Genomic DNA, 115343 nt, shown 5'->3' with positions numbered 1-115343 from the left:
AACTGGAGCTGACCGAAAGCCTGCTGCTGGAAGCCACCGACGATACCCGCCACCAGCTCAGCCGCCTTAAAAGCCTGGGCCTGAGCCTGGCCATGGACGACTTCGGCACCGGTTATTCCTCGCTCAGCTACCTGAAGAAATTCCCCATCGACGTGATCAAGATCGATCGCAGTTTCATCAAGGACATTCCGGGCAACCAGGACGACATGGAGATCACCTCGGCGGTGATCGCCATGGCCCACAACCTCAAGCTCAAGGTGGTCGCCGAAGGCATCGAAACCGGCGCTCAGCTTGGCTTCCTGCGCCGCCACAAATGCGATATCGGCCAGGGTTATCTGTTCGACCGGGCGATTCCCGGCCGCGAGCTGATCGACGGCCTGCGCCGCTATCCCTGCCGGCCACAGGCCGAGCAACGGACGTAATACGCGACGCTGCGCGCAGTCCGCCCATCCATGACCACCCAGGAGACCGCCATGGTTCTGCGTTCCCAGATTCTCGTCAACAAGCACGCCCTGCCGACTACCGAGCAGGCACTGCCTGGCCGCAGCGAAGCGCTGCCAGTGAGCGACACCCACCATGTCAACGGCCATCCGATCAAGCCGCCCTTCCCTGCCGGCCTGCAGCAGGCGGTGTTTGGCCTGGGCTGTTTCTGGGGCGCCGAACGCCGCTTCTGGCAACAGCCCGGCGTATTCAGCACAGCGGTTGGTTACGCCGGTGGCTTCACTCCCAACCCGACTTACGACGAAGTTTGCTCCGGCCTGACCGGGCACACCGAAGTGGTGCTGGTGGTGTTCGATCCGCAGCTGACCAGCTTCGATGCACTGCTCAAGGTGTTCTGGGAAGCGCATAACCCGACTCAGGGCATGCGCCAGGGCAACGACCAGGGCACCCAGTACCGTTCGGCGATCTACTGCCAGGATGCCACCCAACTGAGTGCCGCACTGGCCAGCCAGGCGCGCTTTCAGAACGCGTTGGACAAGGCCGGCCTGGGCCGCATTACCACCGAAATCAGCGAAGCACCGACCTTCTACTATGCCGAGACCTATCACCAGCAATACCTGGCGAAGAATCCCAACGGCTATTGCGGCCTGGGTGGCACAGGCGTATGTCTACCCCCTGAATCCTGAATACGGGTAAGGGATCATGGAGCTGAGTCGTATTTCCAGCCAGGTTGCGAGCCAGGCATCGACGCAGATTGCCGCGCAGATGTCGCTCCTGCTGCTGCGCAAGACGCTGGAGCTGCAGACTGCCAGTATCACCGGGCTGGTACAGCCGGCTGCACCGGTCAGCGCCCCCGGCAATCCGCCCAACCTGGGCAACAGCATCGACGTGATGGCCTGATGCTGCGCGAGGAAAGGCTACGCAGCCGATACGTGTCGCACTAGAATGCCAGCAAACCGCCATCAGCGTATCAATGCCGCATGTCCGACAGCACCGTCTACCTCACGCCAGAACAGCTCTGCATCGGCCTCTACATACAGCTGGACCTGAAGTGGTGGGAACACGATTTCGCCTTCAGCAACTTCAAGATCAAGGATGAAGCGCAGATTCGCGCGCTGCGTGCGCTCCAGCTGAAACAGCTGCGTTACGATCCAGCCCGTAGCGATTGTGCGCCCTTGCCGCCGGACGCGGCACCTGCAGCCGTGAAAAGCGAAACCGCAGCGCCGGATCCCCAAGCACAGGCACGCCAGGAACGGGCGCAGCAACTGCGCAACCTGCGCAGCCGCCTGGCTGACGTGGACAAGCGCTTCATCGAAGCCAGCCAGCGCATCAGGGCGCTCAACCAGACGCTGCGCAGCCGTCCGGAAGACGCCATGCGCCAGGCTGGCGCCATCGTCGGCGAGATGGTCGCGACCCTGCTCGGCGCACCCAGCGTGGTGCTCCATAGCATCACCGGCAAGGCCGCCGAGGACAGTTACTTCCATGCTCTCAACGTCACCGTACTGTCGCTGCTGCTCGGCCGTCAGCTCGGCCTCGACAGCGAGGCCTGTCACAGCCTCGGCCTTGGCGCGCTGCTGCACGATATCGGCAAACTGGACGTACCAAGCAAGGTGCTGCTCAAGCCCGAACCGCTGACCCGCCCCGAGCGACAACTGCTGCAGATGCACACCGATTTCGGCCTGCGCCTGGGGCAGAAACTGATGCTCGATGACGAGGTGCTGCGCATCATCCACGAGCACCACGAGCATTGCGACGGCACTGGCTACCCGCGCGGTCTGCGTGAAGCCGGAATCGGCCGCCTGAGTCGCCTGGTGGCCATCACCAATCACTTCGACGGGCTGTGCAACCCGCTCGACCCACGCCAGGCGCTGAGTCCACATGAAGCCCTGGCGCTGATGTTCAAACAGCAGCGCGAGCACTTCGACGATGTAGCGTTGAAGGCCTTTATCCGGGTGATGGGCATCTACCCACCGGGCAGCCTGGTACAACTCGAAGACGAGCGCTATGCACTGGTGCTGGGCATGAACCCGACACAGGCGCTGAAGCCAACGCTGATTCTCTACGATGCCGACACCCCCAAGCAGGAAGCGCTGATTCTCGACCTTTCCCAGGAGCCTACACTGGCCATCGCCCGCAGCCTGCGCCCTTCGCAGCTACCGCTGGAGGTGCTGGAGTACCTCAGCCCGAGGCACAACCTGAGCTATCACATCGAGCCCAATCACAAGCCTGCTTGAACCCCTTGTAGCCCGGATGCAATCCGGGGATCGGGGGCCACGGCTCGCGGACTTCATCCGGACTACGCGCTTATGACTTGCCGCCTGGCGCTTCCTCTATCAACCAGTCCAGGCGCCAGCCGCCCTGGCTCTGGCCCAGCACATAGGCCAGCCAGGGCAACAACTGCTTGAGTTCGTCCTCCAGCCCCCAAGGCGGGTTGCTGATCACCAGACCCGAGCCGGTCAAACGTGTCGCATCATCCGGCGCATGCACATACAACTCAACGCGCAGCAGCTTGGGCGCGGCGCTCTTGCTCAGGTCACGATAAAAACGCGCCAGTTGCCGCTCATCCTTGATCGGGTACCAGATCGCCACGATGGCCTGGCGCATACGGCCGTGCGCTTCATTCAAGGCCTCGACACAGCGTTGCAGTTCGTCCGCCTGCTCGAAGGGCGGATCGATCAGCAGCAGCACGCGCTTCTCGCGAGTCGGCATCAGTGCACGTGGCACGTACCAGCCTTCGCCCAGGTGCACGGCCACACGGCGGTCGCCGCGCATATTGTCCTTGAGCAGGCGACCATCCTCGGGATGTTTTTCGTTAAGCTGCAGGCGATCCTGCTCGCGACTGAGCAGGCGCGCCAGCTCCGGCGAGCCCGGGTAGTAGCGCAGCTCGCCATCGGGGTTCATCGCCCGCACCACCTCTAGATAGACCTCGACCGCATCCGGCAACTGCTCGGCCTGCCACAGGCGGGCGATACCCTCCAGGTACTCGCCGGTACGGCTGGCCTGATCGCCATGCAGATCGTACAGGCCGAGCCCGGCATGGCTGTCGAGGTAGGCGAAGGGCGCCTCCTTCTTCGACAGCAGGGCAAGCAGGCGGGTCAGCAGCAGATGCTTGAGCACGTCGGCGTGATTGCCGGCATGGAAGGCGTGGCGGTAGTTCATGGGTCAGTCCTCGAATCAGGCGCGCAGTTTAACAGGCCGGCGCCTGGCATTGCGGCTTGCCCCTTCGCGCCCTTACGGCCTAGTCTGCGCTTCTCCACGGATAGCGAGAACCCGCCATGTCTCTGCAAGAACTGCTTGGTAGCGAACTGCCCCTGATCCAGGCGCCGATGGCCGGCTCGCAGGATCACCGCCTGGCTGCTGCCGTGTGCGAGGCTGGCGGCCTTGGCTCGATTCCCTGCGCCATGCTCACCCCAATAGCCCTGCGTCAGGCGCTGCAGGCGATGCGCGAGCTGACCGAGCGCCCGTTCAATCTCAACTTCTTCAGCCATGTGCCACCCGAGCCGGATGCAGCGCGCGAGGCGACATGGCGCCAAGCCCTGGCGCCTTACTACGCCGAGCTGGGGGTGGATCAGGCCAGCATCGCCAGCGGGCCGGGACGCCTGCCGTTCAACGCAGAGGCCGCCGAATTGGTGGAAGAGTTTCGCCCGGCGGTGGTGAGCTTCCATTTCGGCCTGCCAGATGAAACCTTGCTGCAGCGGGTGCGCCGCAGCGGGGCAAAGATCCTCTCCAGCGCCACCACGCTCGCTGAGGCGCTCTGGCTAGAGGAACGCGGTGTCGATGCGGTGATCGCCCAGGGGCTGGAAGCCGGCGGCCATCGCGGCCATTTTCTCGATGATGACCTGAGCCGCCAGCTCGGCACCTTCGCCCTGCTGCCACAACTGGTCGATGCCCTTGATGTGCCGGTGATCGCGGCAGGCGGCATTAGCGATGCACGCGGCGTGGCCGCCGCCATGGCCCTCGGTGCGGCCGGCGTGCAAGTCGGCAGCGCCTACCTGCTGTGCCCGGAGGCCACCATCAGTGCCATTCACCGTGCCGCCCTGCAAAGCCCGGCGGCGCAGCATACGGCGCTGACCAATCTGTTCAGCGGGCGCCCAGCACGCGGCATCGTCAACCGCCTGATGCGCGAGATGGGGCCGCTCAGCACGCAGGTGCCGGCCTTCCCCCTGGCAACGGCGGCCATCGCGCCCTTGCGGGCAGCGGCCGAAGCGCAGGGCAGCGGGGACTTTTCGCCGTTGTGGGCGGGACAGCATGTCACCAGTTGCCGGCCGATGCCGGCTGCTGAGCTGACCCGCGAACTGGCGCGCGGCTTCGCCTGACAGCCGGTCTTGCCCTTGCAGGGCGACTGCAACCCGCGATAACCGAGGCGCGGGCTCCATCCGCCCTACTCATCACCCACAAACGAGCGAATATCACGGCCAATGATGATACTGGGCAGCCGGGTGCTCGACTGCCTAGACTCGGTCGATCATCTGGAGGCCCGTTCCATGTCCGAGACCCTGCTCAGCTCCCGCAACCTGGCGTTCGAACTCTATGAAGTGCTCGACGCCGAAGCCCTAACTCAGCGCCCGCGCTTCGCCGATCACAATCGCGAAACCTTCGACGCGGCGATCAGCACCGCGCGCGGTATCGCCGAGGAGCTGTTCGCCCCGCACAACCGCAAGAACGACGAGCACGAACCGCAGTACGTCGACGGCGGCGCGGTGCTGATCCCCGAGGTCGAGCCGGCCCTGCGCGCCTTCCACGAGGCGGGTTTCCTCAACGCCACCCGCGATTTCGAGCATGGCGGCATGCAACTGCCCAACCTGCTGTCGCAGGCCTGCTTTGCCCATTTCCAGTCGGCCAACATCGCCACCAGCTCCTACTCGATGCTGACCATGGGCGTGGCCAACCTGATCGAGGCCTTCGGTGACGAGGAGCAGAAGGCCCGCTACCTGCAGCCGATCATCGACGGTCGCTTCTTCGGCACCATGGCACTGACCGAACCGCACGCCGGCTCCTCGCTGTCGGACATCAGAACCCGCGCCGAGCCGCATGCCGATGGCAGCTACCGCATCAAGGGCAACAAGATCTTCATCTCCGGCGGCGACCAGCCGATCTCCGAGAACATCGTGCATATGGTCCTGGCCAAGCTGCCGGACGCACCGCCCGGGGTAAAGGGCATCAGCCTGTTTCTAGTGCCCAAGTTCCATGTCAACGACGACGGCAGCCTGGGCGCACGTAACGATGTGACCCTGGCCGGGCTGTTCCACAAGATGGGCTGGCGCGGCACCACCTCCACGGCGCTGAACTTCGGCGACAACGGCGAGTGCGTCGGCTACCTGGTGGGCAAGCCGCACCACGGGCTGTCCTACATGTTCCAGATGATGAACGAAGCGCGCATCGGCGTCGGCATGGGCGCGATCATGCTCGGCTACGCCGGCTACCTGTACTCGCTGGACTATGCGCGTAACCGCCCGCAAGGCCGCCAGCCGGACGGCAAGGATCCGAGCAGCCCGCAGATTTCCATCGTCGAGCATGCCGACGTGCGGCGCATGCTGCTGACGCAGAAGGCCTACGTCGAAGGTGCCTTCGACCTCGGCCTCTATGCTGCGCGGCTGTTCGATGACACCCAGACCCTGGAAACCGCCGAAGATCGCAGCCGCGCCCTGGAACTGCTCGACCTGCTCACGCCCATCGTCAAATCCTGGCCGTCGGAGTTCTGCCTCAAGGCCAACGAGCTGGCCATCCAGATTCTCGGCGGCCACGGCTACACACGCGAATACCCGGTGGAGCAGTACTACCGCGACAACCGCCTCAACCAGATCCACGAGGGCACCCACGGTATCCAGTCGCTCGACCTGCTCGGACGCAAGGTGTCGATGAACGGTGGCGCCGCGCTCAAGCAGTTGCTCAAGCTGATCAACGACTGCTGCCAGCGCGCCAGCGAGTACGAATCGCTCACAGCGCTTCGCCAACCGCTGGAACAATTGCTGGCCCGCCTGCAGACGGTCACCCTGGCGCTGCTGGGCGACCTGATGAGCGGCAAGATCAACCAGGGGCTGGCCAACTCCGCGCTGTACCTGAAAGTGTTCGGCCACACGGTAATCGGCTGGCGCTGGCTGGAACAGGCAATTCGCGCCGAGCAGGGCCTGGCCCGCACGGACAATGCCGAAGAACAGGCCTTCTACCGCGGCAAGCTGCAGGCCGCACGCTACTTCCTGACCTGGGAAGTGCCGAGCTGCCACCACGACCTGGCCATTCTCGAGGCTCGTGATGACACCTGCCTGTGCATGCAGGACACCTGGTTCTGAGCCCTGGCAAGCCCTGCGCAACCTAATGAAACAAGGAGGATGGTTTTTTTTGACAGCGGCGTCAGGCGTCGGGTTAGAATCGCTGGCACGCTGAATGCATATATGACCATCGCAAGGAGTTAGACATTGGACGCAGGCACCATCAATCAGCTGTTCTTGATCGGTGCCCTGTTGGTTGCCTTCAGCATCATGGTCAGTTCGGTGTCCACCCGCGTGGGCATCCCGATTCTGGTCATCTTCCTCGGTGTCGGCATGCTCGCCGGCGTCGACGGCATTGGCGGCATCGTCTTCAACGACTACTCCCTGGCCTACCTGGTCAGTAACCTGGCGCTGGCTGTCATTCTTCTCGACGGCGGCATGCGTACGCGCGCCTCGACCTTCCGCGTGGCGCTGTGGCCATCCATGTCCCTGGCCACACTGGGCGTGGCGATCACTGCCGGTTTGACCGGCGTGGCGGCCGCCTGGCTGTTCAACCTGAGCCTGATCGAAGGCCTGCTGATCGGCGCCATCGTCGGCTCCACCGATGCCGCCGTGGTGTTCAACCTGCTCAACGGCAAGGGCCTCAACGAGCGTGTTGGCCCGACACTGGAAATCGAGTCGGGCAGCAACGACCCGATGGCCATGTTCCTCACGGTCACCCTGATCAGCATGATCGCCTCCGGGCAGAACAGCTTTAGCTGGGGCATTCTCAGCAGCCTGGTGCAGCAGTTCGCTCTGGGCATCGCCCTGGGCGCGCTGGGCGGCTGGCTGCTCCTGCAACTGATCAACCGCCTGTCGGTGGCTGACGGCCTGTACCCACTGCTTGCCGTCAGCGGCGGCATCATGATTTACGCGATTTCCGGCTTCATCGGCGGCAGCGGCATCCTCGCCGTCTATGTCTGCGGCCTGCTGCTGGGCAACCGGCCGATCCGCAACCGTCACGGCATTCTGCATATGTTCGATGGCCTGGCCTGGCTCAGCCAGATCGGCATGTTCCTGGTGCTCGGCCTGCTGCTGACCCCGAGCAATCTGCTGCCGATCGCCGTGCCAGCGCTGCTGCTGTCGCTGTGGATGATTTTCTTCGCACGGCCACTGTCGGTATTCATCGGCCTGCTGCCCTTCAAGAGCTTCAACCTGCGCGAACGCGTGTTCATCTCCTGGATCGGCCTGCGCGGCGCAGTGCCGGTGATCCTCGCGGTGTTCCCGCTGATGGCCGGTCTGGAGAATGCACAACTGTTCTTCAACGTCGCCTTCTTCATCGTGCTGGTTTCCCTGCTGCTGCAGGGCACCACGCTGGGCTGGGCGGCGCGCAAGGCCCGGGTGGAAGTGCCGCCAGTGCCTTCGCCGATATCACGTGCCGGCCTGGAAGTCCACCTGACCAGCCAGTGGGAGCTGTTCGTCTACCGTCTGGGTGCCGAAAAATGGTGCATCGGGGCGCCGCTGCGGGCGCTGAATATGCCGCAGGGCACGCGTATCGCCGCGCTGTTCCGTGGTCGTGAGTTGCTCCACCCATCCGGCAGTACCACACTGCAGGAAGGCGATATTCTCTGCGTCATCGGCCATGACGCCGACCTGCCGGCGCTGGGTAAACTCTTCAGCCAGGCGCCTAAACGCGGCCAGGATCTGCGTTTCTTCGGCGACTTCGTGCTCGAGGGTGATGCCGAACTGGCAGCAATCGCAGCTCTCTATGGCCTGAAGCTCAATGATGTCGAGGGCAATCAACCTCTGGGGCGTTTCATTGCTCAGGCAATTGGCGGCGAACCTATCGTCGGCGACCAGACCGAATGGCAGGGCCTGACCTGGACAGTGGCGCAGATGGAAGGGAACAAGATACGCAAGGTCGGCGTCAAATTCCCCGAAGACAGTCGCCCGAATCCCGGGTTGCACTTCTAGGGTTCGCACGAAAGGTTCTCGCGCGCAGCTCATGCGATATCGGTAGCGGCTCAGCCAAACAGGCGAGGAACGCTTTGCACGCGCATTCGAGCCATCGCGCTGTCAATGAGCATTCGACCGGGCTGGCGTTCCAGCCTGTTCAAACGCAGCATGAGCGCACGCAGGCACTTTCCGTACAGAACCCAGAGCGCGCTGCCAACATCCGACATTCTTGCACGCGGGCCTAATGGCCCGCGTATTCGTTGCACAGCAAACGGCCTACACTGCCATCGTCAACTCATTAGATAGATCGACCATGTCCCCTTTGCGTCGTCCCCTGATTGCTGCCCTCCTTGCTTTTTGTCTCGGCATCTCCCCTGTTCTGGCCGAAGAGCCGCCAAACATCGAAAACGTGCAGCAGAGCCTCGACAGCCTGGCAGACCGCAAACTGCCGGAAGCCGAGCAAGCGGCCCTGAAGCAGACCCTCGAGCAGACCCTGCGCATGCTCCAGGACAGCCAGGCTGTCGAGCAGCGTCTGAGCGATCTGCGCCAGCAGCTGGACGAAGCCCCCCGCCTGATCAACGACGCCCAGCGCGACCTGACGCGGCTCAAGGCCAGCCCCGAAGTACCGCTTGCCGAACGTCACGCGCGCACCAGCCTGTCGCAACTGGAGCAGTTGCTCGCCGACCGCTCCAGCCAGCTCACCGAGTGGAACAAGGCGATCATCGAAGCCAATAGCCTGGTGATCACCGCACAGACCCGCCCTGAGCGGGCACAGGCAGAAATCAGCCAGAACCAGGCGCACACTCAGCAGATCAGCAACAGCCTGAAAAGCGGTCGTGATAACGGCAAGCCCCTCTCCAGCGAGCGGCGCGACCAGCTCAACGCCGAGCTGGTGCTACTCGGCGCACAGACACAGCTACGCCGCCAGGAACTGGCCGGCAACAGCCTGCTGCAGGACCTTGGTAACGCCCAACGCGCCCTGCTCGAAGAGCGCATACGCCGGGCCGAGCAGGAACGCCTCGACCTGCAGAACCTGATCAACGAACGCCGCCGCGCCGAGTCCGAACAAACCGTAGCCGAACAGTCGCGCGAAGCTGAACGGGCCGGCTCGGACAAACTGCTGGCACGTGAAAGTACGCTCAACCTCAAGCTTTCCGACTACCTGTTGCGCGCCACCGAACGCCTCAATCAGCTCACGCAGGAAAACCTCAAGACACGCCAGCAACTGGACAATCTGGTTCAGGCCGATCAGGCACTCGACGAGCAGATCGGCGTATTGCAGGGCAGCCTGCTGCTGTCGCGGATTCTCTACCAGCAGAAACAGGCGCTACCTAACCTGAAGCTGGAAGACAGCAATCTGGCTGACGAAATCGCGGACATCCGCTTGTACCAGTTCGATCTGGGCAAGCAACGCGAGCAGATCAGCAACCCCGACGCCTATATCGATCAATTGCTCAGCAGCCAGCCGGCGGAAGACGTCACGACCGCGTTGCGCAATACCCTGCATGAGCAGTTGAGCACACGCCGAGAGCTGCTCGATCGCCTCAACCGCGAGCTCAATGCGCTGCTCAACGAATCGATCACCCTGCAGCTCAATCAGAAGGAGCTGTCCAGCACGGCCAGTAGTCTGCGCGCCACCATCGAAGAGCAGATGTTCTGGATCCCCAGCAACAAACCGCTGAACCTCGACTGGCTCGAAAGCGCTCCCCGGCATCTGCAGCAACAGCTGGAGCAATTGCCCTGGGGCGAAGTCGCCGGAGAACTGAGCGCAGTGCTGCTGGAGCGCCCGCTGGTCTTTCTGCCCTTGCTGCTACTCTGCGCACTGATCGTCTGGCGACGCCAGTATCTGTTCGGCAAGCTCGGCAGCCTGCATGGCGATATTGGCCATTACAAACGTGACAGCCAGCTGCATACGCCACTCGCCATTGGTCTGAATCTCATCCTGGCCCTGCCCGGTGCGCTGTTTCTCAGCCTGTGCGGCTATGCCCTGCTGATGGAGCCGCGCGGGCAGAGCCTCTACCTCGGTACGGCACTGTACGAGATGGCCCAGGCCTGGCTGGTGTTCTACACCCTGTACCGGATCCTCTCGCCCAACGGCGTCGCGGTGCTGCACTTCCATTGGCCGCCAGCCAGTGTCAGCTTCATTCGCCGCCATATCCGCAATCTGGGTTTCGTGGTCCTGGCCCTGGTGGCGGTCACCAGTATTGCCGAGCATCAGCCGGCAAGTCTGGCCAATGACGTGATCGGCATCGCCGTGGTACTGAGCTGTTATGCGCTGATGGCCTGGCAACTGTTCCGCCTGTTACTCGGCACGCCACAACGGGAGAACACCTCGACCCTGCGCGCCACCGTTGGCCTGTTGTTCAGCCTGCTCCCCATCGTATTGATGGTGGCCGTCGGGCTGGGCTACTACTACACCGCCCTGAAACTCACCGACCGCCTGATCGACACGCTCTACCAGCTGATCTTCTGGCTGATACTCGAGGCGGCCTTCGTCCGTGGCCTCAGTGTCGCGGCGCGTCGTCTGGCCTATCAGCGGGCGCTGGCGCAACGTCAGGCTCAGGGCAGTGACAGCGATGCCGCGATCGAAGAACCCACGCTGGATATCGAACAGATCAACCAGCAGTCACTGCGCCTGATCCGCCTGGCCCTGCTGGGCGGTTTCCTGCTGTGCCTGTACTGGGTCTGGTCCGAGCTCATCGGCGTATTCACCTACCTCGAAACCATCAGCCTTTACCAATACAGCAGTGGCACGGGTGATTCCGCGACCATGATTCCCATCAGCCTGATGGATGTCATCGGCGCCCTGCTCATCATCGCCATTACGATTGCCCTGGCGCGCAACCTGCCGGGGCTGCTGGAGGTGCTGGTGCTGTCGCGCATGCGCCTGGCGCAGGGCAGCGCCTATGCCACGACCACCCTGTTGTCCTATGTGCTGGTCGGCATCGGCATCGTCAGCACACTGTCGACCCTTGGCGTGAGCTGGGACAAGCTGCAATGGCTAGTGGCCGCGCTGTCGGTAGGCCTGGGTTTCGGCCTGCAGGAAATCTTCGCCAACTTCATTTCCGGCCTGATCATCCTGTTCGAACGGCCGGTGCGCATTGGCGATGTGGTGACCATCGGCAACCTGTCGGGCACGGTCAGTCGGATCCGGATCCGCGCCACCACCATCACCGATTTCGACCACAAGGAAATCATCGTCCCGAACAAGACCTTCATCACCGGCCAACTGATCAACTGGTCGCTGAGCGACACCGTAACCCGCGTCACCGTCAAGGTCGGCGTCGGCTACGGCTCCGACCTCGACCTGGTACGCGACCTGCTGCTGCAGGCGGCCCGGGAAAATAGCCGCGTGCTCAAGGAGCCCGAACCGATCGTGTACTTCCTCAGTTTCGGTGAAAGCAGCCTGGAACATGAACTGCGCGTCCACGTACGCGACCTCGGCGACCGCAACCCGGCAACCGATGAAATCAACCGCTTCATCGACCGTGAATTTGCCAAAAACGGCATCAGCATCGCGTTCCGCCAGGTCGAGGTCTACGTCAAGAACATGCAGCATGACGAACACCTGCTGGAGAACAAGGAAGCGCTGAAAAGCGCCGCCGCTGCCGGAGCCGCGGCTGCACTGTCGCGTAAATCGCCACCGCCTGCCACGACCTGAGCCCGCACAAGCCCCTCATGAAAACCCTCGATACGCTGACCTTCGACAACCGTTTCGCCCGTCTTGGCGACGCCTTCTCCACCGAGGTATTGCCCGAGCCCATCGAGCAACCACGCCTGGTGGTAGCCAGCGCGTCGGCCCTGGCCCTGCTCGACCTGCAGCCAGGCGAGGCACAGCGCCCCGAGTTCGCCGAACTGTTCGCCGGACACAAGCTGTGGGAACAGGCAGAGCCACGTGCGATGGTCTATTCCGGGCACCAGTTCGGCGGCTACACCCCGCGCCTGGGCGATGGGCGCGGTCTGCTGCTGGGCGAGGTGCTCAACGAGTCTGGTGAGCACTGGGATCTGCACCTCAAAGGCGCCGGCATGACGCCCTATTCGCGCATGAGTGACGGCCGCGCAGTGCTGCGCTCATCGATCCGCGAATTTCTCGCCAGTGAACACCTGCATGCCCTCGGCATCCCCAGTTCACGCGCACTGTGCGTCACCGGCTCCGACACCCCGGTCTGGCGCGAGAAAAGGGAAAGCGCGGCGATGGTGCTGCGCCTGGCGCAAAGTCATGTGCGCTTCGGCCATTTCGAGTATTTCTACTACACGCGCCAGCACGAACACCTGAAAACCCTCGGTGAACACGTCATGGCCTGTCATTTCCCCCACTGCCTCGAGCAGGAGCAGCCCTGGCTGGCCCTGCTGCGCGAGGTGATCGAACGCACCGCCGCGATGATCGCCCACTGGCAGGCCTATGGTTTCTGTCATGGCGTGATGAACACCGACAACATGTCGATCCTCGGTATCACCTTCGACTACGGTCCCTACGCCTTCCTAGACGATTTCGATGCCAACCATATCTGCAATCACTCCGACGACACAGGGCGCTACAGCTTCAGCAACCAGGTGCCCATCGCCCACTGGAACCTCGCCGCCCTGGCCCAGGCGCTGACGCCCTTCGCCTCGGTGGATGCGCTGCGTGAAACGCTGGAGCTGTTCCTGCCGCTGTACCAGGCGCACTACCTCGACCTGATGCGCAAACGCCTGGGTTTCACCAGCGCCCGGGAGGATGACGACGCGCTGATCAAGCGCCTGCTGCAACTGATGCAGGCGGGCAGAACCACCGACTACAGCCTGTTCTTCCGCCGCCTCGGCGAACAGGCGCCGGCCGACGCGCTCCATCTGCTACGCGACGACTTCGTCGATCTGGCCGGCTTCGATGCCTGGGCTCAGGACTACCTGGCGCGGTGCGCACTGGACGGTGGCGAGCAGAACGAACGCCGGGCGCGCATGCACGCGGTCAACCCCAAATACATCCTGCGCAACTACCTGGCTCAGCAGGCCATCGAAGCCGCCGAGGCCGGCGACTATGACCCGGTGCGCGAACTGCACACGGTATTGTCACGCCCGTTCGACGAGCAACCTGGTAAGGAGCGCTATGCCGAACGCCCACCGGAGTGGGGCAAGCATCTCGAGATCAGCTGTTCGTCGTGAACCTCGCTGGCGCCCGGCGTTTATCTGTTAAACCGAAAAGGCATATCAATCTACCCAAACATTCTTAGACTATCTAAGAGAAGCGCTCTATCTTGGCGCCCTGCCAGGCCGCCCAGGTGCGTGCCCGATACCTCACACGAGATTCGACGCTAAGGATGCCCATGTCCTGGGACTCACTTCCCCTCCTGTTCGTCGGCGCCCTGCTGATCTGGGTGCTGTATGCCTTCGTCCGCGAGAAGTGGAGCCCGGACATCGTCGCGGCCATCGCCGTGGCCGCCTTGCTGGTCACCCAACTGCTGACACCGGGCGAAGTGCTCAGCGTGCTGTCGAACTCGGCGCCGGTGACCATCGCCTGCATGTTCGTACTTTCCGCCGCCCTGGAGCGCACCGGCTGCATCGATGCCCTCGGCAACTGGCTGGGCAACCTGGTCGGCACCAGCCCGATCCGTGTACTGACAGGGCTCACTGTCACCGCGCTGGTGGTATCCGCCTGCCTGAACAACACGCCGGTGGTGGCCATTCTGACCCCGGTGGCTATTGCCCTGGCCCGCCGCGCCGGTACGTTGCCCTCCAAGCTGCTGATCCCGCTGTCCTACGCCACCATCCTTGGCGGTACCCTGACCATGATCGGCACCTCCACCAACATCCTGGTCGACGGCGTCGCACGCAAGGCCGGCCTGGAGCCATTCGGCATCTTCGAGATCACCGGCGTGGGTCTGGTCATGGCCGCTTTCGGCATGCTCTATCTGCTGACCATCGGCCACCGCCTGCTGCCCGAGCGGGAAACCCTGTCACGCCAGTTGCGCCCGGATCTGGCGCGTACTTTCATGACCGAACTGCTGGTACCACACGACTCGCCGATGATCGGCAAGACCCTGCATGAGGCCAATCTCAACGGTGGCAGTGGCTTGCAGGTACTCAAGCTGTTCCGTGACGAACAGGAACTGACCGCACCCGGCGCCGACACCCTGCTGGCCAGCGGTGACCGCCTGATGCTGCACGGTCAGGTCAAGGATGTGGTGGAAATGCGCGAGAGCGGCCACCTGAGCTTCAACCGTGGCGACGCCTTCGAGACCATCAGCAGCCATGACGTGATCCTCGCCGAGGCCATCGTCGGGCGTAACTCGCGCTACAGCCACCGGCCGATGCGTGACCTCGACCTCACCGCGCGCTATGGCATCGCCGTGCTCGCCGTGCATCGTCAGGACGAAAACGTACAGGGCAACCTCGATGACTTCGAGCTGCAGTTCGGCGACGTGATGCTGGTTGAAGGCACGCCTGCACAGATCAAGCGCTTCGCCGACAACGGCGAGCTGATCAGCCTCAACGCCGTACAGGAGCGCGCCTTCCGCCGCGACAAGGCGCCCATCGCGATCATTGCCACCCTGGCCGTGATGCTACTGGCCGCCTTGGGCGTGATGCCCATCGAGGGCCTGGCGATCATCGGCGCCGTCACCGTGCTGGCCACCCGTTGCCTCGACGTCGAGGACGCTTACAAGTCCGTGGACTGGAAGATTCTAAGCCTGATCTTCGGCATGCTGGCCATCAGCATCGCCATGGACAAGGTCGGCCTGGTCAAACTGATGGTGGAAAACGTCATGAGCTGGCTGCCCTGGGCCGGACCGCTGCTGATGCTGAGCTTCATCTACCTGTTCACCTCGATCCTCACCGAGGTGCTGTCGAACAACGCGGTGGCCGTGTTGGTCACCCCCATCGCCATTGGTATGGCGCAGCATCTGGGGGTCGACCCACGCGCCTTCGTGGTCGCGGTGATGTTTGCTGCCAGCGCCAGCTTCGCCACCCCGATTGGCTACCAGACCAACACCTTCGTCTACAACGCCGGCGGCTACCGCTTCACTGACTTCATGAAAATCGGTATTCCGCTGAACCTGCTGCTATGGGGCGTCGCTACGGTGTTCATCCCCTGGTTCTTCCCGCTGACGCCAATCTGACGGCATAAGCGCCGAACACAATGTTCTAAACCAAGTCGCCTTTCATTGCCCGAACACATTGACCGAGCCTCGGTGCCTTCTCCATGCTGCGATCCTTTCAATCTGCCCTTGAAGGAACACGCGCATGAAATTGGAAACCCTGGCCATCCACGCCGGCTATAGCCCCGACCCGACCACCAAGGCGGTGGCGGTGCCGATCTACCAGACCAGCTCCTTCGCCTTCTACGACACCCAGCACGGTGCCGACCTGTTCGACCTGAAAGTCGCCGGCAACATCTATTCGCGCATCATGAACCCGACCAACGCCGTGCTCGAAGAGCGCGTGGCGGCGCTGGAAGGCGGCGTCGGCGCGCTGGCCGTGGCCTCCGGCATGGCCGCCATCACCTATGCCATCCAGACCGTGGCCGAGGCTGGCGACAACATCGTCTCGGTGGCCAAGCTCTACGGCGGCACCTACAACCTGCTCGCCCACACCCTGCCGCGTTTCGGCATCCAGACCAGCTTCGCCGCGCACGACGATATCGCCGCGCTCGAGGCGCTGATCGACGAGCGCACCAAGGCGGTGTTCTGCGAATCCATCGGCAACCCGGCCGGCAACATCGTCGACCTCGCAGCGCTGGCCGAAGCGGCGCATCGACATGGAGTGCCGCTGATCGTCGACAACACCGTGGCCACGCCGATTCTCTGCCGCCCCTTCGAACATGGTGCGGATATCGTCGTCCACTCGCTGACCAAATACATCGGTGGCCATGGCACCAGCATCGGCGGCATCGTGGTCGACTCCGGCAAATTCCCTTGGGCCGACAACAAGGCGCGCTTCCCGCTGCTCAACACGCCCGACCCGTCCTACCACGGCGTCACCTACACCGAAGCCTTCGGCCCTGCCGCCTTTATCGGCCGCTGCCGCGTGGTACCGCTGCGCAACACCGGCGCGGCGCTGTCGCCGTTCAATGCCTTCCTCATCCTGCAAGGTCTGGAAACCCTGGCCCTGCGCATGGAGCGGCACACCGAGAACGCGCTGAAGGTCGCGCAGTACCTGCAAGACCACCCGCAAGTGGCCTGGGTGAAATACGCCGGCCTGGCCGATCACCCTGAGCATGAACTGGCCCAGCGCTATTTCGGCGGCAAGCCGGCGGCGATCCTCTCCTTCGGCATCCAGGGCGGTCAGGAAGCCGGCGCGCGCTTCATCGATGCGCTGCAACTGGTGGTGCGCCTGGTCAACATCGGCGACGCCAAATCGCTGGCCTGCCATCCGGCCTCCACCACCCACCGTCAGCTCAGCGACGAGGAACTGCAGAAGGCCGGCGTACCACGCGACATGGTGCGCCTGTCCATCGGCATCGAACATATCGACGACATCCTCGCCGACCTGACCCAGGCACTCGAGGCCGCGCGCGGGTGATCGCTTGAAAAACCGCTGCTTCGGCTCCAGATAGGTATAACTGCCGCTGGAGCCGAATCATGAGCGATCCCCTACTGATCCCCTGCCCGCACTGCAGCGGGCTCAACCGCATTCCCGCCGAGCGTCTGGGCGACGCCCCACGCTGCGGGCGCTGCAAGAGTGAGGTACTGCCTGGCGCGCCCATAACCCTCACGCAAGCCAACTTCCCCAGCCAGCTCAAGGGCGACCTGTCGTTGCTGGTGGACGTCTGGGCCAGCTGGTGTGGCCCCTGCCAGGCCTTCGCGCCGACCTTCCAGCAGGCAGCCGGGCAGCTGCAAGGGCGCTGCCGACTGGGCAAACTGGACAGCGAAGCCAACCCCAACCTGGCCGGGCAACTGGGCATCCGCTCCATTCCCAGCCTGATCCTGTTCAAGGGAGGCGTCGAAGTCGCACGCCAGAGTGGCGCCATGCCGCTACCGCAACTGCAGGCGTGGCTGCGTCAGCAGGGCATCTAGCGTGCTTCTGTAGCCCGGATGCAATCCGGGGAAGCCGAGGTTCCAGGCATTCCCGGATTGCATCCGGGCTACGCCGCCTGAGCACTTCGGTCAGTCACGGCGGTCACTACGGTCAATTGCACGGCAACGCGCAACTCCTAGTCTGGCGGGACGCCCCCCAAGGAGTCACACCATGCCGCTACCTGTGGAAATCACCCGCCAACTCACCGAAGAACAGATCGCCTTCGTCAAACGCAGCGGCCTCAAGGCCGAGGTACTGGAGCCCGGCTTCGTACGCCTGCGCATGCCCCTGCAAGGCAATCAGAACCACATCGGCAGCATGTACGCCGGCGCCCTGTTCACCCTGGCGGAGATTCCGGGTGGCGCCCTGTTTCTGACCAGCTTCGATGCCCAGCGCTTCTATCCCGTCATCAAGGAAATGAACCTGCGCTTTCGCCGCCCGGCCACCGCCGACATTCAGGTCGAAGCGCGCCTGTCGCCCGAGCAAATCGCTCATCTGCAAGAGCAGACGAACCAGCAGGGCAAGGCCGAATATGCACTCGAACTGCAGCTGACCGACGGCAGCGGCGAAGTGGTCGCAGAAAGTCGCGGCCTGTACCAATTGCGTTTACGCTGAAGCACGTCGCTGACGGAGTCGCAATCGGTAACAGTCCCCTACCTTGTCACACGTCAAAAGAGCGGCTATCAGAACAGCCACAATAAAATTGCCGAGGGGTATCGGCAGGAGAGCCGTCACCATGTTCAAGCACATCCTTATCGCCCATGACCTGCGCGACACAGCCGATATGGCCCTGTGTCGCGCCAGTCAACTCGCCAAGCAACACGGCGCCCACCTGACCCTGCTGCACGTGCTGGATCCGAGCCAGAACAGCGGGCAACACGAAAAAGCGCGCCAGGCGCTGGATCGCAGCCTGACGCAATATGCACCACCGGGCACCGAACTGCGCATGCTCAGTGGCAAACCTTCCGAGGTCGTGCTGCAACAGGTGCAGGACAGCGGCTGCGACCTGCTGGTTTTAGGTGGCCATCAGCAGCGTCATGACTTCTTCTCCGGCACCAGCCTGGATCGTATCGCCCGCCGCTGCACCGTGCCCTTGCTGCTGGTCGCGCGTAACGATTTCAACCCTTATCAGCGAGCGCTGGCCGCCATCGACTTCTCCCTGTGCGCCTGCAGTGCGCTGGGCCAGGCTTACCACCTGCTACCCGGCGATGCCGAACTGCATGCCCTGCACGTTTTCGAGCCCGACAAGGGCACGCCGCAGGAAGTCGAGCTGCAATTGCAGACCCAGCGGAGCCTGATTGATCAGTTATTGCACGACGAAGCACAGAAACTGCCAGCAGGTGGTCCGAAACTGAGCCATGAAGTGCTACAAGGTGGCATCCTGCGCAGCCTGCAGGAGCAGATCAAGACACGTCGCGGCGAACTGCTGGTACTCGGCAGCCACGGCCGCAGCGCCTTCTCCCAAGCGCTGCTGGGCAGCCTGGCACAACACTTCCTGCACAAGGCGCCGTGCGACGTGTTCGTCGTGCGTTGAATCTCGCCGTGGTCTGCCTGAGGCGGCCACGGCGTTTGATCAGACTTAGCCGTTCAACTGGCGTTGAGCAGGTCGTGCAACTCGACGAATTGCTGCGTCAGCTTGTGCCGTGCATCGAGATGAATCAGCGGCGTGCACACCTGGTGCGATTCACGCATCTTCACCGAACTCATCAGATTCACCGGTAGTACCGGCAGCCCTTCGGCAATCAGCTCATCCAGCAACTGCTGCGGCAAGGTCGCGCGCGGCTGGAACTGGTTGACCACGATACCTTCCACCTCAAGTGTCTCGTTGTGATCCTCCTTGAGTTCCTCGATCTCGGCCAGCAGACCATACAGGGCGTTGCGCGAGAAGCTGTCACAGTCGAAGGGGATCAGCACACGATCCGCCGCGATCAGCGCAGAAACCGTATAGAAATTCAGCGCTGGCGGCGTATCCAGGTAGATATGGTCATAGTCTTCGGCCAGCTCGTCGAGTAGTTTGCGCAACTTGTTGATCTTGTGCTTCTGCTCAAGCTTGGGCTGCAACTCGGCCAGCTCGGCGGTGGCCGTAACCACATGCAGGTTATCGAACGGCGTCTCGTAAATATCCACCTTGCCCTTCTTGGCGAACGGGCCGGATGACAGCGTCTGCTTGAAGAAGTCGGCGATACCCATGGGAATTTCCTCGCCGGTCAGCCCAGTGAGGTAATGGGTCGAGTTGGCCTGAGCGTCGAGGTCGATCAGCAGGGTACGATAGCCCTGCGCCGCACTGACGGCCGCGAGATTGCAAGCAATGCTGGACTTGCCCACGCCGCCCTTCTGGTTGAACACCACACGTCGCATCGCACACCTCCCTGAGCCTGAGTGACCTTGGATTCTATGCAAAAAACCTGCGGATAAGCGATAAATCCAAAAAGCATGTTGTAGCTATTCGCCCCAAGCATGAAGGCAAAAGGCCAGCTCATCATGCTAAGCTCCGCTGCCACTTATTCTGGCAGACCAAAAACCCAGGACGCATGGGATTCTCACATGCTCAAAAATGGAAAGAGCTATGCAAAAAGCAGTTTTGGCAACATTTCTCGGAGCACTATTGATTTCTGGCTGCACCATTCGAGTAGCCGATCTGACAGTCGGTAGTACTAAGAACTACAACATCAACTCTGCAAAGTTCGTTAAGGGGCCACGAGTAGTTGGTGAGGACTCTTACCCTGTGATCTTGTTCCCCACAGGCATCCCGAACATGAAGACCGCAATCGACAAAGCAATCGAGAAAGACAAATGCGCAGTTGGGCTGAGCGACCTAGTTATTAGCCAGCTAAACCACTCATTTATCATCGGTTCGATAGGTATTCGTGCCGAGGGTAATCTGATCATCGACGCGAGTCAGCCAGGCTGCACCGGACGTAGCTGAGTAGTCGCCGGAGCCCGAGATGAAAAGCACGTAGGAATGAAAGCCGTGATCACATGGGATCACGGCGACCATCTAGAAAGAGCACTGCTCCTGCAACTGCCCTATATTCGACTAACGAAAACTGCATGCCACGGCGGAAAACCTTAAACATGCATTACGCATGATACTGCGCCGACAACTCGTGCACGGCCTCGAAAAAGGCTGCCGCGTTGGCGGGGTCGACTTCCGGGGTGATGCCGTGACCAAGGTTGAACACGTGACCGCTGCCGGCACCATAGGCCGCCAGAATGCGCGCCACCTCGGCACGGATCGCTGCCGGCTTGGCATAGAGCACCGCCGGATCCATGTTGCCTTGCAGGGCGACCTTGTCACCGACACGAGCGCGAGCGCTGCCAATGTCGCATGTCCAGTCCAGGCCCAGCGCCTCGGCACCACTGCCGGCCAGGGACTCGAGCCACAGACCACCACCCTTGGTGAACAGGATCACTGGCACACGACGCCCGTCGTGCTCGCGGATCAGACCGTCGACGATCTTCTTCATGTAGGCCAGGGAGAATTCCTGATAGGCCGCCGCTGACAGCGCGCCGCCCCAGGAATCGAAGATCTGCACCGCCTGCGCACCCGCCAGAATCTGCCCGTTGAGGTAGGCCGTGACCGACTGCGCCAGCTTGTCGAGCAGCGCGTGCAAGGTCTGCGGATTGTCGTAGAGCATGGCCTTGGTCTTGCGGAAGTCCTTCGACGAACCGCCTTCGACCATGTAGGTGGCCAGCGTCCACGGACTGCCGGAGAAGCCGATCAGCGGCACCCGGCCGTTCAACTCGCGGCGGATGGTGCGCACGGCGTCCATCACGTAGCCCAGATCCTCCTCGGCATCGGTGACCGGCAGCGCCTCGACATCGGCCAGGTTGCTGATCACCTTCTTGAAGCGCGGACCTTCACCCGTCTCGAAGTACAGGCCCTGACCCATGGCATCGGGAATGGTGAGGATGTCGGAGAACAGGATCGCCGCATCCAGTTGCGGGTAACGATCCAGCGGCTGGATAGTGACCTCACAGGCCAGCTCCGGGTTCTTCATCAGGCTCACGAAGTCGCCGGCCTTGGCCCGGGTCGCACGGTACTCCGGCAGATAGCGGCCGGCCTGGCGCATCATCCAGATCGGCGTGACATCCACGGGTTGCTTGAGCAGGGCACGCAGGAAACGGTCGTTCTTCAGGGCGGTCATGGCAGAGTCCTAGAAAAAAGTTCGGGCATTTTCGCAGACCGCAAAACAAAAGGCACGGCGGGTGCCGTGCCTTTTGTCCATCGGGTCAATTTGTCGCGGGCAAGCCACGACGCAATCGATCAGACGCCCAGATAATCCAAGATGCCTTCGGCGGCGTTGCGGCCTTCGAAGATCGCCGTCACCACCAGGTCTGAACCACGCACCATGTCGCCACCGGCGAAGATCTTCGGGTTGCTGGTCTGGTGCTTGAACTGCGACTGTTCGGGCGCCACGACGCGGCCCTGGCTGTCGGTCTGGATCTCGAACTGCTCGAACCAGGGCGCCGGGCTCGGACGGAAGCCGAAGGCGATCAGCACGGCTTCTGCCGGGATGACTTCCTCGGAGCCCGGGATCGGCTCGGGGCTGCGGCGGCCACGGGCATCCGGTTCGCCGAGACGGGTCTCGACCACCTTGATGCCTTCTACCTTGCCGTCGCCGACGATAGCGATGGGCTGGCGGTTGAAGAGGAACTTCACGCCCTCTTCCTTGGCGTTCTTCACTTCCTTGCGCGAGCCCGGCATGTTCTCTTCGTCACGGCGATAGGCGCAGGTCACGGCCTTGGCGCCCTGACGGATCGAGGTGCGGTTGCAGTCCATCGCGGTGTCGCCACCACCCAGCACCACGACGCGCTTGCCCTTCATGTCGATGAAGTCTTCCGGAGACTTCTCGAAACCGAGGTTGCGGTTGACGTTGGCGATGAGGAAGTCCAGCGCGTCATAGACGCCCGGCAGATCCTCACCCGGGAAGCCGCCCTTCATGTAGGTGTAGGTGCCCATGCCCATAAATACGGCATCGTACTCATCCAGCAGTTGCTGCATGGTCACGTCCTTGCCGATCTCGGTGTTCAGGCGGAACTCGATGCCCATGCCTGTGAAGACTTCACGGCGGCGGCTGAGCACGGTTTTCTCCAGCTTGAACTCGGGGATACCGAAGGTCAGCAGACCACCGATTTCCGGGTTCTTGTCGAACACCACCGGGTTCACGCCGTTGCGCACCAGCACGTCGGCGCAGCCGAGGCCGGCCGGGCCGGCGCCGATCACCGCGACACGCTTGCCGGTCGGTTTGACCTTGGACATGTCCGGGCGCCAGCCCATGGCGAACGCCGTGTCGGTGATGTACTTCTCCACCGAACCGATGGTCACCGCGCCGAAGCCGTCATTGAGGGTGCAGGCACCTTCGCAGAGGCGATCCTGCGGGCACACGCGGCCGCAGACTTCCGGCAGGGTGTTGGTCTGGTGCGAGAGCTCGGCGGCAGCCAGGATGTTGCCTTCCGACACCAGCTTGAGCCAGTTGGGAATGAAGTTGTGCACCGGGCACTTCCACTCGCAATACGGGTTGCCGCAGCCCAGGCAGCGATGCGCCTGGTCTGCAGCTTGCGCCGGCTTGAAGTTGTCGTAGATCTCGACGAATTCCTTCTTGCGCTGACGCAGCAGTTTCTTCTTCGGGTCTTTGCGCCCGACTTCGATGAACTGGAAGTCATTATTCAGACGTTCAGTCATTGCATTACCTCATCAAACCACTTCAGGCGCATTCTTATTGCGGGTTGGCACGGGTGCTGGACAACAGCGACTTCAGACTGGCCGCTTTCGGTTTCACCAGCCAGAACTTGCGCAGGTAATCGTCCAGGTTCTCCAGCAGGTTTTGGCCCCACTCGCTACCGGTTTCCTCGACATACTCGGCGAGCACGCTTTCCAGGTGGCTGCGATAGGCCTCCATCGCTTCATTGTTGATGCGTTGGATTTCCACCAGCTCGTGGTTGACGCGGTCGTAGAAGCCGTTGTCCAGGTCGAGCACGTAGGCGAAACCGCCGGTCATGCCCGAGCCGAAGTTGTAGCCGGTCTTGCCCAGTACGCAGACGAAACCGCCAGTCATGTACTCACAGCAGTGGTCGCCAGTGCCTTCCACCACGGCATGGGCGCCGGAGTTGCGCACGGCGAAACGCTCACCCGCAGTACCAGTGGCGAACAGCTTGCCGCCAGTGGCGCCGTACAGGCAGGTGTTGCCGATGATGGCGCTGTCCTCGGTGGCGAACGGGCTACCGGCAGGCGGGGTGATGACGATCTTGCCGCCGGTCATGCCCTTGCCGACGTAGTCGTTGGCATCGCCTTCCAGACGCAGGTGCAGACCACCGGCGTTCCACACGCCGAAGCTCTGCCCGGCAGTGCCCTTGAAGCGGAAGGTGATCGGCGCGTCGTTCATGCCCTGGTTGCCGTGCACGCGGGCGATCTCGCCGGAAATACGCGCGCCGATGGAGCGGTCGCAGTTGCCGATGTTCAGCTCGAACTCACCACCGGCCTTGCCGGCGATGGCGTCCTTGGCCATGTCCACCATCTTCTCGGCCAGCAGGCCTTCGTCGAACGGCGGGTTCTTCGGCACCTGGCAGAACTGCGGCTTATCAGCCGGGATATGCGCGCTGGCCAGCAGCGGCGACAGATCCAGGTTGCCCTGCTTGGCGGTTTCGCCCGGCAGCACTTCGAGCAGGTCGGTACGCCCGATCAGCTCTTCCAGGCTTCGCACGCCCAGCTTGGCCAGCCACTCGCGGGTTTCCTCGGCGACGTAGGTGAAGAAGTTCATCACCATCTCGACGGTGCCGATGAAGTGATCCTTGCGCAGCTTGTCGTTCTGCGTGGCCACGCCGGTGGCGCAGTTGTTCAGGTGGCAGATGCGCAGGTATTTGCAGCCCAGGGCCACCATCGGCGCAGTACCGAAGCCGAAGCTCTCGGCGCCGAGGATGGCCGCCTTGATCACGTCCAGGCCGGTTTTCAGACCACCGTCGGTCTGCACCCGCACCTTGCCGCGCAGGTCGTTGCCGCGCAGAGTCTGGTGGGTTTCGGCCAGGCCCAGCTCCCAGGGCGCGCCGGCGTAGCGGATGGAAGTCAGCGGCGATGCGCCGGTACCGCCGTCGTAACCGGAAATGGTGATCAGGTCGGCGTAGGCCTTGGCCACACCAGCTGCAATGGTGCCGACACCGGCTTCCGCCACCAGTTTGACCGACACCAGCGCCTTCGGGTTGACCTGCTTGAGGTCATAGATCAGCTGCGCCAGGTCTTCGATCGAGTAGATATCGTGGTGCGGCGGCGGCGAGATCAGGGTCACGCCCGGCACCGCGTAGCGCAGCTTGGCGATCAGACCGTTGACCTTGCCGCCCGGCAGCTGGCCGCCCTCACCGGGCTTGGCACCCTGGGCCACCTTGATCTGCAGCACTTCGGCGTTGACCAGGTATTCCGGGGTCACGCCAAAGCGGCCGGTGGCCACCTGCTTGATCTTCGAGCTCTTGATGGTGCCGTAGCGGGCCGGGTCTTCGCCGCCCTCACCGGAGTTGGAGCGACCACCCAGGCGGTTCATCGCCTCGGCCAGCGCCTCGTGCGCCTCCGGCGACAGCGCGCCGAGGGAGATGCCGGCGGCGTCGAAGCGCTTGAAGATCGACTGCAGCGGCTCGACTTCGTCGAGACTGATCGGCGTGGCGGATTCCTTGACCTTGAGCAGGTCGCGGATCATCGACACCGGACGGGTGTCGACCAGCGTCGAGTATGCCTTGTACTTCTCGTAATTGCCCTGCTGCACGGCTTCCTGCAGCGTGCGCACCACGTCCGGGTTGTAGGCGTGGTATTCGCCGCCGTAGACGAACTTGAGCAAGCCGCCCTGCTGGATCGCCTTGCGGTTGTTCCAGGCCTCCTGGGACAGCAGCTTCTGCTCGCTTTCGATGTCGACGAAACGCGCGCCCTGGATGCGGCTGGCCACACCCCGGAAGCACAGTTCGGTGACTTCGTCAGCCAGACCGACCGCCTCGAACAGTTGCGCACCGCGGTAGGAGGCGACCGTGGAGATGCCCATCTTCGACAGGATCTTCAGCAGGCCTTTGGAGATGCCCTTGCGGTAGTACTTGAACACTTCGTACAGATCGCCCAGCACTTCGCCGGTGCGAATCAGGTCGCCCAGCACTTCGTAGGCCAGGAACGGGTACACCGCCGAGGCGCCGAAGCCCAGCAGCACGGCGTAGTGGTGCGGGTCACGCGCGGTGGCGGTTTCCACCAGGATGTTGCAGTCGCAACGCAGACCTTTCTCGGTCAGGCGGTGATGCACTGCACCCGTGACCAGCGCGGCATGGGCCGGCAGCTTGCCCGGGGCGATGTGACGGTCGGTCAGTACCAGCAGCACCTTGCCGGCACGCACGGCTTCCTCGGCCTGGTCGGCCATGTTGCGTACGGCAGCTTCCAGACCCAGCGACTCGTCGTAGTTCATGTCGATGACATGACGGTCGAAGCCCGGGCGATCCAGGTTCATCAGCGCGCGCCACTTGGCCGGCGAGATCACCGGGCTGCTGAGGATCACGCGGGTGGCGTGCTCCGGCGACTCGCTGAAGATGTTGCGCTCGGCGCCCAGGCAGATTTCCAGGGACATGACGATCGCTTCGCGCAGCGGGTCGATCGGCGGGTTGGTGACCTGCGCGAACTGCTGGCGGAAGTAATCGTAGGGCGAACGCACGCGCTGGCTGAGCACGGCCATCGGCGTGTCATCACCCATGGAGCCCACGGCTTCCTGCCCCTGCTCACCGAGCGGGCGCAGCACCTGGTCACGCTCCTCGAAGGTGACCTGGAACATCTTCATGTACTGCTTGAGCTGGTCCGGGTCGTAGAAGGGCGAACCATGGTCGCGGTCTTCCAGCGTCGCCTTGATGCGCTGGGCATGCTTGCGCAGCCACAGTTTGTAGGGATGACGAGACTTCAGGCGGCTGTCGATGGACTCGGTGTCCAGCACCTGGCCGGTTTCGGTATCGACAGCAAGGATCTGCCCCGGGCCGACACGGCCCTTGGCGATGACGTCCTCGGGCTGGTAGTCCCACACGCCGATTTCCGAGGCCAGGGTGATGTAGCCGTTCTTGGTGGTGACCCAACGCGCCGGGCGCAGACCGTTACGGTCGAGCAGGCACACGGCATGGCGGCCATCGGTCAGTACCACGCCGGCCGGGCCATCCCAGGGCTCCATGTGCATGGAGTTGTATTCGTAGAACGCGCGCAGGTCGGCGTCCATGGTCTCGACGTTCTGCCAGGCCGGCGGAATGATCATGCGCAGGCCACGGAACAGGTCGATACCGCCGGTGACCATCAGCTCGAGCATATTGTCCATGCTCGAGGAGTCGGAGCCGACGCGGTTGACCAGCGGGCCCAGCTCGTCGAGATCAGGGATCAGCTCGTTGGCGAACTTGGTGCGGCGAGCCTGCGCCCAGTTGCGGTTGCCGGTGATGGTGTTGATCTCGCCGTTGTGCGCGAGGAAGCGAAACGGCTGCGCCAGCGGCCACTTCGGCAGGGTGTTGGTGGAGAAGCGCTGGTGGAAGACCGCGATGGCGCTCTGCAGGCGCTCGTCACCCAGATCCGGGTAGAACTGCTGCAGGTCCGCCGGCATCATCAGACCTTTGTAGATGATGGTCTTGTGCGAGAAGCTGCAGATGTAGTGATCGCTGTCGTCGGCATTGGCCACCGACGAGCGACGGCGGGCGCTGAACAGCTTGATGGCGAACTCCTGGTCGCTCAGGCCTTCACCGCCGATGAACACCTGCTCGATCTGCGGCAGACGCTCCAGCGCCAACTGGCCAAGCACGCTGGTGTCGATCGGCACCTTGCGCCAACCGACCAGCTGCAGACCTGCCGCGAGGATTTCGCGGTTCATGTTCTCGCGCGCGGCTTCGGCCTTGGCCGAATCCTGATTGAAGAACACCATGCCCACGGCATATTGCCCAGGCAGTTCGACGCCGAATTGCTCCCGGGCAACAGCGCGCAGGAATTGATCGGGCTTCTGGATCAGCAGGCCGCAGCCATCACCGGTCTTGCCGTCGGCGTTGATACCGCCGCGGTGAGTCATGCAGGTGAGGGCCTCAATAGCGGTCTTGAGCAGGTGATGACTAGGCTCACCTTGCATGTGGGCGATCAAGCCGAAGCCGCAGTTATCCTTGAACTCATCAGGACGGTACAAACCTGCTTTCATAAGGGGGACTCTCACCAGGCTGCCTAGACTTCAGGCAAATTACTTTCTAATTCAATTGCTTAAACCCGAATAACAGGCACGGGCGTGCTTTGCATGGGCAAAAGGGAGGTCATTGTACATATCCACCCATGGCGTCACAAATTTCCGTGACGAAGGGGTGAATATTTATGTCGCAAAAACGAAGGATAAGACCGCAAGGTCGTGCTAACGACCAGGCGGTCATCTTGAGACAGAGCGCTTAGCGGCTCATTTCCTGCTGAATGCTACCCAGCGTACGAGGCCAGGGCTTGCCCGCCTGCAGCTTGGCGGGCAGGGTTTTCACCGCTGCCTGAGCGGCGTCGCGACTGGAGAAGCTACCATAGGTCAGCACGTACAGCGGCTGCCCTTGATGGACTTTCTTGAAGTAGCGGTACTCGCTGCCCCCTTCACGCACCAGCGCCTGAATATTGGCCTCCGAACGCGATCCAAGTACCTGCAAGGCATAGCGGGACGCTGGCTGCTGCGCATACCAGTTGGTCGCCGCAGCACCTGAGGCTACAGCCTGAGCGGGTGCAGGCTTAGGCGCAGGCGCTGGTTTAGCGGCCGCCGGTGCGGGTTTTGCCGCAACAGGCTCAGGCTGCTTCACAGGTGCAGGTGCAGGTGCAGGTGCAGGTGCAGGTGCAGGTGCAGGTGCAGCAGTTATTGGCGCAGGCGGCGGCGTGACTGTCGAGGGCTCAGGCATAGCCGGCGGCTCAAAGTTATCCAGCGCTTCCCCGGCAGCCTCAGCCAGAGGCTGGCGAATCACGGCTTGCGACTCCCCCACCAGCGGCAGAGGCAGTGGTTGACTGGTGCCGGCAAACTCGATAGCTGGCGCACGCCCCTTCTCTGCAGGAGCTTGCGCAGGCTCCTGAACCTCGGCGGCGGGCGCGGATGATTGCAAAGGCAACGACGAACTGCTAACCACCGGCGCAGTCGAGGCCGACTCACGCCCCTGCATCATCCAGGCAGCGGCGACGCCAACCAGGACGACAGCCAACGCCAACAGGTGCTTTTTCGGTAAGTTAAAACCGCCACCAACGCCGCGACCGGCAGCACGCTGCGCAAGCATTTGCTCGACCAGCAGCTCACGCGCTTCCTGATTGATCGCTCCAGGCCACCCCTGAGCGCGCGCATGGATATCTTCGACCTGCTCATCAGATAACAGATCAATACCCTGACCAGCGCCCTCGAGCCGCTGCGTCAGGTAGTCACGCGTTTCATCTTCGGTATAGGGCTGCAGCTCGATGGCGTGGTAACACTCCTCGCCACCCGCCAGCGCCTCCAGACGCGCCAGGAGTCCCTGCTCGGCAAACAGGAAAATATGCGGACGCCCGTCTGCATTGCCAGCAGCCAGCTCCAGAACGCATTTCAAGGCAGCGTCATCCAGCTGATCGGCATCATCGACGAGCAGATAAACCTCCTGTCCGGTCAGCGCCAGCTGTGCAACCTGCGCCAGTACCGAGCGCACGTCGACCTGAGCGATCGCCAACCCCTGAGCCACCTGACGCAGCAGCGCGTCAGCCGTGGTCGCAACCTGTGCAACGACGATGCTCTGCACGGCCTGCTTGTTGGTACTGGCAACCAGCGCCTGACGCAGCAAGGTCTTGCCACTGCCCTCAGGGCCGACCACAGCCAGCAACAGCTGACTGTAACGCGCAAGATGATGCAATTGCCCAAGCACCGGCTTGCGCTGCGCCGGAAAAAACTTGAAGCCAGGTACTCGCGGCGCAAAAGGGTCGTGACTGAACTGGTAATGCGCCAGAAAAGCTTCGTCAGCATGCAAACTGGTCATGGATCACTCTTCAAGAGTTGGACGACTGAGCCAACGCGACGTAGTCGCTACGCAGCGTGGCGTCGAGAATTTCACGCGGGTAGTCGGCGGTCACCACCGCCTCTCCCAGATGTTTAAGCAGGACGAGGCGCATCTGGCCGTCGAGCACCTTCTTGTCCACCGCCATATGCTCAAGGAAGCGCTCGGGCGTCATGTCCCGTGGCGGCACCACCGGCAATCCCGCAGCCTGCAACAGACGCACACCGCGATCACGCTCTGGCGCAGACAACCAACCAAGGCGGTGAGACATTTCCAGTGCCATCACCGTTCCAGCGGCAACCGCTTCGCCATGCAACCACACGCCGTAGCCCTGCTCGGTCTCGATGGCATGCCCGAAGGTATGACCGAGATTGAGCGTGGCACGCACGCCAGACTCACGCTCGTCAGCCCCCACTACGCGGGCCTTGGCTGCACAGGAGCGCTCGATGGCATAAGTCAGCGCAGCACCATCGAGCGCACGCAGGGCCGGCATATTTTCCTCAAGCCAGGCCAGGAAGGGCTCATCGCAAATCAACCCGTACTTGATGACCTCGGCCAACCCAGCGGAAAGCTCGCGCTCCGGCAGGGTGCGCAGACTGGCCGTATCAATCAACACGGCCTTGGGTTGATAGAACGCGCCGACCATGTTCTTGCCCAGCGGATGATTGATCCCCGTCTTGCCTCCCACCGAGGAATCCACCTGAGACAACAACGTCGTCGGTACCTGGATGAAATCCACACCTCGCTGGTAACAGGCAGCAGCAAAGCCCGCCATGTCGCCGATGACACCGCCACCCAGAGCGATAATTGTCGTGCGCCGATCATGCCTGGCCGTCAGCAGGCCATCGAAAATCAGCTGCAGCGTTTCCCAGCTCTTGAACACCTCGCCATCCGGCAGCACGATCGAGGCGACCTTGAAACCTTCAAGGGATCGCATCAGCGTTTCGAGATACAGAGGCGCTACGGTCTCATTGGTGACCACCGCCACCTGCCTTCCGCCGATATGGCGCGTGAGCAACTCAGGATCCGCCAGGAGACCCGCGCCGATATAGATGGGATAACTGCGCTCGCCAAGTTCAACGTGAAGAGTCTGCATGAGGCCCCCAGAATAAAAAGGCCACTAGGATAGCGCAGTTCGCCCCACGCTTTAACGGGGCGACAAGGCTTCCAGACGCGCAAGAATTTCCTGCACCACCATGCGCGGCGGACGCTCGTCAGTCTCGATGATGATATCGGCAACCTCGCGGTAGAGAGGATCACGCGTGGCCATCAGATCCCTGAGCACTTGCGCCGGATTGGCCGTGCGCAACAACGGCCGATTGCGATCACGCGAGGTGCGATCAATCTGCTGCTCTACGGAGGTGTGCAAATACACGACTCGCCCTCCCGCATGCAGAGCCTGACGATTCTCTGGACGCATCACCGCCCCACCGCCAGTGGCCAGCACCAGACCGTCCTGCTGCGACAGCTCTGAAATTACTGCTTGCTCCCGCTCACGAAAGCCCTGCTCACCCTCGACATCGAAGATCCAGGGAATATCAGCACCGGTACGCTGCTCGATCTCCTTGTCGGAGTCTTTGAAAGGCACGCGCAGTTCTTTGGCAAGCAAACGCCCGATGGTGCTTTTTCCAGCTCCCATCGGGCCAACGAGGATTACATTCCGCACTTAGGTCATCGGTTCACGGCAATGGCTTGGTTGTTCATGATGCGCGGAGTCAGGAATACAAGCAATTCCGCCTTTCTATCCTGAACCAGATCACGCTTGAACACCCGACCGATAAAGGGCAGATCACCCAAAAATGGCACCTTATCCACCGACTTGGACTGGGTATTGGAATACACGCCACCGATCACGATGGTCTCGCCATCAGCAACCAAAACCTTGGCATTGACCTCGTTCTTGCTGATGGCCGGGATACCGCCTGTGGACGAAGCGACGGAGAAGTCCGGAGCATCCTTGGTGACTTTGACCTCCATCAACACACGGTTGTCTGGCGTAATTTGCGGCGTAACCTCAAGCGACAACGCAGCCTCCTTAAAAGAGGTGCTGGTTGCACCACTTGAGCTCGCTTCCTGATAAGGCACTTCGGTCCCTTTGAGGATCTTTGCGGTTTCCTTGTCGGAGGTCACAACTTTAGGCTGAGATACAACCTCACCAGAGCCGGATTTTTCCATGGCACTGAGCTGCATATCGAGAATGACGTTATTGGTAACAAAGCCAATGCCAATACCCGAAGTGCTTCCAGCGACACCAAGATCAACAAAAGGACTATTCAGCGGAGTTTCACGGATGCCAGGGAAGCGACCGACCTGCTGCCCATCATCACTCTCTTCAACGCCGAGATTGCCGTTCTTGCCCCAAGCATTCCACTTATCACCCGACCAGAAGTTCCCCCCCCAGCGAACCCCCAGAGCCTTGTCATAGTCGACGTTCGCTTCGACAATGCGAGCTTCAATCATCACCTGACGAACCGGGATATCCAGTTGGGTGACAATACGGCGGAGCTCGTCGATATGCTCCTGAGTCAGGGTCACGATCAGACTGTTGGTGCGGTCATCGAAAATTACCGAGCCACGCATATCGTCCTTCAAGGTGCCCGAGGAACCCTCCTCGTAGAGCTTGGCGATGTCGGATGCTTTCGCGTAGTTGAGCTGAATGATGTCCTTGCGAAGCGGCGCCAACTCGGCAACCTGTTTCTGCACAGCCAACTCCTGCTGCTCACGGGCGGCAATTTCATCAGCCGGAGCAACCATCAAAACATTACCGACCTTACGCTGATCAAGCCCCTTGGTCTTGAGTACCAGATCCAGTGCCTGATCCCACGGCACGTTTTGGAGGCGTAGAGTGATATTGCCGCGAACAGTATCACTGGCAACCAGGTTCAGATCCGTAAAATCGGCGATCAACTGCAAGACCGAACGAACATCAATGTCCTGAAAGTTCAGGGAGAGTTTCTCACCTGTATAGGTAAAACGGTCTGCGTTACGCCGAACCGCATCCTCTTCGGTGAGAGGCTTGACGCTGATGGTCAGCTTGTTGTCTGCCTGGTACACCAGGTAGTCATAAAGTCCGGTAGGTTCCACCACGATGCTTGCACGATCAGCTGAAGCACTGGCATTGACGAACTGTACTGGTGTAGCGAAATCCTTTACGTCCAAACGCACGCGCAACGACTCGGGCAACTGCGTCTTGGGAAAATCAATACGGATCTTCCCGCCCTGCTCTTGAACATCTGGACTGATTTTGGGGTCGGACAGAGAAATTACGATATTACCCTCCCCTTGCTCGCCACGCTGAAAATCGATGTCACTAACCGAGCGAACACCTGTAACAGCGCGAGCAGTGGGTGCTGGAACAACGGTAACAGGACTCGCCGGGGCAGAAGCCCTGACAGATGAAACAGTGGATGCAGGGCCGTCACCAACGACGACGAACAGATTATTGCCATCGACGCGGGTTGTATAAGGCGCAAGGTTAGTCAGGTTGACGATCAACCGTGTGCGATCCTTCGCCTCAACGACAGTGAGGCTGCGCGCATTACCCATACCTATTTCACGATTCTTGCTACCCAAACGACTGGATACGCCCGGTAAATCTAGAGCGATGCGAGCGGGCTGCTCAATGGTATAACCTCGAGGCTCAGAAACAGGTTCATCAAAAGTCAATTTCAACTCGACACGATCACCTGGCAAAGCGGCAACATCCACACTATTTAGGCTAGCAGCCAACAACGCCGGCGACATTAAAAGAGCCGCTACAGAAAGACCGAGCCGCGAGAACGAGTTGTTCATTACATGTTTCCGCTGTGCAGACTGAAAATTATTTTTCATATATGTTCCCGCCAGTTAAGAGCGCTCTTTCAGCGTTAGGCTTCGCGGCCTTTCAAGCCAACCTTGATCACCGTCCGGTACTATTTCGACCACGTCAATCTTGGCTTCATCTACAGCGACTACGCGCCCGTGATTTCGCCCTAAATAGTCACCCACCTTGATTCGGTGAACCCCTCCGGCACCACTTACAAGCGCGAAAAAGCCACTTTCATTCGAAAGACTTCCCACCATTTCGAACACTTCAATATTAAAACCCTCGAGGAACTGTTTGACCCTGCTTTCATCAGGACGCACTTCCGGAGAACCCTTGCCGCGACTCACTGTGTCAACCTTAACCGGCGGTTGAAAAGGGCTACGTAAAGAAGCAGCGCTGTAGGTAAAAGCCTCATACGCAGGCACCTTTGGCAATGGCTCGATCGCTCCTTTAGGCCTGGATCGAGCCTCATCCATAAATGCTTGCAAATCCGAGAAATCACCATCACTGCAACCAGCCACCCCTGCAGAGCAGCACACCAGGAAAAACAGCTTAAATAATTTCATTTTTCCAGCCCCTTATCGTTATAACGATAAGTCTTTGCAAGAACCGTCATTCGCAAAGTTGAGGAAGAACCATCTTTATCAACGGGTTTCAGCTCGAAATCATGCAGGGTAACAATGCGAGGCAGGCTAGCAACACCGCTAACGAAAGTGGCCAGATCATGATAACCACCGACCACGGACATCTGAATTGGCAGCTCGATGTAAAACTGCTGCGCCACCTCAGGGAGTAACTTGATTTCCTCAAACTCCAAACCACTACCGAGCCCGGTACGCGTAATGTCCTCAAGCAAGCCAGGCACTTCTGTATCACTAGGCAACTGCCTCAATAGGGCACCGAAAGAAACTTCCATTTCTTTCATCTGTTCCTTGTAGGCCTCAAGGTTAGCCGCCTGAGATGCCTTATTGGAGAACTGCTGCTTCAGGCTATCTTCTTCCAATGTAACGCGCTCAAGCTCAGCCTGGAGATCGCTTAGGTGAAAGTAATACCCTGCCCCCAGTACGACCAAGAAAAACAATGCAAAGACAACTGCCTTCACTGCCCCAGGCCAAGAGCCAACATTATTAAAATCCAGATCGTTCAGATCAAATTTTCGTAGACTTTCAATGGATTCAGCCAGACTCATTTCTTATTACCCTCAACTTCTTCAAGTGCAGGCTGAGTCTGCTGAACACTCAACTGAAAGACATTTGCCTGATCCAGTGCACCTGCCGTTGTGGCTTTTACCTGAGTCAGGTTAGGCGCACTCAGCCATTCAGAGCCATCCAAGTTACGCATGAGATTGGACACTCGGTTATTCGACTCTGCAGCCCCCAGAATATCAATTTTCTTACCGACCATCTTCACACTGGAAAAATACACGCCATCAGGCAGCGTTCGAACCAGCTGATCGAATACGCGCCCAATGATTGGCCGATTACCCTGAAGATCTTGAATAATCTTCATCCGCTCCAGTAATTGCTGACGACGCGTTTTCAACTCACTGATTTCTTTGATGCGTGCATCAAGAACCGCAATTTCTCTTTTTATGAACTCATTACGCGCATTTTGCTGTTCAATAGCACCATTGAGCAGTTGATCGCCCAGAAAAACAAAGCCAGCCGCCACAACGAGCACACCGACCAGCGTAACCAGAAACCGCTGCTTGCGCTCTTCACGCAGCTGCTCACGCCAGGGAAGTAGGTTAATCCGCGCCATCAGTCGAAACTCCTCATCGCCAGACCACAGGCAATCATCAGTGCCGGCGCATCACTGGCCAGTGCACCGGCATTGACCTTGCTGCTGAGCGCCATATCGGCAAAGGGATTAGCCACCAGGGTCTGCGTACCGATTTTTTGCTGGATCAACCGATCGAGATCAGGAATCGATGCAGTGCCGCCGGCAAGGAGGATGTAGTCGACATCGTTGAACTGCCCAGCAGCAAAGAAGAACTGCAGCGAACGGGAAACCTGCTGAACAACAGCTTCTTTGAACGGCTGCAACACTTCGCTGTCGTAGTCATCCGGAAGACCGCCTTGCTTCTTGGCAAGTCCAGCTTCTTCCACGGACAGACCGTAGCGACGTTGGATTTCCTCGGTCAGTTGCTTGCCGCCGAAGAGTTGCTCGCGGGTATAGATGGTTCGGCCGTTGTGCAGGACGCTCAACGTAGTCATGGTCGCACCGATATCCACGACCGCGACCGTCAACTCGTCGTGACCAGCACCCAGCTGCGCCTCCAGCAGACCGTAGGCACGCTCGAGAGCGTATGCCTCGACGTCAACCACTTTGGCAGTCAGGCCTGCGAGCGCCAGGGCAGCCTCACGAACCTCGACGTTTTCCTTGCGGCATGCCGCCAGTAAAACCTCGACACGCTCGGGATTACGCGGCGCCGGCCCCTGCACCTCGAAATCGATGGCCACTTCTTCCAGCGGATAGGGAATGTACTGATCCGCCTCGATCTTCAGCTGGTTTTCCAGATCATCCTCGGAAAGCCCAGCTTCCATTTCGATGGTTTTGGTGATGACGGCCGAACCGGCAACGGCAACGGCCGCGGTCTTGACACCGCTCTTGGCCTTGGCCAAAACGCGAGAAAGCGCCTGACCGACCCCCTCCAACTCGGCAATGTTCTTCTCGACCACTGCATTGGGCGGAAGTGGCTCGACGGCATAGGCCTCTACCTTGTAGCGGCTTCCCGAGCGACTCAGTTCGAGGAGCTTGACCGAAGTCGAGCTGATATCGATCCCCAGCAGCGTATTCGCTTTCTTAGTGAAGAGCCCTAGCACGACCGTTTTCCTATTAGCATCCGCAACTTACGGACTATTTATGTTTTTCCACATTAAATATCAGTCTTGACAGAAGCGCAAATGGCTCCACGGGAAAAAAACCGCTTATAATGTGAACAGCTTTTCCCTTTTCGCCTCGACTCCGGCTTAACTCATTCTTTTACTTGGAATTCCGAACATTTTGATACGCCTGCTAAAGTTCATCTGGTGGTCTAGCGTTGCCGTTTTTTGTGGGCTATTGCTCAGTTTCAGCGGTGCGTTTCTTTATCTTAGCCCGACCCTGCCGTCCGTCGAGTCGCTGCGCCAGGTTCAGCTGCAGATCCCCCTGCGCATCTACAGCAGCGATGCCAAACTGATTGCCGAGTTCGGCGAGATGCGTCGCTCGCCGATTCGCTTCGACGAGATCCCCAAGGAATTCATCAGCGCCCTGCTGGCTGCCGAGGACGATAACTTCGCCAACCATTATGGCGTCGATGTGACCAGCCTGATGCGCGCTGCCACGCAATTATTGAAAAGCGGTCAGATTCAGAGTGGTGGCAGCACCATCACCATGCAGGTAGCGAAGAATTTCTTCCTGACCAGCGAGCGCAGCTTTTCGCGCAAGGCCACCGAGATCCTCCTGGCCCTGCAGATCGAGCGAGAGCTGAGCAAGGATGAAATCCTCGAGCTCTACGTCAACAAGATCTATCTCGGCCACCGCGCCTATGGCATCGAAGCGGCCGCACAGGTCTATTACGGCAAATCGATTCGTGACCTGAACCTGGCCCAGATGGCAATGATCGCTGGCTTGCCGAAAGCGCCGTCGCGTTACAACCCACTGGTCAACCCGACACGCGCCAAGGAACGCCGCGACTGGATTCTCGGCCGCCTCTATCGCCTTGGCCGCATCGACCAGGGCAGCTATGAACAAGCGCTGGCAGAAGAAGTCGACGCCCGCTACCACGTGCCAACGCCTGAACTGAGCGCACCTTATATAGCCGAGATGGCGCGTGCAGAAATGGTTGGTCGCTATGGCAGCGAGGCTTATACGGAAGGATTCAACGTCACCACCACCGTGCCGAGTCATTTGCAGGAAGCAGCCAACACCGCACTCCGTGACGGCCTGATCAGCTACGACCAACGCCATGGCTATCGTGGCCCTGAGAGCCGCCTGCCCGGAATGACGCGCGAGACCTGGCTTGCCGAACTGGGCAAGTTCCGCAGCATTGGCGGCCTGGAGCCAGCCGTGGTCAGCCAGGTCGAGAAAAGCGGCATTCTGGTACTGACCCGCAACGGCGAAGAACAGGCCGTCTCCTGGGACAGCATGAAATGGGCTCGCCCCTATCTCAACACCAACAGCATGGGCCCGCGCCCGCAGCAACCTGCCGATGTCGTGCAGCCGGGCGATATCGTGCGCGTGCAGCGCCAGGCCGATGGCAGCCTGCGCTTTACCCAGGTGCCGGCGGCGCAGAGTGCGCTGGTTTCTCTCGACCCCTACAGTGGTGCCATTCAGGCACTGGTTGGCGGCTTCTCCTTCGATCAGAGCAACTACAACCGCGCCGTACAGGCCAAACGTCAACCAGGCTCCAGCTTCAAGCCCTTCGTCTACAGTGCGGCGCTCGATAGCGGCTACACCGCCGCAACCCTGGTCAACGACGCACCGATCATTCTCTCCGATGACTACCTGTCGCAGAAATGGCGGCCGAAGAATGACAACAACACCTTCCTCGGCCCGATTCGTATGCGTGAAGCGCTGTACAAGTCGCGCAACCTGGTGTCCATCCGCCTGCTGCAGGATATGGGCATCGACCGCAGCCTGCGCTACATCGAACGCTTCGGCTTCGCCCCACAGGACCTGCCACGCAACCTGTCGCTGGCACTGGGCACCGCCAGCCTGACCCCCATGGAAATCGCCGAGGGCTGGGCCACGTTTGCCAACGGCGGCTACAAGATCGAGCCGTACCTGATCGAACGCATCGAAGACCGCAACGGCAAGCTGCTGTTCCGCGCCAACCCGGCGCGCGTGCCCGGCAACGAGCCGAGCGAAGAGAATGCCAACCTGACGGTGAACGCGACCGCTGATTTGCCCCCGGAAGAGCCCAAGGTCGCCGAGCAGATTATCGACGAACGTACCGCCTACATCATGACCAGCATGCTGCAGGACGTGATCAAGCGTGGCACTGGCCGCCGCGCCCTGGCCCTGGGGCGTAGCGACCTCGCAGGCAAGACTGGCACCACCAACGAATCCAAGGACAGCTGGTTCTCCGGCTATAACGCCGATTACGTGACCACGGTCTGGGCCGGCTTCGACCAACCGGAAAGCCTGGGTCGCCACGAATACGGCGGCACAGTCGCGCTGCCGATCTGGATGAACTACATGGGCGTCATACTCAAGGATCGCCCCAACCATCTACCCAAGGAACCCAAGGGCCTGCTGACCCTGCGTGTCGATCCGGTCAGCGGTCGCGCTGCGGCACCCGGCACACCAGACGCCTACTTCGAGCTGTTCAAAAGCGAGGACTCGCCACCGCCGATGAGCGAATTCGAATCTGGCATGGGCGTTCCCGGCAGCCCGCTGCCGGCCGACGAAATGGCACCAATCGACCTGTTCTAGGGCAAGGCTCGGGCGTCTGCAACGGTCGCCTGGAGCCGAATCAATAACCATAAAAAAACCCGCCGAAGCGGGTTTTTTTATGGCTCGGCTGATCAGCCGTTGAACACTTCATCCACCGATTTCAGCGGATAGTGCTTCGGATACGGCAGGGTCGCCACACCGGATTCGATGGCTGCCTTGGCCACGGCGTCGCAGACCACGGTGATCAGGCGCTGATCCATCGGTTTCGGAATGATGTACTCGCGACCGAACTCCAGCTTGATGCCGCCGTACGCGTCGCAGACATCCTGCGGCACCGGCAGCTTGGCCAGATCACGCAGGGCCAGGGCAGCGGCGATCTTCATTTCTTCGTTGATGCGGGTCGCCCGCACATCCAGAGCGCCACGGAAGATGAAGGGGAAGCCGAGTACGTTGTTGACCTGGTTCGGGTAGTCGGAACGACCGGTGGCCATGATCACGTCGTTGCGCGTCTTGTGTGCCAGCTCTGGGCTGATTTCCGGATCCGGGTTGGAGCAGGCGAAGACGATCGGGTTGGCCGCCATGCGCTTGAGGTCTTCCGGGCTCAGCAGATTGGCACCGGACAGGCCGACGAAGACGTCCGCGCCATCGAGCGCATCAGACAGGGTACGACGATCCGTCTCGGAAGCGAAAACGGCCTTGTACTGGTTCAGGTCATCGCGACCGGCATGAATCACGCCCTTGCGGTCGACCATGAAGATATTCTCGACCTTGGCACCCATGCTAACCAGCAGCTTCATGCAGGAGATGGCAGCCGCACCGGCGCCCAGGCAGACGATCTTCGCTTCTTCGAGCGTTTTGCCTGCGATTTCCAGGGCGTTGAGCATGCCAGCAGCGGTCACGATCGCAGTACCGTGCTGATCATCGTGGAATACCGGAATGTCACACTGCTCGATCAGCGCACGCTCGATCTCGAAGCACTCGGGGGCCTTGATATCTTCCAGGTTGATGCCGCCGAAGGTGATGGAGATACGCTTGACGGTGTCGATGAAGGCCTGCGGGCTCTCGGCATCCACTTCGATATCGAACACGTCGATACCGGCGAAGCGCTTGAACAGTACGCCTTTACCTTCCATGACTGGCTTGGAAGCCAGCGGGCCGAGGTCACCCAGACCGAGAATGGCAGTACCGTCGGAAATTACGGCGACCAGGTTGCCTTTACCGGTGTAACGGTAGGCCAGCTCAGGGTCACGGGCAATTTCGCGCACTGGCTCAGCGACACCCGGGCTGTAGGCCAGCGACAGGTCGCGGGCAGTGGCAGTGGCTTTGGTCAACTCGACACTCAGCTTACCGGGACGGGGCTGGGCATGATATTCGAGAGCGGCAGTTTTTAGATCTGACATAGTGGCATTTCCGCTTTTTTTGGCTGTTGAACGGGCAGCGGCCGAGGATACGCAAGTTGTATACACCTGCCAAGACCGTTCGGTCGCGATTGAAGCGCCGTGCTAGCGCAGCGTTTTCAACCACTGCCCCGGACGCGGCTCGCCACGCGGATACAGCCCATTGAGCAGCCTCAACTGTGCCTCGCCATCAGCCGCCAACGGCGCGCCACTGGCCAGACCAGTCATGCCCTGACCCGCCTTGACCCGCACCAGATGCAGACGCAGCGGCTCGGCCAACTTGCGCTCGGCTGCCTTCAGCGGCCGGTAACTGCGGATAACCTCGAGAAAACGCTGATCCTCGGTTTCCAGCGAGGCACGCCCTTTCACTGCCGCCACGAACAGGTAAGCGTTGTCGCCGCGATAGATCACCGCCACGCGACGCGCCGACGGCCCCTGCAACACCGCCGTATAGCCCTGTAACGCACCTAAGCGCAGCTCCTCACCAGCCACCAGACGCTGGTTGCCGACGCGCTGGCGCAGATATTCGGCAGGCGACAGACGCTTGTCCGCTGCCTCCAGGGTCATGGCGATAAAGGCTTGCTCATCGGGGCTATGGCCGATCAGTACATCCGGGCGATTGACCAGTTGCCAGCCTTGCGGGTAGCTCAGGGCGAAGTCCAGCTCGCCGTGGTAGAAATGGCGCCCACGACGAATGCCGCTGGCCGCCGAATCGCCGAACACCAGACCATCGAGCATCTGCAGGAAACGCTCGCGCCCCACTTCCTGATTGCCGCCGGCCAACGCACGCGCCGGGCCGATCACTTCCTGCAGGCGTCGATCATTGTCCGGATGGGTGTCGAACAGGCCGTGATAGCCGCCTGCTGCCGGCGCCTCTCCGCGCCTGGCAGCCTGCTCGCGAGCGAAGTCTTCCTGACTCTTGAGCACCTTGACCACTTCAATCATCGCCTGCGGGTCATAGCCACTGCGCGCCAGATATTGCGCGCCCAGGCCATCAGCCTCCAGCTCCATGTCGCGCCCATAGCCGCGCACGAACGCGCTGCCCATGACACTGGTCAGGTCGCCCAGCGCACCGACACCGGTACCGATGGCCGCAGCCTGGCCGAGTAATCCCCAGGCCGTGGACTGGCTTTGCTGGCGCACGCTATGCCGGGCTGTCACATGACCGACCTCATGCCCCAGCACGGCAGCCAACTCCGCCTCGGAGTTGAGGTAGGCCAGCAGCCCGCGATGGATATAGATGTAGCCGCCCGGTAACGCAAAGGCATTGACGTCCGGACTGTCGACCAGGGTGAAGACGTACTTGAGCTGACTGCGATGGCTGCTGCGTGCCACCCGCTCGCCGACGCGCTGGATATAAGCCTGCAACTTGGCATCTTCATAGCGCGGATACTGCTTGAGGATTTCCTGGTTGTAGCGCGCGCCGAGATCCAGCTCCTGACGCTCGCTCATCATCACGAAATCGTTGCGCCCCGTTGCAGGATTGACCGCACAACCCGCCAGCCAGCCGCAGAGCAGACACAGCGTCAACGCACGCATCATGGCAACACCTCCAGCATCGCCGAATGAGTCAGCGGCAGCATCCAGCGCGCCTGCCCACGGCTCAAGCTACCACGCGACTGACGATCAATGACCCAGCCACGCGCTTCAACCTGTCTCCCCTTGAGTTTCTCCAAGGCACGCACGTCGAACTCACCCAGCAGTTCCGGCGCCACGCGCAATACCCGACCACCGTCGAGGTCGATCCAGAGGCCGCCTCGGTTGCGCTGCACACTGGTGACCCGCCCGCCGAGCAAGGCGAAGCCTCCACCACGTAACTGGCCAGCCGCCTTCACCTGCTCGCTACGCCACACGCCAAGCCGCTTGCTGCGCGCCTGACGCTCGGCCTGCGCCTGACAGGTCACCAGCGTAGTGTTAGGTGCCACCGCGACCATGAAGCCAAGGCCTTCGCTCAGTAGCTGCGCCTCGAGATTGCGCCCCTGGCGGTCGTAAAGATGACCCAGGGTACGTCCGTAACGATCCTTGCGCGGTTCACCGTAGAGCAGGCCGACACGTCCATCGCTGGCATCGATCAACGCCTGCAGGCGGCGCTTGGCCTGCAACGCATAGGGTTCATCACTACGCCCCTTGCGCCCAAGCTCGGGCGCGTTGATGCCAATCAGACGAATGCTGCGCCCATCGGCCAGGCGCACCGTATCGCCATCGACGACCTGGCGCACGGCGACCTGAGCAAGATTGGCAGGCAGGGGGCAGAAGGCCTGGGCCAGGTCGACGCATAGCAGAGAAACGAAAAAGGCGCCCACCAGGGACGCCTTTTTCACTATCACGGACAGGTGCATGGCACGCTCCGTAATGCTTCGGTCGCTTACTTGGCGCCGAATACGCCGAAACGCTGCTTGAAGCGATCGATACGGCCGCCGGTGTCCAGCACTTTCTGCTTGCCGGTGTAGAACGGATGGCACTCGGAGCAAACGTCGAGGCTCAGGTTCTTGCCCAGGGTGGAGCGGGTCTTGATCACGTTACCGCAGGAGCAGGTAGCGTCGATTTCGACGTAGTTCGGATGGATATCGGCTTTCATCGTGCTTTCCTCAAGGTAGTCGTGCCGCCACCGGACCAATGTCAGGCACCGCACAGAAATAGGCCGCGCATCTTACCAGACGCGCAAGTCGATGCAAGCCGCGCAAGGTGCCGGTCGTCGCGTGGTAACATCGCCCGCCTGTTCGTGGAGTTTCTGGCTTGCCCAACCTGATCCTGCGCCTCGCCGTGCCCTCGCCGCTGCGCCGCCTGTTCGACTACCTCGCCCCTGCCGGCGTGTCGCGCAGCGCCCTGCAGCCCGGCGTGCGCCTGCGCGTGCCCTTCGGCCGACGCGAGATGATCGGCGTGCTGGTGGAGGTCAACAGCCAGAGCGAAGTCCCACTCGACAAGCTCAAGCCCGCCCTTGAACTGCTCGACGCCCGCCCACCGCTGCCAGCGTCGCTGTTCAAGCTGTGCCTGTGGACGGCGCAGTACTACCAGCACAGCCTCGGCGACACCCTGAACTGGGCCTTGCCGGTGTTGCTACGCCAGGGCGAGCCGGCCGAAACCCGCCAGGAGCGCTACTGGCTGGCCAGCAAAGGCGCCAGTGTCGACGATCCTCGCCTGGCCCGCGCCCCGCGCCAACGCGACGCGCTCAAGGCGCTGGCGCAACATCCGCACGGCGTGGCCCACAGCCTGCTCAGCCAGTTGCAACTCAACCGCGACAGCCTGCAACTGCTGCATGAGAAAGGACTGGTACGCGTCGAGGTGCGCCGCACCCAGCCGCATGCCAAGCCTGCGCACTGGCTGGCACAACCGGAACTGCCGCTGAACGCCGAGCAGCGCGCCGCGGTGAATGCCGTGGCGTCAGGCTGGGGCCAGTTCAATGCCTTTCTGCTTGCCGGCGTTACCGGCAGCGGCAAGACCGAGGTCTATCTGCAACTGATCCATCAGTGCCTGGAGGCCGGCAAGCAAGCGCTGGTGCTGATCCCCGAGATCAACCTCGGGCCGCAGACCTTCGATCGCTTTGCCCGCCGCTTCAATGCACGTATCGCCCTGCTACATTCAGCGGTGAACGATCGTGAGCGCCTCGACGTCTGGCTGGCGGCACGTGATGGCGAAGCCGACATCATCATCGGTACGCGTTCGGCCCTGTTCACGCCGATGAAGAATCCGGGACTGATCATCGTCGACGAAGAACACGACGCTTCCTATAAACAGCAGGAAGGCCTGCGCTACCACGCCCGCGACCTGGCACTGGTGCGCGCCCGCCAGGAAAATGTGCCCATCGTCCTCGGCTCGGCCACGCCCTCACTGGAAAGCCTGCACAACGCCCACAGTGGCCGCTATGCCCTGCTCAAGCTGACCCAGCGTGCCGGCGGCGCCAGCCAGCCACGCTTCCTGCGCCTGGACGTGAAAAGCCGGCCACTGGACTCGGGCATCTCCGGGCCGATGCAGCAAGCCATTGCCCAGACGCTGGCAGCCGGTCAGCAGGTGCTGGTGTTCCTCAACCGCCGAGGCTTCGCCCCGACGTTACTCTGCCATGATTGCGGCTGGCTATCCGAGTGCCCGCGCTGCGATGCACGCATGACCGTGCACCAGCGCTATCAGGAGCTGCGCTGCCACCACTGCGGCCACGTCGAGAAACAGCCGAGCAACTGCCCTAAATGCCAGCATGTCGACCTGCGCCCGGTCGGCGCCGGCACCGAGCGCGCCGAAGAGCGCCTGGCGGTGCTGTTTCCCGACTACCCGGTGCTGCGCATCGACCGCGACAGTACCTCGCGCAAGGGCGCGATGGATCGCCTGTTCGCCACCATCAACAAGGGTGAGCCGTGCATCCTGGTCGGCACCCAGATGCTCGCCAAGGGTCACCATTTCCCGCGGGTGACGCTGGTGTCGATTCTCGATGCCGACGGCGGGTTGTTTTCGGCGGACTTCCGCGCCAGCGAGCGCATGGCGCAGCTGATCGTGCAGGTCGCCGGGCGCGCCGGGCGCGCCGAAGAACCGGGCAAGGTGATCATCCAGAGCCACCTGGCCGACCACCCGCTGCTGGTGCAACTGACCGAGCAGGGCTACTTCGCCTTTGCCGAACAGGCGCTGAGCGAAAGGCGCAGCGCCGGCTTGCCGCCGTTCTGCCACCTGGCCCTGCTACGCGCCGAGGCGCACAAGCCCGGCCAGGCGGAAGGCTTTCTCGATGAAGCCTGCAGCGAGGCCGAGCATCTGCTGGGCGAACTGAATCTCTCCGGCATCGAACTGCTCGGCCCGGTTCCCGCACCGATGGAACGCCGCGCCGGGCGCTTCCGCGCGCAACTGCTGGTACAGGGTAATGCCCGCGCCCCGCTGCACAGGCTGCTCAACCACTGGCTGCATGCGCTGGAGCAAATGCCCAGCGGCCGGGCGGTGCGCTGGTCGCTGGATGTCGACCCGATCGATCTTTTCTAAGCGGCACGCTGCCAGCCTCTAATCCGTAGGGTGGGCCGGACGGCGTCCCGCTTCAGCCCACCAACAGCGGCCAGCCTCGGTGGGCTGAAGCCCACCCTACCCACTCCCCACGGAAACGCGGCACGCTTTTCCTTGCCGCTTGTGGCTTGCCGCTTGCCGCTGCTCTTATAATGCGCAGTTTTCGACCAAAGCCCCAAGGCAACCCGAGCCGAACATGAAAGACAGCATTCGCCACCTGATCCAGCAAGCCCTCGACCGCCTGACCGCCGAAGGCGTGTTGCCTGCGGGCCTGACGCCGGCCATCCAGGTGGAGAACACCAGGGACAAGAGCCACGGCGACTTCGCCAGCAACATCGCCATGATGCTGGCCAAGCCGGCTGGCATGAAGCCGCGCGACCTGGCCGAGAAACTCATCGCCGCCCTGCCGACCGACGCGCAGATCACCAAGGTGGAAATCGCCGGCCCCGGCTTTCTCAACTTTTTCCAGAACAGCGATGCCCTGGCCCAGCGCCTGGAAGCCGCGCTGGCTGACGCCACGCTCGGCGTGCGCAAGAACGGCCCGGCGCAGCGTGTGGTGGTCGACCTGTCCGCCCCCAACCTGGCCAAGGAAATGCACGTCGGCCACCTGCGCTCGACCATCATCGGCGACGGCGTGGCGCGCGTGCTGGAGTTTCTCGGCGACACGGTGATCCGCCAGAACCACGTCGGCGACTGGGGCACCCAGTTCGGCATGCTGCTGGCTTATATGCAGGAAAACCCGGCCGCCGCCGAAAGCGAGCTGGCCGACCTGGAAGGCTTCTACCGCGCCGCCAAGAAGCGCTTCGACGAATCCCCTGAGTTCGCCGACCGCGCGCGCCAACTGGTGGTCGAGCTGCAGGCCGGTGACGCCGAGTGCCTGCGCCTGTGGCATCGCTTCAACGACATCTCCCTGTCGCACTGCCAGGCGCTGTATGACCGCCTCGGCGTCAAGCTGAGCATGGCCGACGTCAAAGGCGAAAGCGCCTATAACGACGACCTGCCGCAGGTCGTTGCCGATCTCGCCGCCAAGGGTCTGCTGACCGAAGACAACGGCGCCCAGTGCGTGTTCATGGACGAGTTCAAGAACGCCGAAGGCAACCCGCTGCCGCTGATCGTGCAGAAGGCGGGCGGCGGCTATCTGTACGCCACCACCGACCTGGCCGCCACCCGCTACCGCGCCGGCACGCTCAAGGCCGACCGCGTGCTGTACTTCGTCGACCAGCGTCAGGCGCTGCACTTCCAGATGGTCTTCGCCTGCGCGCGCCTGGCCGGCTTCGTCCCGGCCAGCATGGACATGGAACACATGGGCTTCGGCACCATGAACGGCCCGGACGGCCGTCCGTTCAAGACCCGCGACGGCGGCACGGTGAAACTGGTGCAACTGCTCGACGAAGCCGAGCAACGGGCCTACGAGCTGGTCAAGAGCAAGAACCCGGACCTCGGCGAAGACGAGCTGCGTCAGATCGCCCGTGTAGTCGGCATCGCTTCGGTGAAATACGCTGACCTGTCCAAGCACCGCACCAGCGACTACAGCTTCAACTTCGACCTGATGCTCAGCTTCGAAGGCAACACCGCCCCCTACCTGCTGTACGCCTACACCCGCGTCGCCGGCGTGTTCCGTAAACTGGGCAAGGCCGTGGACGAAATCGGCGGACAAATCACCCTGGCTGCCGAGCAGGAGCAAGCCCTGGCCGCCAAGCTGGCACAGTTCAACGAGCTGCTGGGCAACGTCGCCGACAAGGGCACGCCACATATCCTGTGCGCCTACCTGTACGACCTCGCCGGGCTGTTCTCCAGCTTCTACGAGAACTGCCCGATCCTCGCTGCCGAGGATGAAGCCACGCGCAACAGCCGCCTGCGCCTGACCGCCCTGACCGGCCGTACCCTCAAGCAGGGCTTGGAGCTGCTCGGCCTGGAAACCCTGGAGCGCATGTAAATGGCCGCGCGCAAGAAGCCGGCGCCGAAACGCGGCGCCAGTCGCTATCAGGCTCCGGCGAAGAAACCCGTACCGGGCTGGATCTGGCTGGCCTGCGGCCTGGTGGTCGGCGGTTTCTTCATGTTCCTGTTCAGCCTCGAACCGGGCCGTGACGAGATCAAACGCGACAAGAGCGAGCAGGTGCGCAGCAGCAAGCCCGAGCCGAAGCCGACGCAACCCGAGCCGGCCAGGCCCAAGTACGACTTCTACACCCTGCTGCCGGAATCCGAAGTGATCCTGCCACAGGCCCTGGAAGAAACGCCGCCGCCCGTGCCTGAGCAAAAACCGGTCACCCCGGAAGAAGCCGCGAAGATCGACACCGCCCGCGCCGAAGCTGCGCTCAACGGCCAGGTGCCGCCGCCCGCGCCGCCCGTGCTGGCCAGCGCGCCGGTCACCACGCAGTTCTTCCTGCAGGCCGGTTCGTTCCGCAAACGCGACGACGCCGACGGCCTGCGCGCGCAGATCATCCTGCTCGGCCAGAACGTACGGGTGGAAACCGGCAAGGTGCGCGAGGAGACCTGGCACCGCGTCCTGGTCGGCCCCTTCGCCAGTCGCGAGCAACTGGCCAGCGCGCAGAAGACCCTGGCAGCCGGCGGCTTCAGCAACCTGCTGTTACAGCAGCGTCAGGTCCGCTGATCGCCGTTTGATCCGCCGCCGGTTGAAAAGCCGCGGCGGGCACCCCATCTGAGTTTCCATCCGGGCAAGTTCGCCCCGCAGCGTGGAGATTCCCCCTTGACCACCATCGTTTCAGTGCGCCGCCACGGCAAGGTCGTGATGGCTGGCGACGGCCAGGTTTCCCTCGGCAACACCGTCATGAAGGGCAACGCCAAGAAGGTGCGCCGCCTTTATCACGGCCAAGTGCTGGCCGGCTTCGCCGGTGCCACCGCCGATGCCTTTACCCTGTTCGAGCGCTTCGAAGGCCAGCTGGAAAAACACCAGGGCCATCTGGTGCGTGCCGCCGTCGAGCTGGCCAAGGATTGGCGTACCGACCGCAGTCTGAGCCGCCTGGAAGCCATGCTGGCCGTAGCCAACAAGGATGCCTCGCTGATCATCACCGGCAACGGCGACGTCGTCGAACCCGAAGAAGGCCTGATCGCCATGGGTTCCGGCGGCAACTTCGCCCAGGCCGCCGCGCGCGCCCTGCTGATGAAGACTGACCTGTCCGCCCTCGAGATAGCGCAGACTGCACTCGGCATCGCCGGCGACATCTGCGTGTTCACCAATCATCATCAGACCATCGAGGAACTGGATGCCGCCGAGTGAGGCCTATCTAAAAACTACTTGCGTTGTCATCGCCGCGTTGAAAACAGGCTCAGAATGCTCATTTACAACAGTAAAGTCGACCGCGACTCCGACCGTTCCTCGCCTGTTTCCGCCTTGCGCTGACTGCCTCGCCTACGTTTTTAGAGAGCCCCCAAGCGTCCACTTTTTTCATAGATACGATAGCGAGCCCGATTCCATGTCCATGACGCCCCGCGAGATCGTCCACGAACTCAACCGCCACATCATCGGCCAGGACGACGCCAAGCGCGCCGTGGCCATTGCCCTGCGCAACCGCTGGCGGCGCATGCAGCTGCCAGCCGAGCTGCGCCAGGAAGTGACGCCGAAGAACATCCTGATGATCGGCCCGACCGGCGTCGGCAAGACCGAGATCGCCCGCCGCCTGGCCAAGCTGGCCAATGCCCCGTTCCTGAAAGTCGAAGCGACCAAGTTCACCGAGGTGGGCTACGTTGGCCGCGACGTCGAATCGATCATCCGTGACCTGGCCGATGCAGCGGTGAAGATGCTGCGCGAGCAGGAGATGACCAAGGTGCGCCACCGCGCCGAGGACGCTGCCGAGGAGCGCATCCTCGACGCCCTGTTGCCGCCTGCGCGCCAGGGCTTCGGTGACGAGCCGGTGCGCAGCGAGGATTCCAACACCCGCCAGCTGTTCCGCAAGCGTCTGCGCGAAGGTCAGTTGAACGACAAGGAAATCGACATCGAAGTGGCCGACTCGCCCATGGGCGTGGAGATCATGACCCCGCCGGGCATGGAAGAGATGACCAGCCAGTTGCAAAATCTGTTCTCCAGCATAGGCCAGGGCAAGAAGAAGAGCCGCAAGCTCAAGGTTGCCGATGCGCTGAAGCTGGTGCGCGACGAGGAAGCTGCGCGCCTGGTCAACGAGGAAGAACTCAAGGCCCGCGCTCTGGAGGCCGTCGAGCAGCACGGCATCGTCTTCATCGACGAGATCGACAAGGTGGCCAAGCGCGGCAACACCGGCGGCGCCGATGTGTCGCGCGAGGGCGTGCAACGTGATTTGCTGCCGCTGATCGAGGGCTGCACGGTCAACACCAAACTGGGCATGGTCAAGACCGACCACATCCTGTTCATCGCCTCGGGCGCCTTCCACCTGAGCAAACCGAGTGATCTGGTGCCGGAGCTGCAGGGTCGCCTGCCGATCCGCGTCGAGCTCAAGGCGCTGAGCCCGCAGGACTTCGAACGCATCCTCAGCGAACCGCACGCCTCGCTCACCGAACAGTACAGCGCCTTGCTGAAAACCGAAGGGCTGGATATCGAGTTCGCCGAAGACGGCATCAAACGCATTGCCGAGATTGCCTGGCAGGTCAACGAGAAAACCGAGAACATCGGTGCTCGGCGCCTGCACACCCTGCTCGAACGCCTGCTGGAGGAAGTCTCCTTCACGGCCTCCGATCTGGCAGGCCAGCAGAACGGCGAAGCCATCCGTATCGACGCCGCCTACGTCAATGGCCACCTCGGCGAGCTGGCGCAGGACGAAGACCTGTCGCGTTATATTCTGTAACCCCGTAGCCCGGATGCAACCCGGGGGCGTTCACCACCGCGTCCCGGATTGCATCCGGGCTACATCGTTTTCAGGAGCCGAGTATGCCCATCCCCAGCGCGATCAAACTGCACAAGGCCTCGAAGACTCTGGAGCTGCGTTACGGCGAGCAGAGCTATTCGCTCAGCGCCGAGTTCCTGCGTGTACATTCGCCCTCGGCCGAGGTACAAGGGCATGGCAAACCCATCCTGCAGACGGGCAAACTCAACGTTGGCCTGGAGCGCATCGAACCGGCCGGCAACTATGCACTGAAGCTGTGCTTCGACGATGGCCATGACAGCGGTCTGTTCACCTGGGAATACCTCTACGAACTGGCCACCCGGCACGATCAACTCTGGGCCGACTACCTGGCGCAGCTCAGTGCTGCAGGCCAATCCCGCGACCCCAGCGAAAGCGTCGTGCGTCTGATGCTCTGAACCGCGCGTACACCTCGTCGCAGAGCGCTCGCCTTCCTTTCCCGCCTCATTACCCGGTAGTTAGAACGATTTTTCTAAACTATCGCGGCATACTCTCGCCCCATCGATCAGCTTGCCTAACGGCAAAAACTCGGGTAACCAAGGAACTGGCAGGTTCCCTGCATTTGGCCCTGCCAGATGCAATGCATGACGCGGACGCGATCCGCACCCGGCAACCCGAGCAGTACCTGGCCCCTGTTTCGCCGCGAGCGCAGCCGGTACGTGACTCAGGACATTGGAGCGTCGTAGATGAGTGACAAGAATAACGAAGACCTGAAACGCCAGGCCTCTGAAAATACTCTGGGACTCAACCCGGTAATCGGCATTCGCGGCAAGGATCTGCTGACCTCTGCCCGTATGGTGCTCGCCCAGGCACTCAAGCAACCCTTCCACAGTGCCAAGCATGTCGCCCACTTCGGCCTGGAGCTGAAGAACGTCATGCTCGGTCAGTCCGCGCTCAAACCCGAAGAGGGTGACCGCCGCTTCAATGATCCGACCTGGAGCCAGAACCCCCTGTATCGCCGTTATCTGCAGACCTACCTGGCCTGGCGCAAGGAGCTGCATGACTGGATCGAGCACAGTTCGCTGTCCGAGCAGGACGCCAGTCGCGGCCACTTCGTCATCAACCTGATGACCGAAGCCATGGCGCCGAGCAACAGCATGGCCAACCCGGCGGCAGTCAAACGTTTCTTCGAAACCGGCGGCAAGAGCCTGCTCGATGGTCTTTCGCACCTGGCCAAGGACATGGTGCACAACGGCGGCATGCCCAGCCAGGTGAACATGGAGGCCTTCGAGGTCGGCAAGAACCTGGCCACCACCGAGGGTGCCGTGGTCTTCCGCAACGACGTGCTGGAGCTGATCCAGTACAAGCCGATCACCGAGAGCGTGCACGAGCGTCCGCTGCTGGTGGTGCCGCCACAGATCAACAAGTTCTACGTCTTCGACCTGTCGCCGGACAAGAGCCTGGCGCGCTTCCTCCTGCGCAGCCAGGTGCAGACCTTCGTGGTCAGCTGGCGCAACCCGACCAAGGCGCAACGCGAGTGGGGCCTGTCCACCTACATTGCGGCACTCAAGGAAGCCATCGACGTCATCTGCGCCATCACCGGCAGCAAGGACGTCAACATGCTCGGCGCCTGCTCCGGCGGCCTGACCACGGCCTCGCTGCTCGGCCACTACGCCGCGCTCGGCGAGCCCAAGGTCAACGCCCTGACCCTGCTGGTCAGCGTGCTCGACACCCAGCTCGACACCCAGGTTGCCCTGTTCGCCGACGAGAAGACCCTGGAAGCCGCCAAGCGCCGCTCCTACCAGGCCGGCGTGCTGGAAGGCAGCGACATGGCCAAAGTATTCGCCTGGATGCGCCCCAACGACCTGATCTGGAACTACTGGGTCAACAACTACCTGCTCGGCAACGAGCCGCCGGTGTTCGACATTCTCTACTGGAACAACGACACCACGCGTCTGCCGGCCGCGCTGCACGGCGAGTTCATCGACATGTTCCAGACCAACCCGCTGACCCGTCCGGGTGCGCTGGAAGTCTGCGGCACGCCGATCGACCTCAAGCAGGTCACCTGCGACTTCTTCGTCGTCGCCGGCACCACCGACCACATCACGCCCTGGGATTCCTGCTACAAGTCGGCGCACCTGTTCGGCGGCAAGTGCGAGTTCGTGCTGTCCAACAGCGGCCATATCCAGAGCATTCTCAACCCGCCGGGCAACCCCAAGGCGCGCTACATGACCAACAGCGAGATGCCGCTGGATCCGAAAGCCTGGCAGGAAAGCTCGACCAAGCATGCCGATTCCTGGTGGCTGCACTGGCAAAGCTGGCTGGCCGAGCGCTCGGGCAAGACCAAGAACGCTCCCAGCGCCCTGGGCAACAAGAAATTCCCGGCCGGCGAAGCCGCTCCGGGCACCTACGTACACGAACGCTGATTCGTCAGCCACAACCGCAGCGGCACCGGGAAGTGCCGCACGTCACGCGCCTGCTCGGACGTGGCGAACCAGGCACAGCCTGGTAACCCTGGAGGCGGCCCGGACGGCCGTCTTCAGCGCTCAACTCCACAGGGGCTGCGCCCATGCCGCAACCATTCGTATTCCGCACCATCGACCTCGATGGGCAGACCATCCGCACGGCAGTGCGGCCGGGCAACAGTCAGCTGGTGCCGCTGCTGATCTTCAACGGTATCGGTGCCAACCTGGAACTGGTCATGCCCTTCGTCGCCGCCCTCGATCCGGAGCTGGAAATCATCGCCTTCGACGTTCCCGGTGTCGGCGGTTCCTCGACCCCGGCCACGCCCTATCGCTTCCCCGGCCTGGCCAAGCTGGCGGCACGCATGCTCGATTACCTGAACTACGGTCAGGTCAATGCCATCGGCGTGTCCTGGGGCGGCGCCCTGGCCCAGCAGTTCGCCCACGACTACCCGGAGCGCTGCAAGAAGCTGATCCTCGCCGCCACCTCGGCCGGCGCGGTGATGGTGCCGGGCAAGCCCAAGGTGCTCTGGCGCATGGCCAGCCCACGCCGCTATGTGCAGCCGTCCTACGGCGTGCGCATCGCCCCGGACATCTACGGCGGCGCCTTCCGCCGCGATCCCAAGCTGGCCATGGCACACGCCAGCAAGGTGCGCTCCGGCGGCAAGATGGGCTACTACTGGCAGCTGTTCGCCGGCCTCGGCTGGACCAGCATCCACTGGCTGCACAAGATCCGCCAACCGACGCTGGTGATGGCCGGCGATGACGACCCGCTGATTCCGTTGATCAACATGCGCCTGCTGGCCTGGCGCATTCCCAACGCCGAACTGCACGTGATCGACGACGGCCACCTGTTCCTGGTGACCCGCGCCGAAGCGGTGGCACCGATCATCATGAAGTTTCTCGAAGAGGAACGGCACCGCGCGGTGATGCACCCGCAGCCTACGCCCGCACGTCAGCATTGACGGCACCGGTTTGGTGCGCAATGTTCTGCATGTTTGACCAAGGGGCCGATATCGGCCCCTTCGAATCTCGCTAGGCGCTCTGCAATGCACGTCCCGCGCGCCTGGTACAAGGCTTGCTGCAGAGGCTGCATAAGCAAGGCGCGCGTCAGGCGCTGCGCGCCATGACAGTCTCTTGCGGGTCGCCCTGACGATCTGCCAGACGGTTTGACGATGGAGTGTTACACCATGCGAGACAAGTCGACCCCGGCTTCACTGCCGGCACCTGCCACCTTCATGAATGCCCAGAGCGCGGTGGTCGGCGTGCGCGGGCGCGACCTGCTGTCGACCATGCGCCTGCTGGCCAGACAGGGTCTGAAGAATCCAGTGCGCAGCGGCCGGCATCTGCTGGCCTTCGGTGACCAGTTGAGTCGCGTGCTACTCGGCGACACCCTGCACAAGGTCAATCCACAGGACACGCGCTTCGCCGATCCGACCTGGCACCTCAACCCCCTCTACCGGCGCAGCCTGCAGGCCTATCTGGCGTGGCAGAAGCAACTGGCGGCATGGATCGACGACAGCGACCTGTCGGCCGATGACCGTACCCGCGCGCGCTTTCTCGCCTCACTGATGAGCGACGCGCTGTCACCGTCCAACAGCCCGCTCAATCCGCAAGCGCTCAAGGAGCTGTTCAACACCGGCGGCAGCAGCGCCTTCAGGGGTCTGCGCCATCTGCTCGACGACCTGCTGCACAACGGCGGCATGCCCAGCCAGGTCAGCAAGCAGGCCTTCGAGGTTGGCCGCAACCTGGCCTGCACACCCGGCGCCGTGGTGTTTCGCAACGAGCTGCTGGAGCTGATCCAGTACAGGCCGATGAGCGAGAAACAGTACCTGCGCCCGCTGCTGATAGTGCCGCCGCAGATCAACAAGTACTACATATTCGATTTGTCCAACGACAAGAGCTTCGTCCAGTACGCGCTGAAGAACGGCCTGCAGACCTTCATGATCAGCTGGCGCAACCCCGACCCACGGCACCGCGAATGGGGCCTGTCGAGCTATGTGCAGGCCGTCGAGGAAGCCGTCGATGCCTGCCGCGCGATCACCGGCAGCAAGGACGTCAACCTGCTCGGTGCCTGCGCCGGTGGCCTGACCATCGCCGCCCTGCAGGGCCATCTGCAGGCGCGTCGACAATTGCGCAAAGTGGCCAGCGCCACCTATATGGTCAGCCTGCTCGACAGCCAGATCGACAGCCCGGCGATGCTCTTCGCCGATGAGGAAACCCTCGAGTCGGCCAAACGCCGCTCCTACCAGCAAGGCGTGCTCGATGGCCGCGACATGGCCCGGGTGTTCGCCTGGATGCGTCCCAACGACCTGATCTGGAACTACTGGATCAACAATTACCTGCTCGGCAAGCAACCACCGGCGTTCGACATCCTCTACTGGAACAACGACAACACCCGCCTGCCTGCCGCCCTGCATGGCGACCTGATCGACTTCTTCAAGCACAACCCGCTCAGCCGCGCCGGCGCCCTGGAGGTATGCGGCACGCCGGTGGATCTGAGCAAGGTCAACGTCGACAGCTTCGGCGTGGCGGGCATCAATGATCACATCACCCCCTGGGATGCGGTCTATCGCTCGACCCTGCTGCTTGGCGGCAAACGCCATTTCATTTTGTCCAACAGCGGCCATATCCAGAGCATCCTCAACCCGCCGGGCAACCCCAAGGCCAATTACTACGAGAACGCCAAGCTCACCTCCGATCCGCGCGCCTGGTATCACGACGCCACGCACCGGCAAGGCAGTTGGTGGCCGCAGTGGCTGGAATGGATGCAGGCCCGCTCTGGCGAACAACGCGAGACCCTGGCGACCCTGGGCAGCGCCAGGCACCCGCCCATGGAAGCTGCACCCGGCACCTACGTGCATATCCGCTGAAGCGCCATGCCACGCCAAAAAGGCCTGCGCGGCATGCCCGCATCCCTCATCCGGCGCTTCGCGCCACCTTCTCCCGAAGGGAGAAGGACATGAGAGATGTCGCTACGCGACTTTTACTAAAGGGATGGTCGGCTGCATGCCGGCCGGTTATCGTCAGGCCTCCGGCGCCACGAACAAGAAGAGACGGATGAAAACCCGCGAGCGCATTCTGCAAACCGCCCTGATGCTGTTCAACGAACAGGGCGAGCCCAACGTATCCACCCTGGAGATCGCCAACGAGCTGGAGATCAGCCCGGGCAATCTCTACTACCACTTCCATGGCAAGGAACCGCTGGTGCTGGAGCTGTTCGAGCGTTTCCAGGCCGAGATGGCGCCGCTACTCGACCCGCCTGCCGAAGCTGAGCTGGACGTGCAAGACTACTGGCTGTTCCTGCACCTGATCGTCGAGCGCCTGGCGCAATACCGCTTCCTTTTCCAGGACATGTCCAACCTGGCCGGACGCCTGCCGAAACTGGCGCGCGGCATTCGCCACTGGCTCAACGCACTGAAACGTACGCTGGCCGCGCTACTGGCCCGTCTGATGGCCAACGGCCAACTGAACAGCGGCACTCAATCGCTTGGCCAACTGGTCGAACAGATCACCCTGACCCTGCTGTTCTCCCTCGATTACCAGCGCATTCTTGGCCAGGAAGGCGAAGTACGTCTGGTGGTGTACCAGATCATGATGCTGGCCGCGCCGCACCTTAACCAACCCTCACGCGGCACCGTCGAGCATCTGGCGCTGCGTTACCTGGAGGCCTGATGCGCAGCCTCGGTTGCTGCGTATAGCGCATGCCCGCACCTGAAATGAAAACGCCCGGCACGTGGCCGGGCGCTTTTGATCCTGAGAAACTCAGGACGAAGTGGCGGGCGTCGCCGTAGTGGCAGCCGGAGCCGGTGCAGCAGCCGGGGTAGCAGCGGCGACAGGTGCCGGAGCCGGCGCGGCCGGTTTCGGCGCTGCGGCCTTGGGCGCTGCCGGCTTCTTCGCAGCAGCCGGTTTGGCTGCTGGCTTAGCTGCAGGCTTGGCCGCAGCCGCTGGCTTGGCAGCGGGTTTCGCTGCGGTCTTAGCTGCCGGTTTAGTCGCGGGCTTGGCCGCAGGTTTAGCTGCCGGTTTTGCTGCAACAGGTTTCGCGGCGGGCTTGGCTGCAGCTTTGGTGGCCGGTTTCGCAGCAGGTTTGGCAGCTGCTTTCGCAGCCGGCTTAGCCGCAGCCTTCACGGCAGGTTTGGCCACGGACTTGGCCGACACGCCAGCGATTTTTTCCAGTTGCTTGGTCAGGCTATCGACCTTGTCGTTCAGCGCCTTGACCTCATTGCGGCTGGGTACGCCCAGACGCGAGATGGCATTGTTCAGACGCTTGTCGAACGCCTCTTCCAGCTCGCTCCACTTGCCAATTGCCTTGTCCTTGACCTCATCGACCTTGGACTTGGCGGAGCCGACCTTGGAGCCGACACCTGCCTTGACTACGCCGACCTGCTTGTCGACTTCGCTCTTGGCCAACTTCTCGGCTTTCTCGCCGTCCTTGACCAGCGTATCGAACAGCTTGGTGCCGTCCTTGCTGACCTTGGAGTATGCGCCCAAGCCTGCCAACCAGATCTGACGCGAGTATTTCTCGACCTCGCCGATCCAGGAGCTGGTCTGCTTTTCGGTTTTCTTCTTAACAGCCATCCTGATCTCCTTATTTGGTACGCGCGACATGCTCGAGCAACGCGCTCAGCTCATCCAGCTTAGCAGAGAGTGCTTCCACATCCTGCTTGGACGGAATGCCGATGCGGTTCAGCGCGGCAGCCACACGGGTATCGAAAGCCTTCTCGATCTTGTCGAGTTGCACTTCGACCTTGCCTTTGACACTGGTGACATTGGTGACATTGGAATTGACCGACTGCTTGACCGATTCGATCTGGCTGTTGGCCGCCTCGACCTGCTCGTCGACCAGCTTCTTGCCTTTGCTTTCAACGCCTTCGCCGGCCTTGACCAGCTCCTTGAAGTAACCGACGCCTTCGGCACCGGCCTTGGCGTAGGCACCCAGACCAGCGAGGTAAATCTTGCGGGCATAGCCCTTCACATCGTCGAGTACGCCAGCCTTGTCTTCGACCACAGCTTCGACTTTTTTCTTCACGGCAACTTTCGACATGGTGCACCTCACGCGCTTTGACAGTTAGCGGAAACGCCCACGGTTTGCAGGCTTGGGTACACACTAGGGAGAAAAATTAGAAATCGCATACTAGGAGCGGCTAGCCACAACCCGTAACGTGGATCACGCTTCACCCCGGTGGATGTAAAAAGCGCCATCCACCCTTGTGCCTGCGGGTTCAGGCCAGCGACTTGTCCAGTACCTGCTCGATCTCGCGCTGGATCATGCCGCCCATGGGCGACAGCAGCAGACCGAGCTTGAGTTCCACCCGCACGGTGTCTTCACCCACCGCGATGCTGCCGTCGGCACCGCTGCGCTTGAACTCCAGGGTGTCGCCGTTCCAGCGGTAGCGCACGTCGTACTCGCTGGCCAGGCGCTCGGCCAGGCGCTCGGCCTTTTCACGGGCGGCTTCGCGGCCGAGGGAATGGGATCGTTCGACACGAATACGGGACATGGCAACTCCTTGAACGGGCAGCGCGCCGCGACGCTGCGGCATGTAGTCACAGCACTCTACCAGCCCGGCGCATGGCCGGGCACCCGAACAAGACAAAGACTGCACGCAGCTTTAGAATGATGCGGTTTTCTACCCGGTGAGAGCGACATGAGCGATCCACGCAAGGCCCAGGAGCAGGAACCCACCACCCACTTCGGCTTCCAGGACGTACCGGAAAGCCAGAAGGCGGAGAAGGTAGCCGAAGTCTTCCACTCCGTTGCAGCCAAGTACGACCTGATGAACGACGTGCTGTCCGGCGGCCTGCATCGCCTGTGGAAGCGCTTCACCATCGAGCTGTCCGGCGTACGCACCGGCAACCGCGTGCTCGACATCGCCGGCGGCACCGGCGATCTGACCCGCAAGTTCTCCAGCATCGTCGGCCCCACCGGCCAGGTGGTGCTGGCCGATATCAACGACTCCATGCTCAAGGTCGGCCGCGACCGCCTGCTGGACAAGGGCGTGGCCGGCAATGTGCAGTTCGTCCAGGCCGATGCCGAGAAGCTGCCGTTCCCCGACAACCACTTCGACGTGGTCACCATCGCCTTCGGCCTGCGCAACGTCACCCACAAGGAAGACGCCCTGCGCTCCATGCTGCGCGTACTCAAGCCCGGTGGCCGCCTGCTGGTGCTGGAATTCTCCAAGCCCGGCAATCCGCTGCTGGCCAAGGCCTACGACACCTATTCGTTCAGCTTCATGCCGCTGGCCGGCAAGCTGATCACCAACGATTCGGAAAGCTACCGCTACCTGGCCGAATCGATCCGCATGCACCCGGATCAGGAAACCCTCAAGGCGATGATGGTCGACGCCGGCTTCGAGCGCGTCACCTACCACAACATGACCGGCGGCATCGTCGCCCTGCATCGCGGCATCAAGCCCTGATGCTGCTGACCGGGCTGCTTGCGGGCGTCGAAACGGGGCTCAATCGCGTCCTGCGCCTCGACGGCACGGCGCTGCCACGCCTGCAGGCGCTGGCCGGCAAGGTCATCGCCGTGCACTGCCAAAGCCCGGCACTGGAACTGTTCATCCTGCCCAGCGGCGATGGCCTGCAACTGGCGTCGCAATGGCATGCACCCGCCGATTGCACACTCACGGCGCCTGCCGCCAGCCTGGCGCGCCTGGCCCTGAGCCGCGAGAAAACCGCCGTGCTGCATCGCCCCGAGGTGTCGCTCGAAGGCGACAGTGCGGCGCTGCTGCAACTGGCCGGGATACTTCAGGATCTGGAGCTGGACTGGGAATACGAAGTCTCGCGCTGGCTCGGCCCGGTGGCCACGACCCTGCTCGCCGGCCACCTGCGCAGCCGGGTCCATTTCGCCAGCCACGGCGCCGCGAGCCTCAATCAGGATCTGGCCGACTACCTGGCCGAAGAGTCACGCACCCTGGTCGGTCAACGCGAGGCCGATGTGCGCTTCGCCGAGCTGGATCAACTGAAACTCGCCCTCGACCGCCTGGAAGCACGCATCGAGCGCCTCACCTCTGCCCATAAGCCCGACGCATGAAGCTGCTTGCCGTTCGCCGTCTGTTGCGCATCAAGCGCGTGGTCATTCGCTACCAACTGGACGATCTGCTCCTCGCACTACCGCTGCCTTTCTGGCTGCGGGCGCTGTCCTGGCTGCTGCCATGGCGCTGGCTGCCGCGCAAGCCGCTCGACCTTTCGCGTGGCGCACGCCTGCGCCTGGCATTGGAGGATCTGGGGCCGATCTTCATCAAGTTCGGCCAGTTGCTCTCCACCCGTCGCGACCTGCTACCGCCGGATATCGCCGACGAGCTGGCACGCCTGCAGGATCAGGTGCCGCCCTTCCCGGAAGACCAGGCCATCGCCCTGATCGAGCGCCAACTGGGCGCCCCGGTGAGCGAGCTGTTCGCCCGTTTCGACAGCCAGCCGCTGGCCTCGGCTTCGGTGGCACAGGTGCATGCCGCACAGCTCAAGACCGGCGAACAGGTGGTGGTCAAGGTGGTACGCCCGGGCCTCAAGCCAATCATCCGTCAGGATCTGGCCTGGCTGTTCCTGATCGCCCGCGTCGCCGAGAAAGCTTCCGCCGATGCCCGTCGCCTGCGCCCGGTGGAGGTGGTCAGCGACTACGAAAAAACCATCTACGACGAACTTGACCTGTTGCGTGAGGCGGCCAACGCCAGCCAGTTACGGCGCAACTTCGACGGCTCGCCTCTGCTCTACGTGCCGCAGGTGTACTGGGATCTGTGCCGCCATCAGGTGCTGGTGATGGAGCGCATCTACGGCATCCCGGTGACCGATCTGGCGACCCTGGCCGACCAACGTACCGACATGAAACTGCTTGCCGAACGTGGCGTGGAAATCTTCTTCACCCAAGTGTTTCGCGACAGCTTCTTCCACGCCGACATGCACCCCGGCAACATCTTCGTCAGCACCCGCACGCCCTGGAGCCCGCAGTACATCGCCATCGACTGCGGCATCATAGGCAGCCTCACCGACGAGGATCAGGACTACCTGGCGCGCAACCTGATCGCCTTCTTCAAGCGCGACTACCGCAAGGTGGCGCAGTTGCACATCGACTCGGGCTGGGTGCCGGCCGACACCAAGGTCAACGAGTTCGAGGCGGCGATCCGTACCGTGTGCGAACCGATCTTCGAGCGTCCCCTGAAGGACATCTCCTTCGGCCAGTTGCTGCTACGCCTGTTCCAGACCGCGCGGCGCTTCAACATGGAAGTACAGCCGCAACTGGTGCTGCTGCAGAAAACCCTGCTCAACATCGAAGGCCTGGGTCGTCAGCTCTACCCGGATCTCGATCTGTGGAGCACCGCCCAGCCCTTCCTCGAACGCTGGATGCGCGAGCGCATCAGCCCGCTGCACCTGCTGCGCAACCTGCAGCAGCAGGCCGAGCAGGTACCGCACTTGTCGCAGATCGCCCGCGACACCCTGGAGCGCTTGCAACAGCAGCCCGCCAGCCAACCCGCCACCCTGGGCGCACAATGGCCGCTGCGCCTGCTTGGCGCGGCATTGATCGGCGCCGGTGCCGTGCAGGGGCTCGCCCCGCTGCTGGCGGCCTGGCCGGCCTGGCTGATGCTCGGTGCCGGCCTCTATCTGGTATTGCGCCGATAGCCAGGCAGCCACGGCACTGGCACACTTGACGGATTGACAGCCCGGTAGCCCCGGCAGATTTGGAACAGCGATGAACGATTGGCTCGACGAAATCCACTGGAACGAAGACGGCCTGGTGCCGGCCATCGCCCAGGATCACCAGACCGGCCGCATTCTGATGATGGCCTGGATGAACCGCGAATCCCTCACTCTTACCGTCAGCGAACAGCGCGCCATCTACTGGTCACGTTCGCGTGGCAAGCTGTGGCGCAAGGGCGAGGAGTCCGGCCACGTGCAGAAGTTGCACGAGTTGCGCCTGGACTGCGACGCCGACGTCATCGTGTTGATGGTCGAGCAACTGGGCGGCATCGCCTGCCACACCGGGCGTGAGAGCTGCTTCTACCGGGTCTACGAGAACGGCGCCTGGAAAACCGTCGATGCCGTTTTGAAAGACCCGCACGCCATCTATGCAGGACACAGCCATGAGTGACACCCTGAGCCGCCTGGCCGACGTACTGGAAGCGCGCAAGGGCGCAGCGTCCGAGAGCTCCTACGTCGCCAGCCTGTATCACAAGGGCCTGAACAAGATTCTGGAAAAGGTCGGCGAGGAATCGGTGGAAACCATCCTCGCCGCCAAGGACGCCGCCGTCAGCGGTGACTGTCAGGACCTGATCTACGAAACTGCCGACCTGTGGTTCCACAGCCTGGTCATGCTTGCCGCTCTCGGCCAGCATCCGCAGGCCGTGCTGGACGAACTGGATCGTCGTTTCGGCCTCTCCGGCCACGCGGAAAAAGCCGCGCGACCGCAATCCGAATAAACCTTCACAACGGAGTACACACCATGGGTTTCGGCGGCATCAGCATCTGGCAACTTCTGATCATCCTGCTCATCGTGGTCATGCTGTTCGGCACCAAGCGCCTGAAAAACCTGGGTGCTGATCTGGGCGACGCGATCAAGGGCTTCCGCAAGTCGATGGACAATGCCGAGGCCGACAAGCCCGCGGTCGAGGAGCCCAAGGGCCAGACCATCGACGCCCAGGCACGCAAGGTCGAAGAGCCGGCGAAGAAAGACTGAGCCATGTTCGAAATCGGTTTCAGCGAACTGCTGCTGGTTGGCCTGGTAGCTCTGGTGGTGCTCGGCCCCGAACGCCTGCCCGAGGCAGTGCGTACGGCCGGGCTGTGGATCGGGCGGATCAAGCGCAGTTTCAACTCGATCAAGGCCGAGGTAGAGCGTGAAATCGGCGCCGACGAAATCCGTCGTCAGTTGCACAACGAGCGCATCCTCGAACTGGAACGGGAAATGAAGGCGATGAAGCAGGACATCCTCGACACCGCCAACCTCAAGCCGGGCAGCCACGACGACAAGACCGGCGTCGAGCCGCCAGCGCCCGCCGCCCAGGACAAGAATCCCCAGCCATGAGCAAACTGCCGGACGCCGACCAGGAAATGCCTCTGGTCTCGCACCTGACCGAACTGCGTACGCGCCTGCTGCGCTGCGTGGTGATCATCCTGCTGATCTTCGCCGGGCTGTTCTACTTCGCCCAGGACATCTATGCACTGGTGGCGGCGCCATTGCGTGCCTACCTGCCGGAAGGCGCGACGATGATCGCCACCGGCGTCGCCTCGCCGTTTCTCACGCCATTCAAGCTGACCCTGATGTGCGCGCTGTTTCTTGGCATGCCGGTGATCCTGCATCAGGCCTGGGGCTTCATCGCGCCGGGCCTGTATACCCACGAACGACGCATCGCGGTGCCGCTGCTGATCTCCAGCATCTTCCTGTTCTACGCCGGGATGGCCTTCGCCTACTTCGTGGTGTTCCCGATCATGTTCGGCTTTTTCGCCAGCGTGACCCCGGAAGGCGTGGCGATGATGACCGACATTGGTCAGTACCTGGATTTCGTCCTGACCCTGTTCTTCGCCTTTGGCGTGGCGTTCGAAATCCCCATTGCCACCTTCCTGTTGCTCTGGGTCGGTATCGTCGACGTGGCCACGCTGCGCAAGAGCCGCCCCTACGTGATCGTTGGCTGCTTCGTGGTCGGCATGCTGCTGACGCCACCTGACGTGTTCTCGCAGACCCTGCTGGCGGTACCGATGTGGCTGCTGTTCGAGGCCGGCGTACTGGCTGGCGCCATGGTCAAGCGCAAGCGCGACGAGGAACAGAGCGAAGAAGACGCCAAGCCCGAAGACCAACCGCCCGCACCGCTGTCGTGAACCTGCTGCTGCTGGAAGACGCCGATTTCATCGGGGTCGATCGGGTTCGCCTCAGCGGCAGACGCCTGAAGCATCTGCATGAGGTGCATCGTGCCGAAGCCGGTGACCGTTTGCGCGTCGGTCGCCTTGGCGGACTGATGGGTGAAGGCTGCCTGACTGCCCTGGATGCCGAACATGCCGAACTGACGGTCAGCCTCGACCAACCGCCACCGGCCAAGCTGCCGTTGACCCTGGTCCTCGCCCTGCCCCGCCCGAAGATGCTCAAGCGTGTGCTGCAAACGGTCAGCGCCATGGGCGTGGCGCACCTGGTACTGGTCAACAGCTATCGTGTGGAGAAAAGCTTCTGGCAGACACCATTCCTCGATGCCGAAGCGCTTCGCGAACAACTGATCCTCGGCCTGGAGCAGGCGCGCGACACGCTGCTGCCCGAGGTGAGCATCGAGAAGCGCTTCAAGCCCTTCGTCGAGGATCGCCTGCCGGCGCTGGCGGCGGGAACCCTCGGCCTGACCGGTCACCCGGGTGATTACCCAGCCTGCCCACGTGCCGTCGAGCAGCCGGTAACCCTGGCCATCGGCCCGGAAGGCGGCTGGATCCCTTATGAAGTCGATCTGCTGCGCGACGCTGCCGGCCTGCAACCGGTGCAACTGGGCGAGCGCATTCTGCGGGTGGAAACGGCGGTGCCTGCGTTGCTGGCCAGATTGTTCTAGTACCTCGGATGGTGGACAAGCTTCGTGTTGTCCACCCTGCTCAGAAGCGGGCGCTGCTCGCGAAACGTTCAAGCCCCCAGCATTCGCGCCCCCAAACTAGCGCTAGACCTCGAGCAGAAAGGTCACCGGCCCATCGTTGACCAGATGCACCTGCATATTGGCACCGAAGCGCCCGGTGGCGACCTGCGGGTGCTGGGCCCTGGCCATTTCCACCAGGGCATCGAACAACGCAGCGCCCTGGGCTGGCGGCGCGGCGCTGGAGAAGCTGGGGCGCATGCCGCTCTTGGTGTCGGCGGCCAGGGTAAATTGCGAAACCAGTAACAGTCCGCCTTGTACGTCACTCAGCGAGCGGTTCATCTTGCCCGCTTCATCGCTGAATACCCGGTAGTTGAGCAGCTTGTGCAGGGCGCGGCCGAGGCTGGCCTGGTCGTCCTGAGGCTCGATGCCAATCAGTGCCAGCAGCCCCTGATCGATGCTGCCCACGGCTTCGCCGTCAACCTCTACCCGTGCGCCGGTCACGCGCTGGATCAACAGCTTCATGCATCCTCCGGCGGCAGGTCGAGCAGACGCCGGGCCATGTGTTCAGCCGCGCGCATCAGTGCATCTGTGATACCGGGCTCCGCCGCCGAGTGGCCGGCATCGCGGATGATCTGCAGCTCGCTGTTGGGCCAGGCCTGGTGCAGCGCCCAGGCGTTGTCCAGCGGGCAGATGGCGTCATAGCGGCCATGCACGATGATGCCCGGCAGGTGGGCGATCTTCGGCATGTCACGGAGCAGCTGATTGGGTTCGAGGAAGGCGTCGTTGACGAAGTAGTGGCACTCGATACGAGCGATGGACAGCGCCCGGTGCGCCTCGCTGAAGCGCTCGACCACCTGGGTATTGGGGCGCAGGGTGGCGGTGCGCCCTTCCCAGGTCGACCAGGCCTTGGCCGCGTGCATCTGGGCGATCTGGTCGGCCCCGGTCAGGCGTTTGTAGAAAGCCTGCATCAGATCGCCACGCTCCTCAGGCGGAATCGGTGCGACGTAGTCTTCCCAGTAATCGGGGAACAGGCGGCTGGCGCCTTCTTGGTAGAACCAGCTGAACTCCTGCGGCCGGCACAGGAAGATGCCGCGCAGAATCAGCCCGTGCACATGCTGTGGATGCGTTTGCGCATAGGCCAGCGCCAGGGTGGAACCCCAGGAGCCACCGAACAGCACGAACTTGTCGATCCCCAGGTGCTCGCGAATACGCTCGATATCGCCGATCAGCGCCTGGGTGGTGTTGTTCTCCAGGCTCGCGTGGGGCGTGGAACGGCCACAGCCGCGCTGGTCGAAGGTGACGATGCGATACAGTGCCGGATCGAAATAGCGGCGGCTGGCAGAATCACAGCCGGCACCGGGACCACCATGGATGAACAACACCGGTAACCCATCCGCCGAGCCGCTCTCGTCGACGTACAGCACGTGCGGCGCCTCGACCGCCAGCTCGTGGCGTGCGTAGGGTTTGATCTCCGGATACAAAGTCTGCATGGTTGGCTCCTGTTGGCTGGGCTACAACTGCCGTGTCCGCTCTGCCTGGCATCATAACCATGAAAAGGAAGTTCAGCATGTCGATGCGTCATCTGTCCTGGTCGCTGTTCATGACCCTCACCCTCCTGCTCGTCGGCTGTGGCGGTCGTGACGACCCGCAGGCTGCACTGGAAGCCGCCGTGCAGCAGTTGCAGGACAATATCGAGGCCAAGAGCACCGGCGCGGTGCTGGACCAGTTGCATGGCGACTTCCTGGCCCGTCAAGAGCTTGACCGCGAGTGGGCCAAACGCACCATGACCCTGCTGTTTCTGCGCCACAAGAACATCAAGGTGCTCGCCCTGGGCAAGAACAGCTGGATCGACGCGGCGATCAGCAGCAAGGGGCATACCGAAGCGCAGGTCGCCCTCACCGGCGCCGAAGGGTTGATCCCCGATAGTGCGCGGCACTACTCGGTGAAACTGGAGTGGTGGCTCGACGACGGCGAATGGAAGCTCGCGCGCCTGGATTGGGAGTGATCCGTAGCCCGGATGCAATCCGGGGATACCTTCTGGATTCCCCCGGATTGCATCCGGGCTACAGGTGCCTCAGTCGGCCTGGCGCCAGATCAGGTCCGAGGTCACGTAACCCTGCTCGCGCGCAATTTCGAGCAGCTTGTCACGGGTTTGCTGATCTACTTCCGGGGTGCGCGACAGCAGCCACAGGTACTTGTGCTCCGGGTGGCCAACCAGCGCCACACGGTAATCCTCGTCGCGGTAGATCACCCAGTAGTCGCCCTTGATCGGCAGGATCTTGCTGGCCCAGTTGTCGAAGCGCACCCACAGTTTGTCGGTCTTGCCTTCGACCTGCGGCTCGGCAAAACCCTTGGCCTCAATCCATTCACCGTCCTTGTCGCGGCAACGGTTGGTCACGTCGATGCGGCCATCGTCACGCAGCCCATAGTGCGCCTCGGACTGCACGCAGTTGCGCTGGAAGAACATCGGCAAGCGTGCCAGTTCGTACCAGGTGCCCTGGTAGCGCTGCAGATCGACCTGCATGGTCTGCGGTGGCGGTTTGGGAATACTGCCAGTGCCGGAATTGGCGCAACCGGCAAGGGCGAGAATGGCACTGGCGATTAGGATCGAACGCATGGAAGCTCCTGTTTACTTGAGTCCCTTGCCGGAGAACAACATGACCTTGTCCCCGGCATACTGGACGCTGATATAGGCCTTGTCATCGCCCCAGGTACAACTGGTCATGCCCAGCGCACCGGCACACTCGCCCGGCGCACCGAGCAGGCTCTCCACCTCCTGCTTGCTCATGCCCGCTTTGAGCTTGGCGTAGTTTTCCTGATTGACCTTGCTGCACGCGGCAAGCAGACAGCAGGCAAGCAACGCGACGATACGCATCGACATGGATGAGGCTCCTGATGGGAAGGTGCCAGCAAGCTTGGCATAGCCGGCGACGACTTGCCCGCTTGGAGTGCAGATACCGGTACGGGTTCCCCCGCATGGCTGCGAACGATGTGCAGCCAAAGTGGCAGCCACCCACTCTCAAGAGCGGGCGGCCGCAGAGGCTCAGCTGCGGTGGTAGGCGGTGATACGCAGCACTTCTTCCTTGGAGCCAAGGAACACCGGCACACGCTGGTGCAGGGAAGTGGGCTGGATATCGAGGATGCGCTGGCTGCCGTCAGTGGCAGCGCCACCGGCCTGCTCGATGATCATCGCCATCGGGTTGGCCTCGTACATCAGGCGCAGCTTGCCTGGCATCGACGGATCACGTCCATCGCGCGGGTACATGAACACACCACCACGGGTGAGGATACGGTGCACGTCGGCCACCATCGAGGCGATCCAGCGCATGTTGTAGTTACGCCCCAGCGGCCCGGTCTCACCGGCCAGTAGCTCGGAGACGTAGCGCTGCACCGGCGCTTCCCAGTGGCGCTGGTTGGACATGTTGATGGCAAATTCCTTGGTCGACTCCGGCACCTTGATGGTGTCGTGGGTGAGTACGAAGCTGCCCAGTTCACGGTCCAGGGTGAAGCCCTTGACGCCATCGCCCATGGTCAGCATGAGCATGGTCTGCGGGCCGTAGATCGCATAGCCGGCGGCGACCTGCTGGGTGCCGGGCTGGAGGAAGGCTTCTTCGCCAAGATCACCGGTCTCGCCATTGCGCTCGGGGCAGCGCAGCACCGAGAAGATGGTGCCGACCGAGACGTTGACGTCGATGTTACTGGAGCCGTCCAGCGGGTCGAATACCAGCAGATAGGCGCCTTTCGGGTACTTGCCGGGGATCTGGTAGGCGTTGTCCATTTCCTCGGAGGCCATGCCGGCCAGGTGGCCGCCCCATTCGTTGGCTTCGAGGAGGATCTCGTTGGAGATAACATCGAGTTTCTTCTGCACTTCGCCCTGCACGTTCTCGCTGTCCAGGCTGCCCAGCACGCCGCCGAGGGCGCCCTTGGAGACCTGATGGCTGATCGCCTTGCAGGCCCGTGCCACGACTTCGATAAGGAAACGCAGGTCGGCCGGGGTATTGTGGCTGCGAGTCTGCTCGATCAGGTAGCGGCTCAGGGTGACGCGGGACATGGACGGCTCCGGAAAGGGAAAAAATCGCGCGCAGTTTAACCCGAGTCGCCGCGCAATGCTGCCTGCCGGGATGGATGGCTGAGATTGCCCTCTACCAGCAGGTCGCAGACACGGTTGCGCCCGTCGCGTTTGGCCTGATACAGCGCGGCATCGGCGACCTGCAACAACTCATCGAGCGCCTGCCCCTGCTCGGGCCAATGCGCCAGGCCGGCAGACAGGGTGATGCGCTGATCACCGCCACGGCTGGCGATTTCGCGCGCGGCCAGCTGCGCGCAGATCGCTTGCAGACGCTCGCAGGCCTCACGCGGATCGGCGCCTGGCAGGATCAGCAGAAACTCCTCGCCACCGATACGAAATACCGCATCGGTGCTGCGCAGGTTGTCCTGCAGGTGCTGCGCCACGGCCTTGAGTACGTCGTCACCGGCCAGGTGACCACTCTCGTCGTTGAGCCGTTTGAAATGGTCGAGGTCGATCAGGGCCAGTGCCAGCGGGAGACTTTCGCGCTGCGCCCGGGCCAGTTCGCGGGCGAAGAACTCATCCAGATAACGGCGGTTGTACAACCCGGTCAACGGATCGCACAGCGCCTGCTCACGCAATTGCTCGTGCAGGCTGCTGATGGTGCGCAGCCGCTCTTCACTGAGCGCCAGCGCCTCGGCCAACTTGAGTTCACTGAGATGGCGCTGCGTGACATCGCGGATGTAGAGCATATGGCCGAGCAAGGCCGGACCATGGCGCGTGGTGCGCTGGATGGCCCGCACGCGCACTTCGTAGTAACGCGCAGCACTGGTCAGGGTCAGTGGTTGACCCTCGAGATTGTCGCGTTCATGCAGCAGTTGCTGCAGATCTGCGCCGAAGACCGGCCATTCTCCGAGCTGGGTTCCCGCCCATCCTGTCTGCAGGCCCGCCAATTTCAGCGCCGCGGGGTTGGCCTCGACCACCCGCCCTTGCGGATCGATCACCAGCACCGGGTCGAGCAGGGCATCGAGCAACAGGTGACGCGCCACCGGCAGCAGATCGAACAGGCGCACACCAACGATCAGCCAGGAAAATGCCACCAGCGTGAAGGCGAAACTGAAGGGCGTCGGGTCGAAACCGAACAGCGTCCAACCAAAGCCCACATAACCGATGTTGGCCACCCAGGGCACCGCTGTGACCAGCAAGAAGGCCAGGTAATGACGACGGTGCACGCCATGGCTCAGCGCTGCAGCACGCGTCACCAGCCCCATGCAGAAGGCCATGAACAGATAGACATAGACGGCGCTGGCGTAGAACAACGGGCCATGCACGTAACGCACCGGAGCCCCCGGGCTGGCATCGATTGGCGCGCTGCCAGGGCCATAAAACAGACCATGCCAGGGGTTGCTCAGCGCCAATGCCCAGACCAATAGCGGCACCAGGCTGAGCCCGAGGATGCTGCTGCGCGCTAAAGGCGTACGCATGCTGTTGACGTATTGCCAGAGGAAGACGGCCCAGAAGGTAGGCGTGGCCACGATGCCGGGCCAGGCCATACTGGCCCAGAACATCTTGCATTCGGCAGCGAAAAAGCTCATTTCCAGTGCGGCAGCGCCCATCCACCAGAGGCTGGCCAGGTGCAGCAGGATGAAACTGTCACGTCCCGGAAAGTCGCGTTGGCGGGTCACCCAGTGCGCCAGCAGAACCACGCCAAGCCCTACCAGCAGGGTCAGCAAAACCGGCGGTGACAGGCCCCAGCCGGAAGCCAGGCAGGCTTGCATCAGCCACACCTGCACAGCGGCAAGGCGGCACGTAAGCCGCGCAAGCAGCCGACATGGGATGACGGGGCGATGACGCGAATCGAAATACGCAAGGGCCTTCCTGACCTTCAATGCTGGACTGGCGCGGGGTGCTTAAGATACTGCAAAAGCCCTGCCGCACAGACTGTGTGAAAACCTAGCAGTCTGAGTGCAAGGTGAAGACAATGCCTCTATCGGTCGATAGGGGCATTGTTGTTTATGGGCTACATCAAGGGCGAAGGTCGTCAGCAAAGCAGCCTGTTTCCTCCCACATTGGAGGAGCTGGTACCGGAGGATCATCTGGTACGGGTGATCGAGGCCTATGTCGCTCGTCTGGATCTGCAGGCTCTGGGTTTCAGCAAGGCCGAGCCGCTCAAGACCGGACGTCCTGGCTATGATCCGGCGGATCTACTCAAGCTTTATCTATACGGTTACTTCCAGCGCATCCGCTCCTCCCGGCGCCTGGAAGCCGAGTGCCAGCGCAATGTCGAGGTGATGTGGCTGCTGGGCCGATTGGCGCCGGATTTCAAGACCATTGCCGATTTTCGCAAGGACAACAGTGCTGCTTTTCAAGCGACCTGCCGCACCTTCGTCCAGTTCTGTCGCCAGGTGGGACTGATCAGTGGGCAACTCGTGGCCATCGATGGCAGTAAGTTTCAGGCGGTTGCGTCGCAACGCAAGCATCTGAGCCTGACGAAGCTCAAGCGCTAACAAGCCAAACTGGAGGCGCAGATAAGCCGTTATCTGGCAGAACTGGACGAGGCTGACCGCAGTGAGGCGACTGAAGGGGTTGATCGCAGTGCGGTCAAGGCTGCGCTGCAGCACCTGAAGAGTCGACATGCCGATAACCTGACAGCCCAGGCGTTGATGGAGGTACAGGGGCTGGATCAGTTCGTCATGGGTGAGGATGAGGCCCGCATGATGCGTACCCACCAGGGGGCTCGCGTGGCTTATAACGTGCAAAGCGCGGTAGATGGCGAGCATGGGCTGATCCTGCATCATGCCGTCACTCAGGACGGTTGCGATAACCAGCAACTGGAACCGATGGCCAAGGCCGCCCAGGCGATCCTAGAACAGGAAGAGCTGACGGTTACAGCCGATGCCGGCTACTCCAATGGTGAGCAGTTTCAAGCCTGTGATGATGCTGGGATTACGGCTTATGTGCCGGAGAATCGAGGCATCAATAACAAGGGCGACGACACGCCGCTATTCGATCGCAGCGCCTTCACCTACGACGCAAAAAACGACCAGTACCAATGCCCTGCGAGCCAGTGGCTAACACTCAAACAGGTCAGTGGCCTACAACGTATCTATGCCAGGCAAGGTGACTGCGAGGGCTGTCCATTGAAATCACGCTGCACCAAGGCCAAGCGCCGATACGTGACTCGGCATGTCCATGAAGCCGCATTCGAGCGCATGCATCAGCGGATGCAGGCGCATCCAGAGATGATGGTCAGGCGCCGATCCATCGTCGAACATCCCTTCGGTAATCTGAAGCAGTGGATTTTGGGTAATGGTCGCTTCCTGCTCCGACAACTGCGGGGAGCGCGGACGGAAATGGCCCTGGCGGTCAACGCCTACAACCTGAAACGAGCCATCAATGTGCTGGGTGCCCGTCGGTTGATCGAACTGTTGGGATAAATCCCGTCTTCCATTTCCAAACATCAAAAACGCCAACGCCCCGAACCAGTCGGGGCGTTGGATTTGCCTACGGTCAGGGCGTTTTCACACAGCCTGCGCAGCAGGGCTTTATGGTTCCATGTCGCGTCTCAGGCAACTGGCGGGCGACGCAGCAAACTGGCCGCCATCAGGGCCAACAAGCCGACACCCAACAACAGTACAGCCCAGAGTCCCCAGCGCTGCCAGTCGCGGCCGGCGCCAACCGGAGATTCGAGTGCAACGGCCAGCGGCTCGACCCACTCGGCACGACCAAGGCTGACCAGTCGCGCCGGCTGATAACCGGGGATCAGGGTGTGCAGCGGCAATGCTGCCGACTGCGCACTCGGGTTGCCCAGCGCCAGCCGATAGGGCGGCTCGCCACGACCGAGAAAGACCAGTTGCGTGGCGCGCAATGCGACCTGCAGGCGTGGTGCCTGCCCGCCCAGGCCGCCGCCACGGGCATCGACTTGCGCACGCAGTTGTTGCAGCGGCCAACCGGGCAGGGCCAATGCATCGTTGACGACTTCGCGCCCGGCTTCGGGCAAGCGATAGAGCACTCCACTGACCAACGGACGCCAGGTGCCCTGATCGCTGCTACGCGCCTCGATACGCAGTGGCGCCAGGGTATTGCTATGCTCCAGCGCGATACGCAGCCGTTCCAGAGGCAGGGCCAGCGGTAACTGCCACTGATACAGCCCTTCGGCATTGGTCTGCGCCGGCATGGGTTCGGACCACACCAGCGGCGCAGCCTGCTGAGCCTGCCGTTGACTGCGCAGGGTAACGGCCTGCAGTTGCGGCGCCTGAGGCGGGTTGTGCCACAGCAGACGCAGATAACGGGCGCGCTGACCGGGCAACTCGACCTGACGCTGATCGATGCGCTCATCGGCGAAACTCAGGCGGGCCACCTGCCCTTCTCCCCAACTGCGCCAGTGCTGAAGATCGTCACTGGCCTCGATGCTGAAGCGCTGAAATCCGTCTTCGGCACCACTCCAGTCCAGACTCAGGCGTACCAGCGGCGCATCGATGGCACTGGCATCGAGCAGCCAGCCGCGCAGTTGCTGCCCGCTTGCGGCCGGCGCATCACCGCGTAGTTCGATCAGCGTACCCGTGGTGCTGCGCTCGACGCGCAGCGCGGGTATTTCCTGAGCATCGGCGCGGCCTCGCAACGGAAACCAGCGCACGCCATGCTCCTGTTCCTGCTGCACGGTCTCGCTGCGCCCCGGAATCAGCGCATAGGCCTGCATCTGGCCGTTGCTGTCGAATACGCGCAGATCACGCAAATCGCCATGCCCGGCAGCAAGGTGAGCGGCGAAGGGCAACTCCAGACGATACCAGGGGCCCTCGCCGCTGAGCTGCAGGGCCGCACTGTGCCGATAGTCCTGCAGCGTCTCGCCAGCCTGAACCTGCGCAGACAACGACAGGCCCAGGAGCAGGCAGCAATGGATGAACTTCATACGGTGGACTCCTGTTCGTCAGCAGCCGACGCTTCGGCCTTGCGCGGCGGCAACGGGGCGAAATAGCCCACCACCAGCAACAGCACCCCAACGCCGATGAACGACACGATGCGCTCCAGGCCCCCCCGGTTACCCAGCTCGACGAAGAACAGCTTAGCCACCACCAGGGCGATCAGCGCGGCACCGACCAGCCACAGTTCGCGGCGTACGCGCAGATGGCCGAAGAGCATCAGCGCCAGGGCGATCAACGTCCAGACGATGGACCAGCCCGCCTGCACCAGCATCGAATCGAACAGCGCCGAAGTCTGCCAGGGCACGCCGCCCCAGTGGTGCGCGCTACGCATCACCATCACCGTCAGCAGGGCGAACAGCGACAGTCCCGCCATCCCCTGGACAATCAGCAGCGTCCGGGCCGGCTCCAGGCCAAGGCGCGGTAGCGCATCGCGCGCCCAGACGGACAACGCCCCCAGGCTCAGCAGCAAGCCCAGCTCCAGTGGATTGAACAGCGGCAGGTAAGGCAGCGGATCACTGTCGCCAGCGCTATTGGCATTGGCCAGCCAGAACCAGGCGAGCATCAGCGCGGCCAGTGGCGTCGCCGCCCACAGGCGGTATTCGCGCTCGAAAGCGGCTACAGGCCAGGGCAGGCCGCGCGCCTGCGCCATGACCCATAGATAGGCGGTCGGCAGCAGCGCCCAGCCCAGCCAACGCCAGGCGTTGTAGTGATCGGCCAGGCTCAGCAGCAGGTAGCGCAGCTCCAGCGCCAGCACGCCGAGCAGCAACCAGCAGCCAAGCACATGGGCGATGCTGGCGGCACGGCTCGGCAGTTGCTCGCTCAGGCGCCTCAGCGTCAATAGATGCGCGACGATCACGATACCCCAGGCCAGCCAGCCGTAGTTCGCGGCCGGGTGATACAACGGATGCCAGGCATACGCCAGGATCAGACCGGCCAACGGCGCCAGCAGGCTGCACAGCACGGCCAGGTCGCGCCAGCCCGTGCGCAGTGCCAGCAGCATCCAGGTGAGTGCCGACAGGGCCGCCAGAATCAGCAACACACTGGCCTGCAGCTCGCTGCTGACGAAGCGCAGCACCTCGCTGACCAATGCCAGCGCCCACCAGGCCGCGCCCCAGGCCAGCAAGAGCTGCCCCAGGCGCTGCAGGCTGACGCCATCGAGACCAATCTCCCGCCCGCTGCGCGCCAGGCTGTGCAGACGCCAGGCGCCAATCTGCGCAGCCAGGCCGAGCACAGCGGGTGTCCAGAAGCCGGTATGCGCCAGCGGCGACAGCCCTTCGCCCGTGACCCCGTTCAGCAGCAACGGCCCGGCCGCAAGGAAGGCCAGACCGGCAAACACCTGCAGCAGCAGACTGAAGAGGAAGGCCGCGCGCTGCCCGAGATACAGCGCCAGCCAGAGAATCAGCAAACCGCTGCCGCCCCACACCGCCGCTGCCGCCACCCAGGGCAGCACGAACAGCACCGCCAGGTTGATGAACACCAGCCCCACCAGCAGCACCAGCGACAGGGCGCCGAGCAGGCGGCGATTCTCTCGAATCTGCGGATCGCGCGCGGCCAGCAGCATGCCGGCGATCAGCCCCAGACCGACCATCGACGCCGCCAGCAAGCCAAACCAACCAGCGCTGAAGCCGCTGCGGCCAACCAGCGAATCCAGCGCCATCTGCCCGAGGAATAGCAGCCCACCGAGCAACTGCACGGCGAATGCGCTGTAGACGAAGCTCGGCGCGGCGATGCGCAGGCCGACGAACAGCGTCGCCAGGCCGGCCAGCGCCCAGGCGATGGCGGTGCCGGGCGCCTCGAACAGCAGCGGTGCGATCAGGTAGAGAAACGCCAGCCCGGCCAGGCCCAACCAGGGCAGCAGGTGGCGTTCCCAGGCGTTGGCCGCATCGGGCATCGAGCGCAACTGCCAATAGCTGAACAGCAGCGCCGCACCGAGCATCAGCGCACCCAACGGCGAGCCGTCGAGCAGGCTGTCGTAGCCGAAATCCAGACCACTGACGAAGGCCAGCGCCGCGCCCACCTGCAGCAACAGGGCGAAGGCACGCGCCAGTGGCCGGCCCTGACGCAGACCGAGCCAATAAATACCGGCGCCCTCCACGGCCCAAGCAGCCGCCGTCCAGCGCGCATCCAGGCCAAGCGGAATCGCCAGGCTGGCAAACACCACGCCGAGCGCCAGGCAGGTTTCCACCAGCAGCAGCGCACGTTCGCCGGCACGCGCCTTGAGCACGCGCGCCAACAGCAAATAGAACAGCCCCATGCCGAGCGCGCTGAATGCAGCGGCGAACTCGATATGCCGCACCAGCGCCACCTGCAGGCCGAAGCCGACCAGCGGCGGACCAAACAGCGTGGTGGCATCGACGTAATCGCCACGCCGTAGCGACCAGCGCAGCAATTCATCACGCGCCTCGGGCGCATCCGCCGCGTCACGCAGGGTGCGGCGAGCGAACAGCAAACCGATGGCCACGTACATCAGGAAGAACAACAGCAGGAACGGCTGCGTACTGCCCAGCAAATCCGGCGTATAGGAACGCAGGCCCCAGGCGAAACCGATGCCGAAGGTGCCGACGAAGCCGATCAGGTTGAGCAGACGCCAGGCCTTGAACCAGGCGATGGCGAAGATGCCGGCATTGAGCAGGGCGAAGTAGGAAAACAGCGCGACATGATTGCCGCTGCCAGTAGACGTCAGAATCGGCGCGGCAAAGCCACCGAGTGCTGCAGCCGCCGCCAGGCCCAGGGCGTTCTGCTGCACGGCGAGAATCGCCGAAAACAGCGTCACCGCCACCAGCAGGCCAAGCGCCAGCCCCGGATCGAGCAGTGGATGCAAACGCATGGCGGCGAATACCGTCAGGTACAGCACGGCGATGCCGGTGCCCTGCAACACCAGGGCGTAGCCGGGGTTACGCCGGCGCAGCCACCAACCGAGGCCGAGCAAGGCCAGGGCACTGGCCGCCACGCCCATGTAGCGCAACTCTACCGGCACCTCGACGCCTTCAGTGGCGTAGCGCAGGAGGAAGGCCAGGCCGAGGAACAGCAACACCACGCCAACCCGCAGCACGGTGTTGCCACCCAACAGCCAGGCTCTGGCCGCTGCGATACCACGCTCGATCAGGTTCGGTTCGCGCGGTGCTTGCTCGCGCCAGGGGTTTTGCTGCACGGCCGGCTGGGGCTGATGGGCGACCTGCGCAGCCAGGGGTTCGGGCGCTTCGACAGGCCGCGAGGGTTCGATTTCAGGCAAGGGGTCGAGCGTCCAGTCAAGCTCTGGCACAGGCTCTTCGGCAACGACCGTTGCGGGCAACGATTCGGCGACAGCCTCGATGAGGGGTTCAGTAGACGCGGCAGCCGCTTCCGGCTCACTGAGCTCGCCCTGCTCCACCTTGAGCAGACGTTCGTGCATGGCACGGGTGCCGCGCTCGAAGCGCTCGGCAAAATCCTTGAGCTGCGCAGCCAGTTGCGCGTTGCGCGTCTCCAGCCCCTGCAGGCGCAACGCCTGGCCCAGACTGAGGCCGATCAGGCCGCCAAGCAGCGCGCCCGTGAGCGACTCGCCGGCGCCCACGCCGAGCACCAAACCGACCAGCATGAAGATCCATTGCATGCGTTATGTCCCAGCCCTGAGAAAGAGATCGCCCCGCGCCCACACTGCCGCCCGCGACAGGGCAGCAGTATAGGAGGCGCACCAGGCAACACCCAGAGAGACGATTGCCAAGCCGTTCACAGGCACAACGCAAAGCACCCAACCGCCAGCCGGTGCTTCACAAATGCGGCGCGCCCGCTATTATCGCCGCCCCCGTGACAGCAGCGGCGCAGACCGCACGACAGCCCAAACCATGATGAAGCCCCGCCTGATAGCCGCTGCAGAAATCGACCGCCTGGAAACCTGGGCCAAATACACCGCCGACATGTGCCATAGCTGCATCTCCAGTTGCTGCACCCTGCCGGTGGAAGTGCGCCTGAACGACCTGATCCGCCTGGAGCTAGTCGACGAGTTCGAGCGCAGCGAGCCGCCGAAGAACATCGCCAAACGCCTGCAAAAGGACGGCATCGTCGAGCGCTTCAATCAAAAGTCGGGCATCTTCACCCTGACGCGCATGTCCAACAACGACTGCCTGTTCCTCGACCGCAAGACGCGCCTGTGCACCGTCTACGAAAAACGTCCTGACACCTGCCGTCATCACCCCAAGGTCGGCCCACGGCCGGGGTATTGCGCGTACAAACCGAAATGACCGTCTGCTCATGACGTATCCATTCACGACCTTGGCTTGACGCTTTCGGCAAACCCCCAGTCGTTTTTGCACCGGGTCGCCCCGCCCCCCAGGGATAAGCTCTCCCCAAAGCGCCGACGACCGACTCGGCGCATCCGTTTAGGGGACAAGCCTGATGAGCCCAGCGCAATTGCACGCCGACAGCATCGTCATCGACGGTCTGATCATCGCCAAGTGGAACCGTGAGCTGTTCGAGGACATGCGCAAGGGCGGCCTGACCGCCGCCAACTGCACCGTATCGGTGTGGGAAGGGTTCCAGGCCACCGTCAACAGCATCGCTGCCAGCAGCAAGCTGATCCGCGAGAACAGCGACCTGGTGATGCCGGTACGCACCACCGCCGACATCCGCAAGGCCAAGGAGCAGGGCAAGACCGGCATCATCTACGGCTTTCAGAACGCTCATGCGTTCGAGGACCAGATCGGCTACGTCGAGGTGTTCAAGCAGCTCGGCGTCGGCATCGTACAGATGTGCTACAACACCCAGAACCTGATCGGCACCGGCTGCTACGAGCGTGACGGCGGCCTGTCCGGCTTCGGCCGCGAGATCGTCGCCGAGATGAACCGCGTCGGCATCATGTGCGACCTGTCCCACGTTGGCAGCAAGACTTCCGAGGAAGTCATCCTCGAATCGAAGAAGCCGGTCTGCTACTCCCACTGCCTGCCCTCGGGCCTGAAAGAGCACCCGCGCAACAAATCCGACGCAGAGCTGAAATTCATCGCCGACCACGGCGGCTTCGTTGGCGTGACCATGTTCGCGCCATTCCTGGCCAAGGGCATCGACTCGACCATCGACGACTACGCCGAAGCCATCGAGTACGTGATGAACATCGTCGGTGAAGATGCCATCGGCATCGGTACCGACTTCACCCAGGGCCACGGCCAGGACTTCTTCGAGTACCTGACCCACGACAAGGGCTACGCCCGTCGCCTGACCAACTTCGGCAAGATCATCAACCCGCTGGGTATCCGTACCGTCGGCGAATTCCCCAACCTCACCGAAACCCTGCTGGGGCGCGGCCATTCCGAGCGCGTGGTGCGCAAGATCATGGGTGAGAACTGGGTAAGAGTTCTGGCCGACGTCTGGGGCGAGTGAGCCCCTCCCTATCCCATGATCATTCCCGCGCTCAGCGTGGGAATGCAGCCCGTGACGCTCTGCGTCACAGAAGCGGACGCAGAGCGTCCAATGAGGCGTTACCACGCAAAGCGTGGGAACGATCAGACAACGAATTCTGGAGTTAACAACACATGGCCACCCACGCCCCCGAAATGCCCATCGAAGTCGACGACGAAACCGGCGTCTGGACCACCGACGCCCTGCCGATGCTCTACGTGCCGCGCCACTTCTTCGTCAACAACCACATGGGCATCGAGGAAGTGCTCGGCGCCGAGAAGTACGCCGAGATCCTCTACAAGGCCGGCTACAAATCCGCCTGGCACTGGTGCGAGAAGGAAGCAGAGTGCCACGGCATTTCCGGCGCTGCGGTATTCGAGCACTACATGAAGCGCCTGTCGCAGCGCGGCTGGGGGCTGTTCGAAACGCAGAAGCTCGACCTGGAAACCGGCCATGCCGAGGTCAAGCTCAAGCATTCGGCCTTCGTTTACGTGTACGGCAAGGTGAATCGCAAGGTGGATTACATGTTCACCGGCTGGTTCTCCGGCGCCATCGACCAGATTCTCGCTGCCAAGGGCAGCCCGATCCGCACCATCACCGTGCAGGAATATAGCGGTGCCGAAGAAGGCCATGACGACGGCCTGTTCGTCACCCGGCCACTCTGAGTCACCCACAAGAAATACGTGGGAGCGACCAGCGCCCCCCCAACGCTAGAGCGCTTACCGTGAGGATGCCGTAATGGCCTTCGAAGCAATGTTCCAGCCGATCCAGATCGGCAAGCTGACCATCCGCAACCGCGTGCTCTCCACCGCGCACGCCGAGGTCTACGCCACCGACGGCGGCATGACCACCGAGCGCTACGTGAAGTACTACGAAGAGAAGGCCAAGGGCGGCATCGGCCTGGCGATCTGTGGCGGCTCATCGGTGGTGGCCATCGACAGCCCGCAGCAGTGGTGGAGTTCGGTCAACCTGTCCACCGACCGCATCATCCCGCACTTCCAGAACCTGGCCGACGCCATGCACAAGCATGGCGCCAAGATCATGATCCAGATTACCCATATGGGCCGCCGCTCGCGTTGGGACGGCTACCACTGGCCGACCCTGATGTCGCCGTCCGGCATCCGTGAACCGGTGCACCGCGCCACCTGCAAGACCATCGAGGTCGAGGAAATCTGGCGGGTGATCGGCAACTACGCGCAAGCGGCGCGTCGTGCCAAGGAAGGCGGCCTGGACGGTGTCGAGCTGTCCGCCGTGCACCAGCACATGATCGACCAGTTCTGGTCGCCGCGCGTGAACAAGCGTACTGACGAATGGGGCGGCACCTTCGAGGGCCGCATGAAGTTCGGCCTAGAAGTGCTCAAGGCCGTGCGCGCCGAGGTCGGTGACGACTTCTGCGTCGGCATGCGCATCTGCGGCGACGAATTCCACCCGGACGGCCTGTCCCATGAGGACATGAAGCAGATCGCGGCCTACTACGACGCCACCGGCATGATCGATTTCATCGGCGTCGTTGGATCAGGGTGCGACACCCACAACACCCTGGCCAACGTGATTCCGAACATGAGCTACCCGCCGGAGCCCTTCCTGCACCTGGCGGCCGGCATCAAGGAGGTGGTCAAGGTGCCGGTGCTGCACGCACAGAACATCAAAGACCCGAACCAGGCCACGCGTATCCTCGAAGGCGGCTACGTCGACATGGTCGGCATGACCCGCGCGCACATCGCCGACCCGCACCTGATCGCCAAGATCAAGATGGGCCAGGTCGACCAGATCAAACAATGCGTCGGCGCCAACTACTGCATCGACCGCCAGTACCAGGGCCTGGACGTGCTGTGCATCCAGAACGCCGCCACCAGCCGTGAATACATGGGCGTACCGCACATCATCGAGAAATCCACCGGCGCCAAGCGCAAGGTGGTGATCGTCGGCGGCGGCCCGGCTGGTATGGAAGCCGCTCGCGTCGCCGCCGAGCGTGGCCATGACGTGACCCTGTTCGAGAAGCAGGAACAACTGGGCGGGCAGATCACCATCGCCGCCAAAGCGCCGCAGCGTGACCAGATCGCCGGCATCACCCGCTGGTATCAACTGGAGCTGGCACGTTTGGGCATCGATCTGCGCCTGGGCACCGGCGCCGATGAAGCGAGCATTCACGATCTGCGCCCGGACATCATCGTGCTGGCCAACGGCGGCCATCCCTTCCTCGAACAGAACGAGCACTGGGGCGCGGCCGAAGGCCTGGTGGTCAGTAGCTGGGACGTGCTCTCGGGCAAGGTGGCGCCGGGCAAGAACGTGCTGGTGTACGACACCATCTGTGAATTTACCGGCATGTCGGTCGCCGACTTCCTCGCCGACAAGGGCGCGCAGGTGGAGATCGTTACCGACGATATCAAGCCGGGCGTGGCCATCGGCGGCACCAGTTTCCCGACCTACTACCGAAGCCTCTACCCCAAGGAAGTGATCATGACCGGCGACATGATGCTGGAGAAGGTCTACCGCGAGGGCGACAAACTGGTGGCGGTGCTGGAGAACGAATACACCGGCGCCAAGGAAGAGCGCGTAGTCGACCAGGTGGTGGTGGAGAACGGCGTGCGTCCTGACGAGTCGCTGTACTACGCACTCAAGCAGGGCTCACGCAACAAGGGCCAGATCGACGTGGAAGCGCTGTTCGCGATCAAGCCGCAGCCGTGCCTGAGCGAGTCGGGCGATGGCTACCTGCTGTTTCGCATCGGCGACTGCGTGGCCCAGCGCAACACTCACGCGGCGATCTACGACGCCTTACGCCTGTGCAAGGACTTCTGATCCCAATTGGATGATGGCTCCCACGCTCTGCGTGGGAGACCTGGCGCCGTGACGCTCTGCGTCACAAGCGCTGGAAGCAGAGCGTCCGGCGATGCGTTACCACGCGGACGGTTCGACGCCTCGACGTGGGAACGATCAACCCTGTGAGGGTAAGCAAATGCTGCAAACCATTCTCCCCATCCTGATCTTCGCCGCCCTGGCCCTCGCGGTCATCGGGGCGGCCAAGCGCTTTTTCATATGGCGGCGCGGCAGACCGTCGAAAGTCGACTGGATCGGCGGCCTGCTGAAGATGCCGCGTCGCTATCTGGTCGACCTGCACCATGTAGTCGAGCGCGACAAGTACATGTCCAAGACCCACGTGGCCACCGCCGGTGGCTTCGTGCTGGCGGCAGTGCTGGCCATCGTCGTGCACGGTTTCGGCCTGCATAACCGTATCCTCGGCTTCGCCCTGCTGGCCGCCACGGTGCTGATGTTCGTCGGCGCTCTGTTCGTCGCCAAGCGTCGTCTCGACCCGCCATCGCGCCTGTCGAAAGGCCCATGGATGCGCCTGCCGAAAAGCCTGCTGATGTTCGCGGCGAGCTTCTTCATCGCCACGCTGCCGGTGGCCGGGATTCTGCCGGTCGGTTTCGGTGGCTGGGTGCTCGCGGCCATCCTCGCCGTTGGCGTGGCCTGGGGCGTGTCCGAGTTGTTCCTGGGCATGACCTGGGGCGGCCTAATGAAGCACGCCTTCGCCGGCGCCCTGCATCTGGCCTGGCACCGTCGCAGCGAACGCTTCGGCGGTGGCCGCTCTACGGGCTTGAAAGCCCTCGATTTGGACGACCCGAAAGCCCCGCTGGGCGTGGAAAAACCCACCGACTTCACCTGGAACCAGTTGCTCGGCTTCGACGCCTGCGTGCAGTGCGGCAAATGCGAGGCCATGTGCCCGGCGTTCGCCGCCGGCCAGCCGCTGAACCCGAAAAAACTGATCCAGGACATGGTCATCGGCCTGGCCGGTGGCAATGACGCCAACTTTGCCGGCAGCCCCTACCCCGGCAAACCGCTAGGCGAACACAGCGGCGGTCCGCATCAGCCCATCGTCTCGCTGCAAGGCAAGGCGCTGGTGGATGCCGACACCCTATGGTCGTGCACCACCTGCCGCGCCTGCGTCGAGGAATGCCCGATGATGATCGAGCACGTCGATGCCATCGTCGATATGCGCCGTCATCTCACGCTTGAGAAGGGGGCGACTCCCAACAAGGGCGCCGAGGTGCTGGACAACCTGATCGCCACCGACAACCCGGGCGGCTTCAATCCGGGTGGCCGGCTGAACTGGGCCGCCGACCTGAACCTGCCGCTGCTGGCCGACAAGCAGGAAACCGACGTGTTGTTCTGGGTCGGCGACGGCGCCTTCGATATGCGCAATCAGAGAACGCTGAGAGCCTTTGTGAAGATCCTCAAGGCTGCCGACGTCGACTTCGCCGTTCTGGGCCTGGAAGAGCGCGACAGCGGCGACGTGGCGCGCCGTCTCGGCGACGAAGCGACCTTCCAGCACCTGGCCAAGCGCAACATCGCCACCCTGGCCAAGTATCGCTTCAAGCGCATCGTCAGCTGCGACCCGCACAGCTTCCACGTACTGAAGAACGAATACGGCGCACTTGGCGGCGACTACCAGGTGCTGCACCACAGCACCTTTATCGACGAGCTGGTGCGCAAGGGCTCGCTGAATCTCGGCCAGAGCAAGGCCGCCAGCGTCACCTACCACGATCCGTGCTACCTCGGCCGCTACAACGGCGAGTACGAGGCGCCACGCGCCGTGCTCAATGCCATCGGCATCGAGGTCAAGGAGATGGAGCGTTCCGGCTTCCGTTCGCGCTGCTGCGGCGGCGGCGGCGGCGCACCGATCACCGACATCCCCGGCAAGCAGCGGATTCCCGACATGCGCATGGTCGACATCAAGGAAACCGGCGCCGAAGTGGTGGCCGTGGGCTGCCCGCAGTGCACGGCGATGCTCGAAGGCGTGGTCGCACCGCGTCCGGAGATCAAGGACATCGCCGAGCTGGTTGCAGAAGTGCTGATCGAAGCCACCGAAGTACCGGCCAAGCACCCTGCCACCAAGCGCGAACTGGCGGAGGTGCAGTGATGAAGCCGCTAACCGCTTGCCTCCCCTCTCCCGCTTGCGGGAGAGGGGCCGGGGGAGATGGCATGTCCGGCCACCACAACGTCGCCTGCTTCCCCCTCTCCCTAACCCTCTCCCCCAAGGGGGCGAGGGAACCGTCCGTGCCTGACCAGGAGAACGCAGCATGAGCGACATCATCCGCCGCGACCCTCGCGCCGAGTGGATCGCCCGCAACCGCCTGCACCCGTTGCATGCGTCGATGCAGAAGGCCGAAACCAGTTGGATGGGCCCCAACGGCATCATCCGCAAGAACCCGCACGCCATCGCCGCCGGTTTCATCGGCCCCGCCGGGCTCAAGCGTATCGACCGCAGCGGCGCCCAGCAGGGCACCAGCGGCAAACGCAGCAGTGCCAGTGTCGAGGTGCAACTGCCGCTGCACGTGGTCGAGCAACCGGCCTTCCACATCTGCGTGGTGCCAGACATGGTCGGTGGCCGTCTGTCCAGCCATGACAAGGATCTGCTCGGACTGGCGCGCAAGCTGGCCGGCGATAGCGGTGCCGTAGTTGCCGTGATCTTCGGTGAAGACAAGGAAAGCGCTTTCGACACGGCCGGCGTCGACCGTCTGCTGCGTATCGTCGGCGATGCCTTCGACGGCTACGCCCCAGAAGCCCGCGTACTGGCGCTGAGCGCCGTGGAGAGCCAACTGGCACCGCGTCACTGGCTGCTACCCGACAGCCGCACCGGTGGCGGCGAGCTGGGCCGACGCCTTGCCGCCAAGCTCGGTGAGCGCCCGGCGACGCGCGTCTGGCAGGTCGCCGGCGAGCAGGCCATCGGCCGTGCCGGCAGTGGCCAGCAGGATATCCAGCGCGCGCTGCCACGGTTGATCCTGGCTGCCGCCGAATGCGCCGAGCCGGTCAGCGACACTCGTCATGAAGCCCGCACCCTGGAGCTGGCCGAAAAAATCGCCCACAGCCTGCCACGCGTCGAAGATCTCGGCCCGGTGGCCGTCGACCCTGCACAGATTCCCATGGCCGAAGCCGAGTTCATCCTCTCCGGCGGCAACGGCGTGAAGAACTGGAAGCTGTTCCACCAGGCCGCCGTTGCCCTCGGCGCCACCGAAGGCGCCTCACGCGTCGCGGTCGACGACGGCTTCATGCCGCGCAACCGCCAGGTAGGCGCCACCGGTACCTGGGTCACCGCCCGCGTCTACCTGGCCGTCGGTATTTCTGGCGCCATCCAGCATCTGCAGGGCATCGGCGCCTGCGACAAGGTGGTGGCGGTGAACATGGACCCCGGCTGCGACATGATCAAACGCGCCGACCTTTCGGTGATCGGCGACTCGGCGGCGATCCTTGCCGCACTGATCGAACACGTTGCTGCCTGGCGCCAGGCAGGAAAACGTGATGCTGCGTAACCCGGATGCGATCCGGGGTCACCATCAGCTTTCCCGGATTGCATCCGGGCTACGGGGACACCATGACTGATCTGAATATCGTCGCTCTGGTCTCGGTCGGCGCCCACCCGACCTCGGGCCGCCCACGCCGCGCCGAGCAGGACGCCCGCGCGGTGGAGCTTGGCCTGCGCCTGGGCGGTCAGAATCTGCAACTGCTGCACGCCGGCGACCCGCAGGCCGAAGCCCTGCGAGGTTATCTGGGCATGGGTCTGGAGCAGCTTGATGTGCTGGAACAACCGGAAGGCGCCGACGCCCTGCCGCTGCTGGTCGATTACCTGCAAGGCAGCCGCACGCAGCTGGTGCTCACCGGCAGCCAGGCGGAAACCGGCGAAGGCTCCGGCATGCTGCCGTTCCTGCTGGCCGAGCGCCTAGGCTGGCCGATGGTGGTCGGCCTGGCGGAAGTGGAGAAGGTCGAAAACGGCGTCGCCCAGGTGCTACAAGCCCTGCCGCGCGGCCAACGGCGCCGCCTCAAGGTGCGCCTGCCATGCGTCGCCAGCGTCGACAACGCCGCCCCGGTCGCTCGCCAAAGCGCCTTCGGCCCGGCGCGACGCGGGCAGATCGAAGCCCACGAAGTCACCGTGGTGGATGACGCCCTGCTGGCCGAGGCCAGCCTGCAGCCGGCCAAGCCAAGGCCCAAGCGCCTGAAGGTGATCAAGGCCAAGACCGGCGCGGAACGGATGAAGGCGGCGACGGCCAAAGCCAGTGGTGGCGGCGGCCAGATCCTCAAGGACGTCTCGCCACAGGAAGGTGCAGAGGCTATCTTCAAACTATTGATCGAAGAAGGGGTTCTGCGCTGACCGAGGGCTGAAGACCAACTGCGCAGCGCCTGCCTCGCCACAAGGAGCCACGACCATGATGCATGCCGATCTGATCGACCAGGAAGACTTCCGTGAACGCCTGATCGCGCTAGGCCTGAGCATTCCGCCCGGCGTCACGCCCGAGCAGGCCTGCGAACTGGCCGTCAGCGGCCTCAGCGCCGAACGCGCCGTGGCCCTGCGCCGACTGGTGGAAGAGTTGCTTGGCGGCAGTGCCACCCTGCTGCCGAACGTGCGTGAGGCCATCAGCCGCCACCTGCTGCCGGCGCTAGTGCCGAAGCCGGCTTGATCTGCTTAAGACTTGCCGAGTGCGCCGGGAGCGATCCGCCTCGGCCGACCAAAGGCCTACAAGGCAGAGGTTGGTGGGCTAAAGCCCACCCTACATCGACTACAGCGCACCGCGTAGGTAGGCCGGACGGCGATCCGTTTCATACGTAGGGTGGGCTTTAGCCCACCGAAACAATTACCACTGAAAACGAAAACGGGGCGCCAATGGCGCCCCGTTTCATTGCCGCTCGATTCAGATACGCACACTGGCAAAGGTCGACTCACCTTGCGCACGGTTGAGCGCCAGTACCGCGCTGGAGTTGACCTGCTGCTCGGGAATCGGCAGCAGCATCACCAGGTTGTTGCCTTGCTGGCCGGCACGCTCGTCGCGCGGCGGAATGCCAAAATACTCGCGATAGCACTTGGAGAAATGCGGGGTGGATACGAAGCCGCAGACCGACGCCACTTCGATGATCGACATGCTGGTCTGCTTGAGTAGTTGCCGTGCACGAATCAGGCGCAGCTTCAGGTAGTAGCGCGACGGCGAGCAGTGCAGGTACTTCTGGAACAGGCGCTCGAGTTGGCGACGGGAGATGTCGACGAAGCAGGCCAGTTCGTCGAGGTCGATCGGCTCCTCCAGATTCGCCTCCATCAGCGCGACGATTTCCTGCAACTTGGGCTGGTTGCTGCCGAGCATGTGCTTGAGCGGCACACGCTGGTGATCCTGCTCGTTGCGGATGCGCTCGTAGATGAACATTTCCGAGATACCGGCCGCCAGCTCGCGGCCATGCTGTTGGCCGATCAGGTGCAGCATCATGTCCATCGGCGCAGTGCCGCCGGACGAGGTATTGCGGTTGCGGTCGATGGAAAACAGGCGGGTGGTGATGGCCGCACGCGGGAAGGCTTCCTGCATCGAGGCCAGGCACTCCCAGTGCACGCTGCAATCGTAGCCATCGAGCAGACCGGCCTTGGCCAACGCCCAGCTACCCGTGCACACGGCACCGAGCTGGCGACCCTGGCGCGCCTGCAGTTGCAACCAGCTGACATGCTCACGCTTGACGCTGTGCTGAATATCCACGCCACCACAGACGATCACCGCATCCAGCGTCGGCGCTTTTTGCATGGCAGCGTCCGGAGTGATCTGCAGACCATCGCTGGCGCAGACCGGCAAACCATCGTGAGTGAGGGTGTGCCAACGGTACAGCTCCTTGCCGGAAAGCTGGTTGGCCATGCGCAGAGGCTCAATCGCCGAGGCGAGGGAAATCAGGGTGAAATTGTCCAGCAACAGAAAACCAACGGACTGGGTGACACGGTTCTGAGGCTGAGGCCCCTGGGCGGACTGCGACATAGTGGATCCCTCACGCAAAGCACGGTAGCGACCCACGCGAACGCACAGGTCCTGGTTTTTTCATGGCGCTGACACCAGCCAGCGGTGTACCCATGACAACGCAAAGGTCATGCCTAAATTGTTCATGCGTTCAATAAAAATCATGCGCTCGGGATACGGGCTCTCCAGCGGTTCGCCTCTCCAGGCAGATAAGCCGGCCAGCAGACGCTGAGCATTTCGGTAGCAGTCCACGTATCAGGCAGGTTATCGATCAGTAACGCGTCACGGGTAACGACACATGCATAGCCGCACGCACCAAAAAATCGCCAATCAGTTACTCTGCACAGCCAATCGCACCAGCATGAATCGCTGCCGCCAACAGCACGCCAGCAGCACACGCACAGCAGCGCCCGCACGTCCGGCCATAGACAGGAAAGACGCACCGAAAAAGCCTGAAAAGTGTATTAATTTCAGTAAAAATCGTAAAAAAACAACAAAAATAAAGATATATGAGAGTTTTCTGAGATGCATTCAAAGCCCTGCGGGCTTGGCTCGGACAAACACTTTGACAGGCATCCCGAGAACCTTTTCTCTCAGCTTGCTGTCAATTTTTTTCAACACAGCTACAGCCCCCGTAAAACGGCGGCTGTAGCCTGATGAAAACGCTGAAAAGCACGCCCGGCGCGGCTTCCAGGCTTGACCTGGGGGTAAAAAAGTCTGTTATGGTTTTTATAGCGTGCAGCCAAACCACTCACTTTTCGCCCAGGCGAGTTCGAGTGGAAAACGGCACATACGCAGCGGACAGTGCTATGTCGTCGCCCAACACGTCAGAGTCGCAAACCGACAATTGCGCAGACTCCAAGGCGATATCGTTGAATCAGCTGATCACGTCGCTGCCACTTCACGGGAAGCTGGCAGACTGGGGCCCTCCGCCCCGGGCCGAAGAACAGACAAGCGCTGGCCGCCCCTCATGACGGGCGCCAGCCCAACAAGAAATTTCGGATGTACGCATGTTCCAGGATGGAGCATGAACCCCCAAGGGACTGGGTTCAAAACACTGCCAGAGGGTTTGGAAAGCGGTTTGCAGCACGGCAAGGCAAGGTTCACTCATCATCACTCGACGACGCAGCGGGCAGCAGTCCCAGCATGGTGCGGTCGTTGCAGCGTGTCTGAGTGCGGCTGCAAGCCACTGCCGCATAACGCTCACCAGGCAAAAACTCAGCAAACACCCGCGAGGGTGCCAGCGGCCCGCCATGGTTGGTCTACGCTTCGTCGACGCGTATCCGCCATGTCTGCGCCAACGAGATCGTTTGAAGGGGAAACGTCCCATGCAGTCTGGAAAGATCGTGGTCGAACACCTGTACAAGGTTTTCGGCTCAAACCCACAAGAAGCCATCGACCTGCTCAAGGAAGGCTGGAGCAAGGACAAGATCCTTGCCGAGAAGGGCGCGGTGATCGGTGTCAGCGATGTATCGTTCAGCGTCGAGGAAGGTGAGATCTTCGTCCTCATGGGCCTGTCCGGCTCCGGCAAATCCACCCTGATCCGCCTGATCAACCGCCTGGTCGAACCCAGCGCCGGGGATGTCTACATCGACGGGCAGAACGTCGCCAAACTGCCGCAGTCGCAGCTGATCGACCTGCGCCGGCGTGACATGAGCATGGTCTTCCAGTCCTTCGCCCTGATGCCTTCGCGCAGCGTGCTGGACAACGCCGCCTTCGGCCTGGAAGTGGCAGGCATAGGCCGCAAGGAGCGCGAGAAGCGCGCCATGGAAGTGCTCGAACAGGTTGGTCTGGACACCTTCGCCCACAAGTACCCGCATGAACTGTCCGGCGGCATGCAGCAGCGTGTCGGTCTGGCCCGCGCACTGGCGGTGAACCCGTCGATGATCATCATGGACGAGGCGTTTTCCGCCCTCGACCCGCTCAAGCGCCGCGAGATGCAGGACGTGCTGCTGGAGCTGCAGAAGACCCACCGCCGCACCATCATCTTCGTCTCGCACGACATCGAAGAGGCCATGCGCATCGGCACCCGCATCGGCATCATGGAAGGCGGCAAACTGATCCAGGTCGGCACCCCGCAGGAGCTGATCGAGAAGCCCGCCAACGACTATGTGCGCAATTTCTTCGACACCGTCGATACCAGCCGCTACCTCACCGCCGGCCAGCTCAAGGCCGACAGCGTGCCGACCTACGTGCACAACGGCAAGGCGCCGGACGCCACGCGCATCTGCAAGGAGCTGCAGGCGCTGGACAAGCACTACGCCTTCATCGTCGACGAGGACAACCACTTCCAGGGCTCCATCAGCCTAGAGAAGATCGCCCTGATGGTCGACGGCGACGAACCCCGACCACTCGAAGCCGATGCGCTCAAGCAGGTCGTACCGGTACCCGAAGACATGCCGCTGGAGCACGTCATCACCCGCCTGGTGGACAACGAAGGGCCGATCCCGGTGGTCGACGCCGACGGCCACTACTGCGGCGCCATCAGCAAGGGCCGCCTGCTGACCCGACTGCAGGGGGAATCCCATGAGTGACAAGAAACTCGACCTGGGCAGCTGGGTCAACGACGTCGTTCAACACCTGCTGGACAACTACAGCGGCGCCTTCGACAGCATCGGCAAGGTCGTCAGCGGCTTCTCCGAAGCCATCGAGGCGCTGCTCATGCTGCCGCCGGCCTGGCTGCTGATCGCCATCTTCGTCGCCCTCGGCCTGTGGCGCATTGGCGCACGCTTCGCGGTATTCACTGCGGTGGCCTTCATTCTCATCGTCATGACCGGCTTCTGGGAGCAGACCGTGGTCACCCTCGGCCTGACCTTCTCCTCGACCCTGATCAGCCTGCTGCTGGGCATCCCGCTGGGCATCTGGGCAGCACGCAGCGAGCGCGTGGCGACCATCATCCGGCCGATTCTCGACTTCATGCAGACCATGCCGGCGTTCGTCTACCTGATCCCGGCTGCCATGCTCTTCGGCCTTGGTCGCGTACCAGGCATCATCGCCACGGTGATCTTCGCCATGCCGCCAGCCGTGCGCCTGACCAGCCTGGGTATCCGCCAGGTGAACAAGGAAATCGTCGAGGCCGGTCAATCCTTCGGCTGCACCAGCCGCCAGTTGCTGTTCAAGGTGCAACTGCCCAATGCCATGCCGTCGATCATGGCCGGGGTCAACCAGACCATCATGATGGCCCTGTCGATGGTGATCATCGCCTCGATGGTCGGCGCCGGCGGCCTGGGCAACGATGTGCTGGCGAGCATCCAGCGCCTGGACATCGGCCTGGGCTTCGAGAGCGGCATGGCCGTGGTGCTGCTGGCGATCATCCTCGACCGCATCACCGAAAGCTTCGGCACGCCGCAAACCAACAAACGCGGCCTATTCGCCTGGGTCAGTGGCAAGCTGCAGCGCCAGTCCACTTAATCGGTTTTTTCACTTCACAGGGAACCGCAGATGAAAACGATCAAGACCACCGCCGCCATCGGCCTGCTGTCCTGCGCACTGATGCAAGGTGCCATGGCCGCCGAGCCGGCCAGTTGCAAACAGGTGCGTTTCGCCGAGATCGGCTGGGCCGACATCGCCGCCACCACTGGCGTGGCCATGACCCTGGCCGAAGGCCTGGGCTATCAGCCGCGCAAGATCATGGCCTCGGTGCCCATCGCCTTCACCGGGGTGAAGAATGGTCAGATCGATGCCTTCCTCGGCTACTGGGCACCGTCGATGGATTCGGTGATCGAGCCCTTCCTCAAGGACGGTGGCGTCAAGGTGCTGGAGAAAGCCAACCTCGAAGGCGCCAAGTACACCCTGGCGGTGCCCACCTACGCAGCAGAGGCCGGCCTGAAGAGCTTCCAGGACATCGCCAAGTTCAAGGATCAGCTCGGCGGCAAGATCTACGGTATCGAGCCGGGTAACGACGGTAACCTGCTGATCGACGGCATGATCAAGAACAACCAGTTCGACCTTGGCGGCTTCCGCATGGTCGAGTCCAGCGAGGCCGGCATGCTGGTGCAGGTATCGCGCGCCATGCGCAAAAAAGAGCCGGTGGTCTTCCTCGGCTGGGCGCCGCACCCGATGAACACCCAGTACGACATCACCTACCTGTCCGGTGGTGACGACGTGTTCGGCCCCGACTACGGCGCGGCCAAGGTCTACACCGTGGTACCACCGGATTACGAAGCGCGCTGCGCCAACGTCGGCAAACTGCTGAACAACCTGCAGTTCACCGTCGAGATCGAAAGCCAGCTGATGGAAAAGGTGCTGGAAAAGGAAAACCCGCAGACCGTCGCCAAGGAATGGATCAAGGCCAACCCGGCGATCCTCGACCAGTGGCTGAGCGGCGTGACCACCTTCGACGGCCAGGACGGCGTTGCCGCCGTGAAAAAACACGTAGGGCTGTAACCAGCCACGACCCGATTCGGGCTCGCCTCTCGGGGTTCGAGCCCGAACGCCTCCCCAACAACCATTAGCGGCTGATGTCTGGCCGTGACGGGGAGGCTTTGCCCGCGAACCGGCAATCTGCTGCGCAATACGGATTCGCAAGGCCCGCAATGAGAACGAGCCAGTCAACGATCTTGCAACTGCCACTCACTGATGGAGCACAACAAATATGCGCGTACTCAAGCAACTCTGCCTCGGCGCTGCCGCCCTGGCCATCGGCATGGGCAGCGCCCTGGCCGCCGACAAACCCACCCTGAAAATCGGCTACGTCAACGGCTGGGATGACAGCGTCGCCGTCACCCATGTCGCCGGTGAAATTCTGCACAGCAAACTCGGCTACACGGTCGAACTGAAGCCGGTCGAACCCGCCATCATGTGGCAGGGCGTGGCCCGAGGCGACCTCGACGCCACCCTCTCCGCCTGGCTGCCGGCCACCCACGGCGAGTACTTCGACAAGCTCAAGGACAAGGTGGAAATCCTCGGTACCAACTACTCCGGTGCCAAGATCGGCCTGATCGTGCCGGACTATGTCGAAGCCAAGAGCATCGAAGACCTGGAAAAATACGCCAAGGACTTCGACGGCAAGATCACCGGCATCGACGCCGGTGCCGGCGTGATGCGCCGCACTGAAGACGCCATCAAGGCATACAACCTGGCCAGCATCAAGCTGATGCCCAGCTCCGGCCCGGCCATGGCCACCGCCCTGACCCGCGCCGAGAAAGCACAGAAGCCCATCGTGGTTACCGGCTGGATTCCGCACTGGATGTTCGCCAAATGGAAACTGCGCTTCCTCGAAGATCCGAAGAAAGTCTTCAGCGATGACGAACGCGTCGACACCGTGGCCAACCCGCAGCTGAAGGACAAGGCTGCCGACGCTGCCGCCTTCCTTGCCAAGCTGTCCTGGAGTGGAGAAGAAGTCGGTTCGGTGATGCTGGCCATTCGTGAAGGTGCCAAGCCGGAGCAGGCGGCCAAGGACTGGATCGCCGCCAACCCGGAGCGCGTCGCCGAGTGGCTGAAATAAGCACCGACGCGTAACGCCTCAAAGCGGGCTGCGGCCTAATACCGATCAGTTAAGCGCCCGACTGGCTACGATCAGTCGTCCCCTCTCGGGAGAGGGTTAGGGAGAGGGGTAAATGGCCGTTTCGCGGTATTGCGGCCCTCTCCCCCAACCCCTCTCCCGTAAACGGGAGAGGGGAGCCAAACGCGTACAGCCTTAACTGACTGCTATTAGGCTTCGGCCCGCTTTGTCGTTTCTGCTTGCCTCGCCCTGTAATTGATCGATCAATAAAAATCCGCCTAGACTGCGCCCTCCTGTCCCCCATGGAGAGCCCGATGCCCAAGGTCGGCATGCAGCCCATTCGTCGTTCGCAACTGATCGCCGCCACCCTGGAAGCCGTCGACCAGGTCGGCATGGCCGATGCCAGCATCGCCTACATCGCCCGTCTGGCCGGGGTTTCCAACGGCATCATCAGTCACTACTTCAAGGACAAGAACGGCCTGCTCGAAGCCACCATGCGCCACCTGATGCAGGCACTGCGCGATGCCGTGGCCGAACGACGCCAGGCGCTGAGCGATGACAGCCCGCGCGCCCACCTGCGCGCAATGATCGACGGCAACTTCGACGACAGCCAGGTCAGCGGCCCGGCGATGAAAACCTGGCTGGCGTTCTGGGCCAGCAGCATGCACCAGCCCGCCCTGCGCCGGCTGCAACGGGTCAATGACCACCGCCTCTATTCCAACCTCTGCGGCCAGTTCCACCGCGCGCTGCCGCAGGAGCAGGCACGCCAGGCCGCCCGCGGGCTGGCTTCGCTGATCGACGGCCTGTGGCTACGCGGGGCGCTGTCCGGCAAGGCCTTCGACACCGCACAGGCCCGCCGCATCGCCTACGACTACCTCGACCTGCAGCTGGCCAAGGCCCGTTAGGGGTTGCCGGCGGCGAGGCCTCACGCGCATGACCTTGGTGGGCTAAAGCCCACCCTACCCGTTAACGGCTCTACGCAATAACCGCCTGGCCATGTCGTGATTGGCGGCGCCCTGTCGTTTTTGTTGATTGATCGTTCAATTTAAATAAAATAGGCTGTTCTCCAAGCAGATCGAAGACAGAGGACAGCCCATGCCACGTTTCGCCGAACAGCAGCTCTACATCGGTGGCCAGTACGTCGCCGCCAGCAGTGGAGAAACCTTCGACAGCATCAACCCGGCCACGGGCGAGGTGCTGGCCAAGGTGCAATGCGCAAGCCAGGCAGACGTGGACCACGCGGTGGCCAGCGCCGCCGAAGGGCAAAAGGTGTGGGCGGCGATGACCGCCATGCAGCGCTCGCGCATCCTGCGCAAGGCGGTGGACATCCTCCGTGCGCGCAACGATGAGCTGGCCGAGCTGGAAACCCTCGACACCGGCAAGCCGCTTTCCGAAACCCGCTACGTCGATATCGTCACCGGCGCCGACGTGCTGGAGTATTACGCCGGCCTGATCCCGGCCATCGAAGGCGAGCAGATTCCGCTGCGCGAAACCTCCTTCGTCTACACCCGCCGCGAACCGCTGGGCGTGGTGGCCGGTATCGGCGCGTGGAACTACCCGATCCAGATCGCCCTGTGGAAGTCCGCACCAGCCCTGGCCGCTGGCAACGCGATGACCTTCAAGCCCAGCGAAGTCACCTCGCTGACTGCGCTGAAACTGGCCGAGATCTATACCGAAGCGGGCCTGCCGAACGGTGTGTTCAACGTGGTCACCGGGCTGGGCAGCACTGTGGGCCAATGGCTCACCGAGCATCCAGGCATCGAGAAGATTTCCTTCACCGGCGGCACCGTCACCGGCAAGAAGGTGATGGCCAGTGCCTCCAGTTCCAGCCTCAAGGAGGTGACCATGGAGTTGGGCGGCAAGTCGCCGCTGATCATCTTCGAGGACGCCGACCTCGACCGCGCCGCCGATATCGCAGTGATGGCCAACTTCTACAGCTCCGGCCAGGTGTGCACCAACGGCACCCGCGTGTTCGTGCCGCGCATGTTGCAGGCGCGTTTCGAGAGCAAGGTGCTGGAGCGGGTCAAACGCATCCGCCTCGGCGACCCGCTGGCTGACGCCACCAATTTCGGCCCGCTGGTGAGCTTCGCCCATATGGAGCGCGTGCTCGGCTACATCGAGAAAGGCCGCAGCGAAGGCGCGCGCCTGCTAATCGGCGGTGCGCGCGTCACCGACGGCGACTACGCCAAGGGCGCCTACGTTGCCCCCACCGTGTTCACCGACTGCCGGGACGACATGACCATCACCCGCGAGGAAATCTTCGGCCCGGTGATGAGCATCCTCATCTACGACGACGAGGAAGAAGTGATCCGCCGCGCTAACGACACCACCTACGGTCTGGCCGCCGGCGTGGTGACCCGCGACCTCAATCGCGCGCACCGGGTCATCCACAAGCTGGAAGCCGGCATCTGCTGGATCAATACCTGGGGCGAATCGCCGGCCGAGATGCCGGTGGGTGGCTACAAGCAGTCCGGCGTTGGCCGCGAGAACGGCCTGGTCACCCTCGGCCACTACACCCGCATCAAGTCGGTGCAGTTGGAAATGGGCGATTACGCCTCGGTGTTCTGAGCCCCCTAGCGTGGGAGCGGCTTTAGCCGCGAAAAGCATCGCGGATGAATCCGCTCCCACAAAGAAAGCCGCCCCGTAGCCCGGATGCAATTCGGGAACTGTCACTCGCGTTTTCCCGGATAACAGCCGGGCAACAGGAGGAAGCATGACCCAGGAATACGATTACATCATCATCGGTGCCGGCTCGGCCGGTAACGTCCTGGCCACTCGCCTGACCGAGGATGCCGACGTCAGCGTGTTGCTGCTCGAAGCCGGCGGCCCGGACTACCGCCTGGACTTTCGCACCCAGATGCCCGCTGCCCTGGCCTTCCCGCTACAGGGCCGGCGCTACAACTGGGCCTACGAAACCGAGCCGGAGCCGTACATGAACAACCGCCGCATGGAGTGCGGGCGCGGCAAGGGGCTGGGCGGCTCATCGCTGATCAACGGCATGTGCTACATCCGTGGCAACGCCATGGACTTCGATAACTGGGCCACGGCCAAAGGGCTGGAAGACTGGAGCTACCACGACTGTCTGCCGTATTTCCGCAAGGCGGAAAGCCGCGATATCGGCGCCAATGATTACCACGGCGGCGACGGGCCGGTCAGCGTGACCACACCCAAGAACGGCAACAACCCACTGTTCCACGCCATGATCGAGGCCGGCGTGCAGGCTGGTTATCCACGCACCGATGACCTCAACGGCTACCAGCAGGAAGGCTTCGGCCCGATGGATCGCACGGTGACGCCGCAAGGCCGGCGCGCCAGCACCGCACGCGGTTATCTGGATCAGGCCCGCGCGCGCGCGAACCTGACCATCGTCACCCACGCCACCACCGACCGCATCCTCTTCGATGGCAAGCGCGCCATTGGCGTGGCCTATCTGCAGGGCGACGACCGCACGCCACTGAACGTTCATGCCCGCCGCGAAGTGCTGCTGTGCGCCGGCGCCATCGCCTCGCCGCAGATCCTGCAGCGTTCCGGCGTCGGCCCGGCGGCTCTGCTGCGTGAATTCGACATCCCTGTGGTGCAGGATCTGCCCGGCGTCGGCGAGAACCTGCAGGATCACCTCGAGCTTTATCTGCAGTACGCCTGCAAGGAGCCGGTGTCCATCTTCCCGGCGACCAAATGGTGGAACCAACCCGCCATCGGTGCCAACTGGCTGTTTCGCGGCAAAGGCTTGGGCGCCAGCAACCAGTTCGAGGCCGGCGGTTTCATTCGCAGCCGCGAGGACTTCGCCTGGCCCAACATCCAGTACCACTTCCTGCCGGTGGCGATCAATTACAACGGCAGCAAGGGTGTGCAGGAACACGGCTTCCAGGCGCACATGGGCTCGATGCGCTCGCCGAGCCGTGGCCGCATTCGCCTCAAGTCGCGCGACCCGCGCGAACATCCGAGCATCCTCTTCAACTACATGAGCCATGAACAGGACTGGCAGGAGTTCCGCGACGGCATCCGCATCACCCGCGAGATCATGGCCCAGCCCGCCCTGGACAAGTACCGTGGCCGCGAAATCAGCCCCGGCGCGCACGTGCAAAGCGATGCCGAGCTGGATGACTTCATCCGCAATCATGCCGAAACGGCCTACCACCCGTCCTGCTCGTGCAAGATGGGTGAGGACGAGATGGCGGTGGTCGATGGCCAGGGCCGCGTGCATGGCGTGCAGGGGCTGCGCGTGGTGGATGCGTCGATCATGCCGGAGATCATCACCGGCAACCTCAACGCCACCACCATCATGATGGCCGAGAAGATCGCTGACCGCATTCGTGGGCGCCAGCCACTGCCACGCAGTAACGCACCCTATTTCGTCGCCGGTGAGCGGCCGGCGCGCGGGCAAGCTCAGCGGTCAGTGTCTGTGGCCTGATCACAACCGAGCAGTTGCGCTACCCCCTCGCGAGTGAATACGCCCAGTCTCTGCAGGCGCGTATTCATTCGCCCTTTTACAGCGACGACGCCCGCCCATTACGCAGATAACACCAGGCTTGCTGCTCCAGCCAGGCTTCTGCCGGTGCCAGCCGGTTCGACGCCTGCGTGGCGTTGTGAATTTATTTACGGCGCTGCCGTCGAACGAGGGCATAGCCAGCGATAATGGCGTACAGGTCATCGCCGCCAACCACTGCCGGACGCCTCATGCAGACCAGCCTCCCCTCGCTCGACCCACGCACCGCCCGCCTGCTGCCCTGGATCGTCGCCATCGCTTTCTTCATGCAGACGCTGGACGGCACCATCCTCAACACCGCGCTGCCGGCCATGGCCGGCGATCTCAACGAAGATCCGCTGCGCATGCAGTCGGTGGTGATTGCCTACATGCTCACCGTGGCGCTGCTGATCCCGGCGTCGGGCTGGATCGCCGACCGCTTCGGCACGCGGCGCATCTTCTTCGGCGCCATCGCCCTGTTCAGCCTGGGCTCGCTGCTCTGCGCACTGGCAGAGTCGCTGAGCATGCTGATTGGCGCACGGGTCATCCAGGGCCTCGGCGGCGCACTGATGATGCCGGTCGGGCGCCTGGTGGTGCTGCGTGCCTATCCGCGCTCGGAACTGGTGCGGATCATGAGCTTCATCACCCTGCCCGGCCTGCTCGGCCCGCTGATCGGCCCGAGCCTGGGCGGCTGGCTGGTGGAAGTGGCCAGTTGGCACTGGATCTTCCTGATCAACCTGCCGGTGGGGCTGCTCGGCTGCTGGGCGGTACATCGGCATATGCCGGATCTGCGCGGGCCGGAACGCAGCCGTTTCGACAGCGTCGGTTTTCTCCTGTTCGGCGCCGCCATGCTGCTGATCACGGTCGCCCTGGAAGGCCTCGGCGAGCTGCACCTGCCAACCATGCGCGTGGTGCTGCTGTTGCTCGGCGGCATGGCCTGCCTGGCCGCCTACTGGTTGCGCGCCGGGCGCATCGAACAGCCGCTGTTCTCGCCAGCGCTGTTCCATACCCGCAGCTTCGCCGTGGGCATCATCGGCAACCTGTTCGCCCGTCTGGGCAGCGGTGCCCTGCCCTTTCTCACGCCGTTGCTGCTGCAACTGGCGATGGGCTATTCACCGGCCCAGGCCGGTATGAGCCTGATCCCCCTGGCGCTGGCGGCGATGGCCGCCAAACCGCTGGCCAGGCCGCTGATCGAACGTCTCGGCTACCGCAATATCCTGACCGGCAATACCCTGCTGCTCGGCGCCCTGATCGCCAGCCTGGCCCTGGTCGACGGCGACACCTCGACGCTGCAACTGATCATCCAGCTCAGCCTGATCGGCGCCTGCAACTCGCTGCAGTTCACCGCGATGAATACCGTGACCCTGATCGATCTGGATAACCGCGAAGCCAGCAGCGGCAACAGCCTGCTGTCGGTGGTGGTGCAGTTGGCGATGGGCCTTGGCGTGGCCTCGGCGGCGGCGCTGCTCAGCGGTTTCAGCCGCGAGCTGGGCGACAACGGCCATGTGCTGCAGGCGTTCCAGGCGACCTACCTGTGCGTTGGCCTGCTATCGATGCTGGCAGCGGCGATCTTCCTGCAACTGGACACGAAAGATGGCCGTAGCGGGCGCAATATCGAGGTTTCAGCGGACGAATGAGCGGGCCTGTTACACTGCCGGCCTGTTTCTTCACCCCCGAGCTCTTGCCGTGACCGCTACTGCCTTCGCCAGCCTGCCCATTTCTGCCGCCATGCAGGCCAATCTCGCCGCCATCGGCTATGCCGAGATGACGCCCATCCAGGCCGCCAGCCTGCCGCTGATTCTCAAGGGCCGCGACCTGATCGCCCAGGCCAAGACCGGCAGCGGCAAGACCGCAGCCTTCGGCATCGGCCTGCTGCACCCGCTCAACCCGCGCTACTTCGGCTGCCAGGCCATGGTGCTGTGCCCGACACGCGAACTGGCCGATCAGGTGGCCAAGGAAATCCGCCGCCTGGCCCGTGCTGCCGACAACATCAAGGTGCTTACCCTCTGCGGCGGCGTGCCCTTCGGCCCGCAGATCGGCTCGCTCGAGCATGGTGCGCACGTGATCGTCGGCACGCCGGGACGGGTGCAGGAGCATCTGCGCAAAGGCACGCTGAAAGTCGATGGGCTCAATACCCTGGTACTCGACGAAGCCGACCGTATGCTCGACATGGGTTTTATCGACAGCATCGCCGACATCATCGAGCAGACCCCGGCACGCCGCCAGACCCTGCTGTTCTCCGCCACCTATCCGCCCGCCATCGAGCAGCTTGCCGCACGTTTCTTGCGTAGCTCGGAGCGGGTCGAAGTGGAGGCGCAGCACGACGACGGGCAGATCGAGCAGCGCTTCTACGAAATAGCGCCGAGCCAACGTATGGAAGCGGTCAGCACCCTGCTGCGGCATTTTCGCAAGCAACCGGCGGTGGCCTTTTGTGCCACCCGCCAGCAATGCGATGAACTGGCCGCACAACTGGAGGCCGAGAAGATTTCCGCCGCGGCCCTGCATGGTGACCTGGAGCAACGCGAACGTGATCAGGTGCTGGCATTGTTCGCCAATCGTAGCCTGAGTGTTCTGGTGGCCACCGATGTCGCTGCGCGCGGGCTGGATATTGCGGGTCTGGAAATGGTGATCAACGTCGAGCTGTCGCGCGATGCCGAGGTGCATATCCACCGCATTGGCCGCAGTGGCCGCGCCGGCGAGAAGGGCCTGGCCCTGAGCCTGGTGACGCCGGCCGAAGCCGCACGCGCGCAGGCCATCGAAACCCTGCAGGGCAAGGCGCTGGCCTGGTATCCACTGCCTGCTGCCAGGTCAGCAGGCGAGCCGCTGCTACCGCCGATGCACACGCTGTGCATCGGCGCCGGACGCAAGGAAAAACTGCGCCCTGGCGATATCCTCGGCGCCCTGACCGGCGACGCGGGCATTTCCGGCGATCAGGTCGGCAAAATCACCCTGTTCGACTACCAGGCCTTCGTCGCAGTACAGCGCGACGTGGCCCGCCAGGCACTCAAACGTCTCAGCGAAGGCAAGATCAAAGGCCGGACGCTGCGAGTACGCTTGTTGTAAGGCTGACACAACGATCAAACGGCCCGGGCCGGAGTCATCAATGCGCAATATCCTGGTCATCGAAGACAGCTCGCTGGTTCTGAAAATCCTCGAACATCTGTTCCGCCAGGAAAGTGACCTGCAACCGATTTTCTGTGCCTCGCTGGCCGAGGCCGAGGTGATGCTGGAAACCTCCGCTTCGCTGTTCTTCGCCGCCATCGTCGACCTGCATCTGCCGGATGCGCCCAATGGCGAAAGCGTCGATCTGGTGATGCGCTACCACCTGCCGTGCATCGTGCTCAGCGGCAGCTACAACGAGCAGCGCCGCGACGAGCTGCTGATGAAGGGCGTGGTCGATTACGTGCTCAAGGAAAGCCAGCATTCCTACGAGTACGCCTTCCGCTTGCTGCACCGGCTGGATCACAACAGCCATATCAAGATTCTCATCGCCGACGACTCCAGCGCGCAGCGTCACTACATCCGTCACATCCTCGAGCCGCACCACTACCAGATCATCGAGGCCAGTGACGGCAAGGAAACCCTGCGCCAGCTCAATCAACACCCGGACCTCGACCTGCTGGTACTCGATCACGCCATGCCCGGCGTCAGCGGTTTCGAGTTGGTCAAACTACTGCGCCAGAAGCTGCGCCTCAATGACCTGATCATCATCGGCGTGTCCGCCGACCCCAAGGGCTCGCTCAGCGCGCAGTTCATCAAGCACGGCGCCGACGACTTCCTGCGTAAGCCCTTCTGCCCGGAAGAGCTGAATTGCCGGGTGATGTCGACCCTGGAGCGCCGCGACCTGTTGCGCGCCCTGAAAAAGGCCGCACAGTTCGATGCCCTGACCGGCCTGAACAATCGCCGCGCCTTCTACGAACAGGGCATGCAGCTGCTGCAGCAGGCGCAACGCGAAAATCGCGAAGTCAGCGTGGCCATGCTCGACATCGACCACTTCAAGCAGATCAACGATGGCTTCGGCCACGCCAGCGGTGACAGCGCCCTGGTGGTGTTCGCCCGGGCGATGAGCAATGCCCTGCCGGGCATGCTCCTGGGGCGCCTGGGCGGCGAGGAATTTGCCGTGCTCAGCCTGCACGAAGCCCTGCATGTGGCGCAGGCGCTGGACAGGCTGCGCCAGCAATGCGCGGGCCTGCATTACACGGTCGGTGCGCCGCCGCTCTCGTTCAGCGCCGGGCTCTACCAGGGCCAGCCGCAAGATCTGGAAAGCCTGCTGCACGAAGCGGATATGCGCCTGTATCGCGCCAAGCAGCAGGGCCGTGCACGCACCGTACAGGCCTGATCAGAAACCGTGGCGCTGCAGCGTCGCGGCGTAGCTGCCGTCTTCGTGCATGGCCTCGATCGCCGCATCGAAACGCTGAGCGATGTCGCGATGCCGGGCCAGACTGCGCCGTACCAGAATATGCAGGCCGTTCTCGCTCAAGGGCAGGGGCAGAAATTCCAGCTCATCGCGAATGCCGGCCAACGAGCGCCCGAGCACGAAGCGCGCCACCAGCTCGTCCTCCAGCGCCAGTTGCACACGCCCGGCATGCAGCATGCGCGCCGCACTCTCGAAACTGCCGACGCCGACCTTGCGCAACAGTGGATCGCTATCGAACGCTTTCGAGTAGGCATAGCCTCTGACCACCGCGATGCTGTGCGGATAGAGGTCGGCCAGGGTCTCGAAGCGGATACTGCTGCCCTTGCGCTGCATGAAACGGATGCGATTGAGCAGATAAGGCTGGGAAAAATAACCGTACTCGGCGCGCTCGACGCTGTACCAGGCGTTGATCAGCACGTCGTAATCACCACGCTTGAGCCCCAGTACCGCACGCTCCCAGGGCACCTCGACATAGCTGGTGGTGTAGCCGGCACGGACCAGTGCCTGCTCCACCAGATCGCTGGCCAGCCCTTTGCCAGGTAGCCGCTGATCGTTGAACGGCGGCCAGGGATCGGCCACCAGTTGCAATAGCTCAGCCACAGCCAGTGCTGGCGAGAGCAGCAGGAGCAATAGCCAGGCGCGCGCGGGCATTGGGGCAGACCCATTTTGAATGAACAGTTCTAGTGATAGCAGGCACTGTCGCAATCGTCACTGCGTCATCACCGATAATAGTCACCCAGGCAACATCACCTGCCGTACCGGGGGGGCCGGCAACGCCGGTAGCGGGCGGCTTCGGGTAAACTGCAGCGGTTTTCGCGTAGCCCGCCGTTTCATCTGAGGACATATCGTGTTGCAAACCGACGTACTGATCATCGGCGCGGGCGCCGCCGGCCTGATGTGCGCCGCCAGTGCGGCGGCCCGTGGCCGCCGCGTGCTGGTGCTCGACCATGCCAACAAGGCTGGCAAGAAGATCCTCATGTCCGGTGGCGGGCGCTGCAACTTCACCAATCTGTATTGCGAGCCGGGCAACTTTCTCTCCGGCAACCCGCATTTCTGCAAATCGGCGCTGGCGCGCTTCACTCAATGGGACTTCATCAGCCTGGTGGCCAAGCATGGCGTGCCCTATCACGAGAAGAAGCTCGGCCAGTTGTTCTGCGACAACAAGTCCAGCGACATTCTCGAGCTGCTGCTGGCCGAATGCGCCGAAACCGGCGCGCAAATTCGTCTGGATACCGCTGTGCAGGGTATCGACAAAACCGACGCGGGGTTTCGCGCGCAAACCGACCTGGGCACCGTTACCTGCCAGTCGCTGGTAATCGCCACCGGTGGTCTGTCGATCCCGACGCTCGGCGCCACCGGCTTCGGCTATCAGGTGGCCAGGCAGTTCGGCCATGCGGTCTTGCCGACCCGCGCCGGGCTGGTGCCCTTCACCCTGACCGATCCGCAGCTCAAGACGCTGTGTACGGAGCTGTCCGGCACCTCGGTGGAGGACTGCCGGGTGAGCTGCAACGGCCAGAGTTTCGTCGAGAACATCCTGTTCACCCACCGCGGCCTGTCCGGCCCGGCGATCCTGCAGATCTCGTCCTACTGGCAGGCGGGCGACACCGTGCATATCGACCTGTTGCCGCATATCGACTTGCTCGAGTGGCTGGCCACGCAGCAGCGCGAACGCGGCAACAGCGAGCTGAAAACCCTGCTGGCCGAGTTGTTCACCAAGAAGATGGCGACCCTGCTGGTCGACAGCTGGTTCACCAACAAACCGCTGAAGCAGTACACCCCGGGTGAACTCAAGGCGATTGCCGAAAGGCTCTCCGACTGGCAACTGGTACCGGCCGGCACCGAGGGCTACCGTACCGCAGAGGTGACCCTGGGCGGCGTGAACACCGACGAGGTGTCATCCAAGACCCTGGAGTCGCTCAAGGTGCCGGGCCTGTATTTCATTGGCGAAGTGCTGGATGTCACCGGCCACCTTGGCGGTTTCAACTTCCAGTGGGCCTGGGCCTCGGGTTATGCCGCCGCACAGTATGTCTAGCGCCTGCGTAACCTCAGCGCATACCCAGTGAGCGCAAAGTTCCGGTAGTCTGCACGCATCGCCCCGAATCAGACCTCGCATGCCCCGCCCTCGTCTTCGTCAATCACTGCGGCGCCTCTGGGCGCTGGACAAGTTCAGCACCAGCCTGCGGGTGTTCATCGCCCTGGCAGGCGCCCTGGCGCTGTGCGGGTGGCAGGGTTGGACACACGCCCTGATCCCGCTGTTTCTGGGCATCATCGCCAGCGCCCTGACCGAGACCGACGACAGCTGGCAAGGTCGCCTCGGCGCAGTGCTGGTCACCCTGGCCTGCTTCAGTGCGGCGGCCTATGCGGTGGAATTTCTCTTTCCCTATCCATGGCTGTTCGTCATCGCCCTGGCGCTGTCAGCGTTCTGCTTGACCCTGCTCGGTGCCCTGGGCGAACGCTTTGCCACCCTCGGCTCCGGCACCCTGATTCTCGCCGTGTACAGCATGATCGGCGTCGAACAGCGCGGCGGTGTTGCCGGTCTGTGGCTGGAGCCGCTGCTGCTGGTAGCAGGCGCGGCCTGGTATGGCCTGCTGTCGGTGGTCTGGCACGGGCTGTTTGCCCATCAGCCGGTACAACAGAGCCTGGCCCGGCTGTTTCGCGAACTGGGCAAGTACCTCAAGCTCAAGGCTGCACTGTTCGAGCCCGTGCGCCAACTGGACGTCGAGCAGCGCCGGCTGGAGTTGGCGCAGCAGAACGGGCGCGTGGTGTCGGCGCTCAATGCGGCCAAGGAGATCATCCTGCACCGGGTCGGCAATGGCCGCCCCGGGCCCAAGGTCAATCGCTACCTGAAGCTGTATTTCCTCGCCCAGGACATCCACGAGCGCGCCAGCTCCTCGCACTACCCCTACAACGAACTGGCCGAAGCCTTCTTTCACAGCGACGTGTTGTTTCGCTGCCAGCGCCTGCTGCGCCTGCACGGCGAAGCCTGCCAGCGTCTGGGCAGCGCCATCGAGTTGCGTCAGCCGTTCGAGTACCGCGAACTGTGCAGCCAGGCGCTGGAAGACCTGCATGCCTCGCTCGACCACCTGCACCTGCAGAGCAACCCGGCCTGGCGCCGCCTGCTGCGCTCGCTCGGTGCACTGGCCGGCAACCTGGCCACGCTCGATCAACTGCTGAGCAACGCCAGCAACCCCGATGCCCTGGCCGATGAGCAGGACAACAGCCTGCTCGATCGCGAACCGCATTCGTTGCGCGAGGTCATCGAACGGATCGGCCAGCAACTGACACCGACCTCGCTGCTGTTTCGCCATGCCCTGCGCCTGGCCATCGCCCTGGCCGCCGGCTACGGCCTGCTGCACCTGATTCACCCGACCCAGGGTTACTGGATCCTGCTCACCACCCTGTTCGTCTGCCAGCCGAACTACGGCGCCACGCGTCTGAAACTGGTGCAGCGTATCACCGGTACCCTGCTCGGCCTGGGCCTCGGCTGGGCACTGTTCGACCTGTTCCCTGATCCGCGTATCCAGGCGCTGTTCGCCGTGGTCGCCGGGGTCGCCTTCTTCGCCACGCGCAGCACGCGCTACACCCTGGCCACGGCAGCGATCACCCTGCTGGTGCTGTTCTGCTTCAATCAGATCGGCAATGGCTACGGCCTGTTCCTGCCGCGCCTGGTCGACACCCTGCTCGGCGGCCTGATCGCCGGGCTGGCGGTGTTCCTGATCCTGCCGGACTGGCAAGGCCGACGCCTGGGGCGCATGCTTGCCAGCACCCTGAGCTGCAACAGCGCCTACCTGCGGCAGATCATCGCCCAGTACGCCCACGGCAAGCGTGACGACCTCGGTTACCGCCTGGCCCGGCGCAACGCGCACAACGCCGATGCGGCGCTGTCCACCACCCTCGGCAACATGCTGATGGAGCCGGGCCACTTCCGCAGGGATGCCGACCTCGGCTTTCGCTTCCTGGTACTGTCGCACACCCTGCTCAGCTACCTTTCCGGACTTGGCGCGCACCGTGGCGAACAGTTGCCGCAGGCAGCCCAGGCACAGTTGCTGGAACAGGCCGAAGCGCTGGCCAGCAGCCTCGAGCAGATCGCCAGCGGCCTGCGCGGCGAGCAGCCTCTGGCCATCCACAGCGACGAAGAACAGGCACTGGCGCAAAGCCTGGAACAGATCGCCGATGACACCGACGAACGCCAGCGTCTGGTGCAGACGCAACTGGCGCTGATCTGCCGCCAACTCGCGCCGCTGCGCACCCTGGCGGCGCACCTGGGAAAAGAATCCGGGCGACGCAGGGAGCCGTAAAACAGCGCCACTTATCCGAGATCCTGGTTTTTTTGCCAGCGGCTAACGACAAGCGCCATCTTTCTGCCAGTATTCAAGTCACCCCCATTCTCTCGGCCTCAAGCGATGTCTGCAGCCCACTCAACTGCACGCTTTCCCCTGCTGTGGTTGTTCCTGACCCTGTGCCTGCTGCTGCCTGAAGCGCATGCCCTGACCCGGCTGGACGAGAATACGCCGCCCATCGACCTGCAGGATGTGGCCAGCTACCTGGAAGATCCCCAGGCCGCCATGAGCCTCGCCGAGGTGCAGGCTGATACAGCCGCCTTCCTGCCTGCCCATGCACGTGATGGCCTGGGTTTTGGTTATGTAGACGGCGTGGTGTGGCTGCGCCTGGAATTGCAGTCAATCGCCCAGGAGCCCCTGCACTGGCGCCTGGAGCTGAACTACGCCTCACTGGATGAAGTACGCCTCTACGATGTGGCTGCCGGCACAGTACGCGAAGCGCGCAGTGGCGATACCGTGCCTTACCGCGAGCGCGCCATTGGCCACCGCAACCCGGTCTTCGAGATCAGCCTGCAACCTGATGAGCAGCGCACGCTGTACCTGCGTGTCGACTCACGCGGCAGCATGACCCTCAGTGGTGCGCTGATGTCCTTGCGCGATTTCGAGCAGCACAGCCAGCGCGGCTATCTGGCACATGCCATCTACTGCGGTGTACTGGTCGCGCTGGGCCTGTATAACCTGTTGCTGTATCTGGCCCTGCGTGAACGGCCGTTTCTCAACTACGTGCTGTTCATGTGCGCCTTTGCCCTCAGCGTGCTGTCACTCAATGGCCTCGGCGCGCAATACCTGTGGTCTGAAGGCGCGCCCTGGAGCAACCGCATCCTGCCGGTCAGCCTGGTGGCAGCCGCGTTGCTGTCGGTGGTATTCGCCCGCAGCTTTCTCGATACCCGCCAGTGGCTGCCGCATTGGGACAAGGGGCTGCTGTTGCTATGCCTGGCGATTGGCATGGCCTTGCTCGGCAGCGTGCTGCTGCCGCTGCAGCGTGCACTGCAATTGATGTCACTGACCGGCCTGATCGCCACACTGACCCTACTGCTGACCAGTTTCGTCTGCGTTGGCTACCGGGTGCCTGGCGCACGCCTGTTCGCCCTGGCCTGGCTGACGCTGCTCAGCGGAGCGGGGCTGCTGGCACTGCGCAACTTCGCCCTGATCCCGTCGAACTTCCTCACCCTGTACGCCATGCAGATCGGCTCGGGGCTGGAAATGATCCTGCTGTCCTTCGCCCTGGCGGCACGCTTCAACGAGCACAAACGCCAGCGCGAGGCAGCCCTGCAACTCAACGAGCAGGTGTTGGCGCAGCGCGTCACCGAGCGCACCCAGGCACTGGAGCAGGCCAATCTGCGTCTGCGTGAACTGGCCCTGCAGGACCCACTGACCGGCCTGGCCAATCGCACGGCCCTGCAGCAGCACCTGGATCAGGCACTGGCACGCAGCCGGCGGCGCCACGAACTGCTCGCGCTGATGCTGATCGACCTGGACGGTTTCAAGCCGATCAACGACCGGCATGGCCATGGCTTTGGCGACCAGGTGCTGACCGAGATCGCCCAGCGTCTGCGCCAGTACATCCGCGATGGTGACCTGCCGGCGCGCCTGGGTGGCGACGAGTTCGTGGTGGTCTGCGAGAACGTGCAGTCGGCAGACGATGCCCAGGATCTGGCCAGACGCTTGCTGGAAGGGCTGGACACGCCGATGCACCTGGAAGATCGTAGCGTGCGTGTGAGCGCCAGCATCGGCATCGCCCTGAGCCATGGCGACGACGAAGCCACCCACCTGATTCGCCTGGCCGACGCCGCCATGTACCAGGCCAAGGCCGAGGGTCGCAACCGCGTACGCCTGGCCAGCCAATCCCCGTGATCAGGTGCCACAGCCTACCCATCGACTCTGCAGGAGCGGCGCCCCGCCGCGAATCGGAGTTTGACGCCGCAGAAAAGCTTCGTCCCGGGGCGGGGCTCCTAAACAAGGCAGCCTTGGCAGCCCTGCCTGATCGACGTCAGGCTTTCGCCTCTTCATCAACTCGAACCCGATAGCACACCATGGATAAAAATCTGCTGCTGCAAGACGTACTCAGCCATCTGCAGAGCGACCTCGAGCAGGCCACCCTCGCCGCCGTCACCGCCCATGAAGCGGCGACACACGAAGAGAACGTCGCCGAAAACAAGTACGACACCCTGGGGCTGGAAGCGGCCTACCTGGCCAGCGGCCAGGCGCGTCGCGTCGAAGAGCTGCGGCAGACGCTGATTACCTGGCGCCAGTTGCGCCCGCGTCCGTTCGACGAGGCTCAGGGCATCGAGCTGGGTGCCCTGATAGAGCTGGCCGACGCCCAAAATCAGCGGCGCTGGCTGTTTCTCGGCCCACAGGGCGCGAGCATGAAGCTGCAGCAGACCGGTCACTCGATTCAGGTACTCGGCAGCACCGCACCACTGGGCCGTGCCCTGCTGGGCAAGGGGCCAGGCGATGAAATCAGCCTGCCCATGGCCGGCGGCGCACAATCCTTCGAGGTGCTCAGCGTCGAGTAAGCGGGAACTATCCGGGCTATGGTTGGGTAGATACCCATGACGAACCCCATCAGGAGCTTGCCATGGAACCGCCCGTTCACGACCTAGCAGCGCTGTTCAAGCAACTCGGCCTGGCGCATGACGAGGCCGGCATCGAAGCCTTCATCAAAACCCATGCACCGCTGCCAGACGCTCGCAAACTGGCCGATGCGGCATTCTGGAGCCCGGCGCAGGCCGCCTTCCTGCGCGAGGAAATCCTCGAGGACGCCGACTGGGCAGAGGTGGTCGATCAGCTCAACGTGCGCCTGCGCGGTTAGCCGGCGCCGGTCATCTCGCGCCAGGTCAGGTACAGGCGCAGATCGAATTCGATCTGCGCATAACCTGGCAGCATGTGCTCGCAGAGCTTGTAGAAGGCTTTGTTGTGCTCGCTCTCTTTCAGGTGCGCCAGCTCATGCACCACGATCATCTGCAGAAAGGTCGGCGCCGCCTCGCGAAACAGCGAAGCGACACGAATCTCCTTCTTCGCCTTGAGCTTGCCGCCCTGCACCCGTGAAATCGCCGTGTGCAGGCCGAGCGCGCGGTGGGTGAGGTCGAGGCGATTGTCGTAGAGCACCTTGTCGATGGCCGGCGCATTCTTCAGGTGCTCCTGCTTGAGCGCCATCACGTAGCCGTACAAAGCCTTGTCGCTCTGCACTTCATGTCGCCCCGGATAGCGCTGTGCCAGGTAATCGCCGAGGCGGTCATCGGCAATGAGTTGGCGAACCTGTTGCTGCAAGGCAACCGGATAACCCTGTAGGTACTTCACCACCAAGCCCCCATTCTGATCAGGAGCGCCAGTGTAACGGATGCCGGGTTACTCGCTGGGCAGCACCCGCAGCAGACGCCCCTGCGGACTGTCGGTGAGCAGGTAGAGCGCGCCATCAGGGCCGCTGCGCACATCGCGGATACGCTCGCCCAGTTCCTCGAAGAGGATTTCCTCGCCGGCCAGCATGCCGTCGCGCACACGGATACGCCGCACGCTACGCTCAGCCAGGGTGGCGGCGAACAGATCGCCCTGCCAGTCGGGGAACAGCTCGCCGCGATACAGGGTCAGGCTCGACGGCGCCACGGAAGGCGTCCAATGCAGCAACGGCGCGGTCAGCCCCGGCAGCTCGTGGTAGGGGCTGACCCGCGCACCGGTGTAATCGATACCGAAGGTCGCCAGCGGCCAGCCATAGTTGTTACCGGCCTCGATCAGGTTGAGCTCATCGCCCCCGCGCGGGCCGTGCTCGTGACTGTACAGGCGATCGAGCTCGGCATCATAGAAAATGCCTTGCACGTTGCGATGACCGAGGCTGTAGACCTCCGGGGCCGCCCCGGCCTGCCCCACCAACGGATTGTCCTGCGGTACGCTGCCATCGCGATTCAGGCGCACGATCTTGCCCAAATGGTTGGCCGGATTCTGCGCCTGCTCGCGCCAGTCGAAGCCGTCGCCCAGGGTCACGACCAGCGTCTTGTCGGCGAGAAAGGCGATACGCCCACCATAGTGTGCAGCGCCGGCCTTGAGCGGCTGGGCAGTGAACAACACCTCGACGTCCTGCAGTTCGTTGCCCACCAGGCGGGCGCGGGCCAGGCGGGTGTTGTTGGCTTCAGCCGAGCCATAGGCATAGGTCAGATACAGCCAGCGATTGTCACGGTAGTCCGGGTCCAGCGCCACGTCCATCAGGCCTGCCTGGGCGGCGATGAACGCTTCGGGCAAACCGGCCACCGGCTCGGGATCGACACTGCCGTCGGCTTCTACGATACGCAAACGCCCGACGCGCTCGGTGACCAGTTTGCGCCCATCGGGTAGAAACGCCATGGCCCAGGGACTTTCCAGCCCCTCGCTGAAGGTTTCGATGCGGTAGTCCAACGCCAGTAGCGGCGTACTGATGAACAGGGCGCCAAGCAGCAGCGCGCGGGTGCTTCTCAACATGGGCAACGCCTTGTCACAGGGAATCGGAGGAAGTCGGCTGCGCGCGGTAGTGCACGCGCCGCCCGAGCAAGCCAAACAACAGCGCGCCGACACTGCCGCAGGCCATCAGCCCGAGCGTACCGAACGGGCTGCGATCAGCAGCGATCAGCGTCGGCATGGGCGCCACGCTGTTGGCCACGGCCAGTGCCGACCAGATCGCTGCAGCCCCGGCCAGCACAAGGATCAGCCAGCGCAGAAGCGGCATACGCCGTGCCAGCCAGACGGCCAGCGGCAAGGCGAAGACATAACCCAAAGCGCTGAGCAGGATGAACGTCGGAGTAAAACCGAGCAGGTCGAGAGCGGTGGTGCCAAGACGCACATCCCATGGCACCGGTGCGCCAATGGCCTGCAGGGCAGCCAGATTGGCCTGGGTCTGGAAGATCGAAGCGAGCAGCGAAGCCAGCAATACGGCAAGAAGAAAGGCGAGCAACAGGCGTGGCTTGCTGGACATGGGTGGCAGTTTCCCGGAACGACAGTGCGCGGATTATGGCGCACCCCGCCTACGCTCAGGCTCCGGGAGTTTTACAGGGTTTTACCTCTGGCGAGCATGCCCTGCCGATATAACGCAACAGCCCCGCACGAGGCGGGGCTGCGGACAACGCATCAGGCTCAGTTGACCTTGGCGTTCAGCTCGCCACTGGCGTAACGCTGGTACATGCCTTCCAGGGAGATCGGCTTGATCTTGGAAGCATTGCCGGCGGTGCCGAAGGCTTCGTAGCGGGCGATGCAGATATCGCGCATGGCAACGATGGTCTTGGCGAAGAACTTGCGCGGGTCGAACTCGCTTGGATGCTCGGCCATCATGCGGCGGATGGCGCCGGTGGAAGCCAGACGCAGGTCGGTGTCGATGTTGACCTTGCGCACGCCGTGCTTGATGCCTTCGACGATTTCCTCAACCGGCACGCCGTAGGTTTCCTTGATGTCGCCGCCGAATTCGTTGATCACCTTCAACCACTCCTGCGGCACGGAGGAAGAACCGTGCATGACCAGGTGGGTGTTGGGGATGCGCTTGTGGATTTCCTTGATGCGCTCGATGGAGAGCACGTCGCCGGTTGGCGGCTTGGTGAACTTGTAGGCGCCGTGGCTGGTGCCGATGGCGATGGCCAGGGCATCGACCTGAGTGGCCTTGACGAAGGCCGCGGCTTCTTCCGGGTCGGTCAGCAGTTGACTGTGATCGAGCACGCCTTCGGCGCCGACGCCGTCTTCTTCACCGGCCATGCCGGTTTCCAGGCTGCCCAGGCAACCCAGCTCGCCTTCCACGGACACGCCGCAGGCGTGAGCGAAGGCCACGGTCTGCTGGGTCACGCGGACGTTGTAGTCGTAGTCGGCCGGGGTCTTGCCGTCTTCTTTCAGCGAGCCGTCCATCATCACCGAGGAGAAACCCAGCTGGATCGAGCGCTGGCATACGTCCGGGCTGGTGCCGTGATCCTGGTGCATGCACACCGGGATATGCGGGAATTCTTCGATGGCCGCCAGGATCAGGTGGCGCAGGAACGGCGCGCCAGCGTATTTACGAGCACCCGCGGAGGCCTGGACGATGACCGGCGAATCGGTCTTGTCGGCGGCTTCCATGATGGCGCGCATCTGCTCGAGGTTGTTGACGTTGAAGGCCGGCACGCCGTAACCGAATTCGGCGGCGTGGTCGAGCATCTGGCGCATGCTGATAAGTGCCATGGTGTTTCTGTCTCCCGGTTTGGAGGTCGTTGATCGTGCAAGCCTGCCGCAGGGGCAGGCGTTGTTCAAGTTTCGTGAGGCTGGGGCATGCCCGCAGCGTTCGTCTCGGCATCACCGAGGATGTTACGGTGCCTTGCAGCCTCGGCCGATCAGGTCATCGGTGGCGGTCCAGTAGATCAGGCCTTCCTCACCCTTGGTGTGAAAGGACAGGCGCCCGTCGCTGTAGAGCGCACCAGAGGCAGCCGGCTCCTGAGTCAGACGATAGACGATGTCGTCGCCACCCAGGCGCACGTCCACTTGTTCGAAGTCGTCATCGGCGAAACGCCACTGGACTTCAGCCTGGCTGTCGCACACCCAGCGATGCCACTGCTCCGGTGCCTCCGGCTGACTGCTGCAGGCTGCCAGCAACAGGGCGATGGCAGCGAGCCCCGCCAGTTTGATCCTGCTCAATTGCCTCTCCTCGTCAGCAACGCTGTTCCGGCACCGGACCGGTAGGCTGGTCCGTGCTTTCATCGATACGCTGATCATCCTGCGTGGTCGGGGTTTCGATCTGCGCCGGGCTGAACACCTCGCAGGCCGCCTCCCGTCCACCACCGGCACAACCGGCCAACAACATAAGCATGAGACTCAAAGCGGCTAACTTGCGCATGACATGACTCCTTGTTCGATGATCCGGTTTTCTACAGACCATCAGTTCGCGTCAGGGTTTAATCAGCCGCTGGCAGAGTGACATTCATCACCCTGGCTCGTCTTTATTGTACGCGCTGTTCCAGCACTTCCACGGCTGGCAGCACCTTGCCTTCGACGAACTCGAGGAACGCGCCGCCACCGGTGGAAATGTAGGAGATCTGCTCGGCCACGCCGTACTTGTCGATGGCCGCCAGGGTGTCGCCACCACCGGCAATGGAGAACGCCGGGCTCTCGGCGATGGCCAGGGCCAAGGCCTTGGTGCCGTTGCCGAACTGGTCGAACTCGAACACGCCGACCGGGCCGTTCCACAGGATGGTCTGCGAGGCCTTGAGCATTTCGGCGAACATCGCCGCGGTTTGCGGGCCGATGTCGAGGATCATGTCGTCCTCGGCCACGTCCTTGACCGCCTTGACGGTGGCCTCGGCGTCTTCGGCGAAGGCCTTGGCCACCACCACGTCAACCGGCAGCGGTACGCTGACCTTGGCCGCGATGGCCTTGGCGGTGTCGACCAGATCGGCTTCGTACAGCGACTTGCCCACCGGCAGGCCGGCAGCGGCGAGGAAGGTGTTGGCGATGCCGCCACCGACGATCAGCGAGTCGCAGATATCGGCCAGGGAATTGAGCACGTCGAGCTTGGTCGACACCTTGGAGCCGGCAACGATGGCCAGCATCGGCCGGGCCGGCTTGTCCAGCGCCTTGCCCAGGGCGTCCAGTTCGGCAGCCAGCAGCGGGCCGGCGCAGGCGACCTTGGCGAACTTGGCCACGCCATGGGTCGAACCCTGGGCGCGGTGTGCGGTACCGAAGGCGTCCATCACGAACACGTCGCACAGGGCGGCGTACTGCTGGGCCAGCTCATCGGTGTTCTTCTTTTCGCCCTTGTTGAAACGCACGTTCTCCAGCAGCACCAGCTCGCCGGCCTTGACCTCGACACCGCCGAGGTAGTCCTTGACCAGCGGCACGTCACGACCGAGCGCCTTGCTCAGGTAGGCCGCGACCGGGGCCAGGCTGTCTTCCTCGCTGTAGACGCCCTCTTCCGGGCGACCCAGGTGCGAGCAGACCAGCACGGCAGCGCCCTTCTCCAGCGCCAGCTTGATAGTCGGCAGGGAGGCGAGGATACGCGCGTCGCTCTTGACCACACCGTCCTTCACCGGGACGTTGAGGTCTTCGCGGATCAACACGCGCTTACCAGCGAGGTCGAGGTCGGTCATCTTCAGAACGGTCATGGATCAGTCCTTCACAAAGGCTGGTGGTACGGAGGAAGTGGATACAGCGAGAAAATGTTCAGCGACATCGAGCATGCGGTTGGCAAACCCCCACTCGTTGTCGAACCAGGCCAGCAGGTTGACCAGGCGCGGGCCGGACACGCGGGTCTGGCTGCCGTCGACGATGGCCGAGTGCGGGTCGTGGTTGAAGTCGCAGCTGGCGTGCGGCAGTTCGGTGTAGGCCAGCAGCCCCCTGAGCGGGCCACTCTCCGCCGCCTGACGCAGCACGCGGTTGATCTCTTCTGCCGAAGTGTCGCGCGCCGTCTGCAGGGTGATGTCCAGGCACGAGACGTTGACCGTCGGCACGCGGATGGCCTTGGCCTGAATACGCCCGGCCAGTTCCGGCAACAGGCGCTCGATACCGCGCGCCAGGCCGGTGGACACCGGGATCACCGACTGGAAGGCCGAGCGCGTGCGGCGCAGGTCTTCGTGGTGATAGGCATCGATCACCGGTTGATCGTTCATTGCCGAGTGGATGGTGGTAATGGAGACGTACTCCAGACCCACCACCTCATCGAGCAATTTCAACAGCGGCACACCGCAATTGGTGGTGCAGGACGCATTCGACACCAGGCGCTCGGCACCGCTCAGGCACTGCTGATTGACGCCAAAGACGACAGTGGCGTCGATATCCGCCTCGCTGGCCATCGGCTGCGACAGCAGCACGCGCGGTGCCCCCGCATCGATGAAGCGTTGCGCCTCGGCACGGGTGACGTACTGCCCGGAGCATTCGAGCAGCAGGTCGATGTCCAGCGCCGCCCAGTCGATGGCCTCGGGCTCGCTCTGGCGCAGCACCTTCACGCAATCGCCATTGATGTGCAGGCAGTCGCCATCGACCTTCACCTCGCCGGGAAAGCGCCCGTGAGTGGAGTCGAAGCGGGTCAGGTATTCGATGCTGGCCTGGTCGGCCAGGTCGTTTAGCGCAACGATTTCCAGACTCGCCGAATCGCCACGCTCGTGCAGCGCGCGCAGCACGCAACGGCCGATACGGCCGTAGCCGTTAAGAGCGATTCTGTAGGGACGCTTGGGCATCGGATATCTCGAAGGAACCTGGGGTGGATCGCGCTTAATCGATCCACCCGCTGTGTAACGGTGGATGAAAAGAGCGTCACCCACCCTACATCGTCGTTCTCACTCAGGCGTCGAGCAGCTCGGCGGCGGTTTCCAGGATATTGTCCACGGTAAAACCGAACTCCTCGAACAGCGCTGGCGCCGGGGCCGACTCACCGAAGGTGGTCATGCCGATGATGCGACCTTCCAGGCCTACGTACTTGTACCAGTAGTCGGCATGGGAGGCTTCGATGGCAATCCGCGCGCCCACCTGAACCGGCAGCACGGCCTGCTTGTAGCTGGCATCCTGCTGGTCGAACACGCTGGTGGATGGCATGGAAACGACGCGCACCTGGCGACCCTGCTCTTCCAGCTTGGCGGCGGCCTGCATGGCCAGGCCGACTTCCGAACCGGTGGCGATGAGGATCAGTTCCGGCTCACCGGCGCTGTCTTTCAGTACGTAGCCGCCGCGCGCGACGTTAGCCAACTGCTGAGCATCGCGGCTCTGGTGCGGCAGGTTCTGACGGCTGAATACCAGGGCGCTGGGACCATCGGCACGCTCGATGGCGTATT

At 62.9% G+C, this 115343-nt stretch carries 98 protein-coding genes and 1 pseudogene (2 of these 99 running past the window's edge); 60 read left to right on the top strand and 39 right to left on the bottom strand.

Annotated elements, in window-relative coordinates:
• From J7655_RS02895 to J7655_RS02880, 4 genes are all read left to right on the top strand, one after another.
• A protein-coding gene (locus J7655_RS02895) for a putative bifunctional diguanylate cyclase/phosphodiesterase (RefSeq protein ID WP_230926487.1) crosses the window boundary here: on the top strand, nucleotides 1-422 show its 3' end. Its footprint begins 2254 nt before the window's first position; only the last 422 of its 2676 coding nucleotides appear in the window; its start codon lies beyond the left edge, outside the window; the stop codon is at nucleotides 420-422.
• A gap of 51 nt (nucleotides 423-473) precedes the next feature.
• Complete coding sequence (msrA, locus tag J7655_RS02890) at nucleotides 474-1127, top strand: peptide-methionine (S)-S-oxide reductase MsrA (RefSeq protein ID WP_230926486.1); 654 nt, start codon at nucleotides 474-476, stop codon at nucleotides 1125-1127.
• 16 nt (nucleotides 1128-1143) lie between these two features.
• The gene (locus J7655_RS02885) at nucleotides 1144-1341 is read left to right on the top strand and encodes a putative motility protein (protein WP_230926485.1); all 198 of its coding nucleotides are present in this window, start codon (nucleotides 1144-1146) and stop codon (nucleotides 1339-1341) included.
• A gap of 80 nt (nucleotides 1342-1421) precedes the next feature.
• Nucleotides 1422-2675: an HD-GYP domain-containing protein gene (locus J7655_RS02880; RefSeq protein WP_230926484.1), complete on the top strand. Its 1254-nt coding sequence runs from the start codon at nucleotides 1422-1424 to the stop codon at nucleotides 2673-2675.
• Nucleotides 2676-2745: 70 nt separating this feature from the next.
• Here J7655_RS02880 and J7655_RS02875 read toward each other — a convergent pair whose 3' ends face one another.
• Nucleotides 2746-3600, bottom strand: a complete 855-nt coding sequence (locus J7655_RS02875; RefSeq protein ID WP_230926483.1) for a 23S rRNA (adenine(2030)-N(6))-methyltransferase RlmJ — start codon at nucleotides 3598-3600, stop codon at nucleotides 2746-2748.
• A gap of 116 nt (nucleotides 3601-3716) precedes the next feature.
• Between J7655_RS02875 and J7655_RS02870 the strand changes: the two genes are divergently transcribed.
• The 10 genes from J7655_RS02870 to J7655_RS02825 all read left to right on the top strand — a co-directional run bounded on the left by J7655_RS02870 (nucleotide 3717) and on the right by J7655_RS02825 (nucleotide 19110).
• On the top strand, nucleotides 3717-4757 hold the full coding sequence (locus tag J7655_RS02870; protein WP_230926482.1) for an NAD(P)H-dependent flavin oxidoreductase: 1041 nt from the start codon (nucleotides 3717-3719) through the stop codon (nucleotides 4755-4757).
• A 168-nt stretch (nucleotides 4758-4925) separates the two neighbouring features.
• Entirely contained in the window at nucleotides 4926-6731 is a 1806-nt protein-coding gene (locus J7655_RS02865) for an acyl-CoA dehydrogenase (protein ID WP_230926481.1), read from the top strand.
• Nucleotides 6732-6857: 126 nt separating this feature from the next.
• Complete coding sequence (locus J7655_RS02860; protein WP_179575384.1) at nucleotides 6858-8603, top strand: potassium/proton antiporter; 1746 nt, start codon at nucleotides 6858-6860, stop codon at nucleotides 8601-8603.
• A gap of 295 nt (nucleotides 8604-8898) precedes the next feature.
• The gene (mscK, locus tag J7655_RS02855) at nucleotides 8899-12246 is read left to right on the top strand and encodes a mechanosensitive channel MscK (RefSeq protein ID WP_230926480.1); all 3348 of its coding nucleotides are present in this window, start codon (nucleotides 8899-8901) and stop codon (nucleotides 12244-12246) included.
• A gap of 17 nt (nucleotides 12247-12263) precedes the next feature.
• Entirely contained in the window at nucleotides 12264-13727 is a 1464-nt protein-coding gene (gene selO, locus J7655_RS02850; protein ID WP_230926479.1) for a protein adenylyltransferase SelO, read from the top strand.
• A gap of 161 nt (nucleotides 13728-13888) precedes the next feature.
• On the top strand, nucleotides 13889-15679 hold the full coding sequence (locus J7655_RS02845; RefSeq protein ID WP_230926478.1) for an SLC13 family permease: 1791 nt from the start codon (nucleotides 13889-13891) through the stop codon (nucleotides 15677-15679).
• Between the two features lie 124 nt (nucleotides 15680-15803).
• Nucleotides 15804-17081: a bifunctional O-acetylhomoserine aminocarboxypropyltransferase/cysteine synthase gene (locus J7655_RS02840; RefSeq protein WP_230926477.1), complete on the top strand. Its 1278-nt coding sequence runs from the start codon at nucleotides 15804-15806 to the stop codon at nucleotides 17079-17081.
• A gap of 59 nt (nucleotides 17082-17140) precedes the next feature.
• Entirely contained in the window at nucleotides 17141-17575 is a 435-nt protein-coding gene (trxC, locus tag J7655_RS02835) for a thioredoxin TrxC (RefSeq protein WP_230926476.1), read from the top strand.
• A gap of 172 nt (nucleotides 17576-17747) precedes the next feature.
• Complete coding sequence (locus tag J7655_RS02830) at nucleotides 17748-18191, top strand: PaaI family thioesterase (protein ID WP_230926475.1); 444 nt, start codon at nucleotides 17748-17750, stop codon at nucleotides 18189-18191.
• Nucleotides 18192-18312: 121 nt separating this feature from the next.
• A complete protein-coding gene (locus J7655_RS02825) occupies nucleotides 18313-19110 on the top strand; it encodes a universal stress protein (protein WP_230926474.1) in 798 nt (265 codons plus the stop codon).
• 53 nt (nucleotides 19111-19163) lie between these two features.
• On the opposite strand, the gene J7655_RS02820 is transcribed toward J7655_RS02825, so the two are convergent.
• On the bottom strand, nucleotides 19164-19934 hold the full coding sequence (locus tag J7655_RS02820; protein WP_230926473.1) for a ParA family protein: 771 nt from the start codon (nucleotides 19932-19934) through the stop codon (nucleotides 19164-19166).
• A 208-nt stretch (nucleotides 19935-20142) separates the two neighbouring features.
• Here J7655_RS02820 and J7655_RS02815 point away from each other — a divergent pair, with 208 nt between their 5' ends.
• On the top strand, nucleotides 20143-20502 hold the full coding sequence (locus J7655_RS02815; RefSeq protein ID WP_230926472.1) for a hypothetical protein: 360 nt from the start codon (nucleotides 20143-20145) through the stop codon (nucleotides 20500-20502).
• Between the two features lie 154 nt (nucleotides 20503-20656).
• Here the strand turns inward: J7655_RS02815 and hemE are convergent, their stop codons facing one another.
• The 11 genes from hemE to J7655_RS02760 form a co-directional block, all read right to left on the bottom strand.
• Entirely contained in the window at nucleotides 20657-21724 is a 1068-nt protein-coding gene (hemE, locus tag J7655_RS02810) for a uroporphyrinogen decarboxylase (protein WP_230926471.1), read from the bottom strand.
• A gap of 119 nt (nucleotides 21725-21843) precedes the next feature.
• Entirely contained in the window at nucleotides 21844-23262 is a 1419-nt protein-coding gene (locus tag J7655_RS02805; protein ID WP_230926470.1) for an FAD-dependent oxidoreductase, read from the bottom strand.
• Between the two features lie 34 nt (nucleotides 23263-23296).
• Nucleotides 23297-27745: a glutamate synthase large subunit gene (gene gltB, locus J7655_RS02800; RefSeq protein WP_230926469.1), complete on the bottom strand. Its 4449-nt coding sequence runs from the start codon at nucleotides 27743-27745 to the stop codon at nucleotides 23297-23299.
• Between the two features lie 238 nt (nucleotides 27746-27983).
• Nucleotides 27984-29555: an SPOR domain-containing protein gene (locus tag J7655_RS02795; protein ID WP_230926468.1), complete on the bottom strand. Its 1572-nt coding sequence runs from the start codon at nucleotides 29553-29555 to the stop codon at nucleotides 27984-27986.
• Between the two features lie 10 nt (nucleotides 29556-29565).
• Nucleotides 29566-30669: a 3-dehydroquinate synthase gene (gene aroB, locus J7655_RS02790; protein ID WP_230926467.1), complete on the bottom strand. Its 1104-nt coding sequence runs from the start codon at nucleotides 30667-30669 to the stop codon at nucleotides 29566-29568.
• A gap of 51 nt (nucleotides 30670-30720) precedes the next feature.
• Nucleotides 30721-31239 (bottom strand): shikimate kinase AroK, encoded by a 519-nt coding sequence (aroK, locus tag J7655_RS02785; protein WP_230926466.1) that lies wholly within the window; start codon nucleotides 31237-31239, stop codon nucleotides 30721-30723.
• 5 nt (nucleotides 31240-31244) lie between these two features.
• The gene (locus J7655_RS02780; RefSeq protein ID WP_230926465.1) at nucleotides 31245-33365 is read right to left on the bottom strand and encodes a type IV pilus secretin PilQ; all 2121 of its coding nucleotides are present in this window, start codon (nucleotides 33363-33365) and stop codon (nucleotides 31245-31247) included.
• Nucleotides 33366-33419: 54 nt separating this feature from the next.
• Nucleotides 33420-33944 (bottom strand): type 4a pilus biogenesis lipoprotein PilP, encoded by a 525-nt coding sequence (pilP, locus tag J7655_RS02775; protein WP_230926464.1) that lies wholly within the window; start codon nucleotides 33942-33944, stop codon nucleotides 33420-33422.
• Nucleotides 33941-34567: a type 4a pilus biogenesis protein PilO gene (gene pilO / locus J7655_RS02770; protein WP_230926463.1), complete on the bottom strand. Its 627-nt coding sequence runs from the start codon at nucleotides 34565-34567 to the stop codon at nucleotides 33941-33943. Before pilO ends, pilP begins: the two co-directional genes overlap by 4 nt.
• Nucleotides 34564-35139 (bottom strand): PilN domain-containing protein, encoded by a 576-nt coding sequence (locus J7655_RS02765; protein WP_230926462.1) that lies wholly within the window; start codon nucleotides 35137-35139, stop codon nucleotides 34564-34566. Before J7655_RS02765 ends, pilO begins: the two co-directional genes overlap by 4 nt.
• Nucleotides 35139-36203 (bottom strand): pilus assembly protein PilM, encoded by a 1065-nt coding sequence (locus J7655_RS02760; protein ID WP_037004588.1) that lies wholly within the window; start codon nucleotides 36201-36203, stop codon nucleotides 35139-35141. The genes J7655_RS02765 and J7655_RS02760 overlap by 1 nt, the downstream gene beginning before the upstream one ends.
• A 184-nt stretch (nucleotides 36204-36387) precedes the next feature.
• On the opposite strand from J7655_RS02760, the gene J7655_RS02755 reads away from it, so the two are divergent.
• Complete coding sequence (locus J7655_RS02755) at nucleotides 36388-38796, top strand: penicillin-binding protein 1A (protein ID WP_420850928.1); 2409 nt, start codon at nucleotides 36388-36390, stop codon at nucleotides 38794-38796.
• Between the two features lie 92 nt (nucleotides 38797-38888).
• On the opposite strand, the gene J7655_RS02750 is transcribed toward J7655_RS02755, so the two are convergent.
• The 4 genes from J7655_RS02750 to rpmE all read right to left on the bottom strand — a co-directional run bounded on the left by J7655_RS02750 (nucleotide 38889) and on the right by rpmE (nucleotide 42732).
• The gene (locus J7655_RS02750; protein ID WP_230926460.1) at nucleotides 38889-40157 is read right to left on the bottom strand and encodes a malic enzyme-like NAD(P)-binding protein; all 1269 of its coding nucleotides are present in this window, start codon (nucleotides 40155-40157) and stop codon (nucleotides 38889-38891) included.
• Nucleotides 40158-40259: 102 nt separating this feature from the next.
• Nucleotides 40260-41696: a M48 family metalloprotease gene (locus tag J7655_RS02745; RefSeq protein ID WP_230926459.1), complete on the bottom strand. Its 1437-nt coding sequence runs from the start codon at nucleotides 41694-41696 to the stop codon at nucleotides 40260-40262.
• On the bottom strand, nucleotides 41693-42493 hold the full coding sequence (locus J7655_RS02740; protein ID WP_230926458.1) for a thermonuclease family protein: 801 nt from the start codon (nucleotides 42491-42493) through the stop codon (nucleotides 41693-41695). Before J7655_RS02740 ends, J7655_RS02745 begins: the two co-directional genes overlap by 4 nt.
• A 26-nt stretch (nucleotides 42494-42519) precedes the next feature.
• Complete coding sequence (gene rpmE, locus J7655_RS02735; protein WP_003459015.1) at nucleotides 42520-42732, bottom strand: 50S ribosomal protein L31; 213 nt, start codon at nucleotides 42730-42732, stop codon at nucleotides 42520-42522.
• A 158-nt stretch (nucleotides 42733-42890) separates the two neighbouring features.
• On the opposite strand from rpmE, the gene J7655_RS02730 reads away from it, so the two are divergent.
• The 10 genes from J7655_RS02730 to J7655_RS02685 all read left to right on the top strand — a co-directional run bounded on the left by J7655_RS02730 (nucleotide 42891) and on the right by J7655_RS02685 (nucleotide 56037).
• Nucleotides 42891-45110: a primosomal protein N' gene (locus J7655_RS02730; protein ID WP_230926457.1), complete on the top strand. Its 2220-nt coding sequence runs from the start codon at nucleotides 42891-42893 to the stop codon at nucleotides 45108-45110.
• A gap of 214 nt (nucleotides 45111-45324) precedes the next feature.
• Nucleotides 45325-47064: an arginine--tRNA ligase gene (gene argS, locus J7655_RS02725; protein ID WP_230926456.1), complete on the top strand. Its 1740-nt coding sequence runs from the start codon at nucleotides 45325-45327 to the stop codon at nucleotides 47062-47064.
• Nucleotides 47065-47739: an SPOR domain-containing protein gene (locus J7655_RS02720; RefSeq protein ID WP_230926455.1), complete on the top strand. Its 675-nt coding sequence runs from the start codon at nucleotides 47065-47067 to the stop codon at nucleotides 47737-47739. It abuts the gene before it with no gap.
• A 96-nt stretch (nucleotides 47740-47835) separates the two neighbouring features.
• A complete protein-coding gene (hslV, locus tag J7655_RS02715) occupies nucleotides 47836-48366 on the top strand; it encodes an ATP-dependent protease subunit HslV (protein WP_128578927.1) in 531 nt (176 codons plus the stop codon).
• 196 nt (nucleotides 48367-48562) lie between these two features.
• On the top strand, nucleotides 48563-49903 hold the full coding sequence (hslU, locus tag J7655_RS02710; protein WP_230926454.1) for an HslU--HslV peptidase ATPase subunit: 1341 nt from the start codon (nucleotides 48563-48565) through the stop codon (nucleotides 49901-49903).
• Nucleotides 49904-49986: 83 nt separating this feature from the next.
• Complete coding sequence (locus tag J7655_RS02705; RefSeq protein ID WP_230926453.1) at nucleotides 49987-50358, top strand: gamma-butyrobetaine hydroxylase family protein; 372 nt, start codon at nucleotides 49987-49989, stop codon at nucleotides 50356-50358.
• 288 nt (nucleotides 50359-50646) lie between these two features.
• Complete coding sequence (gene phaC / locus J7655_RS02700; protein WP_230926452.1) at nucleotides 50647-52326, top strand: class II poly(R)-hydroxyalkanoic acid synthase; 1680 nt, start codon at nucleotides 50647-50649, stop codon at nucleotides 52324-52326.
• A 143-nt stretch (nucleotides 52327-52469) separates the two neighbouring features.
• Nucleotides 52470-53327 carry a poly(3-hydroxyalkanoate) depolymerase gene (gene phaZ / locus J7655_RS02695; protein WP_230926451.1) on the top strand — a complete coding sequence of 286 codons (858 nt, stop codon included), beginning with the start codon at nucleotides 52470-52472 and terminating at the stop codon, nucleotides 53325-53327.
• 225 nt (nucleotides 53328-53552) lie between these two features.
• Nucleotides 53553-55235, top strand: a complete 1683-nt coding sequence (gene phaC / locus J7655_RS02690) for a class II poly(R)-hydroxyalkanoic acid synthase (protein ID WP_230926450.1) — start codon at nucleotides 53553-53555, stop codon at nucleotides 55233-55235.
• Between the two features lie 187 nt (nucleotides 55236-55422).
• Complete coding sequence (locus J7655_RS02685) at nucleotides 55423-56037, top strand: TetR/AcrR family transcriptional regulator (RefSeq protein WP_230926449.1); 615 nt, start codon at nucleotides 55423-55425, stop codon at nucleotides 56035-56037.
• A 90-nt stretch (nucleotides 56038-56127) separates the two neighbouring features.
• Here the strand turns inward: J7655_RS02685 and J7655_RS02680 are convergent, their stop codons facing one another.
• From J7655_RS02680 to J7655_RS02670, 3 genes are all read right to left on the bottom strand, one after another.
• A complete protein-coding gene (locus tag J7655_RS02680) occupies nucleotides 56128-56940 on the bottom strand; it encodes a phasin family protein (RefSeq protein ID WP_230926448.1) in 813 nt (270 codons plus the stop codon).
• A gap of 10 nt (nucleotides 56941-56950) precedes the next feature.
• Nucleotides 56951-57406 carry a phasin family protein gene (locus J7655_RS02675; protein ID WP_230926447.1) on the bottom strand — a complete coding sequence of 152 codons (456 nt, stop codon included), beginning with the start codon at nucleotides 57404-57406 and terminating at the stop codon, nucleotides 56951-56953.
• Between the two features lie 178 nt (nucleotides 57407-57584).
• Nucleotides 57585-57860 carry a polyhydroxyalkanoic acid system family protein gene (locus J7655_RS02670; protein ID WP_017678522.1) on the bottom strand — a complete coding sequence of 92 codons (276 nt, stop codon included), beginning with the start codon at nucleotides 57858-57860 and terminating at the stop codon, nucleotides 57585-57587.
• Nucleotides 57861-58007: 147 nt separating this feature from the next.
• Between J7655_RS02670 and ubiE the strand changes: the two genes are divergently transcribed.
• The 9 genes from ubiE (at nucleotide 58008) to J7655_RS02625 (ending at nucleotide 63872) form a co-directional block, all read left to right on the top strand.
• Complete coding sequence (ubiE, locus tag J7655_RS02665; RefSeq protein ID WP_230926446.1) at nucleotides 58008-58778, top strand: bifunctional demethylmenaquinone methyltransferase/2-methoxy-6-polyprenyl-1,4-benzoquinol methylase UbiE; 771 nt, start codon at nucleotides 58008-58010, stop codon at nucleotides 58776-58778.
• Entirely contained in the window at nucleotides 58778-59395 is a 618-nt protein-coding gene (locus tag J7655_RS02660) for a ubiquinone biosynthesis accessory factor UbiJ (protein WP_230926445.1), read from the top strand. The genes ubiE and J7655_RS02660 overlap by 1 nt, the downstream gene beginning before the upstream one ends.
• Entirely contained in the window at nucleotides 59392-60975 is a 1584-nt protein-coding gene (gene ubiB / locus J7655_RS02655; protein WP_230926444.1) for a ubiquinone biosynthesis regulatory protein kinase UbiB, read from the top strand. The genes J7655_RS02660 and ubiB overlap by 4 nt, the downstream gene beginning before the upstream one ends.
• Nucleotides 60976-61045: 70 nt before the next feature.
• On the top strand, nucleotides 61046-61444 hold the full coding sequence (gene hisI / locus J7655_RS02650) for a phosphoribosyl-AMP cyclohydrolase (RefSeq protein WP_230926443.1): 399 nt from the start codon (nucleotides 61046-61048) through the stop codon (nucleotides 61442-61444).
• On the top strand, nucleotides 61437-61772 hold the full coding sequence (locus J7655_RS02645; RefSeq protein WP_230926442.1) for a phosphoribosyl-ATP diphosphatase: 336 nt from the start codon (nucleotides 61437-61439) through the stop codon (nucleotides 61770-61772). Before hisI ends, J7655_RS02645 begins: the two co-directional genes overlap by 8 nt.
• 23 nt (nucleotides 61773-61795) lie before the next feature.
• The gene (gene tatA, locus J7655_RS02640; RefSeq protein ID WP_230926441.1) at nucleotides 61796-62029 is read left to right on the top strand and encodes a twin-arginine translocase TatA/TatE family subunit; all 234 of its coding nucleotides are present in this window, start codon (nucleotides 61796-61798) and stop codon (nucleotides 62027-62029) included.
• A gap of 3 nt (nucleotides 62030-62032) precedes the next feature.
• Nucleotides 62033-62374, top strand: a complete 342-nt coding sequence (gene tatB, locus J7655_RS02635; RefSeq protein ID WP_230926440.1) for a Sec-independent protein translocase protein TatB — start codon at nucleotides 62033-62035, stop codon at nucleotides 62372-62374.
• Nucleotides 62371-63165 (top strand): twin-arginine translocase subunit TatC, encoded by a 795-nt coding sequence (gene tatC / locus J7655_RS02630; protein WP_230926439.1) that lies wholly within the window; start codon nucleotides 62371-62373, stop codon nucleotides 63163-63165. Before tatB ends, tatC begins: the two co-directional genes overlap by 4 nt.
• Nucleotides 63162-63872, top strand: a complete 711-nt coding sequence (locus J7655_RS02625) for a 16S rRNA (uracil(1498)-N(3))-methyltransferase (RefSeq protein WP_230926438.1) — start codon at nucleotides 63162-63164, stop codon at nucleotides 63870-63872. Before tatC ends, J7655_RS02625 begins: the two co-directional genes overlap by 4 nt.
• Before the next feature lie 102 nt (nucleotides 63873-63974).
• Here the strand turns inward: J7655_RS02625 and dtd are convergent, their stop codons facing one another.
• The gene (gene dtd, locus J7655_RS02620; protein ID WP_230926437.1) at nucleotides 63975-64412 is read right to left on the bottom strand and encodes a D-aminoacyl-tRNA deacylase; all 438 of its coding nucleotides are present in this window, start codon (nucleotides 64410-64412) and stop codon (nucleotides 63975-63977) included.
• The gene (pip, locus tag J7655_RS02615; RefSeq protein ID WP_230926436.1) at nucleotides 64409-65380 is read right to left on the bottom strand and encodes a prolyl aminopeptidase; all 972 of its coding nucleotides are present in this window, start codon (nucleotides 65378-65380) and stop codon (nucleotides 64409-64411) included. The genes dtd and pip overlap by 4 nt, the downstream gene beginning before the upstream one ends.
• A gap of 77 nt (nucleotides 65381-65457) precedes the next feature.
• Between pip and J7655_RS02610 the strand changes: the two genes are divergently transcribed.
• Entirely contained in the window at nucleotides 65458-65895 is a 438-nt protein-coding gene (locus J7655_RS02610; protein WP_230926435.1) for a hypothetical protein, read from the top strand.
• 69 nt (nucleotides 65896-65964) lie between these two features.
• Here J7655_RS02610 and J7655_RS02605 read toward each other — a convergent pair whose 3' ends face one another.
• The 4 genes from J7655_RS02605 to J7655_RS02590 all read right to left on the bottom strand — a co-directional run bounded on the left by J7655_RS02605 (nucleotide 65965) and on the right by J7655_RS02590 (nucleotide 69674).
• Complete coding sequence (locus J7655_RS02605; RefSeq protein WP_230926434.1) at nucleotides 65965-66507, bottom strand: lipocalin family protein; 543 nt, start codon at nucleotides 66505-66507, stop codon at nucleotides 65965-65967.
• 12 nt (nucleotides 66508-66519) lie between these two features.
• A complete protein-coding gene (gene bamE / locus J7655_RS02600; RefSeq protein ID WP_147809505.1) occupies nucleotides 66520-66771 on the bottom strand; it encodes an outer membrane protein assembly factor BamE domain-containing protein in 252 nt (83 codons plus the stop codon).
• 162 nt (nucleotides 66772-66933) lie between these two features.
• Complete coding sequence (locus J7655_RS02595) at nucleotides 66934-67941, bottom strand: class 1 fructose-bisphosphatase (protein ID WP_230926433.1); 1008 nt, start codon at nucleotides 67939-67941, stop codon at nucleotides 66934-66936.
• Between the two features lie 35 nt (nucleotides 67942-67976).
• Entirely contained in the window at nucleotides 67977-69674 is a 1698-nt protein-coding gene (locus tag J7655_RS02590) for a histidine kinase N-terminal 7TM domain-containing diguanylate cyclase (RefSeq protein WP_230926432.1), read from the bottom strand.
• A gap of 237 nt (nucleotides 69675-69911) precedes the next feature.
• Here J7655_RS02590 and J7655_RS02585 point away from each other — a divergent pair.
• Nucleotides 69912-71333: pseudogene (locus tag J7655_RS02585) on the top strand (IS1182 family transposase).
• Nucleotides 71334-71461: 128 nt separating this feature from the next.
• On the opposite strand, the gene J7655_RS02580 reads toward J7655_RS02585, so the two are convergent.
• Together J7655_RS02580 and J7655_RS02575 are read right to left on the bottom strand one after the other, a co-directional pair.
• Nucleotides 71462-72805: a DUF3999 domain-containing protein gene (locus tag J7655_RS02580; RefSeq protein ID WP_230926431.1), complete on the bottom strand. Its 1344-nt coding sequence runs from the start codon at nucleotides 72803-72805 to the stop codon at nucleotides 71462-71464.
• Entirely contained in the window at nucleotides 72802-76407 is a 3606-nt protein-coding gene (locus J7655_RS02575) for a DUF2339 domain-containing protein (protein WP_230926430.1), read from the bottom strand. Before J7655_RS02575 ends, J7655_RS02580 begins: the two co-directional genes overlap by 4 nt.
• A gap of 232 nt (nucleotides 76408-76639) precedes the next feature.
• Between J7655_RS02575 and J7655_RS02570 the strand changes: the two genes are divergently transcribed.
• The 8 genes from J7655_RS02570 to J7655_RS02535 all read left to right on the top strand — a co-directional run bounded on the left by J7655_RS02570 (nucleotide 76640) and on the right by J7655_RS02535 (nucleotide 85636).
• A complete protein-coding gene (locus J7655_RS02570; protein ID WP_147809503.1) occupies nucleotides 76640-77035 on the top strand; it encodes a YkgJ family cysteine cluster protein in 396 nt (131 codons plus the stop codon).
• 154 nt (nucleotides 77036-77189) lie between these two features.
• Entirely contained in the window at nucleotides 77190-78167 is a 978-nt protein-coding gene (locus tag J7655_RS02565) for a dipeptidase (protein ID WP_230926429.1), read from the top strand.
• Nucleotides 78168-78319: 152 nt separating this feature from the next.
• Entirely contained in the window at nucleotides 78320-78850 is a 531-nt protein-coding gene (locus J7655_RS02560) for a DUF5943 domain-containing protein (protein ID WP_230926428.1), read from the top strand.
• Between the two features lie 73 nt (nucleotides 78851-78923).
• Nucleotides 78924-80984 carry a dimethylglycine demethylation protein DgcA gene (dgcA, locus tag J7655_RS02555; RefSeq protein ID WP_230926427.1) on the top strand — a complete coding sequence of 687 codons (2061 nt, stop codon included), beginning with the start codon at nucleotides 78924-78926 and terminating at the stop codon, nucleotides 80982-80984.
• A gap of 157 nt (nucleotides 80985-81141) precedes the next feature.
• The gene (gene dgcB / locus J7655_RS02550) at nucleotides 81142-83103 is read left to right on the top strand and encodes a dimethylglycine demethylation protein DgcB (RefSeq protein ID WP_230926426.1); all 1962 of its coding nucleotides are present in this window, start codon (nucleotides 81142-81144) and stop codon (nucleotides 83101-83103) included.
• 160 nt (nucleotides 83104-83263) lie between these two features.
• Nucleotides 83264-84493, top strand: coding sequence for an electron transfer flavoprotein subunit alpha (etfA, locus tag J7655_RS02545; protein WP_230926425.1), 1230 nt, complete (start codon nucleotides 83264-83266; stop codon nucleotides 84491-84493).
• A 62-nt stretch (nucleotides 84494-84555) separates the two neighbouring features.
• On the top strand, nucleotides 84556-85329 hold the full coding sequence (gene etfB, locus J7655_RS02540) for an electron transfer flavoprotein subunit beta (protein ID WP_230926424.1): 774 nt from the start codon (nucleotides 84556-84558) through the stop codon (nucleotides 85327-85329).
• Between the two features lie 55 nt (nucleotides 85330-85384).
• Nucleotides 85385-85636, top strand: coding sequence for a hypothetical protein (locus J7655_RS02535; protein WP_230926423.1), 252 nt, complete (start codon nucleotides 85385-85387; stop codon nucleotides 85634-85636).
• Between the two features lie 231 nt (nucleotides 85637-85867).
• Here J7655_RS02535 and gbdR read toward each other — a convergent pair whose 3' ends face one another.
• Nucleotides 85868-86962: a choline metabolism transcriptional regulator GbdR gene (gbdR, locus tag J7655_RS02530; RefSeq protein WP_230926422.1), complete on the bottom strand. Its 1095-nt coding sequence runs from the start codon at nucleotides 86960-86962 to the stop codon at nucleotides 85868-85870.
• 1307 nt (nucleotides 86963-88269) lie between these two features.
• Here gbdR and J7655_RS02525 point away from each other — a divergent pair.
• The 10 genes from J7655_RS02525 to J7655_RS02480 all read left to right on the top strand — a co-directional run bounded on the left by J7655_RS02525 (nucleotide 88270) and on the right by J7655_RS02480 (nucleotide 101188).
• Nucleotides 88270-89475 (top strand): quaternary amine ABC transporter ATP-binding protein, encoded by a 1206-nt coding sequence (locus J7655_RS02525; protein ID WP_230926421.1) that lies wholly within the window; start codon nucleotides 88270-88272, stop codon nucleotides 89473-89475.
• On the top strand, nucleotides 89468-90352 hold the full coding sequence (locus J7655_RS02520) for an ABC transporter permease (RefSeq protein ID WP_230926420.1): 885 nt from the start codon (nucleotides 89468-89470) through the stop codon (nucleotides 90350-90352). The genes J7655_RS02525 and J7655_RS02520 overlap by 8 nt, the downstream gene beginning before the upstream one ends.
• Nucleotides 90353-90382: 30 nt before the next feature.
• The gene (locus J7655_RS02515) at nucleotides 90383-91327 is read left to right on the top strand and encodes a choline ABC transporter substrate-binding protein (RefSeq protein WP_230926419.1); all 945 of its coding nucleotides are present in this window, start codon (nucleotides 90383-90385) and stop codon (nucleotides 91325-91327) included.
• A gap of 208 nt (nucleotides 91328-91535) precedes the next feature.
• Nucleotides 91536-92387 (top strand): glycine betaine ABC transporter substrate-binding protein, encoded by an 852-nt coding sequence (locus J7655_RS02510; RefSeq protein ID WP_230926418.1) that lies wholly within the window; start codon nucleotides 91536-91538, stop codon nucleotides 92385-92387.
• A gap of 311 nt (nucleotides 92388-92698) precedes the next feature.
• Nucleotides 92699-93289, top strand: coding sequence for a transcriptional regulator BetI (betI, locus tag J7655_RS02505; RefSeq protein ID WP_230926417.1), 591 nt, complete (start codon nucleotides 92699-92701; stop codon nucleotides 93287-93289).
• Between the two features lie 190 nt (nucleotides 93290-93479).
• Nucleotides 93480-94952: a betaine-aldehyde dehydrogenase gene (gene betB, locus J7655_RS02500; protein ID WP_230926416.1), complete on the top strand. Its 1473-nt coding sequence runs from the start codon at nucleotides 93480-93482 to the stop codon at nucleotides 94950-94952.
• Between the two features lie 145 nt (nucleotides 94953-95097).
• Nucleotides 95098-96795, top strand: a complete 1698-nt coding sequence (gene betA, locus J7655_RS02495) for a choline dehydrogenase (protein WP_230926415.1) — start codon at nucleotides 95098-95100, stop codon at nucleotides 96793-96795.
• A 266-nt stretch (nucleotides 96796-97061) separates the two neighbouring features.
• Nucleotides 97062-98486 carry a multidrug transporter subunit MdtD gene (mdtD, locus tag J7655_RS02490; protein WP_230926414.1) on the top strand — a complete coding sequence of 475 codons (1425 nt, stop codon included), beginning with the start codon at nucleotides 97062-97064 and terminating at the stop codon, nucleotides 98484-98486.
• A 49-nt stretch (nucleotides 98487-98535) separates the two neighbouring features.
• Nucleotides 98536-99912, top strand: coding sequence for an ATP-dependent RNA helicase DbpA (dbpA, locus tag J7655_RS02485; protein ID WP_230926413.1), 1377 nt, complete (start codon nucleotides 98536-98538; stop codon nucleotides 99910-99912).
• A gap of 40 nt (nucleotides 99913-99952) precedes the next feature.
• On the top strand, nucleotides 99953-101188 hold the full coding sequence (locus tag J7655_RS02480; RefSeq protein ID WP_230926412.1) for a diguanylate cyclase domain-containing protein: 1236 nt from the start codon (nucleotides 99953-99955) through the stop codon (nucleotides 101186-101188).
• On the opposite strand, the gene J7655_RS02475 is transcribed toward J7655_RS02480, so the two are convergent.
• The gene (locus tag J7655_RS02475; protein WP_230926411.1) at nucleotides 101189-101917 is read right to left on the bottom strand and encodes a substrate-binding periplasmic protein; all 729 of its coding nucleotides are present in this window, start codon (nucleotides 101915-101917) and stop codon (nucleotides 101189-101191) included.
• A gap of 196 nt (nucleotides 101918-102113) precedes the next feature.
• Between J7655_RS02475 and J7655_RS02470 the strand changes: the two genes are divergently transcribed.
• The 5 genes from J7655_RS02470 (at nucleotide 102114) to J7655_RS02450 (ending at nucleotide 108418) form a co-directional block, all read left to right on the top strand.
• Nucleotides 102114-103298 carry a BaiN/RdsA family NAD(P)/FAD-dependent oxidoreductase gene (locus tag J7655_RS02470; protein ID WP_230926410.1) on the top strand — a complete coding sequence of 395 codons (1185 nt, stop codon included), beginning with the start codon at nucleotides 102114-102116 and terminating at the stop codon, nucleotides 103296-103298.
• A gap of 79 nt (nucleotides 103299-103377) precedes the next feature.
• Nucleotides 103378-105564, top strand: coding sequence for a YccS family putative transporter (yccS, locus tag J7655_RS02465; protein ID WP_230926409.1), 2187 nt, complete (start codon nucleotides 103378-103380; stop codon nucleotides 105562-105564).
• A 105-nt stretch (nucleotides 105565-105669) separates the two neighbouring features.
• Entirely contained in the window at nucleotides 105670-107460 is a 1791-nt protein-coding gene (locus tag J7655_RS02460; RefSeq protein ID WP_230926408.1) for a diguanylate cyclase, read from the top strand.
• Between the two features lie 179 nt (nucleotides 107461-107639).
• On the top strand, nucleotides 107640-108122 hold the full coding sequence (locus J7655_RS02455; RefSeq protein ID WP_230926407.1) for a GreA/GreB family elongation factor: 483 nt from the start codon (nucleotides 107640-107642) through the stop codon (nucleotides 108120-108122).
• A 62-nt stretch (nucleotides 108123-108184) separates the two neighbouring features.
• On the top strand, nucleotides 108185-108418 hold the full coding sequence (locus tag J7655_RS02450; protein ID WP_230926406.1) for a DUF2789 domain-containing protein: 234 nt from the start codon (nucleotides 108185-108187) through the stop codon (nucleotides 108416-108418).
• Here J7655_RS02450 and J7655_RS02445 read toward each other — a convergent pair.
• The 9 genes from J7655_RS02445 to tkt all read right to left on the bottom strand — a co-directional run.
• Nucleotides 108415-108906, bottom strand: coding sequence for a YgjP-like metallopeptidase domain-containing protein (locus tag J7655_RS02445; RefSeq protein WP_420850904.1), 492 nt, complete (start codon nucleotides 108904-108906; stop codon nucleotides 108415-108417). The genes J7655_RS02450 and J7655_RS02445 overlap by 4 nt on opposite strands.
• Before the next feature lie 48 nt (nucleotides 108907-108954).
• Nucleotides 108955-110055, bottom strand: a complete 1101-nt coding sequence (locus tag J7655_RS02440) for a PQQ-dependent sugar dehydrogenase (RefSeq protein WP_230926404.1) — start codon at nucleotides 110053-110055, stop codon at nucleotides 108955-108957.
• 13 nt (nucleotides 110056-110068) lie between these two features.
• On the bottom strand, nucleotides 110069-110545 hold the full coding sequence (locus J7655_RS02435; protein ID WP_230926403.1) for a hypothetical protein: 477 nt from the start codon (nucleotides 110543-110545) through the stop codon (nucleotides 110069-110071).
• Nucleotides 110546-110703: 158 nt separating this feature from the next.
• Nucleotides 110704-111768, bottom strand: a complete 1065-nt coding sequence (gene fba / locus J7655_RS02430; RefSeq protein WP_084341275.1) for a class II fructose-bisphosphate aldolase — start codon at nucleotides 111766-111768, stop codon at nucleotides 110704-110706.
• Nucleotides 111769-111891: 123 nt separating this feature from the next.
• On the bottom strand, nucleotides 111892-112218 hold the full coding sequence (locus tag J7655_RS02425) for an MliC family protein (protein ID WP_420850903.1): 327 nt from the start codon (nucleotides 112216-112218) through the stop codon (nucleotides 111892-111894).
• Between the two features lie 13 nt (nucleotides 112219-112231).
• The gene (locus J7655_RS02420) at nucleotides 112232-112417 is read right to left on the bottom strand and encodes a hypothetical protein (protein WP_230926402.1); all 186 of its coding nucleotides are present in this window, start codon (nucleotides 112415-112417) and stop codon (nucleotides 112232-112234) included.
• 103 nt (nucleotides 112418-112520) lie between these two features.
• Nucleotides 112521-113681, bottom strand: coding sequence for a phosphoglycerate kinase (locus tag J7655_RS02415; RefSeq protein ID WP_230926401.1), 1161 nt, complete (start codon nucleotides 113679-113681; stop codon nucleotides 112521-112523).
• Between the two features lie 3 nt (nucleotides 113682-113684).
• On the bottom strand, nucleotides 113685-114752 hold the full coding sequence (gene epd, locus J7655_RS02410) for an erythrose-4-phosphate dehydrogenase (RefSeq protein ID WP_230926400.1): 1068 nt from the start codon (nucleotides 114750-114752) through the stop codon (nucleotides 113685-113687).
• 103 nt (nucleotides 114753-114855) lie between these two features.
• Nucleotides 114856-115343 carry the 3' end of a transketolase gene (tkt, locus tag J7655_RS02405; RefSeq protein WP_230926399.1) on the bottom strand. Its footprint extends 1513 nt past the window's final position, so 488 of the gene's 2001 nt are visible here — the last part of the coding sequence; its start codon lies beyond the right edge, outside the window; its stop codon occupies nucleotides 114856-114858.

It is taken from the genome of Pseudomonas wenzhouensis (genome assembly GCF_021029445.1).
In the GTDB taxonomy this organism is placed as follows: Bacteria; Pseudomonadota; Gammaproteobacteria; order Pseudomonadales; family Pseudomonadaceae; genus Aquipseudomonas; species Aquipseudomonas wenzhouensis.
Note: the sequence above shows the minus strand (reverse complement) of the source record. Positions and strands in the feature narration are given on the sequence as shown.

Coding starts and splice junctions, on each gene's coding strand:
- msrA (WP_230926486.1), top strand. CDS start 474: ATGGTTCTGCGTTCCCAGATTCTCGTCAACAAGCACGCCCTGCCGACT.
- J7655_RS02885 (WP_230926485.1), top strand. CDS start 1,144: ATGGAGCTGAGTCGTATTTCCAGCCAGGTTGCGAGCCAGGCATCGACG.
- J7655_RS02880 (WP_230926484.1), top strand. CDS start 1,422: ATGTCCGACAGCACCGTCTACCTCACGCCAGAACAGCTCTGCATCGGC.
- J7655_RS02875 (WP_230926483.1), bottom strand. CDS start 3,600: ATGAACTACCGCCACGCCTTCCATGCCGGCAATCACGCCGACGTGCTC.
- J7655_RS02870 (WP_230926482.1), top strand. CDS start 3,717: ATGTCTCTGCAAGAACTGCTTGGTAGCGAACTGCCCCTGATCCAGGCG.
- J7655_RS02865 (WP_230926481.1), top strand. CDS start 4,926: ATGTCCGAGACCCTGCTCAGCTCCCGCAACCTGGCGTTCGAACTCTAT.
- mscK (WP_230926480.1), top strand. CDS start 8,899: ATGTCCCCTTTGCGTCGTCCCCTGATTGCTGCCCTCCTTGCTTTTTGT.
- selO (WP_230926479.1), top strand. CDS start 12,264: ATGAAAACCCTCGATACGCTGACCTTCGACAACCGTTTCGCCCGTCTT.
- J7655_RS02845 (WP_230926478.1), top strand. CDS start 13,889: ATGTCCTGGGACTCACTTCCCCTCCTGTTCGTCGGCGCCCTGCTGATC.
- J7655_RS02840 (WP_230926477.1), top strand. CDS start 15,804: ATGAAATTGGAAACCCTGGCCATCCACGCCGGCTATAGCCCCGACCCG.
- trxC (WP_230926476.1), top strand. CDS start 17,141: ATGAGCGATCCCCTACTGATCCCCTGCCCGCACTGCAGCGGGCTCAAC.
- J7655_RS02830 (WP_230926475.1), top strand. CDS start 17,748: ATGCCGCTACCTGTGGAAATCACCCGCCAACTCACCGAAGAACAGATC.
- J7655_RS02825 (WP_230926474.1), top strand. CDS start 18,313: ATGTTCAAGCACATCCTTATCGCCCATGACCTGCGCGACACAGCCGAT.
- J7655_RS02820 (WP_230926473.1), bottom strand. CDS start 19,934: ATGCGACGTGTGGTGTTCAACCAGAAGGGCGGCGTGGGCAAGTCCAGC.
- J7655_RS02815 (WP_230926472.1), top strand. CDS start 20,143: ATGCAAAAAGCAGTTTTGGCAACATTTCTCGGAGCACTATTGATTTCT.
- hemE (WP_230926471.1), bottom strand. CDS start 21,724: ATGACCGCCCTGAAGAACGACCGTTTCCTGCGTGCCCTGCTCAAGCAA.
- J7655_RS02805 (WP_230926470.1), bottom strand. CDS start 23,262: ATGACTGAACGTCTGAATAATGACTTCCAGTTCATCGAAGTCGGGCGC.
- gltB (WP_230926469.1), bottom strand. CDS start 27,745: ATGAAAGCAGGTTTGTACCGTCCTGATGAGTTCAAGGATAACTGCGGC.
- J7655_RS02795 (WP_230926468.1), bottom strand. CDS start 29,555: ATGACCAGTTTGCATGCTGACGAAGCTTTTCTGGCGCATTACCAGTTC.
- aroB (WP_230926467.1), bottom strand. CDS start 30,669: ATGCAGACTCTTCACGTTGAACTTGGCGAGCGCAGTTATCCCATCTAT.
- J7655_RS02780 (WP_230926465.1), bottom strand. CDS start 33,365: ATGAACAACTCGTTCTCGCGGCTCGGTCTTTCTGTAGCGGCTCTTTTA.
- pilP (WP_230926464.1), bottom strand. CDS start 33,944: ATGAAATTATTTAAGCTGTTTTTCCTGGTGTGCTGCTCTGCAGGGGTG.
- pilO (WP_230926463.1), bottom strand. CDS start 34,567: ATGAGTCTGGCTGAATCCATTGAAAGTCTACGAAAATTTGATCTGAAC.
- J7655_RS02765 (WP_230926462.1), bottom strand. CDS start 35,139: ATGGCGCGGATTAACCTACTTCCCTGGCGTGAGCAGCTGCGTGAAGAG.
- J7655_RS02750 (WP_230926460.1), bottom strand. CDS start 40,157: ATGTCAGATCTAAAAACTGCCGCTCTCGAATATCATGCCCAGCCCCGT.
- J7655_RS02745 (WP_230926459.1), bottom strand. CDS start 41,696: ATGATGCGTGCGTTGACGCTGTGTCTGCTCTGCGGCTGGCTGGCGGGT.
- J7655_RS02740 (WP_230926458.1), bottom strand. CDS start 42,493: ATGCACCTGTCCGTGATAGTGAAAAAGGCGTCCCTGGTGGGCGCCTTT.
- rpmE (WP_003459015.1), bottom strand. CDS start 42,732: ATGAAAGCCGATATCCATCCGAACTACGTCGAAATCGACGCTACCTGC.
- argS (WP_230926456.1), top strand. CDS start 45,325: ATGAAAGACAGCATTCGCCACCTGATCCAGCAAGCCCTCGACCGCCTG.
- J7655_RS02720 (WP_230926455.1), top strand. CDS start 47,065: ATGGCCGCGCGCAAGAAGCCGGCGCCGAAACGCGGCGCCAGTCGCTAT.
- hslU (WP_230926454.1), top strand. CDS start 48,563: ATGTCCATGACGCCCCGCGAGATCGTCCACGAACTCAACCGCCACATC.
- J7655_RS02705 (WP_230926453.1), top strand. CDS start 49,987: ATGCCCATCCCCAGCGCGATCAAACTGCACAAGGCCTCGAAGACTCTG.
- phaC (WP_230926452.1), top strand. CDS start 50,647: ATGAGTGACAAGAATAACGAAGACCTGAAACGCCAGGCCTCTGAAAAT.
- phaZ (WP_230926451.1), top strand. CDS start 52,470: ATGCCGCAACCATTCGTATTCCGCACCATCGACCTCGATGGGCAGACC.
- phaC (WP_230926450.1), top strand. CDS start 53,553: ATGCGAGACAAGTCGACCCCGGCTTCACTGCCGGCACCTGCCACCTTC.
- J7655_RS02685 (WP_230926449.1), top strand. CDS start 55,423: ATGAAAACCCGCGAGCGCATTCTGCAAACCGCCCTGATGCTGTTCAAC.
- J7655_RS02680 (WP_230926448.1), bottom strand. CDS start 56,940: ATGGCTGTTAAGAAGAAAACCGAAAAGCAGACCAGCTCCTGGATCGGC.
- J7655_RS02675 (WP_230926447.1), bottom strand. CDS start 57,406: ATGTCGAAAGTTGCCGTGAAGAAAAAAGTCGAAGCTGTGGTCGAAGAC.
- J7655_RS02670 (WP_017678522.1), bottom strand. CDS start 57,860: ATGTCCCGTATTCGTGTCGAACGATCCCATTCCCTCGGCCGCGAAGCC.
- ubiE (WP_230926446.1), top strand. CDS start 58,008: ATGAGCGATCCACGCAAGGCCCAGGAGCAGGAACCCACCACCCACTTC.
- J7655_RS02660 (WP_230926445.1), top strand. CDS start 58,778: ATGCTGCTGACCGGGCTGCTTGCGGGCGTCGAAACGGGGCTCAATCGC.
- ubiB (WP_230926444.1), top strand. CDS start 59,392: ATGAAGCTGCTTGCCGTTCGCCGTCTGTTGCGCATCAAGCGCGTGGTC.
- hisI (WP_230926443.1), top strand. CDS start 61,046: ATGAACGATTGGCTCGACGAAATCCACTGGAACGAAGACGGCCTGGTG.
- J7655_RS02645 (WP_230926442.1), top strand. CDS start 61,437: ATGAGTGACACCCTGAGCCGCCTGGCCGACGTACTGGAAGCGCGCAAG.
- tatA (WP_230926441.1), top strand. CDS start 61,796: ATGGGTTTCGGCGGCATCAGCATCTGGCAACTTCTGATCATCCTGCTC.
- tatB (WP_230926440.1), top strand. CDS start 62,033: ATGTTCGAAATCGGTTTCAGCGAACTGCTGCTGGTTGGCCTGGTAGCT.
- tatC (WP_230926439.1), top strand. CDS start 62,371: ATGAGCAAACTGCCGGACGCCGACCAGGAAATGCCTCTGGTCTCGCAC.
- dtd (WP_230926437.1), bottom strand. CDS start 64,412: ATGAAGCTGTTGATCCAGCGCGTGACCGGCGCACGGGTAGAGGTTGAC.
- pip (WP_230926436.1), bottom strand. CDS start 65,380: ATGCAGACTTTGTATCCGGAGATCAAACCCTACGCACGCCACGAGCTG.
- J7655_RS02610 (WP_230926435.1), top strand. CDS start 65,458: ATGTCGATGCGTCATCTGTCCTGGTCGCTGTTCATGACCCTCACCCTC.
- J7655_RS02605 (WP_230926434.1), bottom strand. CDS start 66,507: ATGCGTTCGATCCTAATCGCCAGTGCCATTCTCGCCCTTGCCGGTTGC.
- bamE (WP_147809505.1), bottom strand. CDS start 66,771: ATGTCGATGCGTATCGTCGCGTTGCTTGCCTGCTGTCTGCTTGCCGCG.
- J7655_RS02595 (WP_230926433.1), bottom strand. CDS start 67,941: ATGTCCCGCGTCACCCTGAGCCGCTACCTGATCGAGCAGACTCGCAGC.
- J7655_RS02590 (WP_230926432.1), bottom strand. CDS start 69,674: ATGCAAGCCTGCCTGGCTTCCGGCTGGGGCCTGTCACCGCCGGTTTTG.
- J7655_RS02580 (WP_230926431.1), bottom strand. CDS start 72,805: ATGAAGTTCATCCATTGCTGCCTGCTCCTGGGCCTGTCGTTGTCTGCG.
- J7655_RS02575 (WP_230926430.1), bottom strand. CDS start 76,407: ATGCAATGGATCTTCATGCTGGTCGGTTTGGTGCTCGGCGTGGGCGCC.
- J7655_RS02570 (WP_147809503.1), top strand. CDS start 76,640: ATGATGAAGCCCCGCCTGATAGCCGCTGCAGAAATCGACCGCCTGGAA.
- J7655_RS02565 (WP_230926429.1), top strand. CDS start 77,190: ATGAGCCCAGCGCAATTGCACGCCGACAGCATCGTCATCGACGGTCTG.
- J7655_RS02560 (WP_230926428.1), top strand. CDS start 78,320: ATGGCCACCCACGCCCCCGAAATGCCCATCGAAGTCGACGACGAAACC.
- dgcA (WP_230926427.1), top strand. CDS start 78,924: ATGGCCTTCGAAGCAATGTTCCAGCCGATCCAGATCGGCAAGCTGACC.
- dgcB (WP_230926426.1), top strand. CDS start 81,142: ATGCTGCAAACCATTCTCCCCATCCTGATCTTCGCCGCCCTGGCCCTC.
- etfA (WP_230926425.1), top strand. CDS start 83,264: ATGAGCGACATCATCCGCCGCGACCCTCGCGCCGAGTGGATCGCCCGC.
- etfB (WP_230926424.1), top strand. CDS start 84,556: ATGACTGATCTGAATATCGTCGCTCTGGTCTCGGTCGGCGCCCACCCG.
- J7655_RS02535 (WP_230926423.1), top strand. CDS start 85,385: ATGATGCATGCCGATCTGATCGACCAGGAAGACTTCCGTGAACGCCTG.
- gbdR (WP_230926422.1), bottom strand. CDS start 86,962: ATGTCGCAGTCCGCCCAGGGGCCTCAGCCTCAGAACCGTGTCACCCAG.
- J7655_RS02525 (WP_230926421.1), top strand. CDS start 88,270: ATGCAGTCTGGAAAGATCGTGGTCGAACACCTGTACAAGGTTTTCGGC.
- J7655_RS02520 (WP_230926420.1), top strand. CDS start 89,468: ATGAGTGACAAGAAACTCGACCTGGGCAGCTGGGTCAACGACGTCGTT.
- J7655_RS02515 (WP_230926419.1), top strand. CDS start 90,383: ATGAAAACGATCAAGACCACCGCCGCCATCGGCCTGCTGTCCTGCGCA.
- J7655_RS02510 (WP_230926418.1), top strand. CDS start 91,536: ATGCGCGTACTCAAGCAACTCTGCCTCGGCGCTGCCGCCCTGGCCATC.
- betI (WP_230926417.1), top strand. CDS start 92,699: ATGCCCAAGGTCGGCATGCAGCCCATTCGTCGTTCGCAACTGATCGCC.
- betB (WP_230926416.1), top strand. CDS start 93,480: ATGCCACGTTTCGCCGAACAGCAGCTCTACATCGGTGGCCAGTACGTC.
- betA (WP_230926415.1), top strand. CDS start 95,098: ATGACCCAGGAATACGATTACATCATCATCGGTGCCGGCTCGGCCGGT.
- mdtD (WP_230926414.1), top strand. CDS start 97,062: ATGCAGACCAGCCTCCCCTCGCTCGACCCACGCACCGCCCGCCTGCTG.
- J7655_RS02480 (WP_230926412.1), top strand. CDS start 99,953: ATGCGCAATATCCTGGTCATCGAAGACAGCTCGCTGGTTCTGAAAATC.
- J7655_RS02475 (WP_230926411.1), bottom strand. CDS start 101,917: ATGCCCGCGCGCGCCTGGCTATTGCTCCTGCTGCTCTCGCCAGCACTG.
- yccS (WP_230926409.1), top strand. CDS start 103,378: ATGCCCCGCCCTCGTCTTCGTCAATCACTGCGGCGCCTCTGGGCGCTG.
- J7655_RS02460 (WP_230926408.1), top strand. CDS start 105,670: ATGTCTGCAGCCCACTCAACTGCACGCTTTCCCCTGCTGTGGTTGTTC.
- J7655_RS02455 (WP_230926407.1), top strand. CDS start 107,640: ATGGATAAAAATCTGCTGCTGCAAGACGTACTCAGCCATCTGCAGAGC.
- J7655_RS02450 (WP_230926406.1), top strand. CDS start 108,185: ATGGAACCGCCCGTTCACGACCTAGCAGCGCTGTTCAAGCAACTCGGC.
- J7655_RS02440 (WP_230926404.1), bottom strand. CDS start 110,055: ATGTTGAGAAGCACCCGCGCGCTGCTGCTTGGCGCCCTGTTCATCAGT.
- J7655_RS02435 (WP_230926403.1), bottom strand. CDS start 110,545: ATGTCCAGCAAGCCACGCCTGTTGCTCGCCTTTCTTCTTGCCGTATTG.
- fba (WP_084341275.1), bottom strand. CDS start 111,768: ATGGCACTTATCAGCATGCGCCAGATGCTCGACCACGCCGCCGAATTC.
- J7655_RS02420 (WP_230926402.1), bottom strand. CDS start 112,417: ATGCGCAAGTTAGCCGCTTTGAGTCTCATGCTTATGTTGTTGGCCGGT.
- J7655_RS02415 (WP_230926401.1), bottom strand. CDS start 113,681: ATGACCGTTCTGAAGATGACCGACCTCGACCTCGCTGGTAAGCGCGTG.
- epd (WP_230926400.1), bottom strand. CDS start 114,752: ATGCCCAAGCGTCCCTACAGAATCGCTCTTAACGGCTACGGCCGTATC.